The following is a 113,113-nucleotide window of genomic DNA, read 5'->3' on the forward strand; positions in this document are numbered from 1 at the left end:
GGGGTCGATCCCATCAGCGCCTCGCCCGACAGCTTGAGCAAAATGCGTTTCATGCCGGGCAAAGCCATGTCGGGGGGAACCTCTTGCAAACTCTACATACGCGAATGGCGCGCACCCTAGTGAAGGCGCGCGCCATTGCCAAGCGGACTGCCACGCCGAAGCGCAGCAATCCGGTTCTTCTTTTTAGACGCCGGCGACCGCCGCGACTTCCGCCGCGAAATCGCTTTCTTCCTTCTCGATGCCTTCACCGAGCTGGAAGCGGACGAAGCCCTTGAGCGTGATCGTCGCGCCGACATCCTTGCCGGCAGCGGCAACGACTTCGGCGACCGGGGTCTTGCCGTCCATCACGAACAGCTGCGACAGCAGCGCGTTTTCCTTGCGGAACTTCGCGATCGAGCCATCGACCATCTTGCTGACGATATCGGCGGGCTTGCCCGACTGGGCCGCCTTCTCCTCTGCGATCGCGCGTTCGCGGGCGACGAGGTCGGCGTCGAGATCATCGCCGTTCAGCGCCAGCGGGTTCGCGGCGGCGACATGCATCGCCAGCTGTTTGCCCAGCGGTTCGAGGACGTCGGCACCGGCGGTCGATTCGAGCGCGATCAACACGCCGATCTTGCCCATGCCCGGAGCGGCGGCGTTATGGACATAGCCCGTGACGACGCCCGAGTTCACCGAGACGATGACGCTGCGGCGCAGCGACTGGTTTTCACCGATCGTCGCGATGTTGCTGGTCAGCTTCTCGGCGACCGTACCACCGCCGGGATAGGCAGCGGCGGCGAGCGCTTCGATGTCCGAAAGATTGCCGGCGAGCGCGACCTGGGTCACCTCGCGGACGAATTCCTGGAACTGCTCATTCTTGCCGACGAAATCGGTTTCGCTGTTCACCTCGACGAGCGCGCCCTTGGTGCCATCGGTCGCAAAGCCGACGAGACCTTCGGCGGCGACGCGGCCGGCCTTCTTGGCGGCGGCGGCGAGACCCTTGGTACGCAGCCAGTCGATCGACGCTTCGATGTCACCGTTGTTTTCGGAGAGCGCCTTTTTGCAGTCCATCATGCCGGCGCCAGTGCGGTCGCGCAATTCCTTGACGAGAGCGGCCGTAATCTCAGCCATGGGATATTCCTTTCCAAAAGGGCGGGCCCGTTTCGGCCCGCGAGACGCCCGCGCGCATGGCGGGGCGATAAGTCAAAGGAATGACAGGGGACGGCGCCAGCGGATGCCGCGCCGTCCCGTCATTCACGGAGCGGATTAGGCGTCGCTCTGACGTTCGGTTTCAGCAGCGGCTTCGGCCGGAACCTGTTCGTCCTCGGTCACCGGCGCAGCAACCTCGGCAGCCGGAGCGGCTTCTTCGGTCAGCACGGCTTCGGCGGCGGGCTCGACAGCGGCGCCAAGATCCTCGCCACGGTTCGCGCGGGCCTGCTGGCCGCCACGGGTCGCCGCCTGGGCAACCGCATCGCAGTACAAACGGATCGCACGCGCCGCGTCATCGTTCGCCGGAACCGGGAAAGCGATGCCGTCGGGCGAGACGTTAGAATCGAGGATCGCAACGACGGGGATACCCAGAACGTTGGCTTCCTTGATCGCCAGCTCTTCCTTATTCGCGTCGATCACGAACATCACGTCGGGAATGCCGCCCATGTCGCGAATGCCGCCGAGCGACATTTCCAGCTTGTCACGTTCGCGGGTGCGGTTGAGGACTTCCTTCTTGGTGAGGCCCGAGGTGTCGCCCGAAAGCTGCTCTTCGAGCGTCTTGAGGCGCTTGATCGAGTTCGAGATCGTCTTCCAGTTGGTGAGCATGCCGCCCAGCCAGCGGTGGTTGACGAAGTGCTGACCCGAAGCACGGGCCGCATCGGCGATCGGGCTCTGCGCCTGACGCTTGGTGCCAACGAACAGCACCTTGCCGCCGGCGGCCGAGGTCGAGGCGATGAAGTCCAGCGCGCGCGCGAAGAGCGGCACGGTCTGCGACAGGTCGAGGATGTGGATGCCGTTGCGCGCGCCGAAGATATACGGCTTCATGCGCGGGTTCCAACGGTGGGTCTGGTGGCCGAAGTGGGCGCCAGCTTCGATAAGATTCTGCATCGTGACGACAGGTGCCGCCATAGTCTTTCTCCTTCCGGTTAGTCCTCTGAAAGGCAAGAACCGAGCTATCCGCTAGCGGAATATCCCGGCACCGGTATGTGCGCCTTCCATGTGGAATGGGCGGCCCGTTAGACCGCTCGCCCGCGAAACGCAAGGGCGAACAGCGATTCAGGCGCTTGTTGACCGCCACGCCGAAAACTCGGTCCGACGACAAAGCGACTCCGTTCGTCGCATTTTGCTTGAGAACAAACCGAGAACATGGAACCAAATGCTCAACGAAACCGTCGCTGGTTAACAAAAGGTTTCGCACACAGAAGCCGGAAGGACAAGATCATGGTTCAGGTCGCTGCCGCTCTCCTCTTTGCCGTCGCCGCAGGGCTCGGCCTTACCGTCATCCTCGCGATGTTGAAGAATAACGAGAATGCGATTCTTTCGGCCCTGCTAGGTGAAGGTGCCTTCCCGGCCGATGCCGCGCCGCAGCCCGGCCCCGCATCGCAGGTCATCACACTGCGCCGCTCACCCGCGCGCCGTGATGCGTCGCGCGCGGTTCGTTCGGATTACACCCGACCGCAGCTCAGCCGCGCCGCCTGACTTTCGTATAGCTTGCGATGCCAAAGGGCAGGAGCGCGACATAGAGCGCGCAAATCGCGAGCAACGTCAGCCAGGGCGCAGTGACGAGCGCAGCTCCGAGCAGACCAATCCCAGCAAGCGCGAAAAGCCGCCAGGATCTGCGGATGCGTATCGAAGACCAGCTATAGGTCGGGATCGCGGAAATCATCAGCATCGCAACGCCCAGTGCCCATGGCATAACGACATACCATTCTCGGAACAGATCGTTGCCAGTGGTCAGCCACAGATAGACGGGAACGAACGACAGCCCCGCCCCCGCTGGCGCAGGAATGCCGGTCATGAAGCCGGCGGCCTTGTGCGGCTGGATCTCGGCGTCGAGGCGCGAGTTGAAGCGCGCAAGCCGCAGCGCGCAGCAGACCGCGAGCGCCAACGCTGCGGTCCAACCGAACTTCGGCGCATTGTCGAGCGACCAGAGAAACAGGATCATCGCTGGCGCGACGCCGAAGGCGATCACGTCGGAAAGCGAATCGAGCTCGGCGCCGAATTTGCTCTGCGCACGCAGCAGGCGCGCGATCCGTCCGTCCATCCCGTCGAGCACGCCGGCAAAGATCACCGCCGCCAGCGCCTTTTCCCATTCCTCGCCGATCGCGAAACGGACGCCGGTCAGCCCGAAGCAGAGCGCGAGCGCCGTGATCGCATTAGGCGCGAACGCACGGAGCGGAATGCCGGCCAGCCGGCGCTGCTCGCGCCCTGCATCCCTCTGCGGCGCGTCCGCCATATTATTGACCGACGCCGTCGAGAATTTCGGACTTGCCGATGCGCGCAATCACCGTCTCGCCCGCCAGCGCGCGCTGGCCGAGCAGGATTTGCGGCGTGGTGCCACCAGGCAGATAGACGTCGACGCGGCTGCCGAAACGGATAAGCCCGACACGCTGGCCGGTGCCAAGCTCGGTCCCCATGCTGACGAAGGGCATGATGCGCCGTGCGACCAGCCCGGCAATCTGGGTGAAGCCGATCCGGACACCATCGGCGCGCTCGACGACGAAATGCTGGCGCTCATTCTCCTCGCTCGCCTTGTCGAGGTCGGCGTTCAGGAATTTCCCAGGAATATAGACGAGCTTGCGCAGCGTCCCCGCAACAGGGGTGCGATTGATGTGGACGTCGAAGACGCTCATGAAGATCGAGACGCGCAGCATTGTCGCATCGGATAGGCCGTCGGGGCCGGCGATCTCGGGCGGCGGTGCAACCTCCGCGATCTGGGTCACCAGCCCGTCGGCGGGGGCGACGATCACGTCGCTGCCGGTCGGCGTGACCCGTACCGGATCGCGGAAAAAGGCCGCGACCCAGACGGTGATACCTAGCATCAGCCAGCCCACTATCTCCCAGCCAAGGAGCCAGAAGCAGAGCGTGATGATTCCCGCAATGAGAAGGAATTTTCGGCCCTCGGGGTGCACCGATGGCCAGCGCCACTTGATGCCGCCGCCGGGACGGTTCGAAGAGATGGTTGTCGACATGGCCCATCTTCTAGGGGGGCGATTCCGCCGTGACAACGGAATAAGACACCGCGATCACGACCGGTCAGGGGTGCCACGGGGCAGTTGAACAATCGCGCGGCTTTGCTTAAGGCCCGCTGCAACTCCGACTCCCCAAGGAAAAAGGCTGAAACGCATGGGCAAGATCAAGGTAGCCAACCCGGTCGTCGAACTCGACGGCGACGAAATGACCCGGATCATCTGGCAATGGATCCGCGAGCGCCTGATTCTTCCCTATCTCGATGTCGATTTGCACTATTACGACCTCGGCATCGAGGAACGCGACCGCACCGACGACAAGATCACCGTCGAAGCCGCGAACGCGATCAAGAAATATGGCGTCGGCGTGAAGTGCGCCACGATCACTCCCGACGAAGCCCGTGTCGAAGAGTTCGGCCTCAAAAAGATGTGGAAGTCGCCCAACGGCACGATCCGCAACATCCTCGGCGGCGTCGTGTTCCGCGAACCGATCGTCATGAAAAACGTCCCGCGCCTCGTTCCCGGCTGGACCGACCCGATCGTCGTCGGCCGCCACGCATTCGGCGACCAGTATAAGGCGACCGACTTCCGCGTCCCCGGTCCCGGCAAGCTGCGCCTTGTGTTCGAGGGCGAAGACGGCACGCTGATCGACGAGGAAGTGTTCCAGTTCCCGTCGTCGGGCGTCGCGATGGGGATGTACAATCTCGACGATTCGATCCGCGACTTCGCGCGCGCCAGCCTGAACTACGGCCTCGCGCGCCAGTGGCCGGTGTATCTGTCGACCAAGAACACAATCCTCAAGGCCTATGACGGCCGCTTCAAGGACCTCTTCGAAGAAGTCTTCAACGCCGAGTTCAAGGCGAAGTTCGACGAAATCGGCATCGTGTACGAGCATCGCCTGATCGACGACATGGTCGCCTCGGCGCTCAAATGGAGCGGCAAGTTCGTCTGGGCCTGCAAGAATTACGACGGCGACGTCCAGTCGGACACCGTCGCGCAGGGCTTCGGCTCGCTCGGCCTGATGACCAGCGTGCTGATGACCCCCGACGGCCAGACCGTGGAATCGGAAGCCGCGCACGGCACCGTCACGCGTCACTATCGCATGCATCAGCAGGGTAAGGCGACGTCGACCAACCCGATCGCGTCGATCTTCGCCTGGACCGGGGGCCTCAAGCATCGCGGCAAGCTCGACGACAATGCTGCACTGATCAAGTTCGCCGACGACCTTGAAAAAGTCTGCGTCGCGACGGTCGAAAGCGGCAAGATGACCAAGGATCTCGCGCTGCTGATCGGCCCCGATCAGAACTGGCTGACGACCGAAGGTTTCTTCGAGGCGATCGTCGAAAATCTCGAAAAGAAAATGGGTGCCTGAAAAACAACTGAAAAGGTTGGGTTAGACGTCTAGCCAATCGGGGCCGGCCTGCATAAGGTCGGCCCTTATGGTATCGGAGACAGAAACCTCGCTTATCGGCGATGCGCTGGTGGTGCTGGGCGCCGCGGGCATCGTGATCCCGGCATTCGCCCGCTTCCGCCTGCCGCCCGTGATCGGCTTCATCCTCGTCGGACTGCTCGTCGGCCCCTCCGGGCTCGGGTCGCTGACCGGCGATTATCCCTGGCTCCGCCACGTTACGATCGGATCGGCGGAGGAGATCGCGCTCTTTGCCGAGCTTGGCATCGTCCTGCTGCTTTTCTCGATCGGGCTCGAACTGTCGTTCCGCCGCCTGTGGCAGCTCCGCAAGCTGGTGTTCGGGATCGGCGCCGCCGAACTGACGCTTTGCGGCCTGATCCTCGGCACCGCATTGTTGCTGCTCGGCGATCTGTCGACCCCCGCCGCCTATGGCCTCGGCATCGCCCTCGCCCTGTCCTCGACCGCGCTTGTGCTGCCGATCGCAGGCACCAAATCGGCTGTTGGCAAATCGGCCTTTTCGATGCTGTTGTTCGAGGATCTGGCCCTCGTCCCGATCATCTTCGTCCTCGCCGCGCTCTCGCCTGCCGCCTCAGGGGACAGCGCCGAACTGCTGCTGACGACATTGTGGCAGGGGGTGCTCGTCGTCGCCGCACTCGCGATCGGCGGCTGGTTCCTGCTGCCGAAGATTTTCGCGCAGGCCGCGCGCGCCAAGGATCCCGAACTGTTCCTAGCCGCCAGCCTGCTCGTCGTCATCGTGGCCGCGCTCGCAACCGCGGCGGTCGGCCTGTCGCCGATCGTCGGCGCGCTGCTCGCCGGCCTGATGATCGCCGAGACCGAATATCATGAAGAGGTCGAGGCGATCACGGCGCCGTTCAAGGGGCTCGCGCTCGGGGTGTTCCTGATCAGCGTCGGCATGGGGCTCAACCTCAAGAGCATCGCCGCATTGTGGCCGCAACTGATCGCGGCGGTGGTCGGCGTCGTGTTGGTCAAGGCGGTCGTCACCGCCGCGCTGCTCCGCTTTTCGGGGGTTGCCCGCCGCGGCACCGCCGCCGAGGTCGGTCTGCTGATGTCGAGCCCCTCAGAAACGACCCTGATCGTGCTCGCGACCGCCCTGCAGGCGCAACTCATCAGCCGCAGCACGGCCGAGTTCTGGCAACTGGTCACCGCGATCGGGCTGACGATCACCCCGCTGCTTGCCCGCGTCGGCCACGACATTGCGCGGCGGATCGAGATGCGTACCGGCGAAGCACAGCCAGAGGAAACACCCGAGGGGCGCACGGTTATCGTCGGCTTCGGCCGCGTCGGCCGCACGGTGGCCGAACTTCTGCGCGAACATGGCCGTCCCTATGTGGCGGTCGATGCCGACATCGACACCGTCGCAGCAGCCCGCCGCGACGGCTTTTCGGTACGCTTTGCCGACGTCGCGCGGCCCGGCAGCCTCGACAAGCTGGGGATCGAGAATGCCCAGGCCATCGTGCTGACGATGGACGACCCTGTCCAGCAGCTCCGCATGACGCGCCAGTTGAAACAGAAATATCCCGATCTGCCGATCATCAGCCGCGCCCGCGACGCCGATCACGCCGCCGCGCTCTATCGGGCGGGCGCGAACGATGCGGTGCCCGAAACACTCGAAAGCTCGCTCCAGCTTGCCGAAGCGGTGCTGATCGACCTGGGCGTCGCGATGGGGCCGGTGATCGCCTCGATCCATGATGTCCGCGCCAAGATGCGCCACGACATCATGACCAAGGGCGATCTCGAACACGAGCCGCGCATCCGCAAGCTCAGGACACCTGGTAGCTAGCGTCCGCCCGACGTCCCGCTCGCCACCTTGTCGAGCGCTGCGGCGTCGGCAAGCGTCATTCCCTTGGGCAGGATCGCCAGCGACCACTGGCGCGAAGGCAGCAGATAGGCCTTCGCCAGCCGCTGGATGTCCGCTGGGGTAACCGACGAAATATCCTGCTCGATCGAGAGCGCCGCCGCGGTCACGCGCGGATCGCGCGTCGCCCCCTCTAGCAGGAACATCCAGTAGACATTGCCGGTCGAGGCGCGCGCGACCTGCTCGCGGATCGGGCCCGCATTGCGCGCCAGTTCGTCGGCATCCACCGGCTTGGTCACCAGATCGGCGGCGATGTCCTTCGCAATACCATAGAAGCGATCGATATCCTTTGGCGCGAGCAGGCTGCCCACGAGCAGGTAACCGCCGCTGCCGTCGAAACCGGTCGGCCAGTGGCTGTCGACAACCGGCCCATAGCTCGCCCCCTGTTCGGCGCGAAGGCGATCGAACAGCCGGTCGTTGAAGATCGCGGCCAGGATCTCGAGCCCGCGCACATCGCGCGGATTGCCGAGCCCACCGCTCGTCGGCCAGGCGGTCATCGCCGCGGCCTGCCCCTTCTCGCCCGTGTGATAGGCGATCATCGGCGCGACATTATGCTTGGCAAAGGCGACCTTCTGCCCGGTCGGCGGCGCGATTTCCTTGCGCGGCGGCAAAGCGCCCAAGGTTTCGGCGAGGATCTTCTTGTAATCGACCGTCGACAGGTCGCCGAAGATCTGGACCTCTACCGGGCCGCTCGCAAGCCGCGGTTCCCAGAAGGCGCGGAACGCCGCCGGGGTCAGCGCCGAAATCTGCGCCTTTTCCGGTGCTGCCCAGCGCGCGTCGTCATTGCTCAGCCAACCGCGCAAATTGCGATCGAGCACGGCGTTGGGCGTTGCGTCGTTGAGGTCATAACCGGTCAGATAGCCGACGCGGAGCCGCTCGACCGGCGCCGGATCCCAGCGCGGATTGGAGAGCTTGGCCGCCATGAGCTTCATCTGGTCAGCAAGGTCGGCGGGCTTGCTCTCGGCCGAAAGCTCGAACGCGTCATCCTCGACCGAGAAGTTCATCTGGATCTGACGGCCGTTGGTGAGCTGGTCGAGCTCATTCTGCCCCCAAGGCCCGATCCCGCTCGCGATCAGGGCATAGTCACCCGTCCACAACAGATTCGGCGCGTCGGCGGCGACGCTGCGGTTGCCCGTACCGAAGCGTATGTTCACGCGCACCTTGCCGGGTTCGACCTGATTGTTCGAAACGAGCGCAGTGACACCGTTCGCGAACTCGATCCGTTCGGCGCGCAATCCCGCGAGCGGCGACGAAGACAGGATCGCCCCCGGCTTGCCGACTGCGGGCAGTTGCGTGAAATCGACGTTGCTGTCGGTCAGCCGGTCGTCGCGGATCTTGGCCGGCGCGGCCAGCGCGGCAAGCAGCGCGCCGTCGCCGCCGGCAATGGGGGCCGGGGCGGTCAGCACCACGCGCGTCACCGGCGCGCCGAAGATCGCCTTGCTGATATCCAGCATCACCTTCGGGGTCGCCGAGGCGCGGATCGACTTGAACATATCGACCTGCCCCTGCGGGCTGGTCACTGTCTCACCGATATCGACCGCGCGCACCATATCGTCGGCAAGTCGCGCGCCGGGTTCGTTGCGGGCGTTTTCCAGCTCCTTGAGCAGAAAGGCCTGAATCTCGTTCGCTTCGCGGTCGATGTCGGCCTGTGACGGCGGTGTCGTCACCGCATCGGCGATCACCCCGCGCACGTCGGCAAGCGCCGCCTTCCAGTCGCTCAGCGGCACGATCGACGCCATCGTCGCATCGACGCTGCGGCTGATATACTGCTGCTCGACCGTGGCGACGAGATAACTGCCGCCGGCGCGAGCGCGATTTTCCAACCGGCGATTGACGAGGGCCTGCGCGATGAATTCCAGATAGAGCCGGCGCGTATTTTCCACCGTATCGATCCGCTTCTGCCAAGGGCGGAGCATCGCAAGGGTCAGCGCGAGCGGCTGGTTCGCCTCGACAATGACCTTCGCCATCGGCGCCTTGGGATCGGGCTTGCCGAAATCAGGTTGCTTGGGCGCCGGGCCGTCGGCGCGCCAGTCGCCGTAATATTTTGCGATCAGCCGCGCAAATTCGGTGGGGTCGCCATCGCCCGAAATCACGATCACCGCGCGGTCGGGACGATACCAGTGATCGTGGAACTCCTGCACGGTGTCGGCGCGCGCGGCGCCGAGCGACTGGACTGTTCCGATCGGCGAGCGATCGCCGAGCAATTGCCCGGCAAAAAGATGCGACGTCGTCTGATCGGCGATGCGCTTTTGCGGGCCGTCGGATTCGCGCAGTTCGGACAGGACGACACCGCGCTCGGCGGTGACCGCAGCTTCCGAAATGCGGGGCTCGCGTACCATGCCGGCGAGCAGCTTCATGCTCTCGTCGAGATTGACCGGCGTGACGCTCGGCAGGTCGAGTTGATAGACGGTCTGCGTCGGCGTGGTCTGCGCGTTCGAATCGCTGCCGAAGGTCACACCGAAGCGTTGCCAGATGCGCTTGGTCTCGCCGTCGGGAATATGTTCGGACCCACGGAAGGTCAGATGCTCGAGCAGGTGGGCAAAGCCGCGTTCCTGCTCGGTCTCGAACATCGAGCCGACATCCATGCGAACGCGGATCGACACCTGTCCCGGCGGCACGCCGTTGTTGCGCACCGCATAGCGGACGCCATTGGGCAAAACTCCGAACTGCCACGCCGTGTCGCGCGGGATATCGCTGCCTTCATAAAGCCAGCTGTCATCCTTCGTCGTCGCTGCCGATGTCGCCGGAGCGGAGTTGCGCTGCGCGGCAGCGACGGGCGCCAGCAACAGCGCCGACGCGGCGGCTGCAGCGGGAAGGATTGATCGAAGGGCGGAAAGTCTTGTCGACGCGGGAGAATAGAGCATTGCCCCACCTTATCGCGATCAAAGCTTGCTGGCCACTGAACTTCGTGAATGCTTCGTTCGGGCCGCTTGTCCTCTGCGCGGCTTCGGCCTAGCCAAGGAGACGATGGACACCGCCCCCGCCCCGCTCGCCGCGCTCGTCCAGATGACGAGCGGTATCGATCCCGCCGTCAATCTGGCGACCGTCGACCGCGCACTCGCCGAGGCGGCCGATCGCGGCGCGACGATGGCGTTCCTGCCCGAAATGTCGCTGCTGCTCGACCGCGATCGCCAGCGGTCGGTCGCGCACATCGCGCGCGAGGTCGACAGCCCTTGGCCCGCCGCCTTGCAGGCGATGGCCGAACGCCACGGGCTATGGCTGCACAGCGGCTCGATGCCTCTGCTCACCGATGACGGCGAACGGCGCGTCAACCGCAGCCATGTGATCGCCGCCGACGGCAGCATCCGCGCGCGCTATGACAAGATCCACATGTTCGACGTCACTTTGCCGTCGGGCGAGAACTGGACCGAATCGGCCGCCTATGCAGGCGGCGCGGCAATCGAAGTGGTGGACACGCCGCTAGGCCGGCTCGGGCTCAGCATCTGCTATGATTTGCGATTTCCCGAACTCTATCGGGCGCTCGTCGATCACGGTGCGGAAGTCGTCGCAATTCCCGCGGCCTTCACCGTCTCGACCGGCGAGGCGCACTGGCACATCCTGCTTCGCGCCCGTGCCATCGAAACCGCCTGCCACATCCTTGCCGCCGCACAAGGCGGCACCCATGCCGACGGCCGCGCAACATTCGGCCACAGCCTTGCGATCGATCCGTGGGGTGCGATTCTGGCGGAGGCAGAGGCTGGCGGAACGGCGAGCGATCGCGACTATCGCCTGACGATCGCGCCGGTCGCGAAAGAAGCCAGCGCCCGCGCGCGGCAGGCGATCCCGCTCGGACGCTCGCGCGCCGTTCGCGCCGCCGACCTTTAAATCCGTCTGCCAGGTCCGCAGCCGGCACGGCACTGCCTGCTTGCGACATTGCCGCTGCGGGAACATTCAATTGCGGGCGCCAAAATGCACAAAGGGCCCCGGACAACGTCCGGAGCCCTTTGGTATAGCTATCGATCAGCCGATATTACGGGCTGGTCGGAGTGTCGTCGTTGTTGTCCGACGCCAGGATGATGCCGCCAATGATGGCAGCCAGGGCGATGAGGCCGATGATCCAGCCCGAACCGTTGAGTTCGCTTTCGCCGCCAAGCGCCGAGTTAGCGCGGGCCGAATCAAGCGAGGTGGCAGCCGAAGCAGCAACCGGAGCCGCGATCATCGACGTTGCCGCGAGGGAGATCGCAGCCTTCTTAAGCAGGTTCATCTTTTTCTCCGTCCACTGGAACATAGTCTTCTCGAATCACGCCCGAAACAAAATTCCCGACATGAATCTGCATCACCTGTGTAGGCACAGTCGCCGTCGATTGCAACGACGATTTGCTGTATCGCAGCATTTGTTATGAAATTGCTAAATCAGCGAAATTTGCACCAAATCGGAACTAATCAGCCCCGCCGCACGCGCTCGAAAGGCTCGCTCGTCACGGGGTAGCCAAGGTGCCCCGGGATGCACAGATGCGCCTCGCCTTCGCGCTCTTCCACCCACGGGGTGACAAGCTCTGACGGAAAACGGTCCGCATGGTTGGAAAAGGCAGAAAAGTCAGGATTCTGGGCGATCTTCTCAAGGTTCCGGCGGGTCGGAAAGATGATCGAAATCTCGCCGCGATCCGCCATCGCCAGCGTCTCGCCCGCGCTGGCCCAGAAGATGTGGCTATGCTCGGCCTCCTCGACGGTGAGTTCGTGACTGTGCGGCGGCGCCGCGACCGCATAGAAGCGCGTGTCGAAGGTCCGCGCTTCCTTGAAGTTCGGGCACCAGCGCGCGAACGGGACGAACGAGTCCAGTCCGATTCGCTCGCCGCGCGATTCCAATATGTCCGACAATAGCGTACCGCCAAGCAGCGCCTGACGAACCGCAGGGACCTCCGCCTCCTCCAGTCCGGGCCAGCCGACCGCAAGGCCGGTTTCCTCGAGCGTCTCGCGCAGCGCCGCGACGCGCGCCGCACCATCAGGGTCGCCCGCTGCAAAGCCGTGCCGCTCCGCCACCACATGATCGTCGGGATCGACGCGCCCACCGGGAAATACTACCGCACCGGCCGCAAAAGCCATCGTCGTCGCACGCTTTACCAGCAGGATTTCGTCGGGGGGGCCCGCGGCCGAGGGGCGCATGATTACCAGCGTGGCAGCGGGGATGGCGTTGTCCGGCAAGGCGGACGGCGGCACTTTTTGGGTCATGGCCCAGCGATAACCCCGCTCGGACGCCTTGTCATCCGGCTTGTCACCGGAGGCATTGCAGTGCGGGCGCCGGGCGTGCAAGATGCCGCCGTCCAGTGGGAGCAGGGCCATGGGGATATTGGAAATTCTAGGGCTGGCCGGCAGCCTCAGCCTTCTCGCGGGCTGGCGGCTCTACCTCACTATCCTCGCCACCGGCATCGCGATGCATTTCGGCTGGCTGCCACTGCCCGAACATCTGCAGTCGTTGCAGATATTGGCGAACCCGTGGGTCCTGGGTGTGGCGGCCGTCGGCACCCTCGCCGAGTTCCTCGCCGACAAGGTCGCATGGATCGATTCGATCTGGGACACGATCCACAGCCTCATCCGCCCGCTCGGCGGTGCCTTGCTCGCACTAGCACTCGTCGATAGCTCGGATCCCGCGTGGCAGGTCATCGCCTTCATTCTTGGCGGCGGTGGCGCGCTGCTCAGCCACGGCGCAAAGGCGACGACGCGCGCAGTCGTCAACGTCAGCCCCGAACCGTTCAGCAATGCTGCGGTCTCGACCGGAGAGGATGTCGCAACCACCGGACTGCTCGCGCTGGCGATCGCCTATCCGCCGCTCGCGATCGTCATCGCCATCCTGCTGCTGGTCGCAGCGGTCGTGGTGATCATCGCGCTCCGCCGCTTGCTTCGCAACATCAAGGCCACGCTGAAACGCACGCTAGGCGACGAACCCGCCGACCCTGCGCTGCCGTCGGGCTAGGAGGGCAGCAATTCCTTGAGCGGCTTGTCGGTATCGGCGAGCTGCTCGGGCGTTGCGCGCAGACCTGCGGTGACGATCATCCGGCCCTGGACATAATCCTTGGTCGCGTTGACGCAGTCGATCGCGATGACCTTCCCGGCCTTGAGGTAGACGATCGAGAAGCTGCGGTTTGCGGGGTCGCCGCGCAACACTGCCTGATCATGGCCGGTCGACAGGCCCGCGGTCTGGAGCTTCAGATCATATTGGTTCGACCAGAACCACGGAATCGCATGATAGGGCGCTTCGTCGCCGACGATGCCCTTGGCGACGACATTTGCCTGATCATTGGCGTTCTGCACCGATTCGAGGCGGATCGTCGCGCCTTCGGCGAACTCGTTCACATGCGCCGCGCAGTCGCCGATCGCATAAATGTCGGGCAGGCTCGTCTTGCAGAGGCGATCGACGAGCACGCCGTTGCCGCCCTCGGCGCCCGCCGCGATCAGCGGTTCGACCGCCGGGACGATGCCGATGCCGACGATCACCAGATCCGCCGGGATCACGTCGCCGTCGGCCAGCCGGACGCCGGTAACGTGCGTGTCGCCCTCGATCGCATCGACGCAGACGCCGAGGTGAAGCTCGACGCCATGATCGCGATGCTCCTGCTCATAGAAGCGCGACAGTTCGACCCCCGCGACACGCGCGAGCACGCGGTCGAGCGCTTCGAGCAGCACGACCTTCTTGCCCGCCTTGTTGAGCACGGCGGCCGCTTCCAGCCCGATATAGCCGCCGCCGATCACGACGATCTGCTCCGCGGTCTCCGACGCCGCCTTCATCGCATCGGCGTCGGCGCGGGTCCGCACGCCCTGCACGCCCGGCAAATCGCCGCCGGGGATCGGCAGCATGCGCGGGGCGCCGCCGGTCGCCCAGACGAGCTTGCCATAGCCGATCGTCTCGCCGCCGTCGGTGGTGACGGTGTGACCCGCCGGATCAACCGACACGACGCGCTTGCCGAGCAGCATGGTCACTTCGCGCTCGTCCCAATATTTGGCGGGGCGTAGCTGGATGCGTTCGAATTCCTTCTCGCCCGCAAAATATTCCTTCGACAGCGGCGGGCGTTCATAGGGAAGTTCGGGCTCGTCGCCGATGATCGCGATGCTGCCTTCGAACTTCTGCGTGCGCAGCATGATCGCAACCTGCGCCCCGCCATGCCCGGCACCCACGATCACCACGTCGAATTTCATATTCCCTCCGCTACGGAACGCTCGTTCTTAGCGCGGTCCCTGACATGGGCGGGTGTATCAGACAAGAAACATTGGCTATCCGGCCTGCACGACCAACTCGTCACGAAGCGCGACCAAAGCGGCGCCCAGCGCGCCGATTTCGGCCTCGCTACGCGATCCGGCGACGATCGAGGCCGACAGGCAATAGCCGGGCGCGATCCCGGCGATCCCGACCGCGACCGTCCAGACCCCGCGGTGCGTATAGCCCTGATCGACTGCGAACCCTCTTGCCGCTGCCTCATCGACCTGCCGCGCATAGGTTTCGAACGGCAGCCCGGCTTGCCACCGAACCGGGGCATAGCGGCGTGCGAGCTCGGAGGAACCGATCCCTTGCACCGCCGCGATCGCCCGGCCGGCCGCGCCGCTGCCGAGCGGCTGACGCTGATCATCGGCAAGGCTGAGGCGCATACCCGCGTCGCTCTCCGCCCGCACCGCAAGCTGCATACGGTCGCGCGACACAATCTTCCATAGACCCACCGCCGCCTCCGTCCGCTGCGCAAAGGCGGCCATTCGCGGCAACGCCCTGTCAACGAGCCGCGACCCCACGCTGTCGCGCAGCGCTTCAGTCGCCTGCCAGGGCGCGGTCAGGCGATAACGTTTGGTTCCGTCCTCGCGCTCGATCGCGCCTTCCGCGACAAGCGTTTTCAGCAGGTTGAGGCAACTCGACGGGCTGAGACCGACGCTTCGTCCGATATCCGACAAGGTCAACGCGCCCGCGTCGCCGAGCAGGCGGAGGATCGCAAAAGCTTGCGAAACAGAACGAACGGGGCCAGTCATCGCCTATCGGATATTTTCAATATGGTGAAAAATCAATTCTGAATGTTGAAATGATGCGGCGACAGGCATATCGCGCTACCAACACGAATCGAACGGGAGAACGGCCATGAGCGGATGCCTTGACGGAAAGGTTGTCGCGATCACCGGCGCGGGACGCGGGATCGGGCGCGAGCTGGCCCTCTATTGTGCGGCACAGGGCGCTGCGGTCATCGTCAACGATCCGGGCGTGGCGCAGGCGGGCGACGGCGGTGACGCCGCCCCGGCCGAAACCACCGCCAACGATATCGTCGCCGCTGGCGGCAAGGCCGCCGCCAACTTCGGCAATGTCGCCGATCCCAAGGAAGCCGCGGGCATCATCGAGGATGCGGTCGCGAAGTTCGGCCGCATCGACGCCGTCGTGAACAATGCCGGCATCCTCCGCGACACCATCTGGCACAAGATGAGCTATGAGGACTGGAAGAGCGTTATCGAGGTCAACCTGACCGGCGTCTTCAACGTCTCGAAGGCCGCGACGCCCTATTTCCGCGAGCAGCAATCGGGGAGCTTCATCCACTTCACCTCGACCAGCGGCCTGATCGGCAACATCGGTCAGGCCAATTACTCCGCGGCCAAGCTCGGCGTCGTCGCGCTGTCGCAGTCGATCGCGCTCGACATGGCGCGCGTCGGCGTGCGCTCGAACTGCATCGCGCCCTTTGCCTGGAGCCGCATGACCTCTTCGATCCCCGCGACGACCCCCGCCGAGCAGGAGCGCGTCAAACGCCTGCAGTCGATGTCGGCGGACAAGATCGCGCCGCTCGTCGCCTATCTCGCGTCCGACCTGTCGAAGGACGTGACGAACCAGATCTTCAGCGTCCGCAAGAACGAGATCCTTCTCTTTTCGAAACCGCGTCCGGTGCGCTCGATGGCCAAGCTTGAAGGCTGGAGCGCCGAGGCGATCGCCGACGAGCTGATTCCCGCCTTCCGCTCCGCCTTCGCGCGCGCCGACGAGGTGTCGGCGCATGTCTTCCCCTACGACCCGATTTGAGGAACAGCCCATGAGCAACCCCGGCATGGACGCCGATATCTTCGAACAGTTCATCGAACAGCTCGAACGTTATGTGCGCGATCGCCTTCTTCCCGCCGAGAAGGAGATTGTCGAAACCGACGCGATCCCCGACGAGATCCTGTCCGAGATGCGCGACATGGGCCTGTTCGGCCTGACGATCCCCGAGGAGCATGGCGGCGCGGGAATGAACGTCAGCCAGTATATCAAGACAATTCATACGCTGAGTTATGCGATGCCGGCGTTTCGCTCGATCATCTCGATCAACATCGGCATGTTCGCCTCGGCGCTCAAGAATGGTGGCACCGAGACCCAGAAGGCCGAATGGCTGCCGCGCGTCGCCGCGGGCGAAATCGCCGCCTTCGGCCTCACCGAACCCGGATCGGGATCGGACTCGGCGGGACTTCAGACCACCGCGACACAGACCGATAACGGCTGGGTGCTGAACGGCACCAAGCGCTACATCACCAACTCGCCCTTCGCGAAGGTCGGCCTGATCATGGCGCGGACGAGCAAGGAGAATCTGCCAAAGAACGCGCATGTCTCGGCCTTCATCGTGCCGCTCGACGCGCCGGGCGTGTCGATCGGCAAACCGGACAAGAAGATGGGCCAGTCGGGCAGCCATATCGCCGACATCGTGATGGACGACGTCCGCGTTGGCGGCGAGGCTTTGCTCGGCGGCGAACTCGGCAAGGGTTTCATGTTCGCGATGATGAGCCTCGACAACGGCCGCATGTCGGTCGGCGCTGCCGCGACCGCCTACGCCCGCCGCGCGCTCGACAGCGCGGTGCGTTACGCGACCGAACGCAAGGCGTTCGGCGAGCCGATCGCCAATTTCCAGCTCATCCAGCAGATGCTGGCGCAGAGCGAGATCGACATCTATGCCGCCGAATGCATGATGGAGGACGTCACGCGACGCGCCGATGCGGGCGAGAATGTCCTGCGCAAGGCTGCGGCGTTCAAGGTCTTTGCCAGCGAAATGTGCGGCCGCGTCGTCGACGCCTGCGTCCAGGTCTATGGCGGCGCCGGCTATCTCGCCGAATATGACGCTGAACGCTTCTTCCGCGATGCGCGCATCTATCGCATCTACGAAGGCACGACGCAGATCCTGCAGCTCCAGATCGCCAAGCATATGCTGCGCGAATTTGCGGCGGCGAACTGATGTATCCACTGCTGTCCGGCCTGTCGGTGATCGAGGCGTCGTCCTTCGTCGCCTCGCCCACGGCCGGGCTATACTGCGCACAGTTCGGCGCCGAGGTGATCCGCGTCGACCAGATCGGCGGCGGTCCCGATTTCCGGCGCTGGCCGGTGACGACCGAGAACAACTCACTCTATTGGGAAAATCTCAACCGCGCGAAAAAATCGGTCGCGCTGGACCTGTCCAGGCCCGAGGGACGCGAGCTACTGCAGGAGTTGGTCCGCGCAACCGGCCAGTTCATCACCAACTTCCCGGTCGACGGCTTCTTGTCACACGATAAGCTCGCCGAGAGCCGCGCCGACCTGATCACTGTGCGCGTCATGGGCTGGGCCGACGGCTCGCCCGCGCTCGATTACACCGTGAACAACAGCGTCGGTTATCCGATGCTCACCGGCGCGGGCCCCGAACCCGTCAACCACGTCCTGCCCGCTTGGGATCTGCTCACCGGCGCCTATGCCGCTTTCGCGCTGCTCGCCGCGATCCAACGGCGGAGCGTCAGCGGCGAAGGCAGCGAGGTTCGCATCCCCTTGTCGGATGTCGCGATCGGTACCGTCGCCAACCTCGGCGGGATCGCCGAAGTGCTCTATTCAGGCCAGAACCGCCCGCGCCTCGGCAACGCCGTCTATGGCCTGTTCGGTCGCGACTTCGTGACGCGCGACGGCGAACGGACGATGATCGTCGTCGTCACCCCGCGCCAGTGGGCGAACCTCGTCGCGGCGCTGAATCTCGGCGACGCCATCGCCGCGACCGAAAGCCAATGCGGCGTGTCCTTCGCCAAGGACGACGGCCTCCGCTTCGACCACCGCGACGCGCTCTACCCGCTGTTCGAAAAGGCCATCGCGAGCCGCGATCATGCCGACCTCGCCGCCGCCTTCGACGCCGGTGGCATCGTCCATTCGGCGTATCGCACCATGGCCGACGCGGTGCAGGATCCGGCGCTCGTCGCGAACAACCCGATCTTCGGGAGCGCCACGAACCCCAGCGGCTTCGCTTACCCCGCCGCCGGCGCCTTCTCGACCATCCCGCAGGCGGAGCGCGAACCGCCGCGGCCCGCGCCGCTCAACGGCCAGCATAGTGAAGAAGTGCTGTCCTCGCGCCTTTCGCTTTCCTCGGGCGAGATCGCCCGCCTGATCGATGCCGGCATTGTCGGCACACCCAAAACCGGAGACTGACCCATGACCCTTCGCCGCGCCGCCATCGTCGCCCCGATCCGTACCGCCGTCGGCAAGTTCGGCGGCTCGCTCTCGTCGATCACTGCGGGCGACCTCGGCGCGGTCATCCTGAAAGCGCTGGTCGAGCGCACGAAAATCGACCCCGCGCGCGTCGACGACGTCGTCTTCTCGCAGGGTTATGGCAACGCCGAGGCGCCGAGCATCGGCCACTGGTCGTGGCTCGCTGCGGGCCTGCCGCTGGAGGTTCCCGGCTACCAGCTCGACCGCCGCTGCGGGTCGGGGCTGCAGGCCGTCGTCAACGCCGCGATGATGGTCCAGACCGGCATGTCCGACGTCGTCGTCGCGGGCGGCGTTGAGTCGATGTCGAACGTCGAACATTATACGACCGATGTCCGCAAGGGCATCCGCGCGGGCAATCTGACGCTCCACGATCGCCTCACCCGCGGCCGCCTGATGTCGCAGCCGATCGAGCGTTTCGGCGTCATCACCGGCATGATCGAAACCGCCGAAAATCTGGCGAAGGATTATGACATCAGCCGCGAGGCCTGCGACGCCTATGCCGTCCGCAGCCACCAGCGCGCCGCTGCCGCCTGGGCGAACGGGCTGTTCGACGACGAGCTCGTCCCCGTATCGGTCGCCCAGAAGAAGGGCGATCCGGTCGTCTTCGCGCACGACGAGGGTTACCGCGCCGACGCGACGCTGGAATCGCTCGGCAAGCTCAAACCGCTCGAAGGCGGCGTGGTCACCGCGGGCAATGCGAGCCAGCAGAATGACGCCGCCGCCGCGTGTCTCGTCGTCGCCGAGGACAAGCTCGACGAACTCGGGCTCGAACCGATCGCCTGGTATCACAGCTCGGCCGCCGCCGGCTGCGACCCCAGCCGCATGGGCATCGGCCCCGTCCCCGCGGTCGAGCGCCTCTTCGCGCGCAACGGCCTTGGCTGGGGCGACATCGATCTCGTCGAGCTCAACGAAGCCTTCGCGCCGCAGGTGCTCGCGGTGCTCAAAGGCTGGGGCTGGAGCGACGACGACAGCCGGAACGAAATTCTCAACGTCAACGGCTCGGGCATCTCGCTCGGCCACCCGATCGGCGCGACCGGCGGGCGCATCCTCGCGAACCTGACGCGCGAACTTGTCCGCAGGGACGGCCGCTACGGGCTTGAAACCATGTGCATCGGCGGCGGTCAGGGCATCGCCGCGATCTTCGAGCGCGCCGCCTGAGCATGAGCGATCTGCGCCCGTTCCTTACGGCCGCGCAGGCTTATCGCGGTGCGGCGCAAGCCGCGCTCGCCGAACGGCTGGCGGCCAGCCCGATCGACAGCGAGCAGCGCGCGGAGCACGGCTTTGCGTGGGTCGCAACGACAGTTGCGGCGCTCGAAGCGACGCTCGACTGGCTCGATGCGGGCAAGGGCGCAAACCCGCTCGACGCGCAGATCGCTACGCTCGCCTTCGCCGAAAGCATCGGTCAGCTCACCGGCGGCCTGCCGATGGGGCAGAACGAGATTTTCCGCCCCGCCGATCTCGGCATCGGCGCGGCGGCGCGGACGCTTGCCGACGCCTGTGCCGGCCTGCTCGACGCCGATCATGCCGCAACCCGCGCCGCAGTCGCAGCCGCGCTCGCCGAAAATCACTGGCCCAGCGACACCCTCCACGACGCCGACCTCGACGCGATCCGCGAGCAGTATCGCCGCTTCACCGACGCGGCGATCATCCCCCACGCCCACGGCTGGCACCTCGCCAACGATCTGATCCCCGACGCGACGGTTCAGGCGATGGCTGAGCTCGGTACCTTTGGCGTCTGTATTCCCGAGGAATTTGGCGGCCTCGGTCTCGGCAAGCTGGTGATGTGCATCGTCACCGAAGAGCTGTCGCGCGGCTGGATCGGCACCGGCTCGCTCGGCACGCGATCCGAAATCGCGGGCGAGCTGATCGTCCTCGGCGGCACCGACGCGCAGAAGGCCCAATGGCTGCCGAAAATCGCCAGCGGCGAAATCCTGCCCACCGCGGTCTTCACCGAACCCGATGTCGGCTCCGACCTCGGCTCGCTGCAAACCAGGGCACGGCGCGAGGGCGATAGCTGGATCATCGACGGCGCCAAGAACTGGATCACCCACGCCGCGCGTTCGGACCTCATGACCCTGCTCACGCGCACCGTGCCCGACGCGAAGGGCTATGCCGGCCTGTCGATGCTGCTCGTTCCCAAGCCGCGCGGGACCGAGGGCGATCCCTTCCCGGCGGCGGGCATGACAGGCAGCGAGATCGAGGTGCTCGGCTATCGCGGCATGCGCGAATATGCGCTGCAGTTCGACGGCATGACGGCACCCGCCGATGCGCTGCTCGGCGGCGAGGAAGGCCAGGGCTTCAAGCAGCTGATGCGCACCTTCGAGGGCGCGCGTATCCAGACTGCCGCGCGTGCCGTGGGTGTTGCGCGCCGCGCGCTCGAACTCGGGCTCGACTACGCCCTCACCCGCAAGCAGTTCGGCAGGGCGATCATTGCCTTCCCGCGCGTGTCGGACAAGCTCGCGATGAGCCTCGTCGATTTCATCATGGCGCGCGAGCTGAGCTACGCCGCAGCGCGCGCCAAGGATTCGGGCAAGCGCTGCGATATCGAGGCGGGCATGGCGAAGCTGCTCGGCGCACGCGCGGCCTGGTCGAACGCCGATGCGGCGCTGCAGATCCACGGCGGCAACGGCTATGCGCTCGAATATGAAATCAGCCGCATCCTCTGCGACGCGCGCATCCTCAACATCTTCGAGGGCGCAGCGGAGATTCAGGCCCAAGTGATCGCGCGCGGGCTGACCGGAGGACGCAATTGATGAGCAACTGGGACGCCTGGATCGGCCGCGAACAAAAGCGTGAAGAACTGATCGTGGCAGCAACCGTCGCGCCTTGGCTCGCGACCTTCGATCGAGACGATCCCGACGACGGATCGACCCCGCAAGGCTTTCACTGGTGCGTCTGCTTGCCCGATGCGCCGACCGTATCGCTCGGAGTCGATGGTCATCCCGTGCGCGACGACCGCGTCTCCAGCTTCTTTCCGCCCATCCCTTTGCCGCGCCGGATGTGGGCTGCCAGCAAGATTGAGTTCGGATGGCCCCTCCTGCCGGGCGAGATCGTCACGCGCACGTCGCGTATCGCTTCGATCACCGAAAAGTCGGGCGGCACAGGCAAGCTCGTCTTTGTCGATGTCGTGCACGAAACCCGCTGCGCCGAGGTGATGAGCGTCCGCGAAATCCAGTCGATCGTGTTTCGCGAAGCGGCGCCCGCCGGCGCGCCGCCAGCCCCGCCGCCGCCCACCCACGACAGCTTCGATCCATCGGACTGGGACGCGCACCGGGCACTTGTGCCTTCGGAGGCGTTGCTGTTCCGCTACTCGGCGCTGACCTTCAACAGCCATCGTATCCATTACGACCTGCCCTATACGACGGAGGTCGAGGGCTATCGCGGCCTTGTCGTCCACGGCCCGCTCACCGCGACCCTGCTCCTCGATCTCGCGGCGCGGCATTTCGGCGACAACGCCCTCAAACGGTTCGATTTCCGCGGCACCTCGCCCGCAATCTGCGGCGAGGCCCTGCACCTCGCGCTGCGAGGGGCCGGCGACGCTGTCGAAATCGGCGCTTTTGCGAGCGACGGGCGACAGGTCATGGCGGCAACCGCCGCGGTCTGAGCCGCAACCTGCCAATCCGGCGCATTTACCACTTCCATAAGATTGTGATCCTACTAAGCGGACGTCATGCGTCTCGCGACGATCACCAACTGGGCCTATGGCGCGACGGTCGTGCTGACGATCGCTTCGTCGACGACGATGCTGCTCGCCTCGAACGCACAGCAGCGCGAACGCGAAGCCGTCGAACAACGCTATCGCCTCGATCAGGCGACAACGATGCTGGGCGACGACATCTTCGCGATGAGCGACCGGGCGCGCCAGTATCTGAACACCGGTGACGCGACCTATCTGGTCGGATATCGCGCCGAAGCAGCGGCGCTCAAGTCGGTCGAAGGGCGCATCGCGCATATCGGCGACGCGGGCGCGTCCGAAGGCGAACTTGCCGCGCTGGCCGAAGCCATCAAACTGGCCGACCTGCTCCACGACGAACAGCGCGCGGCGCTGACGGCCCACGAAAAGGGCGATGATGTTCGCGCACGCCAGCTGCTGTTCGGTCCCGAATATGAACGCCAGCTCGACCGCGCCGAAATGGACCTCAAGCGCTTTCGCGACCGGCTCGACACCCGCATCGAACGTCAGGTCGCAAACGCCGCCGACCTGTCGCAGCTATGGAAGCGCATTTCGGAAGTCGTGCTCGCGCTGACCGCGCTGCTCGTGCTCTGCGTCCTCTATTTTGTCTTCAAGCAGCGCGTACTGCATCCCGTCGTGAAGCTGAGCGACGTCGTCAACCGTCTCGCCAAGCAGGATTTCGACGCCGAGCCGCCCGAGATCGGCCAGATCGACGAGATCGGCGACATGGCGCAGGCCATCCGGATCTTTCGCGAGAACGGCCTCGAACGCCTGCGGCTGGAGGCCGAGCGCGATGCCGACCGGTCGATGCGCGACCTTCTGTCGCGGATGACGCAGCGGCTGCAGGGCTGCGATTCCATGGACGATCTGAAAGAGGTCGTCGGCCGCTTCATGCCAGAGATTGCGCCGGGGCTCGCCGGCCGCCTCTATCTGCTCGAGCGCCGCCGCAACATGGTGGTCGAGGCGTGCCACTGGCTGGAGCCGGTTCATTCGCGCCCCGAATTTTCGGCGCTGTCCTGCTGGGCACTGCGCCGCGGCGTCCCGCACCGGCCCGCCGGCGCCAGCATCGACGTCCCCTGCGATCATGTCGAACGCCCCGAAGGCGCGCCGCTCGACACCTTGTGCCTGCCGCTGATCGCGCAGCGCGAGACGCTGGGCCTGCTCTATCTGGAGCCGAAGGATGCACAGGGCGACAGCCTGACCGGTCCCGAAATCTACCTCGACATCCTGGCCGAGAATATCGGGCTGGCGGTCGCGAACCTGCAGCTCCGCGAAACGCTGCGCGAAATGGCGCTTGCCGATCCGCTCACCGGCCTGCCCAATCGCCGCCAGCTCGACCAGTTATTGGAAGTCCAGCTCGCGCAGGCCGAACGGCTTGGCCGCGACCTTGGCTGTCTGATGGTCGATGTCGATCATTTCAAGCGCTTCAACGACGTCCACGGCCATGATGCCGGCGACACGATCCTGCGCGAGGTCGGGCGCGTGCTGGCGACCTCGACGCGCGAGGCCGGGCTCGCCTTCCGCTATGGCGGAGAGGAATTCATGGTCCTGCTGCCGGGCTTCTCCGCCGATCAGGCAAGCGTCCGCGCCGAAGAGATCAGGCAGCGTATCGCCGACCTGCAACTCGGCAGCGAGGCGGGCAACCTTGGCCCCGTCACGGTTTCGATCGGGGTCGCGATCACGCCGCTCCACTGCCCGCCCGACCGGCTGGTGCGCACCGCCGATGCCGCGCTGCTCCGCGCGAAGGCGATGGGGCGCGACCGCGTCGAAATCGCGCAGCAGCGCGACTCCTTCGCGGCCGTCTGACGCTCAGGCGGGCTGCGCGGCCTTCTTGCGCCGTACGATCGTCTGGGCGTTGGTATATTCGAGCAGGCCGTCCAGCCCGCCTTCGACGCCGACGCCCGACTGCTTCATCCCGCCGAACGCCGCGGTCGGCGACAGATGCTGGGTTTCGTTGACCCAGACGGTGCCACTCGCGATGCGCTGCGCGATCTCGAACGCCTTGTCCTCGTCCTGACCCCAGACAGATCCGCCGAGGCCATAGTCGGTCGCATTGGCGCGCGCGACGACATCGTCGAGGTCGTCGAACTTGATCAGCGGCAGCACCGGGCCGAACTGCTCCTCCTGAACGATCCGGCTATCCTCGGGCGGATTGTCGAGGATGGTGACCGGGATGAAATAGCCCGGCACGTCGGCCGTCTCGCCGCCGACGAGGAAGTTATAGCCCTTGTCCTTGGCATCCTGGATCAGCTCGAGGACGCGGCGGTATTGCGCTTCATTGTTGATCGGGCCGATCTGCGTCCCCTGTTCGGACCCGTCGCCGACCTTCACCGTCTTTGCATAAGCGACAAGCGCGTCGCGCAGCGGCTCGTAGATGTCCTTGTGGACGTACATGCGCTTGGTCGCGATACAGATCTGGCCATTGTTGCGGAACGCCGCCCAGAACAGTTCCTCGGCGACCTTTTCGACGTCGACGTCGGGCATGACGATCGCGGCGTCATTGCCGCCGAGTTCCAGCGTCACGCGCTTCAGCGTCGGCGCCGCCGATTCCATGACGCGGCGGCCGGTCGCGGTCGATCCGGTGAAGCTGATCTTGTCGAACCCCGTGTGGCTCGTCATCCACGGCCCCAGCGCGTCGCCGCCGGTGACGATGTTGAGCACGCCCGGCGGCAGCAGATCCTTGACCAGCTCGCCGAATTTCAGCGTCGCGAGCGGGGTGAAGGGCGACGGCTTCAGCACCATCGTATTGCCCGCGAGCAGCGCCGGTCCGACCTTGAACATCGCGAGGATCATCGGGAAATTCCAAGGCGCGATCGCACCGACGACGCCGAGGGGAACATGGCGCGTCTCGCTATAGCGTTCGTCGCTGTCCTCGTTGACCGTGACCGGCAGATCGAGCGACGCCGCGCCCATCAGCCAGTAGCCGGCGCCCATGATCTCGCCCTCCGCCTCGCTGTGCGGCTTGCCCTGTTCGGCGGTCAGCAGGCGTTTGAACGCGTCGACATTGGCGAGCACCGCCTGCCCCATCGCGTTGAGCGCCGCCTTGCGCTCGGCGATCGGGGTCGCCGCCCAGCCGGGAAAGGCGGCGCGCGCCGCGTCGATTGCCCGGTCGAGGTCGGCCTGCGTCGCATCGGGCACGCTGCCGATGACCTGTTCGGTTGCGGGATTCTGCACGTCAAATCGGGCGCTACCGCCATCGAGCTTGCCGCCGATCAGCATCGCATAGTCACGGTCGAAATCCATCGTCTCTCTCCAGCCTTGTTCGTTTGTCAGGGTATCAGCACGACCTTGATACATTCACCCCGCGCTTGCGCGCCAAGCGCCTCGTTGATCTGGTCGAGCGGGAAGGTCTTGATGAGCCGGTCGAACGGAAAACGTCCGGCGGCATGATGCGCGATCAGTTCGGGGATGAAGCTCTGCGGGTCACTGTCGCCTTCGATGATCCCGATGATCCGGTGGCCGGGGGTCATCAGGGCTGCGATATTGACGTTGATCGACGCCTCTGCCTTCGACGGCACGCCGACGAGGCCGATCGCGCCATGGCTGCCGAGCGCGGCAAGCCCCGCCTCGATCACCGGGACGACGCCGCTGGTGTCGAATGCGAAGTCCAGCCCCGCGGGAACGATCGCGCGCAGCGCCTCGGTCAGCTCACCCGCCTCGGCGGGATCGATGACATGCGTCGCGCCAAGTTCGAGTCCGATCGCGCGCCGCGCGGCCACGGGCTCGACGAGGATGATCGTCGCACAGCCCTGGATCACCGCGCCCATCACCGCCGCCAGCCCGACCGGACCGCCGCCGAACACCGCGATGGATGATCCTGCGGGACAGGCGAGCGAGTTCATCACGCCGCCCGCACCGGTCTGAAACCCGCAGCCCAAGGGCCCGAGCAGTTCCAGCGCGACCTTCGACGTGTCGACCTTGACCACATTGCGCGCACGCGTGACGGTGAGCGCCGAAAAGGACGACTGACCGAAGAAATGCGAGGTCACGCGCTCGCCGTCGCTGGTATAAGCGGTCGACCCATCGTCAAGCCGCATTCCGGCATAGTTCAGCGGCACGAAATTCTGACAATAGCTCGGCAAATGCTCGTCACAGCGCGGGCAGGAGCCGCAGCTCGAAAAGCCGACAACGACCTCGTCACCGATAGCAAGGCCTTCGACGCCCTCGCCGATCGCCTCGATAACGCCGGCACCTTCATGACCCAGCACGCCAGGCAGCGCGAAAGGCGCGAACTGGTCGCGGAAGATCAGGTCGGTGTGGCAGAGGCCGACGCCGGCAATCCGCACGCGCACTTCGCCCGCGCGCGGCGCCTCGACTTCGATCGTCTCGACCGTAAAATCGCCGCCGGGCTGGCGCACCACGGCTGCCTGCGCCTGTGTCATATCCTTCTCCGTTCAATGAAGCCCGCGGCGTTCCTGCTGGCGGTAATCGCTCGGCGCCATGCCGAACCAGGCGCGAAAGGCGCGGCTGAAATGGCTCTGGCTGGTGAAACCTGTCGCCTCGGACAGGGCGGCAAGGCTGAGGTCGGTCTGCACGAGCATCTGCTGCGCGCGATCGAGCCGCGCCTTCATCACATATTGATGCGGCGAGATGCCCGTCGCCTTCTTGAACAGGCGGCAGAAATGCGACGGCGTGACCCCCGCGACCCCCGCCATCGCTTCCAGACTATGTTCCTGCTGCGGATTGGCGAGCACCGCATTCATGATCTTGTGGAGCCGGTAGGCCGAGAAATCGGACACCGGAATCTCGACCGGATTGCCATGCGCTGGCGGGCCCGAGAGGATATGCGCCTTCAGTGCATTGACCATAGCCGCCACATAGGCCGTGCGCTCTTCGGCCTGCGGCGCGTAGAGTTCGGCAAGGATCTGCCGCGTCAGCGCGACGCCGAGCGGATCGGCAAAGGCGAAGCGCAGCTTGTCGAACTGTTCGGCGTGCGGCTGACCCGCGAGCACGTCCGACGACATCGACAAGGTCACGACGTCGAGTTCGCCATCGACGAGCCAGCCGGTTGGCATTCCCGCGGGAACGATCGTCGCGCAGCCGGGAATCGAGCTGCTCTCGGTCCAGCCGTCCTTGTCCCAGGTCTTCACCTGCGGCTTGCCTGCAATATGGACGGTGAAGATCGGCTGCGGCAGCGCGGGCAGCGTGTAGCTGCCGACGAACTGGCGCCAGCGGCACAGCGACCAGCCGTCGCCGAACGACCCCATCTCGACATCCGGCGCACGGCCAAGGACGTCGCAAATGATCCGCTTATTGTCCCAGATGTCTTCGGTTTTCACGCAATCAGCCTGACATCGAGCCGCTTGAAGCCGTTGATGAAGTTCGACCGCACGCGGCTCGGCTCTCCCATGATTTCTATCCGCCGAACATGGCGCGCCATTTCGGTAAAGGCGAGTCGCAATTGCATCTCGGCAAGGCGCGAACCGACGCACACGTGCGTTCCTGCTCCGAAGGCGAGATGCTGGCGGATCGGGCGGGCGATATCGAAGGCATCGGGGTCGGTGAATATCGCGGGGTCGCGATTGCCCGCAGGATAGAAAACAACGACCTTGTCCCCCTTGCGGATAGCCTTCCCGCCCAGTTCGGTGTCCCGCGTCGCGGTGCGGCGCATGTGGATCACCGGGCTCGCGTAGCGCACCATTTCCTTGACCGCATTCGGCAGCAGTGCGGGATCGGCGCGGACCCTGTCCCACTGGTCGGGATTGTTCGCGAAGGCGATCAGGCTGTGGTTGATCGAATTGCGCGTCGTCTCATTGCCCCCGACAAGCGCGAGGATCAGGTTGCCGATGAAGTCGCCGAGCGCGACGGGCTTCCCCTGAATTTCGGTGTTGACGAGCAGGGAGGCGATGTCGGGGCCGGGGTTCGCGCGACGTTCGTCGAACAGCGCCGCCGAAAAGCCCATGAATTCGCCGAGCACTTCCTGCATGGCCTCGGGCGACTGACGGAAATCGGGATCATCCTCGCCGACGAAGGCGTCGGTCCAGCGGTGGAGATCGTGCCAGGTCTCGGCCGGCACGCCGAGCAGTTCGGCAAGCGTCAGCAACGGCAGCGGAACGGTGAGCAGCGGAAGGATATCGACCGTCTCGTTCAGCGGAACGTCCGCGAAGAGCCGCTCCACCCGTTCGGCGATGCGCGCCTCGATCCCCTCGAGCCGGCCCGGCGAAAGCGCGGGCATGATGAACTTGCGATATTGGGTGTGCGTCGGCGGATCATGCGAAATGAACGGGATGCCGATCGCCGATTCCCCTGCCCCGGTCAGCCCCACCTCATTCTCGTTAAAGATGCGGTGCCCGCCATTGGAATGGGCGGAGGAAAAAAGGTCGGCCTGGCGGGACACGTCGACGATCGCGTCGAAACCCGTCACCGCCCAGAAGCCCACGTCGTCCGCCTGTTCGTTCCACTGTACGGGCCCGGCGCTCCGCATCTGTTCGAACAGGGCATAGGGCGGACCGGCGTGATATTGGTCGGGATCGCTGAGGTCCGGAAAAGACTGTGCCATATAAGCGTTCCCTTGTTGTTCAGGCCGCGGTGTAGCCGCCGTCGGCGACGAATTCGGCGCCAGTGATGAAGCGCGCCGCGTCGCTTGCGAGGAAGGCGACCAGCGGCGCGATATCGCGCGGTTCGCCGAGCCGTCCCATCGGGATCAGGCTGGACCATGCGGCCAGCGCGGCTTCGGGTGGAATCGGATTGCCGTCGGCGTCGGTCGGGGCGTCCCAATCGGCGCCGAGGTTGGTGCCGACCGGCCCCGGCAGTACGGTGTTTACGCGAATGCCTTCCTTGGCGAGTTCGAACGCCACCGCGCGCGACAGTCCGCGCACCGCGCCCTTCGTCGCGCTATAGGCGGCGAACTGTGCGCCGCCGACCATGCCATAGACCGACGATATGTTGACGATCGACGCTGTCTCGCCGCCTGCCGCAACGGCAGCGCGCATCAGCGGCAGCGCGCCCTGCATGCCGAGATAGAGACTGTCGACATTGATCGCCTGCTGGCGGTGCAGGTTTGCGATCGGCGCCTCGCGGAACGGCTTCGACATCATCACGCCGGCATTGTTGACGAGAATGTCGAGCGCGCCGCCGGTCGCGTGATATACGCGCGCCCAGTCCTCGGCCTTCGACACATCATGCGCGTGCGCGCTCGCCGATCCGCCGATGGTCGCGGCGGTCTCCGCCGCCGTATCGGCATCGATGTCGGTAACGATCAATTCGGCACCGAGCTCGGCCATCTGCAGCGCTGTCGCACGGCCGATGCCCGACCCCGCCCCCGTCACCAGCGCGCGCTTTCCGGCGAGGCAAAAGGGGTTCGTCATCAATCGGCTCCTATATTGGTCGTCGCGAAACATTCGGTGCCCGGCAGGCGCGGGATCGCCGCCCAGGCGTCACGGCAATAGGCTTCCTGCGTCAGCTGGATGGAATCGGGTTCGTCGAGCGTCCCTGCCTTGACGATCGTCACGCCGGGCAACGCTTCGGCGATCGAGACGATCGGCGAGCCGCAGGTCGGGCAGAAATGACGGTGCACGGGCAGGCCGCTGTCGCCGCGATCGACAAAGATCCGCATCTCGCCGCTATGGTCGAAATTGTCGTCGGTGACCGCGCAGACGACCGAAAAGGCGCTGCCCCCCTGACGCTGGCAATGACGGCAGTGGCAGACCGCGCTGATCAGCGGCGCGCCGGTGACCCGGTAACGGATCGCCCCGCACAAGCACCCGCCGTGCCGGACTTGCTGCTCGTCGCTCATTCAATTGTCCAAAAAAGGACCCGCCCCGCGATCGATTGCGGGGCGGGCATCGTGGAGGATCAGAAATTCATGCGTGCCGAGATGCCATAGGTTCGCGGCGTTGCGGGCACGAGGAAGTTGTACGGGAAGCCCGCACCGCGCAGGTCGAGACCATAGCCATAGGTCTTCCGGTTGAAGAGATTGTCGGCAAAGGCGCGCAGCGTGAAGCGATCGTTCGACCAGCTGAGCGACATGTTCACCTTCGCATTGGCGCCCTGTTGCAGTTCCGCATTGTCCTGCGGTGTGCCGGCGGCGTTGAGGTCGTTGAACGGCGAGAAATATTGCTGGCTCGAATAGGCGACGTTCGGCGAGAAAGTCACCACGCCGTCGGCGACCGGAACGACATCCCACTGGAAGCCGAACTGCGCGGTCAGCTTCGGCGCGAACGGCAGGCGATTGCCCGACAGATCGGTGCCCTGCAGCGACAGCTCCTTATATTTGGAATGGAGCCAGCCGAGCGAGGCGTCGATGCGGAAGCCCTCTGCTGCACGCAGCGTCGTTTCCAGTTCGATCCCGTAGACCTCCGACGACGGCGCGTTGACGAGGAAGGAGACCGGGCCGGGGCGCGTATCCTGAAGCTGCTGGTTCGAATAATCGTAGTAAAAGCCAGAAAGCGCATAGGTCAGCCGGCGATCGAACGCCTTGCCCTTCATCCCGACTTCATAGGCGTTCACCCGCTCGGGCTCGATATAATAGATGCCGCTCGACGACGTGTAGCCGCCGCCGTTCACCGCCCCGGCGCGATAGCCGCGGTTGTAGCTGGCATAGAGCAAGGTGCCGCTGTCGAGCGTGTAGCTGAGCGCGACGCGGCCGGTCAGCGCATTGTTGGTGTCACGGATCGCAAAGCGCGCATTGGGGTCATAGGCGCAGGTGCCGGCGACGCCCGGACAGGGCACCGTCGTTGCGATCGGCGTCTGCGGCCCGCCCAGCGTACCGACGAACAGATAGGCGAACGCATCTTCGTAACGCGACTTGTCGTTGGTGTAGCGCGCGCCGAGGGTCAGGACGAGCTGATCGGTCAGGTCGATATCGGCCTGCGCGAACACCGCCTTCGAGCGTCGTTCCTGCCGGTAGTGCTGGAAGAAACCGCCGTCTGGCGGCAGCGGCAGGTTGAACGTGTTGTCGGTGACGTTGCTGTCATAGCCATAAAAGAGGCCGGCAACGAGGTTGAAGCCCTCCCCGTCGTAATTGCCCCGCAGTTCCTGGCTGAACTGGCGATAGCGCGAACGCCAGGTGATGTTCAGCACGTCGAGCGGCGAGCCGTCGGACGCCTGCTGCAGATGCTGACCGCCGCCGTCATAGGATGTGATCGAGGTCAGGCTGAGCTGGTCGCTGAGCTCGAGCCCGACATTGGCGGAGAAGCCCCACGCGTCGGTGCGATTCTCGCCGATGCTGTTCTCGTTGATCTCGAAGAATTTCAGGCCGGTGCGGAACGGCAGCAGCCCGTGCACCGCCGCCTGTGTGCCGCGATCGCGGCCGCCATAGGCGCGCAGCACGATGTCGAGCGTCTCGGTCGGCTTGAGGCGCAGCGAGGCGCGGCCCTGCAGCGTATCCACCGAATTGGCATCGCGGCCGCCGGGGAAGATGTTTTTGATCTTGCCGTCGCCATTCGCATAATTGCCGGCGATCCGCAGGCCCGCGACATCCTCGGCGAGCGTCACTTCGGCGGCGCCCTGCGCGGTGAAGGTATTATAATTGGCGTAGCCGACCTGCAAATAGCCGTCGCCGCCCGACAGGTCGGGCTTCTTGGTGATGAAGTTGATCGCGCCGCCGGTGGTGTTGCGCCCGAACAGCGTCCCTTGCGGGCCGCGCAGCACCTCGATCCGGTCGAGGTCGAACAGACCCATTCCATGGCTGGTACGCGGCGCCAGATAGACGTCGTCCAGATAGACGCCGACCGGCGAGGCTTGGTTGCTGTTATATTCGTTCGCGACCCCGATGCCGCGCAGCGAGAAGTTCGGCTGCGTATCGCCATAGGGGCTGTTGATCTGAAGATTGGGGACCGCTTCGCCGAGCTGTGCCGAATTGGTGATCCCGCGTTCGGCCAGCGCGTCGCCGCCAAGCGCGGTGACCGCGAGCGGCACGTCGAGCAGCGACTGTTCGCGACGTTGGGCGGTGACGACGATATCGCCGTCGCCGGCGCCTTCGTCGGCAGGCCGCGCGGTGGTTTCCTGCGCGAGGGCGGTGGTCGATGTCGTAATTGCGAGCGCGACCACAAGGGCGCGCGAGAAGGCCGTTCTTGCCATTTCATCTCTCCAGATCGAGGCTTCTGCGAACCTCATGCCGGGATTAACTAGGGCGGCCATGCCCTTTTGGCTTTAGCCTCGCTTGCAATCAGATTTGACATTTCTTGCGCGATCTTCGCGCCCCGCATCATGCGCCCGCCGGAGCGCTCGCTTTGGCCAGATCGCGGGCAAAGGCACGGAAACCCGAGGTCAGAATGATCGCCGCCAGCGGTAGCGCGATCCCGGTCACCAGCGCGATCGAGTAGCGCAGCGCGCCATCATAGCCAAAAAGATGGTCGGTCAGCAGCGCCATCAACATCGGCCCGAAGCCGAGTCCGGTCAGGTTGACGACGAAGAAATAGAGCGCGGTGACGCGGGCGCGATATTTGTTCGGGGTGATGAACTGCAGCGCCACGGTGCCGACCCCGTGCATCGTTAGCATCGGAAAGGCGAGCGCGAGCATCGTGAACGCCAGCGGCGCCCCCGGCATCAGCACGGCGGCAAGCAGCGGCGGGCCGCCGAGCAGGATCGAGAGGCGCATCACGCGCAGGTGCGCATCGGCCACCCCGCGGCCGAACCAGCGGTCGGCGAGCGTGCCGCCAAAGACAAGGCCGGCGGCGCCGCCGATCGCCATGATCAGCCCGAACCACAGCCCGGCCTGTGACACCTCCATTGCATAGGTACGCGCGAAGAAGGTGGGCACCCACGCGATGACGCCGTACATGACGAGGCCGATCAGCGACATGCCGCCGAACAGCGCGCCAAGCGACGCGCGCTGGCTTTTGAGATGCGCGAGGAAGCCGGGCGCCGCCGGCGCATCGGACGGCGCGACGGCCCGCCGGATGCCTTGCCGAACCGGTTCGCGGAGCGTCAGCAGCATCAGGCACACGAGGATGCCCGGCGCCGCGACCCACAGGAAGATCGTCCGCCACGCCTCGACCGGCCCGATCAGCGGCAGATCGACCATCGGCGCCGCAAGCACCGCCTGGACAACGAACGAGCCGAGGATCATTGCAACCCCCGACCCCAGCGGCACGCCGATCGAATAGACCGCCATCGCGCGCGCCAGCCGATTGCGCGGAAAGGTATCGCTGAGCATCGAGTAGGCGGCGGGCGACAGCGCCGCCTCGCCGACCCCTACCCCCATGCGCGCGAGGAACAAGGACGCATAGCTTCCGGCAAATCCGCAGCCTGCAGTCATGACGCTCCACAGCGCGACCCCGACAAGGATCAGATTCCGCCGGTTCCAGCGGTCGGCAATCCATGCGATCGGCAGGCCGAGCAGGGTATAGAAGAGCGCGAAGGCCAGCCCGATGAGCAGGCTGACCTGCGTATCCGAAATGTCGAGCGCGGCGCGGATCGGCGCGACGAGCAAGCTCAGGATCATCCGGTCGACGAACGACAGCGTATAGGCGAGCAGCAGGACGCCGACGGTGTACCAGCCATAGGCGGGGCGCGGAAAATCTGGCGTTTTGCCCGCACTTTGGGCTTGCTCTTCGCGCTCGCCCAGCATCGCGTTTCCGGTCGCCATCGCACCCATTCTCCCGAACGCCGCTCGCTCTTGCGTCACAAGTCGGCCTGATATATAGAAACAGTTACTTAGAAAACTAAGTAAATTTGTGACCGAGTCAAGCGTGATCGGGACGCAAAATAACAAACGGGCTGGGAGAGTTGAGATGGCGAAATTGGGAAGGAAGCAGTGTGCCCTGTTTTTGGCGGGCGTAACGGTCGTCGCTATGCCTGCGGCGGCGGCGGCACAGGATGATGCAGCAGGCGACAGCGGCGACATCATCGTCACCGCGCAGCGGCAGGAACAGCGGCTTCAGGACGTCCCCGTATCGGTCACTGCCTTCGGGGCACAGCAGCTTCGCGACAACAGCATCGAAACGGTGCAGGACATCGCGCTCCGCACCCCGGGCCTTGCTGTCAGCGCGGTCGACCCGGTCAACACCAACTTCGCGATGCGCGGCATCGGCAGCGCCCCCGGCATCAGCCAGAATGCCGGCGGCGACCCCTCGGTCGTCGTCTTCATCGACGGCGTCTACGCCGGCCGCGGCGGCACCCCCGACCTCGACGCACTCGACCTTGAGCGCGTCGAAGTGCTGCGCGGGCCGCAAGGCACATTGTTCGGGAAAAACGCCATCGGCGGCCTCGTCCAGTTCGTCAGCCGCAAGCCCACCGACGAGACGAGCTTCTTCTTCGAGGGCACTTACGGCAATTACGACCGCGTCGGCGTGATCGCGCGCGGCAATATGGCGCTGACCGACAAGGTCTATCTGTCGGCCGGCCTTTCGCACAAGCAACGCGACGGGTTCGAATATAACGAAACGACGGGTCATGACGTCAACGACCTCAACCTGACGACGGGCCGCGTCGCGCTGCGCTTCGTGCCCACCGATACGCTCGACATCATCCTCCGCGCCGACGTGTCGCATCAGGACCAGAAGGGCAATCCGCGCCACAATAATTGCGACACCAGCTTTCAGGGCGGCATCCACTGCGTCGGCATCAACCCCGACCCGCGCGTCGTGAACGCCTATATCGACGGCGAGGTAAAACGGACGATCCAGACCTATTCGGGCGAGGTCAATCTGGAGCTGCCGTTCGGGACGCTCACCTCGCTCACCGCGCTTCGCAAGGTGAAGTTCAATTTCGTCACGCCCTTCTTCAGCAACCCGATCAATCCGCCGAACCAGATCGAATCGACCAGCTTCGGCGAAGAAGACAACAGCCAGTTCAGCCAGGAGCTGCGGCTGAGCTTCGACGCGTTCGACGGCAAGCTGAAGGGCCAGACCGGAGTCTATTACCTCAAGGAGAACAACGACCGCGTCGAGGGGCAGATTCAGGATTTCCCGGCGCCGGCCGGATCGGGAACCGGCATCTATCCGCAGTCGGTCAACGCACGCAGCATCGCGGTCTTTGGCCAGCTCGATTATGAAATTCTGCCCTCGCTGATCGCTACGGCCGGCGCGCGCATGACATGGGAGCGCAAGAGTGGCCGCTTCGCCGGCTACAAGGCCGACGACGGTCCGGGCCTGCCGCCGCCGCTGGGCTCGCTTGCCGGCTATGACGTCACCGGCAAGAAAAGCTGGAAGGCCTTCACACCGCGCTTCGCGCTCAACTGGAAGGCGACCGACGATGTCCTGCTCTATAGCGCAGTGGCGCGCGGCTACAAGAGCGGCGGCTTCCAGGGGCTTTCGGGCACCGCGGCGGGCGCATCGACGCCTTATGATCCCGAATTTGCGTGGAGCTATGAGATCGGCGCGAAGACCGACTGGTTCGATCGCCGCTTGCGCCTGAACGTCGCAGCATTCCGCACCGACTATTCAGACCTCCAGATCTCGCAGCTCGTTCCGCTCTGCTGCGTCGTCGTCAGCAATGCGGCAAAGGCGCGGATCAAGGGGATCGAAGTCGAGACGGTCATCCGCCCGTTCGAGGGGTTCCAGCTCGACGGCAGCTACGCCTGGCTCGACGCGAAGTTCACCGAATATACGATCCCTGGACAGGCCTATACGGGCAACCAGCTACCGCGCTCGCCGAAGAACAAGTTCAACATCGGCGGTCAGTATGAAGCGCCGCTCGGAGATCTGTCGGCCAAGCTGCGCGTCGACTACAGCTGGGTCGACAATGCCTTTTTCGAGGCCTCGAACATCCCGCAGCAGCTTTGGCCGAGCCACGAGAATCTCGACGCGCGCCTGTCGCTCTCGGGCCCCGACGACCAGTGGGAAATCTCGCTGTGGGGCAAGAATCTGACCAACGAACTGACGCCGACCTATGTCACTTACTTCGGCGCCTTTCGTCAGATCCTGACCCCCTATGCCCCCCCGCGCACCTATGGCGTGACCGTCGCATTCAAGATTTAACCGGCAAGATTTGACCGGACACGCGGTGGCGCCCCCCCGTTCGCCGCCGCGTGCCCTTCCCCCGAGCCCCTCCTCTTGTGAAAGGATGATCGATGGACGAACCGCGTTTCCGCTATCTCTGCTCCTACCGGGCCAGCTTCACCGAACCGCAGCAACAGATCGGCAAGGCGCATTTCGGGCGCCGGATGATCGCAGCGCTGACCGGCGGCGAGGTCGAGGGTGAACGCCTGCGCGGCCGCGTGATGCCCAGCGGCGGCGACTGGGCGACGATAGACGACCGGGACACTTTGCGGCTCGACGCACGCATCACGATGGAAACGCACGACGGCGCGTTGATCTATGTCTCCTATCGCGGCGTGCTGCGCCCGCTGTCCGCGGCCCACAAGCACGCGCGCAAGGGAGGGCCGCAGACGCCGGAAGAAAAGGCCGAGGTCTATTTCCGCACCACGCCGATGTTCGAGACGGGCGACGAGCGCTATCTCTGGCTCAACGACATCGTCACAGTCGGCCTTGGCGCCAGCGTCGGCGGCGCGGTGCGCTACGACGTGTTCGAGCTGCTCTAGGAGCGGCTACCAACCCCGTCGCAAACAATGTGCGACGATGCTTGTCATCGCACGGCGGCGCTGCTAGTGGCGCCCCTCGTTGCCGCTTTAGCTCAGTTGGTAGAGCACATCATTCGTAATGATGGGGTCACAGGTTCGAGTCCTGTAAGCGGCACCATCCCTTCTACAAGGGAAGCCCGACACATCCGGCGGAAGCGCCTTTCAGCAGGGAACCGATTTGGGTCCAGCTTGGGGCACTTTGGGCAAGGAAATCGGCTCGACCCACGCTATACCTCATTAAGCCGGATACCCAACGCAGCGACAGACGGATTCCGCGTACCTCTTTCAAGGTCGCTGATATAGCTGCGTTCCATATCCGCCGCCGCCGCTAGCTGCTCCTGGGTAATGCCCTTCAGCTTGCGTTGGTGCCGGACATTGACGCCGAGCAGCCGAACTGTCCGTCGGCACCGCCCGGATACATGTGGCAGACGAGACCGACATCGGGCGTCGCTTTTTTAGCGACCGGCAGCTTGTAGCCGCCGATGCGGTCGAGTGCCATGTTACCGCCACTACAGGTGGCGAGAGCTAGCGAGGCAGCCCACCTAGATCGGCACCGCATGGGAAATCGAGAGCGGCAGATGGCCGGCAGCATAGTGTTTTCATTACGCTTCGCAGCAGCGGTGCACCGCGCAGCGAGCGGTCGCTAGTCGAGCGCCCCGAGGGCTTCGAAATCGGTCGCAGGCAAGCGCTGCCAACGCCTCGACACCTCGACGGTCTCCCAAAGTCCGGGTCCCACGAACAGAAGGGCGCTGCCCGCACTCAAGCAAAGGAACAGGATCGCCGAAAGGAGCAGCATCAGCGAAGTCGCATCACGCGCCGACGTACCGTGGGCGAGGTGGTGGAGCCTGACGGCGAGCAGCCAAGCGGCCACGAGAAGCGCGACGCCTCCGGCGCGCAGCCCCAGATTAGCAGCAAGGCCTTCATGCCATTTTCTCATCGGAACCTCCATCGGGAGGCCGTTCAATTACGCATAGCCGCGTAGGAATTCGAGATCGGGAACGCACGAGAAGCGTTGAGATTCCATATGATCGGCGGCATCGGCGCGGAAATCGACCAAAATCATATGCCGTTCCTATGCGAATGCCCCGTTTCCCATATGGAGTTAAAATGCCGCTCCATGGCATTGCTGCATGAAAGCAAAACAGGGGCGACGAATGACCGCAGACGCAAGACCAGATTCATCGAAGGGCGCGCATTCGTCCCGTCTATCGACGCTGGCGCTCGGTGCGCTCGGGGTCGTTTTCGGCGATATCGGAACCTCACCGCTCTACGCGCTCAAGGAGAGTTTTGTAGGCCATCACCCGCTGACGGTCGATTCCACTCACATCTTCGGGGTACTCTCACTGATCTTCTGGACGATGATGCTGATCGTCACGGCCAAATATGTTTTTATCGTCATGCGCGCCGACAATGACGGCGAGGGCGGGAGCATGGCGCTGCTCGCGCTCATCGCGCGAAGTCTGGGCGAATCGCGCTGGACGCCTGCGATCGCCATGCTCGGCGTGCTCGCGACCGCGCTCTTCTATGGCGACGCAATCATCACGCCGGCCATTTCGGTACTATCCGCGGTCGAAGGCCTGACGGTGGTGGAAGCGTCGCTCGGCCAATATGTCATGCCGATCGCCATCATCATCCTTGTCGGGCTGTTCCTGATCCAGCGTCACGGAACGCACAAGGTCGGCGCCCTCTTCGGCCCGGTGATGGCGATCTATTTCATCACTTTAGCCGTGCTCGGGATCGCCAATATCGTCCGCAATCCCGAGATCGTCGCGATCGTCAACCCGCTGTGGGCGGTGCGCTTCTTCGCGCTCGATCCCTGGCTCGCCTTTCTCGCACTCGGGTCGGTCGTGCTCGCGGTAACGGGGGCGGAAGCGCTCTATGCCGACATGGGCCATTTCGGGCGCAAGGCCATCAGCATCGCCTGGCTCTATGCCGCGCTCCCCTGCCTGATGCTCAACTATATGGGACAGGGCGCGTTGCTTCTCGACAGTCCGGCAGCGGCCTCCAATCCCTTCTTCCTGCTAGCGCCTGAATGGGCGCGCCTGCCGCTCGTGATCCTCGCGACGCTCGCGACCATCATCGCAAGCCAGGCGGTGATCTCGGGTGCCTTTTCGGTGACGCGGCAGGCCGTGCAGCTGGGCTTTCTTCCGCGATTGCGGATCCTGCATACCAGCGCGTCAGCCGTCGGTCAGGTCTATGTTCCTTTCGTCAACTGGACGCTGCTTGCCCTCGTGATCCTGCTTGTTCTCGGCTTTCGCAGTTCCAGCAATCTCGCCGCGGCCTATGGCATTGCGGTCACGGGCACGATGGTTCTGACCGCCTGCATGCTGGGTATCCTGACCTTCAAGGTCTGGCGCTGGCATCCACTGCTCGCGGGCGGGGTCACGGGCACCTTCCTCCTTATCGACGGAGCCTATTTCGCGTCCAATATCACCAAGATCCCTGATGGCGGCTGGTTCCCCCTCGTCGTTGCGGCGACGGCCTTCGTCCTGCTCACGACCTGGTCGACCGGGCGCAAGATCATGCGGCGCTATCTCCAGCTCGGAGCGATGGACATGGATCTGTTCGTCAAGTCGACGGCGCATTCGGTAAAGCGCGTACCGGGAACGGCGATCTTCCTCTCGTCGACGTCCGAAGGCGTGCCGCCTTCGCTCCTCCACAATGTAAAGCACAACAAGGTCCTGCACCAACGCGTCATCATCCTGACCGTTGTCACCGAAAGTGTCCCGCATCTCGATCCCGACAAACGGGTCGAGGTGACCGACTGCGGCGAAGGTTTCTATCGCGTCCGGCTCCGGCACGGCTTCATGGAGGAAGTCGATATTCCAGCGGCGATGAAGGGCGTCGATGGAGCGGGCGGGCCGGTGACGAGCCACGACACAAGCTATTTCCTCAGCCGGCAGACACTGATCGCCTCGAGTCGTCCGGGCATGGCGATCTGGCGCGAACATCTTTTCGCCTGGATGGTTCGCAATGCGGAGAGCCCGATGGAATTCTTCAAGCTGCCGAGCAACCGGGTCGTCGAGCTGGGTTCGCAGGTCGAAATCTGACCCCTATCCAGCCACGTCGGCGATATAGGCGACAAGCGCGACGATACCGCACATGTAGATAGTCAGGCTGAGCGCGCCCTGCGCGCCCAGCCAGTCCACGATGCGGTCATGTATCGGGCGCGACGCCTCGGAGGCCCGCTCGGGTTCTTTGGTGATCATCCGCCACCATTAGGGCAAGGCGGCATTTCAATTCGAGAGCGAGCGCTCCCGTTTCGCGTATGAATCGCATAGAATCGCAAGGAATATTGCACCTTCTGCACGGCGCAAAGGCGATTAACCGGGTTGGGTTGACGGCTCCGCCTGCGCATCGCCGCTCTGGCGCAGGCGATAGCCGATGCCGAGTTCGTTGCAGATGATCCGAGGCTGTTGCGGTTCGGTTTCGAGCTTCTGCCGCAAGGTGCGAACGAGCACCCGCAGATATTCGACATGATGCTCATGTTCGTGCGGCCAGACCTCGGCCATGATCTGGTTGTGCGTGATGACCCGCCCCGGGTGCCGCGCCAGCTGGGCAAGGACCGCATATTCCTTCGGCGTCAGATGCACATCCCTGCCCGCCTTGGTGACTGCGCGCGCCACGAGATCGATGGTCACATCGTCGACGGTCAGGGTGAGCGTGCCCCCGTCACGCGTGAGCCGATTGCGGAGCGCAACCCGCACCCGCGCCAGCAACTCGTCGGTGTCGAAGGGCTTGGTCAGATAATCGTCGGCGCCGAGATCGAGCGCCGCGACCTTCTGGTCGATCGCATCGCGCGCCGACACGACGATCAGGGTGGTGTCGGACTGCTGCTTGAACAGCGGCACCAGTTCGAGCCCGTCGCGGTCGGGAAGCCCGAGATCGAGCAAGACGATGTCGGGCCGCTCGGCGCGAAGCTGCTCCACCGCCTCGCGGGCATTCTCCGCCTCGACGATCGCATAGTCGTTCCGCACCAATGCAGCGTGGATAAGCCGCCGGATGTGGAGCTCGTCATCGACGATCAGGACCTTGTGACGCACTTTCATGGCTATTCCTTGTCGCCTGGATGCAGGATGATCAGCGGATCGGGGATACGGATGGTGAAGCGGGCGCCGTGCGGCTCCGCATTGTTGCCGGCCTCGACCGAAAGCCCCATCGCCTCGGCGAACCCCTTGACGATCGCGAGGCCAAGACCGGTGCCATGCTTGACGCGGTCGCTTCCCTCAAGCCGCGTGAAGGTGTCGAACACGCGTTTCTCGTTACCCGCAGCTATCCCCGGTCCCTGGTCGATGACCGACAATGTGATCGCATCGGCGGCGCGCTCGGCCCTGATTATGATCGGTGTATCGGGGTCGGCATAGCGTCCGGCATTGTCGAGAAGGTTGATCAGGCAATGGTGGAGGAGCACCGGATCGACACGGACGAGCGGAATGTTCGACGGGATCTCGACCTTGACCTCGTGCCCCGCAAGCGAGCCGCGCGTGTCGTGGGCGGCGCTCGCGGCGGCATCGAAGAGGTCGGTCGCCTCGACCTTCATCGGCAGCGCACCCGCCTCGACGCGCGCCATGTCGAGCAGATTGGAGACGAAGCGATTGAGCCGCTTCGCTTCGGCCTCGATCGTCTCGGCGAGTTCGGGCGAGGGATGACGTTGCAATTCCTGCGCGGCCGAGAGGATCGTCGTGAGCGGCGTGCGCAGGTCGTGACTGACCGACGACAGAAGCGCCGAACGCAACCGGTCGCGTTCGTCGATTTGCCGCGAGCGCAGCGCAGCTTCTTCAAGTTCCATCCGGTCGAGCGCGATCGACGCCTGATCGAGCAGACTCATCAAGAGCGGCACCTGGTCCGAGCGTACAGGCTCGCGCGCATCATCGCGCGTCAGTCCGAGGACAGCCAGCACGCCACGCGTCGTACGCAGCGGATGGAACAGCCAGTCGGAGGCGGTCAGCGTCGAGGATCCCCGCCCCGCGGGCTGGTCATTATCCATCGCCCATTGCGCAGCGGCTCGCTCGATCTGCTCGAGCCGGTCCTCGGGCGGCACGGCCGCACGTAGCATTGGACCGTCGGCGGACGGAAGCAGCAGTACCGTACGGACATCGAGCAGACGGCCAACCTCGGCGCAAATTGCCTGCATCAATGTGTCCTGATCGGGCGCGACGGTCAGTTGCCGCGAGAAGCTGGCGAGCGCGGCATTCTGACGCGCGCTCGATTGAGCCAGATCGGCTTGGGCGCGCACGCGCGCAGCGAACTGGCTGGTGACCACAGCGACGCCGAGCAACACGAGGATGCTGACGACATTTTCGGGATTGCTGACGGTCAGCGTTCCGGTCGGCGGCAGGAAGAAGAAGTTATAGGCGAGGCTTGATGCGAGCCCGGCAAACAGGCCGGCGCGCAAGCCGAAAGTCGCCGCAGCGAACATCACGGGGACGAGATAGAGCAGCGAAATATTGCCGAGGTCGATGACTTCGATCAGCAGGCGCCCGAGCGCGGTCATCAAGGCGACCATCGCGAGCGACCCGATATAGTGCGACGGCTTGCCCCAGCGCCCCGGCACCGCAAGCGCCGGTCGCGCGCCCGCCCTTCCTTGGGACTCGCCCGGCAGGACATGGACCGCAACATCGTCGATTGTCCGCACGAGCTGGTCGACGACCGAGCCGTGGCGCAGCTCGAACCACCAGGGACGCGCCGACTTGCCGATCACGATCTGCGTCGCGCGCGCGTCACGCGCAAAGCTGCACAGCCCCTCGACGACGCTCGCCGCAGGCACGGTCGCCGTCGATGCGCCAAGCCGCGAGGCGAGTGCGAGCGTGTCGGCGAGCTGGCGGCGGTCGTCGTCGGTCATCGCCCGGCTGCGCCGCGTTTCGATATAGACCGCGGTCCAAGGCGCCTTCAGCGCGTCGGCGAGCCGTTTGCCCGCACGGACAAGCTCGGCGGCAACCGGGAGCTCGCTCACCGCGACGACAATCCGTTCGCCCACCGCAAAGCTGCCCGCGAGGGCATGACTGCGCACATGTTCTAGCATCTGCGCATCGACCGCCTGCGCCGCGCGGCGCAGCGCCAGTTCGCGGAGTGCAGTGAGGTTCGATTTCGAGAAGAAGTGCGTCAGTGCCCGTGACGCTTCCTGCGGAATATAGACTTTCCCGTCGCGAAGCCGTTCGATCAGTTCGTCGGGTGGAATATCGACGACCTCGATCTCGGCATTTTCGAGGATTGAGTCGGGTACCGTCTCGCGCACGCGAACACGTGTGAAGGAAGCAACGACGTCGTTGAGGCTTTCGACATGCTGGATATTGATCGTCGAATAGACGTCGATCCCGGCATCGAGCAGTTCCTCGACGTCCTGATAGCGTTTGGGATGGCGGCTGCCCGGCGCATTGGTGTGCGCCAGTTCGTCGACGAGCACCAGCTGCGGCCGCCGTTCGAGGATCGCGTCGATGTCCATCTCGCCGAGGCTGTGGCCTTGATGCTCGACCTGACGCCGCGCGACGATCTCGTGCCCATGGACAAGCGCCTCGGTCTCGCGCCGGCCGTGCGTTTCGACCACGCCCACAACCACATCGACCCCGGCCTCACGCCGGTGGCGGCCGTCGGTCAGCATCTCCCATGTCTTGCCGACGCCGGGCGCCGCGCCGAGGAAGACTTTCAGACGGCCGCGGCCTTCCTGCGCCGCCTGACGCAGAAAGGCCTCGGGTGATGGTCGGTCGTTTCCTGTCACGCGGCGGGTTTAGCCCCAAAAGTATCGAGCCGTCGATTGAGCTTGAACACATTGACACGCGGCTCGCCAAGGAAGCCCAGAATCCGGCCTTCGACGCTCTGCTCGACGAGCCCGCGGACCGCAGCCGGATCAAGCCCGCGCGCCTTTGCGATCCGATCGACCTGATAAAAAGCCGCCTCGGGGCTGATATGGGGATCGAGCCCCGAGGCGGAGGTCGTCACCAGGTCAGGCGGGACGTTAGCCCCTGGCGCCGTTTCGGAAAACTTTGCGACGTCGCCCTTGACGCGGTCGGCGAGCGCCTGCGAGGTCGGCCCGAGATTCGAGCCCGACGAGGCGAGCCCGTCATAGCCCTTGCCCGCCGCCGACGGGCGCGTGTTGAAATAGCGATCCGACGTGAAGGCCTGGCCAACGACGGTCGAACCGATGACCTTGCCATTCTCTTCGACGAGGCTGCCGTTCGCCTGGCTTGGGAACAGCGCCTGCCCGATGCCGGTCAGCGCCAGCGGGTAAGCGAGCCCGAGGAGCAGTGCGAAGAGCAGCGTCATGACAAGCGCCGGACGCAGCGAGGTGATGAAATCCTTGTTCATTGTCATTTCCTCAGACGAGACCCAGGCCGCCGACGGCGAGGTCGATCAGCTTGATGCCGACAAAAGGTGCCACCAGACCGCCAAGGCCATAGACGGCAAGGTTGCGCGCGAGCAGCGGCCCCGCCCCCATCGGCTTGTACGTGACGCCCTTCAGGGCGAGCGGCACGAGCAGCGGGATGATCAGCGCGTTGAAGATGATCGCCGACAGGATCGCGCTCTCGGGGCTGGTCAGCCCCATGACATTGAGCACGCCGAGGCCGGGATACAGCACGATGAACATCGCGGGGATGATCGCGAAATATTTGGCGACATCGTTGGCGACCGAAAAGGTCGTCAGCGCCCCGCGCGTCATCAGGAGTTGCTTGCCGAGCCCAACGACCTCGATCAGCTTGGTCGGGTCGCTGTCGAGGTCCACCATATTGCCCGCCTCGCGCGCCGCCTGCGTGCCGGTGTTCATCGCAACCCCGACGTCGGCCTGCGCCAATGCAGGGGCGTCGTTGGTGCCGTCGCCGCACATCGCGACGAGGCGCCCGCCCTGCTGTTCCTTGCGGATCAGCTGGAGCTTGTCCTCGGGCGTCGCCTGCGCGAGGAAATCGTCGACCCCCGCCTCGGCGGCGATCGCGGCGGCGGTGAGCGGGTTGTCGCCGGTGATCATGACCGTGCGGATGCCCATCGCGCGCAGTTCGCCAAAGCGTTCCCGGATGCCCGCCTTGACGATATCCTTGAGGAAGATCGCGCCGAGAAGCTGGCCGTCCTTCGCCACGGCAAGCGGTGTTCCGCCTGCGCGCGCGATCTCGTCGGTGATGCGGCGGAGTTCGGTTGCGGCGGCGGTCGCGCCTGCGCCGGGATTGGCTTTCAGGACCGAATCCACGGCACCCTTCTGGATCACGCTACCCGCGATATTGACCCCTGAAATGCGCGTCTGCGCCGTGAAGGGGATGACTTCGGCACCTGCGGGGAGCGTCGCCGCCGTCTGGCCGAATTTCTCGCGCGCGAGCGCGACAATCGAGCGGCCCTCGGGGGTTTCGTCGGCGAGGCTGGCGAGCAGCGCTGCCTCCGAAAGCACGGACATCGACTGGCCGCCAACCGGGCGGAACTCGGTCGCCTGCCGGTCGCCGACGGTGATCGTGCCGGTCTTGTCGAGCAGCAGGACATCGATGTCGCCCGCCGCCTCGACCGCCCGGCCCGACTTGGCGAGCACATTGAAACGCACGAGGCGATCCATGCCGGCAATGCCGATCGCCGAAAGCAGCGCCGCGATCGTCGTTGGGATGAGCGTGATCAGCAGTGCCGCGAGGATCGCGACGGGGATGCTGCCACCCGCATAGGATGCGAAGCCCGGGATCGTGCCGACCGCGATCAGGAAGATGATTGTCAACCCGACGAGTAGCAGCGTCAGCGCAATCTCGTTCGGCGTCTTCTGCCGCTCGGCGCCCTCGACCAGCGCAATCATCCGGTCGAGGAAGCCCTGCCCCGGATTGACCGTCACCTGGACGCGGATCTCGTCGGAGATGACGCGCGTGCCCGCAGTCACGGCCGAACGGTCGCCGCCTGCCTCGCGGATCACCGGCGCACTTTCGCCGGTGATCGCCGCTTCATTGACCGACGCCACGCCCGCAACAACCTCGCCGTCCGACGGGATGAGATCGCCTGTCTCGACGAGAACAATATCGCCGACCCGCAGCGCGCTGGCGGGTACGCTTTCGACTGCCTTGCCGCCCGTCACGCGCTTCGCGATCAGGTCGGCCTTGGTCGCGCGCAGCGAGGCGGCCTGCGCCTTGCCGCGCCCTTCGGCGAGCGCCTCGGCGAAGGTGCCGAAGAGCACGGTGAGCCACAGCCAGATGACAAGCTGGAGCTTGAAGCCCGTCGCAAGGCCATCGTGCCCGACAACGAGCAGCACCGTCAGCAGCGCCGCAACCACAGCGGTTGTGAACATCACCGGATTGCGGATCAGTTCCTTCGGGTTGAGCTTGCGGAAGGCGTCACCAATCGCCGGAGCGATCAGGTCGGCCGTGAAGAGAGACTTGGTTTCGGACCGAGCCATTGTCGTAATTCCTTAGAAGAGCTGGCCGTTGATCATCGCGAGATGATCGGCGATCGGACCGAGCGCGAGGCTGGGCAGGAAGGTCAGGCCGCCGACGATCAGCACGATGCCGATCAGAAGGCCCGTCCACAGCAGCCCGGTGGTCGGGAAGCTGCCTGCGGTCGCCGGCGTATATTTCTTCGCTGCAAGCCCGCCCGCGATCGCCAGCATGGGCACGATGATGAAGAAGCGGCCGATCCACATCGCGACGCCCAGCAGCCCGTTATAGAAGGGCGTGTTGGCGGTGAGGCCCGCAAAGGCCGACCCGTTGTTCCCGACCGCGCTGGTAAAGGCGTAGAGGATCTCGGAGAAGCCGTGCGGTCCCTTGTTGAGCGGCCCCGCGAGCCCGGCTTGAGTCACCGAAGCGATGGCGGTCAGCCCGAGGATCATCAGCGGCAGCACCGCAATCGCCAGCACCGCAAGCTTGACCTCGCGCGCCTCGATCTTCTTGCCGACATATTCGGGCGTGCGTCCGACCATCAGCCCGGCGACGAACACCGCGAGGACGGCGAAGAGCAGGAAGCCGTATATGCCAGCGCCAACGCCGCCGACGACGACTTCGCCGAGCTGGATGTTGAGCAGCGGGATCATGCCGCCGAGCGCAGTGAAGCTGTCGTGCATCGCATTGACCGCGCCGCACGAGGCCGCCGTGGTGACGACCGAAAAAAGCGCCGAAGCGGGGATGCCGAAGCGGACTTCCTTGCCCTCCATATTGCCGCCCATGGCGCCAAGCTGGTGGAGGACCGGATTGCCCGCGGCTTCCTGCCAATAGGTGATCGTCACCCCGGCAAGGAAGATCGTCACCATCGCGGCGAGGATCGCCCAGCCCTGGCGCGTGTTGCCGACAGCCTTGCCGAAAGTCCAGGTCAGGCCGAAGCCGATGACGAAGATCGACAGCATCTGGACCAGGTTGGTCAGCGCGGTCGGATTCTCGAACGGATGCGCCGAGTTGGCGTTGAAGAAGCCGCCACCGTTGGTGCCGAGCATCTTGATCGCTTCCTGCGACGCGACCGGGCCGAGCGCGAGCGTCTGCTTGACGCCTTCGAGCGTCGTCACGTCGACCGAGCCGGCGAGCGTCTGCGGAACCCCGCTTGCGATCAGGAAAATCGCATAGCCGATGCAGACCGGCAGCAGCAGATAGAGGGTGACGCGCGTCATGTCGGCCCAGAAATTGCCGATCGTCTTCATCTCGCGCCGCGCGAAACCGCGGAACAGGGCAAAAGCGAGCGCGATGCCCGTCGCCGCCGAGAGGAAATTGTGGATCGTCAGGCCGAGCATCTGGCTGAGGTTCGACATCGTCGATTCGCCGCCATAGCTCTGCCAGTTGGTGTTGGTGGTGAAGCTGACTGCGGTATTGAACGCGAGATCGGCGCTGGTGCCGTCAAAGCCAAGCGGGTTGAGCGGCAGCACGCCCTGCAGGCGCAGCACGCCATAGGTGAAGAGCAGCAGCACAACGTTGAAAATGAGCATGTGGACCGCATAGCGGCGCCAACTCTGTTCTTCGCTCGGGTCGATGCCAGACAAACGATAGAAACCCGTCTCGACCGGGCCGAGGATGCGGTGCAGCGGCGTACGGCGGCCTTCATAGAGCGCGAACAGCCATTGCCCCACCGGCTTGGTCAGCACGAGCAGGATTGCGACGAACGCGATGATGAGTAACCATCCCTGAAAGGTCATGGCCGCCTCCCTTAGAAGCGCTCGGGCCGTGCAAGCACGGCGACGAGATAGACGAGAAGGCCGAGCGCGGTGGCGCCCGCAAGCCAAAGGTCGAGTGTCATGGTCGCTATCCCCTCACGCGTCGTCGCAAAGGCGCGCATAGCCAAGGCTTGCGGCCAGGAGGGCGAGGATGATGCCGATCCAGAGAAGATCCTGCATGGTTTTGCTCCGGCAAGGCGCCCGCCACAAAAGGTGGCATGAGTCGTCTGCGGACCATCAACTAGGACAGGCGCGCGTTTGAATTCGAGAGACGGAAATCTCCGCTCGCGTAGTATTTGCATATGATTTTGCGAAAATTCGCATTCCGGCGCGGCCCGGCGCCGGTTCGGCGCGCGCCGCAGCGGTGGCAGAATGCATTCGGAAATTTCTACGCGGCTCCGCCCGAACACCTCTGGAGAAAAATGCCGCGCTCGCGCGCATCAACGGGCGATCACATCCACGAAGGCAACGTCGCTCAAACGAATTCGCGGCACGCTGTCGCCCGACAGTTTCTGGGCCGCGGTCGGTGCGCTCCACCCCAAGAATGCGTGCCGAGAACATGCCGCTTGCCGCGATGGCGGCCTCGCAAATTGCTAACATACGTCAGCAGGCCAGTTCGAGCGCACTTTCTGATACCCGACAGACCATTGTCGGGTGACAGGAGGAATGAACGCAGGCCATTCCCGTTCTGGGCAGAGCCGCGAAGAATATGCCAGATTTCTGCCATTTTTTCACGACTCTCGGATGTCACGAGAGGAGTGAATGGTGCCCAGAAGAGGACTCGAACCTCCACGACCTTGCGATCGCCAGCACCTGAAGCTGGTGCGTCTACCAATTCCGCCATCTGGGCACGGGGTAGGAGCGGGCGCTTAGCGGCGCGGCGGTCGGCTTGTCAACTGCGCTGCCGCACGCGGCGCTATTTTATTACCCGGAGCGCGGTTTCGCGTCGATACGAACGCCCTCCCCCTTGCCCCGTGGAGCGCTTCGCGGCATGGGGAAGCCATATCGCGCCGCGGTGCGCGCCTCAGAGAATCGGATACAGGCGGACATCATGAAAAAGCTCGACGGACAATTGATTACCGTGCTGGGCGGCGGCGGCTTTCTGGGCCGCTATGTCGTGCAGCGCTTGCTCGCACTGGGCGCGCGTGTCCGCGTCGCCGAACGCGAACCGCGCAAGGCCGTGTTCCTGAAACCGCTCGGCGGCCTCGGCCAGACGCAGTTCGTCGCCGCCGACGTCCGCGACCCCGCGAGCGTGGCGCGCGCGGTCCAAGGCAGCGATGCGGTGATCAACCTTGTCGGCAGCTTCGACGATATGAAGGCGGTCCAGGCCGACGGAGCGGGCCATGTCGCGGCCGCAGCGAAAGCGGCGAGTGTTCGCGCGCTCGTCCATGTCTCGGCGATCGGCGCTGATACCGAAAGCCCGTCAACCTATGGCCGCAGCAAGGGTGCTGGCGAGGCCGCGGTACGCGCGACGTTTCCAGGCGCCACCATCCTTCGCCCGTCGATCATCTTCGGTCGCGAGGACAATTTCATCAACCGTTTCGCGGCGCTGATCCGCTTCGCGCCCGTCATTCCGATCATCGCACCCAAGGCAAAATTCCAGCCGGTCTATGTAGGCGATGTCGCCGATGCCGTCGTCGCGGCGCTCGGCGACGGCGCCGCGGGCAAGACGTTCGAGCTCGGCGGGCCCGAGGTCCTGACGATGGCCGAACTTCAGCAGGGAATTGCCGACGCCACCGGGCGGAAGCGCCTGTTCGTCGAAGTGCCCGACGTCGTGTCGGGCGCCCTCGCAACCGGTCTCGGCTGGGCCCCCGGCGCGCCGATCACGAAAGATCAGTGGCTGATGCTCCAGCGTGACAATGTCGTTGCCGATGGTGCCGCGGACCTCGGCCAGCTCGGCGTCGCCGCGACCTCGCTCGGCTCGGTCGCCGACGGCTGGCTGGTCCAGTATCGCCGCCACGGCCGCTTCGCCCAGACCGCCTGACACCGATCAAATCGCCGCTGGAAAAATCTGCCGGCGCTGCGTAGGTCTGATCAAGGACAGGGGCGTCCGGCACAGGTCGGGCGCCCTTTGGCTTAACCGCAACCTTGATACTGGAACCCCATGAGCATCTGGCTGACCGCGATCATCCTCGGCATCGTCGAGGGATTGACCGAATTTCTTCCCGTTTCTTCGACGGGCCACCTGATCCTCGCGACCGAATTGCTCGGCTATGATGCGTCGAAATGGGCGATCTTCAACATCGCGATCCAGCCCGGTGCCATCCTTGCGATTGTCGTGCTCTACCGGAAGCTGTTCTGGGACATGTTCACCGGCTTTTTCCAGCGCGACCCCGTCGCCATCGCGTTCGTGCGCAACCTGCTGCTTGCCTTCATCCCCGCGGTCGTGCTCGGCCTCGCTTTCGGCGACTATATCGAGGCATTGCTTGAAAATGCCGTCGTCGTTGCCTGGGCGCTGATCCTCGGCGGCATCGGCATCCTGCTGGTCGAACGCTTTGCCAAGCCAAAGGACAGCGGCGGCGTCGCGAATCTGTCGACCCGTCAGTCGATCATCGTCGGCCTTGTACAGTGCATCGCGATGATCCCTGGCGTCAGCCGCTCGGGCGCGACGATCATGGGCGCGATGTCGCTCGGCATCGATCGCAAGACCGCCGCCGAGTTCAGCTTCTTCCTCGCGCTGCCAACGCTGACCGGCGCGACGGTGCTGCAGCTCGCCAAGCATCGCGACGCGATCACCAGCAACGACCTCGGTCTGATCGCGATGGGCGCGCTCGTTTCGTTCGTCGTCGCCTGGGCCGTCATCAAGGCGTTCCTCGCCGTGGTGACACGATATGGCTTCGCGCCCTTTGCCTGGTACCGAATCATTGCGGGCGTGGCGGCACTGGCTTGGCTTGCCGCGAGATAGGACCGAATTGATACCAATTGCGAAAGATAGTTGCGCGCGTGACAATCTTTACCAAAATAGTCCAAAATTAGGGTCAGTATTGCTGCCATAAGTCAAGATTCCTTCGTGACAGGCCGTCTGGCGCCATGCCATTCGCCCCGCAACGAAGGGGATACTGCATGGCTTCCGATCGCATGCTCCAGTTTGTGGAGCGTGAACAATCCTATCCGGACAAGCGTTCGGCCGAGGAACGCGCGCGCGACTTTCACGAGATTGCCGAGCGCTATGCCGCGCCCGACGCCGACTCACAGGCGGCACGCTGTTCGCAGTGCGGCGTGCCCTATTGTTCGGTGCACTGCCCGCTGCACAATCATATCCCCGACTGGCTGCGTCTGACCGCCGAGGGGCGCCTGCGAGAGGCCTATGAGCTCAGCAACGCGACCTCGACCATGCCCGAGATCTGCGGCCGCATCTGCCCGCAGGACCGCCTGTGCGAAGGCAATTGCGTGATCGAATTTTCGGGCCACGGCGCGGTGACGATCGGCAGCGTCGAGAAATATATCACCGACACCGCCTGGGCCGAGGGCTGGGTCGAGCCGCTTCACGCCGGCAAGCCCACCGGCCAGTCGGTTGGCATCATCGGCGCTGGTCCCGCCGGCCTGACCGCCGCCGAATATCTGCGTGTGCTGGGGCATGAAGTGCATGTCTATGACCGGCACGATCGTGCGGGCGGCCTCCTCACCTATGGCATTCCGGGCTTCAAGCTCGAGAAGGACGTCGTGATGCGGCGCGTCGAGCGGCTCGAACAGGGCGGCATCCACTTCCACCTCGGCTTCGCGGTCGGCGAGGATGCAACGCTCGATCAGCTCCGCGCGAAACATGACGCGATCCTCGTTGCGACCGGCGTCTACAAGGCGCGCGAGATCAACGTGCCCGGCAACGACGCCGCCGGCGTGATCGCGGCGCTCGACTATCTGATCGCCTCGAACCGCAAGAGCTTTGGCGACACCGTCGCCGAATTCGAGGACGGCCGTCTCGATGCCAAGGATAAGCATGTCGTCGTGATCGGCGGCGGCGATACGGCGATGGACTGCGTCCGTACCGCGGTGCGTCAGGGCGCGAAGTCGGTGAAGTGTCTCTATCGCCGCGACCGCGAAAATATGCCGGGGTCGCAGCGCGAGGTCGCCAATGCTGAGGAAGAAGGTGTCGAGTTCGTCTGGCTGTCGGCGCCCGACAGCTTCACCGCCGACAAGCATGTGAAGCAGGTCGCGGTCGCGGGCATGCGCCTAGGCGCCCCCGACGCGAGCGGCCGCCGCAGCCCCGAGCCAGATCCGGGCCGCCAGTTCGACCTCCCCGCCGACATGGTTATCAAGGCGCTGGGCTTCGACCCCGAGGAACTGCCGCACCTGTTCGGATCGCCCGATCTGTCGGTCACGCGCTGGGGCACGCTCCGCGTCGATCACCAGACGATGATGACCAGCCTGCCCGGCGTTTTCGCCGCGGGCGACATCGTCCGCGGCGCCAGCCTGGTGGTCTGGGGCATCCGCGATGGCCGCGATGTCAGCGATCAGATGGCAAAGTGGTTGAAAGTGAAGGCGGAAAGCGAAAAGAAGGCCGCATGACCAACAGGGAAGGAAAATTGATCATGTCGACCTGGAAATCCGTACTGATCGCCGGTGCCATGGCCTTCGCGCCCGCCCACGCGCTCGCCGCGCCTGGCAAGGAAGCGCCGCTGGCCGAGGTCGTCGCACCGGCCGATGAGGAGAGCGATCAAAGCGAGGCCACGAGCAAGGCCGCGATGGCCGACGCCAAGGCCAAGATGCAGAAGGAAATCGACGAAGCCATCAAGATGATGGAAAGGATTTTCGGCGTCGACAAGCTGCCCGCCGTGCCGCCCGCGCAGCTGGCGCTGGCCCAGACGACGACGACCGCGCTTGTTCCGCCGGGCAGCCTCGCGAAGATGATCGACAATATGTACGGCAAGCTCTTCAAGGGCTTCATGGGCGAGTTCGGCGGCATGTCGGACCTGATGCTGTCGATCAAGACCGGGGTCGAAAGCGAGAAGATCGCGGCGCTGGACGAGAAGAGCAAGGTGGCGATCGCCGACCTGTTCGACCCGCATCGCAAGGAGCGCGAAGAGCAGATCACCAACGTCGTCAAGCCGCTGATCGAAGAAGTGCTAGGCGACCTGGAGGGTCCGATGCGCAACGGCATGGCCTATGCCTACGCCCGCAAGTTCAATGCCCAGCAGCTCGGCGACATGAACGCCTTTTTCGCGACCCCGTCGGGCAAGGCCTATACAAGCGAGTGGATGGCGCTGCAGGCCGATCCCGAAGTGATGCTGGCGATCGTCAAGGGCGTGCCGCCGCTGATCGAGAAGTTCATGGACCGCGGGCCGGAGATCGAGGGCAAGCTGAAAGACCTGCCGAAGGAGAGGCAGCTCGCCGACCTTTCCGACGCCGAACTCGCCAAGCTCGCGAAGCTGATGAAGGTCAGCGTCAAGGAGCTGAAAGAGCAGCGCGACCAGTGGAACTCGACCGATGATGCGACCGAAGCGGTCGATGCCGCCGGCGACGACTGGAGCGCCGACGCCGCCACCGATGCCGTGGCGGACGCAGCGGTCGCCGCCGAGGCCGCGATCGACGACCCCGCCTACGACCGCGACACCTGGTCGGATGCCGATCGCACCCGTGTCGAGCAGCTCGAGGAAGCGGCCAGCGCCGCCTCGGCTGCGGCCTACGACGCGCAGGAAGAGGTGGTCGCCAAGGTCCGCAAGAAGAAGACGTCAAAATAGAAGCGGCTGAGGCCGGCAGGAACATCGACATGACCCATTATCCTACCCCCGATCACGCGCGGCTCGAAGCCGAAGGCATGTATCGCCCCGACCTTGAATCCGATGCCTGCGGCGTCGGCATGGTCGCGGCGACCGACGGCAAGCCGTCGCGCCGTGTTGTCGAGGCGGCGATCGAGGCGCTTCGGGCCGTCTGGCACCGCGGCGCGGTCGACGCCGACGGCAAGACCGGGGACGGTGCCGGGATCCATGTCGACCTGCCGGTCCGCTTCTTCGACGACGCGATCGCCGCATCGGGCCACAAGGTGCGCCCGAACCGCCTCGCCGTCGGTATGGTCTTCCTGCCGCGCACCGATCTCGACGCGCAGGAGCACTGCCGCACGATCGTCGAGGCCGAGATCATCGACGCGGGCTTTACCATCTATGGCTGGCGCCAGGTGCCGGTCGATGTGTCGGTGATCGGCGACAAGGCGCAGCGGACGCGTCCCGAGATCGAGCAGATCATGATCGCAGGGCCCCTGCCCGACGAGCAATCGATCGCCGAGTTCGAAAAGCAGCTCTATCTCACCCGCCGCCGCATCGAGAAAAAGGTGATCGCGGCGCAGATTGCCGACTTCTATGTCTGCAGTCTGTCGGCGCGTTCGATCGTTTACAAGGGCCTGTTCCTCGCCGAGAGCCTCGCGGACTTCTTCCCCGACCTCACGAACAAGCTGTTCGAAAGCCGCGTCGCGATCTTCCATCAGCGCTATTCGACGAACACCTTCCCGCAATGGTGGCTCGCCCAGCCGTTCCGTACCCTCGCCCACAATGGCGAGATCAACACGATCCGCGGCAACAAGAACTGGATGAAGAGCCACGAGATCAAGATGGCGAGCCTCGCCTTCGGCGAGCATTCGGAAGACATAAAGCCGGTGATCCCGGCGGGCGCGTCGGACACCGCCGCTCTCGACGCGGTGTTCGAGACGCTCTGCCGCGCCGGCCGCGATGCGCCGACCGCAAAGCTGATTCTGGTCCCCGAGGCTTGGGCAACCGACGAAGACATGCCCGAGGCGCACAAGGCAATGTATAATTATCTCGCCAGTGTCATGGAGCCGTGGGACGGCCCCGCCGCACTCGCGATGACCGACGGCCGCTGGGCGGTCGCGGGCATGGACCGCAACGCGCTCCGCCCGCTGCGCTATACGCTCACTGCCGACAACCTGCTCGTCGTCGGCTCCGAAAGCGGCATGGTGCTGTTGCCGGAAGCAAGCATCCGCAAGAAGGGCCGCCTTGGCCCCGGCCAGATGATCGCGGTCGATCTCGACGACGGCACGCTCTACGAAGACCGCGCGATCAAGGACAAGATCGCCGACGCGCACGACTATGGGGCGCGCGTGAAGGGCTTCCGCACGATGGCCGACCTGCCCAAGGGCGGAAAGGCGACGTTGCCGCAATGGGACCGCACCGAATTGCTCCGCCGTCAGGTCGCCGCGGGTCTGACGATGGAAGACATGGAGCTGATCCTCAGCCCGATGGTCGAGGATGCGAAGGAAGCGATCGGATCGATGGGCGACGACACGCCCCTCGCGGTCATTTCCGACAAGCCGCGCCATGTCGCGCAATTCTTCCGCCAGAATTTCAGCCAGGTCACCAACCCGCCGATCGACAGCCTGCGCGAACGGCATGTGATGAGCCTGAAGACGCGCTTCTCGAACCTCGCGAACATCCTCGACGAAAAGGGCCAGAGTGCCCACGTCCTCGTGATCGACTCCCCGGTGCTCGTTGGCGACGACTGGGATCGGCTGCGCGCCTATTTCGGCGATGCCGTCGCCGACATCGATTGCACCTTCGCCGCGGGGGGCAACGCTGCGACGCTGCGCGAGGCAATCGCGCGCATCCGCCGCGAGGCCGAGGAAGCTGTGCGGGCCGGGCGCAGCGAGCTGTTCCTGTCCGACCAGAATATCGGTGAAGGCCGCGTCGGAGTGGCGATGGTTCTCGCTGCCGCCGCAGTTCACACACATCTCGTGCGCAAGGGGCTGCGCAGCTACGCCTCGATCAACGTCCGCTCGGCCGAGGTGCTCGACACCCATGCTTTCGCTGTGCTGGTCGGCGTCGGCGCGACGACCGTCCACGCCTATCTCGCAGAAGCTGCGATCGCAGATCGCTGGACGCGCGGCCTGTTCGGCGGCGAACTGGCGCTCGCCGATTGCCACAAGCGCTTCCGCAAGGCGATCGACGACGGGCTGCTAAAGATCATGGCGAAGATGGGGATCGCGGTGATCTCCTCCTATCGCGGCGGCTATAATTTCGAGGCTGTCGGCCTGAGCCGCGCGCTCGTCAACGACCTGTTCCCTGGCATGCCCGCGAAAATCTCGGGCGAGGGCTATCAATCGCTCTTCATCAACGCGACCGAGAAACATGAAGCAGCGTTCGATCAGCGCGTGACGACGCTCCCCATCGGCGGCTTCTATCGCCACCGCGCGGGCGGCGAGGCGCACGCCTATTCGGCGCAGCTGATGCACCTGCTGCAAACGTCGGTCGCCACCGACAGCTATTCGACCTACCTCCAGTTCGCGCGCGGCGTCGCCGACCTGCCGCCCGTCTATCTGCGCGACCTGATGGAGTTCAACTTTCCGGCGCAGGGCGTCGCGCTCGACAGCGTCGAGGCGATCACCGAGATCCGCAAGCGCTTCGTCACCCCCGGCATGTCGCTCGGTGCGCTGTCGCCCGAAGCGCATGAAACGCTCGCGATCGCGATGAACCGCATCGGCGCCAAGGCGGTGTCGGGCGAAGGCGGCGAAGCCAGCGAACGCTACCAGCCCTATGCCAATGGCGACAACGCCAACAGCAATATCAAGCAGGTCGCGTCGGGCCGCTTCGGCGTCACCGCCGAATATCTCGGCGCGTGCGACGAGATCGAGATCAAGGTCGCGCAGGGCGCCAAGCCCGGCGAGGGCGGTCAGCTTCCGGGCTTCAAGGTCACCGAGTTCATCGCGCGGCTGCGGCACTCGACGCCGGGCGTGATGCTCATCTCGCCCCCGCCGCATCACGACATCTATTCGATCGAGGATCTGGCACAGCTCATCTACGACTTGAAGCAGATCAATCCGAAGGCGCGCGTCTGTGTGAAGCTCGTCAGCTCGGCGGGCATCGGCACCGTCGCGGCGGGCGTCGCAAAAGCCCATGCGGACGTCATCCTCGTCTCGGGCAACACCGGCGGCACCGGTGCAAGCCCGCAAACCAGCATCAAATATGCCGGCACGCCGTGGGAAATGGGCCTGTCCGAAGTCAATCAGGTGCTGACCCTCAACGGGCTTCGCCACCGCATCCGCCTGCGCACCGACGGCGGGCTCAAGACCGGGCGCGATATCGTGATCGCCGCTATTCTCGGGGCCGAGGAATATGGCATCGGGACGCTCAGCCTCGTCGCCATGGGCTGCATCATGGTGCGCCAGTGCCACAGCAACACCTGCCCCGTCGGCGTCTGCACGCAGGATGAAAAGCTGCGTCAGAAATTCACCGGCAGCCCGGAGAAGGTCATCAATCTGATGACCTTCATCGCCGAGGAAGTGCGTGAAATTCTGGCGAAGCTCGGCTGCCGCAGCCTCGACGAAGTCATCGGCCGCACCGAACTGCTCCGTCAGGTCAGCCGCGGCGCCGAACATCTCGACGACCTCGATCTGAACCCGATCCTCGCCAAGGTCGACGCGCCCGACGATCAGCGCCGATCGCAGGGGCCAAGCTTCCGAAATCCGGTGCCCGACAGCCTCGACGCGCAGATCCTGAACGATGCGAAGCCGCTGTTCGAGCGCGGCGAGCGGATGCAGCTGACCTATAATGTCCGCAACACGCACCGCGCCGTCGGCACCCGCCTGTCGGCCGAGGTCACCGCGCGCTTCGGCATGAAGGGCCTCGCCGACGACCATGTGCAGGTACGTCTGCGCGGGACCGCCGGCCAGTCGCTCGGTGCCTTCCTGTGCAGCGGCATCACGCTCGAAGTGTTCGGCGACGCGAACGACTATGTCGGCAAGGGCCTGTCGGGCGGCCGCATCATCGTGCGGCCCACCGTGTCGAGCCCGCTGGTCAGCCAGCATAACAGCATCGTCGGCAACACCGTCCTCTATGGCGCGACATCGGGCACCCTGCTCGCCGCCGGTCAGGCGGGCGAGCGCTTCGCGGTCCGCAACTCGGGCGCCAAGGTCGTCGTCGAAGGCTGCGGGGCCAACGGCCTCGAATATATGACTGGCGGCACTGCGGTTATCTTGGGTCCGGTCGGGTCGAACTTCGGCGCGGGGATGACGGGTGGCATGGCGTTCGTGCTCGACACCGACGACAGCTTCGAACGCCGCGCGAACGATGAATCGATCGTCTGGCAGCGCATCGCGAGCAGCCATTGGGAAGGCGTACTGCGCGATCTGGTCGCCGAACATGCGGCGGCAACCGGCAGCAAATGGTCGGCCGAAATCCTTGCCGACTGGGATCGCTGGCAGGGTCGTTTCTGGCAGATTTGCCCGAAAGAAATGCTGAGCCGCCTGACGCATTCCCTGAACGAGGAAGAGGTCGAGGTCGTCGCGGCGGAGTAGCTTGTCGCACGGATGGTGCGCTCTGTCGCGCCCTCCGGTGATGTTCAGCGCAGCGAAAGCGTCGTCCGGCTATATGCGCGGTTTGAATTTTCGCATCCCGGAAGGATGAAGCCATGCGCTTGACGCCGAAACTGACTGTAGCGGCTCTCCCGCTGCTCGCGCTCGCCGCACCGATGCCGGCCTTGGCCGCCGATCCTAGCCGCGCTGTCGCGACGCTCAACGACCCGGCAGCGCAGGAACGGATGGCCGACACCGTCACCGCGCTCGTCGGCGCGCTGATGCAGATGCAGGTCGGTCCGCTCGCCAAGGCCGTGGCACAGGTCGATCCCGAATCGGACGCCGCCTATATCCCGCAAGACGCGACGGTCGGCGACATCGCGGGTCGCGATCCCGCCTATGCCGAGCGTATGGGCGACGACGTCCGCGCCGGAACGCGCATGGCGGGTCAGGCCGCTTCGGCACTTCAGGCTTATGCCCCCGTGCTCAAGGACATGGCGCGCGATCTCGCCGCGCAGTGGGAACGCGAACGCGCCGCTGCGCGCCGCTAGACCATTCATCCACAGCGGCGCAGCCATAGGCGTTGCGCGCAGCGCCCGGCTACCGCTATGCGGGAAGCATGTGGCAGCTCTACCAATTTCCGCTTTGTCCCTTTTCGCGCAAAATCCGGCTTTTGCTGGGTGAGAAGGGCGTCGGCTATGAATTGGTGCGCGAATCGCCGTGGGAACGCCGCGACGAATTCGTCGATCTGAACCCCGCCGGGCGCACGCCGGTGATGGTCGACCAAAGCCGCGGCCAGGTGCTGATCGACAGCAATGCGATCGCCGAATATTTCGAGGAAACGGTCGAGGGCAAGGCCATGATCAACGGCACGGCGGCGAACCGTGCCGAAATCCGCCGTCTTGTCGCCTGGTTCGATCAGGATTTCTATTTCGAGGTCACCGGGCCCTTGCTGTTCGAACGGATGCAAAAGCGCATCGTGCATCGCCAGCCGCCCGACGGCGGCGCGCTGCGCGAGGCGATGAAGGCCGCGAACCAGCATCTCGACTATATCGACTATCTGATCGATCACCGCACCTGGCTCGCCGGCGCGACGATGAGCCTCGCCGATCTGGCAGCGGCGGCGCATATCTCGGTCGCCGACTATCTTGGCGGCATCGACTGGACCGGGCACGAGCAGACCAAGGGCTGGTATTCGGGCCTGAAGTCCCGACCCTCCTTTCGCCCCCTTTTGGCCGAACGGATGGAAATCGTGACCCCGCCGAAATATTATGAGGATGTCGACTTCTGACGCTGCGCCGTCAGCAGCTCTTGTACTTCCAGTTGCGGTCCTTGCCCTCGGCGACCTGCGCGACGATCGTTTCGATCCGCTTCGCCCGCGTCTCCTCGCGCTTCGCCTCGATCACCCACTCGATATAATCGCGGCGCTTGCCGGGCGAGAAGGCATCCCAATGCCCCTGCGCCGCCGCATCGGCCTTGAGCGCCGCGCCGAGGTCCCCGGGAAGGTCGAGCGCCGCTTTCGGCGCCGCCTTTTCCCGTTTCGGTTTGCCCGCCGCGCAGAGCGCCGCCGCCTTTTCGATCCACGCCGCCATCTGCTTGTCCGACGGCAGGTCCGAGCGCGACGCCAGCCGTCCCATGCTCCCCATTGCGCCGGTGTCGCGCGGCGAGCCCGTCACCTCCTCGTCGCGCCAGAAGCCGAAAGTCGCATGCTCCTTGAACGCGGCCATGCCGGCGAGATTCTGCCCGTTCAGCACGAAATGCGGCACGCCCCATTTGAGCGTCTCTTCGGCGCCCGGCGCATGGCTGTGCACCAGGTCGCGGAGGTGGTTCAGGATCGGCTGCGCGAACGGCTGCCGCGCGGCGATATAGGCATCGACGCGCGGGTCGCGGCTCATCCCGCGTGCCGGGCGGTCATGAGATAGTTGAGCGCCTCGCTGCCGCCGAGCTTGAAACCCTTTGCCGCCGATGGCGCCAGGCCGGTGCGGTCGGTGACCTGCAACCCTGCGTCTTCGAGCAATCCGGTCAGTTCGCCGGGCTTCAGAAACTGGTCCCAGTCGTGCGTCCCGCGCGGCACCGCGCCGATCCGCTCGGCCGCCTCGACGAGCAGCAGCTTCGACAGCGCGGTCCGGTTCGGAGTCGACAGGATCATCAGCCCGCCGGGCGCCAGCCTGCCCGCGAGTTCAGCGATGAAGGCCGCAGGATCGGTTACATGCTCGACCACCTCCATCGAAGTGACGAGATCGAAGGTCGCGGGCGGCAGCGCCGCGAGCTCACCGGCGTGGTAATGGATCGCCAGCCCCTGCCCCGCCGCATGATCGCGTGCCGCACCGACATTCTCGGGCGCCGCATCGACGCCGGTCACTCTGGCGCCCATTCGTGCCAGCGGCTCGGCAAGCAGCCCAGCGCCGCAGCCGACGTCGATCGCGCTGTGCCCGGCAAGCGGATGGCGTTCGCGCGCGTCGACGTGCCAGTGCATGTCGATCTGCTCGCGGATATAGGCGAGGCGCACGGGGTTCAGCCGGTGCAGCATCGCCGAAGATCCGTGCGGATCCCACCAGTCGGCGGCCAGCGCCCCGAAATGGGCGGCTTCATTCGGATTGATCGTCGCAGCGCTCATGCCGCTCGATGTGGCACCGCGCCTTCATCGGCGCAAGAAATTCTATCCGGCGCATACGAAGCCGGTCTTGCCATCGCCCTCCCCCTTCCGTAACGAGCGGGCGCCGCAGAAATCCAAGGGAAAGCTGCGGTCGAAACTTGATCAGGAAGGCGAAGCGGCATGGCGCGGATCGTGATGAAATTCGGGGGCACGTCGATGGCGGGCACCGAGCGGATTCGCACCGTCGCGAAACTCGTCGCACGCGAGGTTGCGAACGGCAACGAGGTCGCGGTCGTCGTCTCGGCGATGGCCGGCGAAACCGACCGGCTCGTCAATTTCTGCCGCGAGGCGAACCCGCGCTACGACCCCGCCGAATATGACGTCGTCGTCGCGGCGGGTGAACAGATTACCTCGGGCCTGCTCGCGCTGACGCTTCAGGCGATGGGAACGCCCGCGCGTAGCTGGCTCGGCTGGCAGCTCCCGATCCGCACCGAGGAAGCGCACGCCCGCGCGCGCATCATCGACATCGACACCGGCGCGCTGACCGCCGCGATGGCCAAGGGCGAGGTCGCGGTGATCCCCGGTTTCCAAGGCATGATGGACGACGGTCGCGTCTCGACGCTCGGCCGCGGCGGGTCGGACACCAGCGCGGTCGCGGTCGCGGCGGCGGTGAAGGCCGATCGCTGCGACATCTACACCGATGTCGATGGCGTCTACACCACCGACCCCCGCATCGTCGCGCGCGCGCGCAAGCTCGACTATGTCACCTATGAGGAAATGCTGGAGCTTGCGAGCGTCGGCGCCAAGGTTCTGCAGACCCGTTCGGTCGGCCTGGCGATGAAGATGGGCGTGCGCGTGCAGGTGCTGTCCAGCTTTGTCGAGGGCGACGAGGCTCCGAAAAAAGGCACGATGATCGTCAGCGACGAGGAAATAGAGGAACATCAGATGGAACGGCAGCTGATCACCGGCATCGCCCACGACAAGAATGAAGCGAAGATCATCGTCACGCGCGTTCCCGACAAGCCGGGCGCAGTCGCGAACATCTTCGGCCCGCTCGCTGCGGCCGGGATCAACGTCGACATGATCATCCAGAACGTCGGCCGCGAAAAGGGCGAGACCGACGTGACCTTCACCGTTCCCGCGACCGACCTGCTTCGTTCGATCGACCTGCTCGAGGGCGCGAAGGACAAGATCGGTTTCAACCGCATCATCAGCGACGACAAGGTCGCGAAGGTCAGCGTCGTCGGCGTCGGTATGAAGAGCCATGCGGGTGTCGCAAGCACGATGTTCCGCGCCCTCGCCGATCGCGGCATCAATATTCAGGCGATCTCGACCAGCGAGATCAAGGTCAGCGTGCTGATCGACGAGGACGAAACCGAGCTCGCGGTGCGCGTTCTGCACACCGCTTACGGGCTCGACGCCGAGTAATTAGCGCAGCCGCACCTTCGCCGTGACGGACAGGCCGGGGCGGAGCTGCGCCAGCGCCGCCTGTCCGGGATCTAGCCGGATCCGCACCCCGACGCGCTGTACGATCTTGGTGAAATTGCCCGATCCGGGTTCGAACGGCAGCAAGGTGAACTCGCTGCCCGATCCCGGCGCGAGGCTTTCGACCGTCCCGGTCAGCGTCTGCCCCAGCGCATCGACATAGACCTCAGCCTTCTGTCCCGGCCGCATCTCGCGCGTCTGCGTCTCCTTGAAATTCGCGGTGACATAGATCGACTTCAACGGCACGACGGTCAGCAGGCGCGATCCCGGCTGGACATAATCGCCAACCTGGATGCGGCGATTACCCACCACTCCGTCGATCGGCGCGACGACCAGCGTATGACCGCGATCGAGCTTCGCGAGCGCCAGTGCGGCGCGGGCTTTCGCCGCCGCGGCTTCCGCCGCCTGCACCTGTGCGGCAAGGATCGGCCCGCGCGCGCGCGTGACCGCCGCTTCTTCGACACTGGCGCCAAGGTCGGCGCGCGAGCGCTGCGCCGCCGACGCCGCGCTCACCGCGTTGGCCGACACCTGTTCGGCATCGCGCTTCGGAACGAAACCATCGACAAGCAGCGCGTCATATCGCTTCCGGTCGGCGGCGGCGCGCGCATATTCGGCGTCGGCCGCGGCGATCTGGGTCGTCATCGAACGGATGTGCGCGGTCGCCAGCCTTTGCTCGGCACCGAGCGAGGCGAGTGTCGCCCTCGCCGTTGCGACCTGCGCATCGGCGTCGGCAACCGCCGCCTCCGCCGCCATCACCCGCGATTCATAATCGCGCACATCGATCCGGACGAGCGGATCGCCTGCGCGAACGACCTGATTGTCCTTCACCAGCACGGCGGTGACCAACCCGCCGACACGCGGCGCGACTTCGCTCGAATCAGCCTGCAGATAGGCGTTGTCGGTCGATTCCGCGCTCTTGGAAGCCGTCAGCCACCAGATGCCGAGCACCGCGACGGCCAGCGCGATCGCCCCGATCTGCCACGCTTTTTTCGGCAGGGCCAGACGGCGGCGCGCAGGGGCCTCAGCCGGTGCATCGGTGGCAATGGCGGTCTGCACGTTCATTGCTGGATCACCAGCAGCGTCGACGTCGCAGTGGCATATAGTCGCCCCGCTTCGTCGGTCAGCTTCGCCTCGACATAGGCGACGCGTCGGCCGATCGAGATGACCCGCCCCTCGGCGCGGACCGTGCCCGTCTTTTCGGTCATGGCCTTGAGGTAGGAGGTTTTGAGCTCGAGCGTCGTCATCGCCTGATCGTCGGCAAGCTTGGTGACGACCGAAATGCCGCACGCGGAATCGAGCAACGTCGCGGCATAGCCGCCGTGCACGATCCCCATCGGATTATAATGTTCGGGGCCGGGTACGCCCTCGAACGCCGCCCAGCCATCGCCGGCATCGACGAGCTGGAACCCCAGCGTATGCCCGATCGGCGGCTTGCCGCCCGAAGCGATCAGCCCCTGCACCTTCGCAAGCGTCATTGCGCGGTCTCCAGTCCATAGCGGCGGGTGATGCTGGCGTGAGTGTCGGCCAGCAAGGCATCGGAAAGCGCCGCGTCGCCGACCGCGCGCGCCAACGCGACGCCGCCCACAAGCTGCGCGAGCAGCGCATGAGCCTCGCCATCGGCATCGGCGTAACCCAGCGCGGCGAGCGGCGCCGCAAGGCGGCTCGCGATCCCGGCAACCCCGGCGCCGAAGCGCTCGCGCGTCTCGGGCTTCGATCGGGCGAAATCCCCCGACAGCGTCGGCAAAGGGCAGCCCCGATCGCGCCGGTCGCGGTGGGCAGGCGACAAATAGAAATCAATATAAGCGCGCAGCACGCCGCGCGGATCGCCCGTCGCATCGATCGCCGCCGTGCGGGCGCGGGCATCGGCGAACATCGTGCCGATCGCCTCCTTCACCAGCGCGTCTTTCGAGGGGAAATGGGCATAGAAGCCGCCATGCGTCAGCCCGGCGCGCGCCATGATCCCCGACACCGCGACATTGTCCGGTCCCTTGGCGCGAATCTCCTTCGCCGCCTCTTTCAGAACCCGCTCGCGGGTCTCGGCCTTGTGACCACTTGCATAGCGCACTTGCGTCTCCTTTTATATGACGCATATAATATAAAGACGACAGGACACAAGACCCATGGCCTCCATTCCGCTTTCCCCAAGCCACGCCCCAGCCCGCGACGACGCGCCGTTCGACCCGGCGGCGATGCCCAACTCGCGGAAATATCTGATCTTTGCGGTGATGGCGTTCGGCCAGTTCATGGCGCTGATCGACATCCAGATCGTCGCCGCATCGCTCAACGAGGTGCAGGCGGGACTCAGCGCCGGACCCGACGAGATCAGCTGGGTGCAGACCGCCTATCTGATGGCCGAACTGGTGATGATCCCCTTCTCGGCCTTTCTAGCGCAGGCGCTATCGACGCGCTGGCTGTTCGCGGCTTCGGCGGCGCTCTTCACCATTGCGAGCGTCCTGTGCGGGCTCGCGTGGAGCATCGAATCGATGATCCTGTTCCGCGCCGTGCAGGGCTTCGTCGGCGGCGCGATGATCCCGACGGTCTTCGCCACGGGCTATATGCTCTTTCAGGGCAAGCAGCGCGCGATGATCCCCGCGATTCTGGGCATGGTATCCGTCCTCGCTCCAACGCTCGGCCCGACCGTCGGCGGCTGGATCACCGACGCGCTCGGCTGGCGCTGGGTCTTTTTCATCAACGTGCTGCCGGGCGCCGTGGTGACGCTGATGATCCTGGCGCTCGTCCGCGTCGACAAGCCGAACCTGCCAATGCTCCGCAAGATCGACTGGGTCCATCTCGCCTCGATGGCGGTGTTTCTTGCGGGTCTGGAATTCGTGCTGGAAGAAGGGCCAAAGCACGACTGGTTCAGCGAGCCCGAGATCGCGATCGGGGCCTGGCTGTCATTCGTTGCCTTCGGCCTCTTCCTCGAACGCTCGTTCCGGTCCGACGGGCCGATCGTCAAATTGTCGCCCTTCCGCAAACCGACCTTCGTCTTCGCCTGCGTCTTCAACCTCGTCATCGGCTTCGGCCTCTATGCCAGCACCTATCTGATCCCCATCTATCTCGGCCGTGTGCAGGGTTATAATGCGTCGGAAATCGGAACGACGGTCTTCGTCGCCGGGCTCGCACAACTGCTGGGTGTGCCGATCGCTGCGGCGCTCTCGCAGAAAGTCGACCAGCGGATCGTCATCACCTTCGGCCTCACGCTTTTCGCGGTCGGCCTGTGGATGTTCAGCTTCATGACCCCCGAGTGGGGCTTTGCCGCGCTCTTCTGGCCGCAGGTCGTCCGCAGCTTCGCGATCATGCTCTGCATCGTGCCCTCGGTCGGGCTGGCGCTCGGCAATTTCGAAGGGGCGGAACTGCGCTATGCTTCGGGCCTGTTCAACCTGATGCGCAACCTTGGAGGCGCAATCGGCATCGCGCTCGTCAACACCTGGCTCGGCGACAATATGCGGCTGCATGTCCTGCGTCTGTCCGAAGCCCTTGGCCGCGGCGGTGATGTCGCACGCGAAGCCGCGGCGGGCCTGACCCAGGGGATCGGCCAATATGTCTCTGACCCCGTGCTCGCCGCAGAGATGGCGAACGGCGTGCTCGGCCGCATCGTGGGGCGCGAGGCGCTGACGCTCGCTTTCGACGATGTGTTCCGCCTGATGTCCTATATCTTCCTTACGGCGCTGATCATGGTGCCGTTCTGCAAGCCGCCGCCGATCGGCGGCCCGGCGCCGACCGACGCACACTAAGCCGACCGGTCGAAATATAGACTAAATTTCAATATCTTGAAAAAATCTTGCAACCCCTGCGTTCACCCCGCGTTAAGGCTCGGAGTCAACTTTTGGAGAGAACTCGACATGCGTAAGATGATTATCGCCCTTGCCGCCGCATCGACCCTCGCGCTCGGCGCCTGCCAGAGCAAACCAGCCGATCAGGTCGAGGACCAGGCCGAAGCCAAGGCCGACGCCATCGATGCCCAGGCCGACGCCATGCCCGAAGGCCCGGCGAAGGAAGCGACCGAGGCCAAGGCCGATGCAGTCGAGGATGCCGGCGAAGCCAAGGCCGACGCGATCGACAATGGTACGACGCCGCCGCCCGCCGGAACGGTCGCCCCCACCGCTCCCGAGGCGCAGAAGAAATAAGCTCGCCCCGACAGCTGACGAAGGGCGCCGGAGTATCTTCGGCGCCCTTTTTCGTGCGCGGCATAAAAGTTTCGCACCGTGTGACGCACGTCACGCTGACGTCATGCCGCCACCGCTAGAAGGGTCGCGAGGGAAGGAACGGCCAAGCGCCGCCACGGCCTTCACCCTCCCGCCGCGAGCTGCGACCCCTCGCGGCGGGAGGGACTAGCTCATAATCCGGTCAGCGCGTGGAACACATCCTCGACCCCGGGCGCATCGGGGTCGGCACGCAGCGAAGCCACTCCGGCGGCCACGTCGAGGCGATAGTCGGCAACGCCGGCGCTTTCGCCTGTCCACGTCGCGCCCAGCGATTTGACCAACCGGCGCGCTGCGTCATTTTCCGACAACATATGAACGTCGAGCGTCAGCATATCCTCGGCAAGGCACTGGATCAGCAGCGCCGCGGTCATCATCCGCGCAAGCCCCTTGCCCTGAAACTGGTCGAGTACCGCGATCGAATATTCGCCTACCGCACCGCCGTCGGCATAGCGCACCGCATGCACGGCACCAATCGCCGGCCAGTCGTCACAATCGGTGCAGATCGCGCCCCAGCCGATGTGGTCGTGACCGTCGACATCGACCAACCGCTGCACCACTGCGTCGGGCAACGTCGGCGCGGGCGAGAAGAAACGCAGGTAACGCGATTCGGCCGACAGCTTGGCGATGCCCGCACGCAGCCGCTCCTCGTCAGCGGGCGTGATGCAACGCAGCGACACCCGGGTGCCATCGTTCAGCCTGCTCTCGACGACGATACCGCCGATCGGGCGCGATGCCGTTTCGATCATCGCCATCGTTTCCTCCGGTGCCGATCCAGACGCAAAGGCTAACCCGCGACCCGCCGCATGGCAATCAAGACCCGGCAAACACAACCGGGAAAAGTTGAAAGGCGCTTGGAACTTAAGCTGTTACCCTGTGTTGGCTGAAAAGGTTAAGCGGAGTTAAGGGTCGTGCGCAATTTCTCTCTCTCATCGTCGACGCCGGGCGCGGTGCCGCTCGGCGCGCTTTTGAATCATCCACCCGGCGATGACGCCGAAAGCGTCGGCCAGCGCATCGCGCGGCTGCGCAAGGCGCGGCAGTGGACACAGGCGGACCTTGCCCGCCGGCTGGACGTGACCGAAACGTCGGTATGCTATTGGGAGCAGGACCGGTCGCGGCCGCGGTCGGCCCGCCTGCAGGCGCTCGCCGCCCTGCTCGACACGCCGGTCTCGACGCTGATCGGTGTGCAATCGCAGGCTGCAAATCTCGGGGACATGGTTGCCCGCATGCGTGCCGAAATTGCTCATGCCGCAGGCACCATTCCGGCAAAGGTCAAGATCGTCATCGAGATTTGACGCCGCAGCGGTAGCTTGGGCGGCGTCGCCGGCTCAGGCGGCCATCAGGATATTCTGATAGGCCCGGTCGTCGAAAGTCAGTCCCGCACCCATCGCGACGCAAATCAGCGCGTCGTCGGCGACCCGCACCGACAGCCCGGTCGCCTTCGCGATCGCCTGATCCATCCCGCGCAGCAACGCGCCGCCGCCGGTCAGTGTGATCCCTTCGTCGATCATGTCCGCCGACAGCTCGGGCGGCGTTTCTTCCAGCGCGGCCTTCACCGCGCTGACGATCTGCCCCACCGGCTCGGCAAGCGCCTCGGCCATTTCGACCTCCGACACGCTGATCTCCGACGGGCGTCCGCTCACCAGATCGCGGCCCTTCACCGCCATCGCCATGCCCTCGCCTTGTGGCCGCACCGCAGCGCCGATCGTCAGTTTCACGCGCTCGGCTGTCATCTCGCCGATCATCATATTATGTTTGCGGCGGATGTAGGACGCGATCATGTCATCCATCTTGTCGCCGCCGACGCGCACCGAATTGCTGTGGGCGACGCCGCCGAGCGACAGTATCGCGACTTCGGTCGTGCCACCGCCGATATCGACCACCATCGTCCCGCGCGGCTCGGCAACGGGCAGCCCGGCACCGATCGCGGCGGCCAGCGGTTCCTCGATCAGCCGTACGCTGATCGCCCCGGCATTGGTCGCCGCGTCCCGGATCGCACGGCGTTCGACATGCGTCGAACAGGACGGCACGCAGACGACGACATTGCTCCGCCGCCGCAGCCGGCTCGGCCCGCCGAGCGCCTTGTCGATGAAATGCTTGATCATCTGCTCGGCGACGTCGATGTCGGCGATCACCCCGTCCCGCAACGGGCGCAACGCCTCGATATTCGCGGGCGTCTTGCCCATCATCAGCTTGGCGTCGTTGCCGACGACCTTGACGTGGCGGATGCCGTTCCGCGTCTCGAGCGCGATCACCGACGGTTCGTTGAGCACGATGCCTTGCCCGCGGACATAGATGACGGTGTTCACCGTGCCGAGGTCGATGGCGATGTCATGCCCCTGCGGGGCCAGACGTTGAAAAATGTTCATGAGTGGGGGCGCAACCTCGTTTCAAAACCCGAAACAGACGCCCGCCCCCCGGCTTCGCCCGCTCAAAGCAACTCCATCCGCGATGCGGAAGAGCCACGCGGAGGTCAATTGTTGCAATTTCGCGCAAGAGCCGGACCGTGGGTTTCTCGCGGCTGACCGATGCGGAGGGCGCGCTACCGTCCCTTCCGTTGGCCCCGCGCAATTTCCAGTGCCTTTCGCGCCTCGCCGGACGACTCGCTCTTGGCGTCGAGCAACAGACTGCGCTCGAGCAGTTCGATCGCGCGATCCTTGTCGAGCGGAACACCCTTGCCGAGTTGATAGGCGCGGCCGAGCGTGAAGCAGCTCTCGGCCTCGCCGAGCGTGCAAGCCTTGTCGAACAATTCCAGAGCGCGGGCGCGATTGCGGCGCGTACCGCGGCCATCGTCGGTCATGAAGGCAAGGTTGCCGCAGGCTTCCTTGTGATCCGCATCGCACGCGCGCCCGAACAGCCCGACCGCGCGCTTCGGGTCGCGGCTCACACCCTTCGCGTCGCGATACATCACCCCCAGATTGTAACAGCCGTGCAGATCGCCCGCGTCGCATGCCAGCTTGAACGCATGGACGGCGCGGCGCTGGTTGCGCGCGGCTCCCTTGCCCAGCGAATAGGACGCGCCAAGGTTCGCGCACCCCTCTGTAGCCGTACCATCGCACGCCTTTTCGAACAGCGCGATCGCGCGATCGGGATCGGCAGGCACGCCATCGCCGTTGATATATGACAGGCCAAGGTTGTTGCAGCCCATCGGCTCGCCCTGATCGCAGGCCCGGGTGTAATAAGCGGCGGCGCGCTCGTGCGATTGCGCGGCGCCCTTCCCTTCGCCGAACAGATAGCCCGCCATCGTGCAGCCTGACGCCTGGCCAAGATCGCAAGCGCGAACGAAGAGCGTTACAGCGCGGGCGTCATCGCGTTCGACGCCATCGCCTTCATGATAGATATAGGCGAGCCGGCGGCACGCGTCGGCATCCTCGTCGCCGCAATCGCGATCAAGCTGCCGAACCTCGCTGATCGGCGCGTCGGATGGCGGTTCGTCCGCCGCCGTACCGGCGTTGTCGCGGACGCCGGGCGACGGGAGTATCACCACCGCAGCCGCGTCGTCGGGGGTTCGGGTTTCAGCCTGCGCCCATGCCGATGACGCGCCCAGCCCCGTCAGCAGCAGCGCGAGCGGGCCACGCAGCAGCAGAGCGGCGCCGCGCGTCACGATCAGGCATCATCCCCCATGCGAAGCGCGGCGATAAACGCTTCCTGCGGGATGTTGACGTTGCCATATTCACGCATCCGCTTTTTGCCCTCTTTCTGCTTTTCGAGGAGCTTCTTCTTGCGGGTGGCGTCGCCGCCGTAGCATTTCGCGGTCACGTCCTTGCGGAGCGCAGCGATGGTTTCGCGGGCGATCACCTTCCCGCCAATGGCTGCCTGGATCGGGATCTTGAACATGTGGCGCGGGATCAGGTCCTTCAGCCGCTCGCACATGCCGCGGCCGCGGCTTTCGGCGCTGCCGCGGTGGACGATCATGCTCAGTGCATCGACTGGCTCATTGTTGACGAGGATGCTCATCTTGACGAGGTCGCCGGCACGGTGGCCGATCTGGTGATAGTCGAAGGACGCATAGCCGCGGCTGATGCTCTTCAACCGGTCATAGAAATCGAACACCACTTCGTTGAGCGGCAGTTCATAGGTGATCTGTGCGCGGCCGCCCACGTAGGTGAGGTTCTTCTGAACGCCGCGGCGGTCCTGACACAGTTTCAGGATCGGGCCCAGATAATCGTCGGGCACGTAAATCACCGCCTCGATCCACGGTTCCTCGATCTCGTCGATGCGGTTCGGGTCGGGCATGTCGGCCGGGTTGTGGAGCTCGATCTCCTTCGCCGCCTCATTCTTGGTGTGGCCAAGCTTCAGCTTGTAGACCACCGACGGCGCGGTCGTGATCAGGTCGAGGTCATATTCGCGGGTCAGTCGCTCCTGAATGATCTCGAGGTGCAGCAGGCCCAGGAAACCGCAGCGGAAGCCGAAGCCGAGCGCGGCCGAGCTTTCCATCTCGAAGCTGAAGCTCGCATCGTTGAGGCGGAGCTTCTGGATGCTTTCGCGCAGCTTCTCGAAATCGTTCGCGTCCGTCGGGAACAGGCCGCAGAAAACGACCGGCTGGACCTCCTTGAACCCGGGCAGCGGGTTCGCCGCGGGCTTTTTCGCGTCGGTCACCGTGTCGCCGACGCGCGCCTGCGCGACGTCCTTGATCTGCGCGGTGATGAAGCCGATCTCGCCGGCGCCGATCTCGTTCAACTCCTCGCGCTTCGGCGTGAAGCAGCCGACGCGGTCGATCAGGTGGGTGGTGCCCGCCTGCATGAACTTGATCTGCTGGCCCTTTTTCAGCACGCCATCGACGACGCGGACGAGGATGACGACGCCGAGGTACGGATCGTACCAGCTGTCGACCAGCATCGCGAGCAGCGGTGCCGCGGCGTCACCCTTCGGCGGCGGAATCCTGGTGACGATCGCCTCGAGGCATTCCTCGATGCCGATGCCCGACTTTGCCGACGCGAGCACCGCTTCGTCGGCGGGAAGGCCGATGATATCCTCGATCTCGGCCTTCACCTTGTCGACATCGGCTGCGGGCAGATCGATCTTGTTGATGACCGGCACGATCTCATGGTCGTGTTCGATCGACTGATAGACGTTCGCGAGCGTCTGAGCTTCGACCCCCTGCGCCGCGTCGACGACGAGCAAAGCGCCCTCGCACGCCGCGAGCGAGCGCGACACTTCATAGGCGAAGTCGACGTGGCCGGGCGTGTCCATGAGGTTCAGCTCATAGGTTTCGCCGTCCTTTGCGGTATATTTCAGGCGCACCGTCTGCGCCTTGATCGTGATCCCGCGCTCCTTCTCAATGTCCATATTATCAAGGACTTGCGCCGACATTTCGCGCGCGGTCAGGCCGCCGGTGAACTGGATCAGCCGGTCGGCCAGCGTCGACTTGCCATGGTCGATATGCGCGATGATCGAGAAATTACGAATATGCGAGAGAGGAGTTGTCATGGCGGCCCGTTAGCAGCCGAAAGCCGCGCTGTCAGCAGGCTTAGCTATGCGCAAGCCATCGGGCGCAATCGTCACGGACGCGTGCGTCGGTATCCGCGAGCCCGCGCTCCAGTAAGGCAGCCTTTTCCTCTCCGCGCACCAAGGCCGCCAGCGCCGCGATAGCGTTCGCACGCACTCTTGGCACCGGGTGCGCCTTCGCGAACTGTTCGGCGATGTCCTTGCCGTTGTCGGTCAGGTGGACGGCGCAGCGGAGGAGTATTTCTCCGGGGGTCAGCGTCGGGCGTCGGGCGATCGTGCCGTGCTCGAGGTCGACGATATACTGGTCGCGCCAGGGGACGTGCTCGCCCTCGTCCATGATGTTGAGGCTGATCGACAGGCGCTCGGGCGGGAGCTGGCTGTGAATGTCGCGGTGAGCGCGGTAGAGCATCATCTTGCCTTCGGCGAGGCTGCTGCGCTCGACGAAGTGCAGGTTCAACGACTCCTCGACGCGGCCGTCGACGGCTTCGGCGTCATAGTCATAATAGTCGCTGACGTAACCGGGGCCGGAGTAGCCGGTGGTGAGGAAGTGGAAATTATGGTCGTGCGGCAGGCCGTAGGCGAAGGCGAGGGGGCCGCTGGCGGTGTAGGCGGCGTCGGTCGCGGCGGGCCATAGGTTGGCGCGGAGGAAGAAGCCGCGCGGGCTGCGGTGGAGCAAGAAGACCTGCGCCGAATAGCGGTTGGTGGCGAGCTGGTCGGCGTAACTCGCCTTGAGCTCGGCGATCACGCGGTCGGCGAGAAACGAGCGGTTGCGCTGGAGGCCGGCGAGCAGGTCGGCGCAGCGCGCGATGCTGGCCTCGTCGGCAAGATCGACGCCATGTTCGTCGAGGCGCGCGACGATCTCTTCGAGGTCGCGCTCGGGACCAGCGGGCGGATCGATCAGGCGGGGCATGGATCGGCTTCCTTCGGCGCATAGAGCGCCAGCGTTGCTGTGGCGGCGCGGCGGATCTCGGGATGCGGGTCGGACGCCGCCATCGCCTCCACCCTCGCCCGTGCGGCGGCGGGGTCGAGCGCGACCAATTCGCGCAGCGCCGACCAGCGCGTGGCGAAATCGGCGTCGTGCGTCGCCTCGACGAACAGCGGTGCCGCGTCGGTGCGGCCGAAGCTGCGGAGCAGCGTGAGCGCCATCTGGCGAAAGCTGCTGTCGCGGCGCGACGCCGACACATGGGCGAGCCGGCCGCTCGCGATATCGTAGCTACGGATCGGCAGGGACGACGGCGGCTGCACGGCCAGTTCGAGCAACACGACGTCGCCCTTGGCATCCGTCAGCGAAAAGGCTTCGCGCGCGGTGTCGAGCTGCAAGATTTCGTCTTGGGCGAGCGGCCGCGGCGGAGCATTGTGACAGAGTGCGGCGGACGCAGCCGAAAAGAGCCCCGTCGCCTCCGCTTCCGACAGCGCGACATGGTGGCGATGCAGCATCGCACCGCCGCTCGCGAGGACACGGATCACGGCGGCACCGGGCGTAAAGACTGCGGCCGTGGACGCCGCCCCGCCTTGCTCGACGCGGTGGAGCTGCAGCGACAGCCGTACCGGCCCGCATTCAGCGAGGATCAAGCCAGCGATTCGCTCCCCGCCGCCGATCGGACGCAGCGGCGGTCGCGCAAAAATGTCGGCCTCAACCAGCGCAAGCGCGCGCTCCAGCCGGGCCCGCAGCCAGCTGATGTCTCGAAGCCAGGGAAGGAGGCGATCCATCGCCACCGCGGGCGGCGCATCGCGCAGCGCATCGATCGCAGCGACCAGCCCCTGCGGCGATACGTCCGCCGCCCGCCACCCGGTTTCGAGCGCGTCGGCGGCGGCCCGGGTACGGAAACACCGTTCGCGATCATGGCGAGGAAAATGGTCGTGGCGCGATGGCATGAAACCGCCCTTTTGTGGGCCGCGGACGGAATCGCCGCCCGCAGCCAAAGCCTTTGTTAGTCGTAGATGATCAGCATCACCGAGATCGCGACGTCGAACACCGGGGTGCTCGCAGTGGCGCCGGCTCCCGCGAGCGAACCGAACAGGCCGACCGCGGTGTCGAGCAAAGGCACGGCGTCGATATCGATAACGGGCAGTGTCATAGACCCCCTCCTGCAGAAAGGCGGCCAGACTGCCGCCGCTACCTCGCTATGGGCGGCCGCCGGTATGTCCCAGTTAACTTATCGTAATCGGCCCGGACGACCGTTCGTCAATCGGCGTGGACGACCCACAGAGAAAGGCCGGGCGGCAAGGATTCCGGCGCAGCATCGGCAACATGGCGCACCGCGTCGGCGCGCGCACGGTTCAGGATTTGATCGGGAATATCGGCCGCGTGGAAGATATGATCCGCCTCGCCCAGAAGGCGCGCGGCGCGCAGCGTGAGGTCGTCGGGGTCGGCGCTGGTCAGCCGGATCGTCTCGAGGCGCGACGGCTGCGCGGCGACGTCGCTCGTCAGCCAGTGGCCCAGCCTGTCGACTGCCCCGTCGTCGAGCGGATCGAGCGCGCCACCGCTCGCCAACGCGGCATCGATGGCACGGCGGCGATCGGCGGCGGCAGGCCAGCGTGTTTTCATCGCATCGCGCGCAGTGTGAAGCGCGGCGGCGAGCGCGCCAAGCCGCGACGGTAGCAAGGCCTCGATCCGCTGACGCACCGCCTTGGCGAGGCCCGCCGATGCCCCGCCGGTGCCGATCGCAATCGTTACCGGCGCACGGTCGACGATGGCAGGCGTGGTAAAGTCGCAAAGGTCGGGCCGGTCGACGACGTTGACAAGCAGACCTCGCGCGCGAAGGCTAGCGGCTACCGCTTCGGCACCCTCGGCGAGCGCGACGAAGGCGATCGTCGCGCCCTCCTCCCACGCCGGGACGATCCGCCCCCCGGCGCGCGTGATGAGCCGCGCCTTGGCGTCAGCGGCTTCCCCCTCCCCGACCAGCACGACCGTGCGGCCGCGCAGGTTCAGGAAGACGGGAAGCTGCTCCATATCAGTCGATCCAGTCGGGGACGCGTTCGGCGGCCATGATCGTGCCCGCCGCGATGCGATCGGCAACGACGACATAGCGGTCGCCATCGACGAGCACCTCGGGAACGAGGCTGCGGCTATTGTAGGTCGATGCCATCGTCGCCCCGTAAGCGCCCGCGGTGCGAAACACGCCGAGGTCACCCGCCTCGACGGTGTCGATCACCCGGTCGCGCGCGAAGGTGTCGCCGGTCTCGCACACGGGGCCGACGATCGATGCGGCCATCGTCTCGCCGGTCGGCTTGACCGCGACGAAATCGTGCCAGGCGTCGTAGAGCGCCGGACGCGCGAGGTCGTTCATCGCGGCGTCGACGATCACGAAAGGGTTGGTCGCACCGGGCTTGACCCACAGCACTTCGGTCAGCAGCACGCCGGTGTTGCCCGCGATCACGCGGCCGGGTTCGAACATCAAAGTGACGTCCCAATCCTTCGTCACCCGCGCAACCATCGCGCCATATTCGGCGGGGCTCGGCGGATTGTCGTCGGGCTTGTAGGGCACGCCCAGACCGCCGCCGAGATCGACGTGGGTGATGCTGTGCCCGGCAGCGCGCAGGTCGGCGACGAGGCGACCGACGCGCTCGAACGCGGCCTCGAGCGGCGCGAGGCTCGTGAGCTGGCTGCCGATATGCAACGCGATGCCGCGCATCTGGAGGCCCGGCAACGCCGCGAGCCGGCCGAAGATTTCGGGCGCGACGTCGATGCCGACGCCGAACTTGTTCTCGGCCTTGCCGGTCGAGATCTTCGCATGCGTACCCGCATCGACGTCGGGATTGACGCGCAGCACCGCCGGCGCGGTCATTTCCTTCGCCAGTGCGATAGCGGCGAGCGCGACGCCTTCGGGCTCATGCTCGATATTGAACTGGCCGATGCCGCGATCGAGGCCCTGCGCCAGCTCGGCGCGCGTCTTGCCGACACCCGAAAAGACGATGTCCTGCGGCGCCATGCCCGACGCGAGCGCGCGTTCCAGCTCGCCGCCCGACACGACGTCGGCGCCATAGCCCTGCCGCGCGAGAACGCGCAGCACGCCAAGGTTGGGGTTGCACTTGATCGCAAACGCGATGTGCTTTTTCGGAATGTCCTTCAGCGCATCGGCGAACACCTGAGCATGGCGTTCGAGCGTGGCGCGCGAATAGACATAAACGGGGGTGCCGATTTCCTCGGCAATGCGTGACAGCGAAATATCTTCGGCGTGGAGAACGCCGTCGCGGTATTCAAAATGGTCCATCGAAGGAAGTCCTGTGGCTCAGCCCGGAGGCGGCAAATCGAAATCGTCGGGTTCGCGTTTTTCGGACCGTTTGAGAAGTTCGTCGCTGCGCGCCGGCATAGCCTGCGCGTCAGGCGTCGTAAGCTCCTCCGTTGTCGGGGCACTGGTGGCGCCGACGGGTATCACCGCGGCGGGCTGGTTTGCCGCGGGCTTCAGATCTTCCTTGGCTCCGCACGCGCCAAGCAGCGCGGCAGCAGCAAATGTCGTAACGAGGATGCGGCGCTTCGCCATCAATCCGTTCCTTCCAGCGCGCCGCGCGCAGCGGCAATCGCTTCCCTTACCCGTTCGGGCGCCGTCCCGCCATAGCTGCGGCGGCTGGCGACCGAAGCCTCGACCGTCAGCGCGGCAAGCGCCTCGGGCGTGACGGCGACGTGGATCGCCGCCGCGTCCGCCGCGGGCAGCGCCGACAGTTCAACGCCGAGTTCCTCGGATCGTTTCACGCAGGCGCCGACGATATGATGCGCCTCGCGGAACGGCACGCCCGCTTCGCGGACCAGCCAGTCGGCCAGATCGGTCGCGGTAGAATAGCCCGACGCGGCAAGCGCGCGCATACGGTCGGTGCGGAAGGTCAGCGTCTCGACCATGCCCGTCATCGCGGCAAGCGACAGCGCGAGCGCGTCGAAGGCGCCGAACACCGTTTCCTTGTCGTCCTGCAAATCCTTCGAATAGGTGAGCGGCAGGCCTTTGACGATCACGCTGAGGCGCTGGAAGGCGCCCAGCAACAGACCGGCGCGGCCGCGGACGAGTTCGGCGGCATCGGGATTGCGCTTTTGCGGCATGATCGAGCTGCCGGTCGACCAGGCGTCGGGCAGGCTGACGAAGCCGAAGGGCTGGCTCGCCCAGATCACCACTTCCTCGGCAAGCCGCGACAGGTGGATCGCGGCGATCGAGGCGGCGGCGCAGAATTCGAGCGCGAAGTCGCGGTCCGACACCGCATCGATGCTGTTCGCCATCGGGCGGTCGAAACCCAGCGCGGTGGCAGTCGCGTGGCGATCGACCGGAAAGCCCGTCCCTGCGAGCGCGGCGGCACCGAGCGGCGATTCGTTGAGGCGGCGGCGCGCATCGGCAAAGCGCGACCGGTCGCGAGCGAACATCTCGACATAGGCGAGGAGATGATGGCCGAGTGTCACCGGCTGCGCGACCTGCAAGTGGGTGAAGCCGGGCATGATGCTGCCCGCATGTTCCTCGGCGCGCGCGAGCAGCGCGGTCTGGATCGCCTGCAGTCCGGTGTCGATCCGCGTGGTCGCAGTGCGGACCCACAGCCGGAAGTCGGTTGCGACCTGATCGTTGCGCGAGCGTGCGGTATGCAGCCGCCCGGCCGCTTCGCCGACGATCTCCTTCAGCCGCGATTCGACGGTCATGTGGATATCTTCGAGCGCCAGATCGACCGGCACGCCATTCGCGGCGAACTCGTCGGCGATCTGCGCAAGGCCGCGATCGATCTGGACCGCATCGTCGGCGCCGATGATTCCGGTGGCGCCCAGCATCGCGGCGTGGGCGCGGCTGGCGGCGATATCTTCTTCCCAAAGGCGCTTGTCGACCGGGATCGAGGCGTTAATTTCTTGCATGATCGCCGCGGGTCCGCCACCGAAGCGCCCGCCCCACATGCTGTTGCTGTTCGGAGTATCCGCCATTCGCCGCGTTCCAAGCCCGTATCTAGCGATCCTTGCCCTCTTTCTGGCCGGATCGGTCGCGGGCTGCGATAGGGAAAAGGCCGCGCAGGGGCAAGCGGCAGGGAGCGAAGCAAATATTTCGGTCGGTGAAGCGAAGGATGCACGCAGCATCGGCGCCTTTGCGCATAAGGTCGACCGGAGCCAGGCGGGCAAGGCGGCACCCACGGTCGGCTTCCTCGGCCCCGACGATGCGCCGGTTACGCTCGCCGCGTTTCACGGCAAGCCCCTGCTCGTCAATCTGTGGGCGACCTGGTGCGCGCCGTGCGTGGCCGAAATGCCGACACTCGATGCGCTCGCGGCGAAGCAGGGCCCGGCGATGAACGTCATTGCGGTCGCCGAAGATCTTCAGGGGGCGGCCATCGTCGATCCCTGGTTCCAGAAGGCGGGCCTGAAAGCGCTGCAGCCCTATCTCGATCCCGAAAATCATCTGCTCGACGCCGCCGGCGACGCGCTGCCGACGAGCATTTTCTATGACGCCGAGGGGAAGGAATTGTGGCGCGTCGTCGGCGCGATCGACTGGCAGGGCGCCGAGGCAAAGGCGCTGCTCGCCGAAGGCGGCATCAAATAAGAATACGCCGGCACGATGGCCGGCGTATTCCCCCTTCGGGATTTGGTATCGTCAATCGTTGCGGGCGTTGACGCGTTCGGCGCGCTCGCCCTTCTGGGCCGCCTGCGGCGCGGGCTCGGCTGCCGGCTGGCTTCCGGCGTCTTCCTGCTGCTCGGCCGTTTTCTTGAGCTGACCCTTGGTCATCCCGGTGACGAGGACGTCGCCCGACCCGGCAAAGCTGGCGGCGGGAAGCGTCGCGAGGCGATCGCCGACCTCGACCGTCACCGCCTGCACGACGCCGCGACCGGTCTGACTTATGGTCTGGACATGACCGATCACCTTTCCGCGCGCATCGGTCACCGCCATCCCGGGTTCGACCGCGAACATGCCGGTGCCCGAGGCCGCGCCACTGCCCGAAGCGGCAAGCTGGCCAAGGCTGCCCTGGAAGCTGCCTGCCGCCGCGCCCGCGCCGCCCGCAGTGCCCGAAAGACCCGACGCCGTGCTGCCGGCCTGATCGCGGACATTGCCGACCGCGCCGCGCGCCGTGCCGGTGACGGTCGAGGCGGTGCCCTGCGCCGTGCCGACGGCGCCGCGTGCGGTCTGACCGACGAAATCGGTTCCGACGGCCTGCGCGTCGAGGCTGCCGCTACCCGAAGCGCTGCCCGAACCGGCGGCGTTTCCGCCGATAGGGTTCCCGAGCAGATTGGCGTTACCGTTCGCCGAACCCTTGCCGTTCGCATCGGCATTGCCCTTGCCCTGCACGCGGCCCGAGCGGCGATCGATATTCGCCTCGTCGCGCCCCGTTCCGGTCAGCTCGCCCGCGCTGCCGAGCGTGCCGCCGATGCGATCGGTCGGGTTGCCGAGCGTACCGCCCAGCGACCCACCGAGGCCGCCGGTCAGTCCGCCGCCGCCACCAAGCAGCTGCGCCGAGGCCGGGGCCGAAAATGCCATGGCCGACGCGGCGAGCGCGATGGCCGAAATGAAAATGCGATGTGCCATTTGTCCTACTCCTGAATGTGCGACCCGAGGGGGTGGGTCTGTGGAGAGAACGATGGCGCGTTCGACTTTCTTCCGAAAATATCGAAAAAGAGTCAGCGGCCGCCGCAGGTGCCGCAGATCAGGCCGTGGCCATAGATTTTGTCGCGCCCTGTCTTGCCCAGATCGCGCGCTTCCATCACCAGTCCGGCGACGGCCGGACCGATGCGGTCGATCGACGGCGCCGGATAGCGAAGCGCAAGCCGCCCCGCGACGAGCGGCGCGGCGAATGAGGTGCCGCGCAGCCGGCCGGTGCTGGCCGCCCCCGTTGCCGCCAGCACCGCGTCGCCCGGCGCCGCGAAATCGACGTGCAGCGCGCGGCCGGCCTCGGGCAGCACACGCCCCTTCGCGTCGACCCCGGTCGCCGCGAAAACGCCGCGATACGAGGCCGGATAGGCCGGCGGCGCAGCGGGCCCGTCGTTGCCGACCGCCGCGACGATCAGCATTCCGCGCTGCTGCGCGCGCAGCACCGCCGCCGACAGCAGCTTGTTGTCGGGACCGACGAGGCTGATCGTCGTCACCGCGACGCCGCTTTGCGCAAGCCATCCGAGCGCGCGGGCGATGGCGCTGGCGTTTCCGCCCGCCGGATCAGTGCCATAGACATCGGCGGCAAGCAGGCGCTGCCCGGGTGCCGCCCCCTCTATCGCGCCGCTGCCGACGAGCAGCGAGGCGACGGCCGTGCCATGGCGGCCTGCCGACGGAGCGCCTTTCGCAAAGCCGCGCTGCTCGACGCGCCCCGCCAGCGAAGGATGCGCCGCGACCCCGCCGTCGATCAGTCCGAGGCTGGCCTTGCCGCCGCCCGCTGCTGTCGCGAGCGCCGCTGCGGGCAGTGCGCCGCCCGAACCGCCAGCGAAATAGGGTCCGCTCGCGAAATAGAGATTGTCGGCATCGACCGCGGCATCAGGCAGCAGCTTGGCGAGTTGCCTCCGCGCGCGGGCCAGACTGCGCCCCTCGGGCACACGAAAGCGGGCGACGTCCAGATCGAGCCCCTCAATGCGTTCGCGGTCGATCAGCGCGAAGCCCTTACCCGCCGCGCGCGCGATCATCGCCTCGTCGACGCCGCTGGCGATCAGGACACCGCGCACCGCAGGCTCGCCGCGATCGTCGAGTTCGATACTATCGCGGTTGTCGCGCACCAGCGCGGTGATGCGGTCGAGCCGGATCTGCGTCAGCCGTTCGGTGGTCGCGGCCAGCGGATCGAGGACGCCGACGTCGGGCAGCGTCGACAGGACACGCCCTGTATCCGGCAATTGCGCCGATGGCAGCGAGACCTGCGCCTGTGCTCGCAGACCTGCGCCACCGATCGCGAGACAGATTGCTGCCACCAATATCGTCCAAATTCGCATCATCACTCTCGCCAAGGCCGCCCTGCCGGAAAAATTTAGCAGGATGCGGAAGAAACGATAGAAGGGCGTCGTTTCTTCCTCGAACAATCGAAAAGGCGACAATGCGCTTCGAAGAGGAACTGGTCGAACTGCTACCACGCCTGCGCCGCTTTGCGCGCGGGCTGACACAGAGCGCCGGCGATGCCGACGATCTGTGTCAGACGGCGATCGAGCGCGCCTTGAAATCGCGTGAACAATGGCAACAAGGAACGAGACTGGACAGCTGGATGTACCGGATCACCCGCAACCTCTGGATCGACGACCGCCGCGCCGCGGGCCGGCGCGGCGTCCACGCCCCGATCGACGACGCGGTCACGCAGATCGCCGGCGACGGCATCGCCGAGGTCGAGGCGGGCACGCTGCGCGGCGATGTCGACGGCGCGATGGCGCGGCTGCCCGACGAGCAGCGCGAGGTCGTGATGCTCGTGCTGGTCGAGGGCTACGCCTATCGCGAGGCCGCCGAGATACTGGAGGTACCGATCGGCACCGTGACATCGCGGCTCGCGCGCGGGCGCGAGACGCTGATGCATCTTTTGGGGGAGGCGGCATGAGTTTCGACCCCGCAGCCGTCGCCGCCTATGTCGACGGCGAACTCGACGATCTGGCCGCGCGCCGGATCGAACGCGAAGCCGAAAACAACGCCATGCTCGCTGCAGAGATCGCGCGCCACCGCGCGCTGAGAGCACAGCTCTCGGCGCATTTCGCGCCCGTCGCCGACGAGCCGGTGCCCGATCGCCTGCGCGCGCTGCTGGTCGGCGACGGCGTCGACACCAGCCTGGCCGGACGCCGCGAGGCGAAGCGCGCGCAGTTCGCACCCGCCCATTGGGGCGCGATCGCGGCATCCCTGGTACTGGGATTGACACTCGGCCTCCGGCCTTGGGCGCCCGCGCCGGACGTGACAGGCGCGAACGGCGCGCTGATCGCGTCGGGAGCGCTGGCCGATGCGCTCGACACGCAGCTCGCATCGAACCAACCGGCCGACGCCGATATCCGCATCGCCCTCAGCTTTCGCGACAAGCGGGGCCGGACCTGCCGCAGCTTCGAGGGCCGCGATCTGTCGGGTATCGGCTGCCGCGAGGGCGGCCGCTGGGCACTCGAACGCACGGCGGCCGGGCAGAATACCGGCGCATACCGGCAGGCGTCGTCGGGCGACCTTGCGGCGGCTGCGGCGGCGATGATGGCGGGCGATGCCTTTGATGCCGACGCCGAACGCACTGCGCGCGACAAGGACTGGAAATAAGCGAAGGGGGCGGATGCCACACGCATCCGCCCCCTTCTACCCGGGCAAGGGCCGGGTTATCAGCCGCCGACCGTCACGCGGCCAGTGCGATAGCCTTTCTTGCGCATTTCCTTGGCATAATCCTTGTCGGCGTCGGTAACCTCGGTGGTCCATTCGTCCCACGCGTCCCAGCGATCCTCGCGGTCGGTGGCATGACGCAGATCGCTGACCAGTTCCTTCTCGGCCTCGAGGATGTCGCTTTTGTAGTTATACCAATATTGGTTGTAGACGCCCGCAATCGGAACCATGCGGATTTCGGGGCGGTCGAAGCCGGTCGGCATCGACCCATAGGGGACCGCCGCCATGGCTGCGCTGGCGGGGAGCGCCATAAGTACCGCCAAAGTCGTCCATTTTTTCATCGTTCGTCTCCTTGGTGGACCCTGCTGGTCAGGAGAAACAACGAAGGAGCGGCGGCTTTTCTTCACGGCCCGGCGGCGATTCCGCACGGCCCGTGGTGAATCGGCTCAGCCGGGGTGCGCTTCGTCGCCGACGCTCGACCGGAGCAGCCCGCGAAACACCTCCTGCGCGTCGCGTTTGCCTTGCGTCACGTCGAACACATCGCTGGCAATCGGCATCGCAATGCCGTGCGTTTCGGCGAGCGCCATCACCGTCGGGGCGCTCTTCACGCCTTCGGCGACCATGTTCATGCCCGCGATGATCTCGTCGATATGGCGCCCCTTGCCGAGTTCGACCCCGACATGGCGATTGCGGCTGAGGGGGCTGGTGCAGGTCGCGATCAGGTCACCCATGCCGGTGAGGCCCGAGAAGGTTTCGGGCCGGCCGCCCATCGCGACGCCGAGGCGCGTAATCTCGGCCAGCCCGCGCGTCATCAGACCCGCGCGCGTGTTGTCGCCGGCGCCGAGCCCGTCGCCCATGCCGACCGCGATCGCGATGATATTCTTGAGCACCCCGCCAAGCTCGCAGCCGAGCAGGTCGGTGTTGGTGTACACACGGAAAAGTCCCGAGTGGAAGACGGGCTGAAGCGCGCGGACGACGATCTCGTCCTCCATCGAAAGCACGCTCGCCGCCGCCTGTCCTGTCATGATCTCGCGCGCCAGATTCGGCCCGGTGAGCACGCCGACCGGGTGGCCGGGCAGCACTTCCTCGATCAGCTCGGTCATCCGTTTGCCGGACGCGAGTTCAAGGCCTTTGGTAAGGCTGATGACCGGCACCCAGGGACGAAGATGCTGCCTCGCCTCTTCCAGCACGCCGCGAAAGCTGTGCGAAGGGACACCCATGACGAGCACGTCGGCGCCCGCGACGACCTCGGCCATGTCGTTCGTGGCGCTCAGCGCAGCAGGCAATTTGATGCCTGGCAGATATTTGCGGTTCTCGTGCGCCGCGTTGATGCCATCGACCGTCTCGGCATCGCGGGCCCAGAGTTTGATCGGCGCGTTGCGCGACACGAGCGACGCAACCGTCGTTCCCCAACTGCCGCCGCCGAGCAGCCCCACCTTCAACCGCATGCCTCTCTCCCTGTTATGACGGGAGACTGGCGCTGAAATCAGTGCTTGGCAAGAAACTCGCGCTGAACCTCGGCGGTCGCCTTCGGGTCTTCGATCATCGGGACGTGCGCGATATCCTCGAAGATGTGCGCGGTGCTTCCCGCGATGCCCTTTTCGAGCACCGCGACGCAGCTGACGTCGATCAGCTTGTCGTGGCGGCCCCAGATGATCAGCGTCGGCGCGGTGACCTTGCCGAGTTCGTTGTTGAGCGGCTTTTGCTCCATCTCGTCGGCGATCGTCCAGAAAATCTGGTCGAGCAGGTCGCGGTGCTTCAGTGCGTCGGCATAGATGACGGGCTTCAACCGCGCGGGGACGAAGGTCGGCTTGCGAACAACAAAGGCAATCAGGCGGTCGGCATCCTCCAGATTGGCGATGACGAGCGGATTATAGTCGCGGTTCGACGCGAGCTTTTGCAGCTCGCTTTCGTCGGCGCCGAGGATGCCGGCGTTGTTCATCAACGTCAGCGTGCGGAGGCGATCGGGATAATCGATCGCAAAGCGCAGCGCGATCCAGCCGCCCATGCTGTTGCCGCCGAGATGCGGCCGTTCGATCCCGAGCGCGTCGAGGAAATCCTTGAGCCGCCGCGCCTGGCTCGCGACGTCGAACGGCAGTTCGCGGTTGCGGTCATTTTCGCCGAAGCCGGGCAGGTCGGGCGCGATCAGATGATAGTCGCGCGTCATCCACGGCGCGTAGAAGGTCCAGTGATCCTTGTCGGCGCCGAAGCCGTGGACCATCACCAGCGTCGGCTTCGACGGATCGCCGCCCTCCAGATAGGGCCAGACGCGGCCGTCGACGGTCACCGTCTTGCGCTCGACCCGCGCGCGCTTGCGCATCAGCCAGCGCATCAGCGCGACGATCTGTTCGGGGAAGAACAGATAGAGCAGCGTCAGGAAGACGATCGCCGAGATAATGACGAGGATGAAGAAATTCATGGCTCAGTTTCCGCCCGGGATATGTGCGTCGAACCAGCCGATCAGATCGTCCAGCACCGCGTCGCGTTCGGGTTCGTTATAGATTTCGTGGAACAGGCCGGGATAGATTTCGAGCCTCTTGTCCTTCGACCCGACATGGTCGAACAGATAGCGCGATCCCGCCGGCGCGGTCAGCCGGTCGGCCTCGCCGTGCTGGATCAGGATCGGCAGCGTGATCCGGCACGCATCGGCCTGCGCCACCGCCATCGCGTCCATAAACTCCTTGCCAAGCCGCGCACCGATCTTGCCGCCATAGACGAGCGGATCGGCCTGATAGGCCGCGACGACTGCCGGATCGCGGCTGACCCCATTGGCGTCGAGCGACAGCACGCCGAGGCGCGGGAAAAAGCGCGACAGGAAGCGGCTGATCCATACGGTAAAGCGCGACGGCGGTTCGGCGGGAAGGATCGCGGGGCCCGAGAGCGCCGCCGCGACGAACGCCCGCTGATTGCCGATCAGGAACAGCGTCGCGATGAGGCCGCCCATGCTGTGACCGAGCAGCAGACGCGGCGTGTCGCCATGGTTGACCTCGACCAGCGTGAGCAATTCGCTCATCCCGTCGAGAAAGGCCGAGAAGCGCGGGACATAGCCGCCCTCGCCGTCCGAAGCGCCATGCCCCCAATGATCGACGGCATAGATCGCGTAGCCAGCGTCGGTCAGCCGCTTCGCGACATGCTGATAGCGTCCAGCATGTTCGGCATAACCGTGCGCGAGGAGGATGACTGCTTTCGGCCGCCCCTCGGGAAGCCAGTGCGTCACGTGCAGCTTTGCCCCGGCGCCCGCCGAACCCGGGGGCAGGATCACGGCATTGGCGGTCAACGGACCGCTTTCTTGAGCGCCGAGCTGCGATGGCCAGGACCGTCGTCGCCCGCCTTGTCGATCTTTGCGAGGATCGCGTCGAGCGCGCGGCTGATCGCCGTCTGGGTGCGAACCATCTCGACCTTCGGCCAGGCGGTGCGCTGACCGGTGTCGATCAGTTCGTCGATGTCATCCTGCGCGAGATCCGACAGGATTTTCGTGGGCGACCAGAATTTGGGCGGGCGGATGATGTTGATGTCGCCGGTATATTCCTGATTGATCACCGAACGCGCCATGTTGGCGAGGCTGTTGAGCGGCGGCACCAGTTCGAGCGGCTTCTGGAAGATCACCATGTTCGCGTTGAGCCATGCCTTGAAGGTCGCCATCGACGCGTGCTGAATGGCCTCGATCGGCGCCATCTGCTTGCGCGTATCGGTCGCGAAGGGCAGCGCCAGCGGGTTCGCCTGGCTGACGATATGATGGTTGACGCCATAGAGGCGCTCGAGCCGCTTGGTCGGAATGTCGTGCGTCACCGACCCGTCGACCCAGCGCCGGTCGGGCTGATAGGGAACGCGATTGCCGTCCTCGTCGCGCGCCATCAGCATCACGGGCGGGAAGACCCCCGGAACCGCGCACGAGGCCAGCACGGCCTCGCGGATCAGGACGTTCGGCGCGGTGATCGCGTTGAGCAGGCGGCCGTTCTGATATTTTTCGGCGGGCGCGACCGAAACATTGAGGTGGCGGCCGCTGATCTCATAGGCCTCCTGAAACGTCAGGTCGGGGATCAGCTCGGCCAGCCGGGCGCGCACCGCGTCGGGCGCGAGGCGCTTCATCTCGGGATCGCGGGCGGGATTGGCCAGCCGGCTGCTGTCGAGGAAGGGGCCGACGTCGGCATCCTTGCGCGTGCAGACGATCGCCGCGACGATCGATCCACCGCTCGACCCCGCGAGGATATTCGGCAGCACGCCCGCGTCCCACAGCGCCTTCACGACACCAACGTGAAAGAAGAGGAAGCTGCCCGAGCCCGAAAGCAGGAGGGCCGAGCGGCCGTAGCAATGCTGCGCACGGCGGAAAAAGTCGCGCTTTTCCTCTTTGCCGATGCTCCGCGACGCGGCGATCTTGTCGAGCGCCGCGACAACCTCGGCGACATAGGCCTCGATCAGCGTCTTCGTGCCGAAGCGCGCTTTCGAATAGAGGCGCTCGTGCCCCATGCCGTCGATATTGCCGTGGATGCCCTCGTTCAGGACGAAGAGCAGGCCCTTGACGTCGCCGGCGGCCGACAGCTTGCGCAGCTTTTCCAGCCGCGCGCGGATCGCCTTGAAATCGAAGTGCCGGCTTTCGTCGCTGTCGCGCCACGCCTGCATGCCCGATTTCGCATCGTGCGCCTGCGCGGCCTTCGACCAGGCGGCATAGTCGGGCGCTTTCGCAAGCTCGGCATCGGCGCTGAGCGTCGGGGCAAAAATCATTCGGTCGTCCTGCGTTATTTCTGTTTCTTCGGATTCTTGCCGGTTGCGTTGCCTTTGGCAACCGGTTTCGCCCTGACTTTGGTGGCAGGTTTCGGGGCAGGTTTCGCTTTTGCCGCGGGTTTGGCGGCCGGTTTTGCCGCCGCTTTCGGCTTTGCCGTAGCGGCTTCGGGTTTGGCCGGCGCCTTCGCGGGCTTGGGCGTCGCAGCCATCAGGTCGGCGAAACTTTCGTCGATACATTCACGGAAAAACGCAATGTCGGGCATGATCGCGCGTTCGCAGATGATCGAGAAGGCGATGCGCCCGTTATAGCTGGGGGTCGCGATGAACAGGCCCATATTGTTCGCGAGCGGTGCCATGCCGTGCTGCTGCACCAGCTGCGCTCCCGCAAGATAGAGCGGCACCTGCGCGCCCGGCACGTTCGAGATGAAGAGGTTCGTCCCGCGCACCGCGAAACGTTCGCTGGTCAGGATGCGCGCGACCGCGGCCATCGTTGCGCCGGGGATATGCTGCGACAGATCGGTCATGATCCGAGCGCTGACCCCGGCTTTCGCTTCCTTCGCCTCGACCGTATAGTCGCGCACGGCGGCCAGCCGTTCGAGCGGATCGGCGATATCGGTGCGGATCGGCACGCTCATCGCCGATACTTGGTTGCCGGGGGTCGAGGCCTTGCCGCCCCCTTTCCCGTCTTTGCCGCGAAGGTTGATCGGCGCGACCGCGACGACGCTCTCCTTCGGCAGCTCCTTGTGCTTCGCGAGATATTTGCGCAGCGCGCCGCCGACCGTGGTGAGAACCACGTCGTTCACCGTCGCGCCCGGCACCTTCCTGCGGATCTCGGCAACGTCGGACAGCGCGACGGTGGTGGCATCGAACATCTTGTGCGGCCCGACCGGCACATTGAAGCGCGTTTCGGGAACACCCGCGGTCATTCCGCCATCGGCCATCGACTTGCGCGCCGAGGCGACGATCGCCGGCGACACCTTGAGCAGCGCGTTCATGAACTTGACCGGCGACTGCATCGACGCCGACCATGCGCGCGTTACCGTCTCGGCGCTCGACGGCGCACGGCCCAGATCCTCGACCGGCGGCGGCTCGGGAATCGCCGGCGTGCCCTTGGCGTCGATGTCGCTCATCGCGATGAAGGCATGCGCGCCCGATGCGCCATCAACTGCGGCGTGGTGGACGCGGTGAAGCATCGCGAAGCTGCCTTTCGGGATGCCCGGAATGCGGTCGAGCCCCTCGATGATGTAGATGTCCCAGAGCGGCCGGTTCATATCCATAGGCTTCGAGAACCAGCGCGCGACGGCGATGCAGAACTGCCGCCAGTCGCCGGGTTCGGGCAGCCGCGCATGGCTCATATGCGCCTCGATATCGAAATGCTCGTCCTCGACCCAATAGGGATGGTCGAGATCGAAGGGCAGCCGGTGCAACCGGCGCTTGAACAGCGGCGAGGTATGCACGCGGCTTTCGACGTGGCGGATGATATCCTTGAAGCGTACGAAGCCACCCGGCGCGGTCGAGGGGTCGTAGATATAGACCCCCATGATGTGCGTCAGATTGTTCGCGGTCTGGGTGTAGAGGAACTGGGCGTCCTGTGCACTGAGCTGCTTAAGCATCCGATCCTCCCGGCATTTTGTCCGCCAGCGCCGTCGTCGACAGGCGCATCGATTCCATCACGTTGGCGAGCCCGCGAAGTTCCGCCAGCAACGCGCGCCGTGCGGCGAGGCTGTCGGGGGTCGCGGTCTCGGCCAGACCCATATGCCGCATCAAGGACAGGCCGTTTTCGAACAGAAGCTTGCCGATCGCGGCTTCGCTGCTGATCCGGCGGAGCAGGTACGCCTGCCGCCCTTCGACCAGCGCAGCATCGAGCAGCGCCTTCTGGTCCACCTCGTCGCCGGGCTTCGCGCGCGTCAGCAGTTCGGCGACGACCGAATAGGCCTCCGCGAAAGGCAGCAGGATCGCGTGGCCGACGACCGGCTGGCAGCGGCGGAGCAATTGCGCCACGCCGCGATCGCCGCTCGCGAAACGGCGGTCCCAGACGGGATCGATGCGCGCGAGCTCGGCCTCGATCGCGGCACGATGTTCGTCGCGCGGCGGATAGAAAAATTCGAATTTGAACAGATCGCGCAGGCGATCGATCTTCGCCCAGAAGGCAGCGGTGACGTCGGCGCTGTCGGCGTCGCGCAGATCAAACAGCACCAGCTCGATCATCGCGCGATCGAGGAAGTGATGCGCGATGATGTTGCGATAATAGCTCGCCATCGGATGCTTGGCGGGGTCGATCGAATAGACATTCTCGCTACCCGCCTCATAGCGGGTGAGCAGCCCGCTCGCGACCAGCGTGTCGACGGTAACCGAGAGCGCTGCGTCGTCGCCGCTTTCGAGTTCCTTGCTGAGACGAATGCCACGCTCGCGCGCCCAGCCGCTCACCGCGCCGATCGCCGCGAGCAGCTCGGCCGACGTTGCGCCGCGCGGCGCGAGGCCGAGCAGGATCAGGCACATCACCGAGGTGACGGTAAGCGGGGTCACCCGGTTGGCCTCGACCGCGACCGCGAAGGCGATCTTTTCCAGCGCGCGCTTGTCGTCGGGACCGGGCGCCTGTTCGATCACCACGGGATCGCCGATGTCGAGCCGGATGCGCCCCGACGGCTCCCTGAGGCTCTTCATATAACCGATGAACCACGACAGGCTTTCGGGCTTCTTGTTCCGCCCCGTCTGCTCGGCGGCATATTCCTCGACATCGCGGATCAGGTCGAAGCTGGTGACGAAGGGCACGAAATGCACGTCGCGCGTGCCCGTCGCATGCGCGGCGTCGAGGACATATTTCATCAGGCCATATTTGGGCGGCATCAGCTTGCCGAGGCGCGAGCGCGTTCCCTCGAATGCCCAGCTCAGCGGAAAGCGCTTCGCGAACAGCCAGGCGATATAGTGGCGCAGCACCAGCTTGTAGACCGGCTGGTCCTGAAAGCTGCGCCGGACGAAGATCATCCCCGAGCGGCGGAAGAATTCGCCCATGACCGCGAAGTCGAGGTTCGCGCCGCCGAAAAGGTGGAGCATCGGCATGTCATTGTCATAGGCAAGGCGACTGGGCGTCGCGCCGTCGATATAGGTCTTGTGCGTGAACAGGATCGCGGTCGGATGATCGCGCAATATGCCGCGCAGCTTCGCCACTTCAACCGCATCGACTTCCATCTCGGGCGCGTATCCGCCGAACATCATCCGGTCGAGGCGGGCGCGAAGGTCGAGGAACAGCGCCGATGGCCGCGCGATGACCTCCTTCATCAGCGGCCGCGCCTCACGGAAGAGATCGCCGACCGGTCGGCCCGTCTTCTCGGCGAGATCGGCAAGCGCCGCTCTGAATTTGGGGCTGGTGCGCAGGCCGTCGGCGACGAAGCGCGGCACCTTGTAGCGCGTCCCGCGCACGCCGCGCTCGGCAACGTCGAGCGCGAGCGCCGCCTGCCGGGCGACGAAACCCGCGAATTCGGGGCTGTCGGCCCCTTCGCCATCGCCGCCGCCGGTTTGCGCGCAAAAACGGTCGCGCAGCGCGTCGAGCGTCGCGGCCTCTCCGACAAGGATTTGCGCACGGCGCCGGTCGCGCAGCAGGATCAGGCGCGCACGGAGCGACCCCGGATGGCGCGGATCGCCGAAGATCAGGTGCCGGAATTTGAGCGCGCGGTCGCGGTCGAAACCGGGGATGCGCCACGCGACGCGCAGCGGCACCACTTCGCGCGACGGTGCTCCACCGAGCCGCGCCTGCAACACATCGACCGGCAGCGCATGATCGCCGTCCTCGATATCGAGACTGGCCCACTGCGGCTCTTCGTCTCCCGACGTCGAATGGATCCAGTCGAGCAGGATACGCCGTTCGACCCGATGCCGCGCGTCGATGATATAGAGCCGGTCGGCCGCCTGCTCCGCCAAAATAGGGGTGCGGGGCGTTCCGTCGGCCACCGCTTAGCCGGTCTTTCCCTTGCGGGGTGCCGGCTTCTTCGCCGCCGCTTTTTTCTTGGGCGCGGCCTTCTTTTCCGCTGCTTTCTTCGGCTTCGCCTTTTCGGCCCTGGCCGGCGGCGCATCGGTCGCAACCGATTCCGCAGCGCTTTCCTCGGTCTGCCCCAGCGTGCGCAGGAACATGTTCCGCACGTCGCGGACGTGGGTATTCAGCGTCCTGACGTTCCATTTCGACGTATCGACGGGCGGCAGCACAGTGACGCGCACCGTCGCAGGACGCATCACGAATTCGTTCTTCGGCGCCACGTCGGTGGCGTTATGGATCACGATCGGGACGATCGGCACGCCTGCCTGCATCGCGAGGTGGAAGGCGCCCTTCTTGAACGGTTCGAGCTTGGGCGTCAGGCTGCGCGTCCCTTCGGGAGCGATGCAGATCGACTTGCCTTCCTTTTGAATGGCATCGACCAGCGGTTCCATCGCCTTGATCGCGCTTTTGCCGTCGGCGCGGTCGACGAAGACGGTGCCGCCCCATTCCATCAGCTTGCCGAGGATGGGGATGTCCTTGATCTCCTTCTTGCCTACCCCGCCCATGTCGCGGCGGATGAGCTTGGCGAGGATCATGACGTCCGCCTTGCTCTGATGGTTGAAGATGAAGACGCAGGGGCGCGACGACCAGAGATGGCGCTCGTCCTCGACCTCCAGCTCGACGCCGGTGATCGCGGTCGCGAAGTCGCCGAACAGGCCCATCGAGAAATTGACCGCCTCGCGCTGCGAGCGGGTGAGCGCCCAGATCGGCAGGCCTGCGGCGAACGCCCCGACCAGCGAGCCCGTGGCATAGATGGTGCGCGTATAATCGATCCATGACGGGGTGCCGCGGCTCGCGAAACGTTGCACCGGCCAGTTACGCTCGTCGGCGATACCCTTCAGCTTCATGTTCGGGTTGAGCGGGCGCGGCTTGCCGACGCGCTCGAGCAATTCGATATCGTCGTCGCTGTCCGAATAGAAAAAGCTCTGATCCAAATCGAGGCCATATTCGGCGGCGAGTTCCTCGGCAGCGAGCACCTTGCCCTCGCCGAAGCAGAGCGGCCGGATGATCTCGCCCGTGAAGACGCCATCCTCGATCTCATAGGACGAGCATTTGATGTCGCTGATGCCGAGATCGCGCGCGGTCGGTTCGATCTGGTAGATCGTCGCCGACGAGATGATCGCGACGCGGTGGCCCTTCGCCTGATGCGCCTCGATGATCGCGCGCGTTTCGGGATAGATTTTCCGCGCGATATGTTTCTTGTAGAGCTGCTCGCCGAACTCGACGAAGCTTTCCTCGTCGACGCCCTTCATGAATTTGGCGGCGGCGGTCATCAGCCCCGAGAAACCGATTTGGCCAAGGCTGTGCTGCGCGACGACCTGTGCGGTCTCGGCGATCTCCTCGACCGACATTTCGCGGCGCTGGAATTTCTCGCGCAGCATCGCGGTCGCGGAATAGCCCGATATGATCGTTCCATCGAAATCGAAGAGCGCGGCAATATGCGGTCCGGGTTCGGACGCGAGTACTTCTTCCAAATGTGGCTGCGGCCTCGGCACGCGCATCTCCCCACCAGCGACTATGTTGCCGCTTTCGCATGCACGATGGCAGTAAAGATGGCGTTTATCAATGGCGCGAAAGCGCGGCGGCTTCGCGTGCGAGTGTCTCGATTTGCGCCGGGTCAAGCGGCCCCGACGGAACCACCCAGCTACCGCCGACGCAGAGCACGGCGTCGAGCGCCAGCCATTCGGGCGCGGTTGCAAGGCTGATCCCGCCGGTGGGGCAGAAGCGCGCCTGTCCGAAGGGGCCCGCGAGCGCTTTGAGCGCCGGGATGCCGCCGCTGGTCGCCGCGGGGAAGAATTTGAAGCGCGAGAGGCCGAGGTCCATGCCGCGCATGATGTCGCCGGCGTTCGCGGTGCCGGGCAGGAAGGGAATGCCGCAGGCGACCGCCGCCTTGCCGAGATTGTCGGTCAGACCCGGCGAGACGATGAACTCGGCGCCGGCGTGGATCGCGGCGTTCAGCATCGCGGGGTCGAGCACGGTGCCCGCGCCGACGACCGCGCCCTTGACCGCCTTCATCGCCGTGAGCGCATCGAGCGCGGCGGGAGTACGCAACGTGACCTCGAGCACCGGCAGGCCGCCCGCGACGAGCGCTTGGGCCATCGGCACGGCATCCTCAACGCGGTCGATGACGATCACCGGGATGACGGGCGCGAGGCGCATGATCTGGTCGATGGACTGGGTCAAAGGATGGTCTCCATGGCGGCAAGGATCGCCGACCCGCCCTTTTCGGCTTCGTCGGCGTGGATGCGGAACAGCGCGAACAGCTCGCGGCCGACGCCGAGCGCGGGCGGCGGCGCGGCGGCGGGCTTGCGCGCGGCCCATATGGCTTCGTCGACGAGCGCCAAGACTTCGCCGTTGCGGGCACAGACCCGAACGACGTCTCCGTCTTTCAGATAGGCGAGCGGGCCACTCACGCCGTCGGTGCCGGGTAAGGCTTCGGGCGACAGGTGGATGACCGCGGGCACTTTGCCGCTCGCACCCGACATGCGGCCGTCGGTGAGCAGCGCGACGCGAAAGCCCTTGTCCTGCAGCACGCCTAGCGCCGGGGTCAGTTTGTGCAGTTCGGGCATGCCGTTCGCGCGGGGCCCCTGAAAGCGGACGACGACGATGACGTCACGGTCGAGTTCGCCCGCCTTGAACGCAGTGAGCACCTGATTCTGGTCGTCGAAGATCCGGCACGGCGCCTCGATCGTCCAGCGATCTTCGGCGACCGCGCTGGTCTTGATGATCGCACGGCCAAGGTTACCCGCGAGCAGGCGCATCCCGCCGTCGGGCGAGAAAGGCGCGGAAACGGGGCGCAGCATCGTATCGTCGCGACTCTCGGCCGGTGCCGCCTGCCAGTGGAGTTCGTCATTCACGAGCACGGGCTCGGCAGCATAATCGGCCATCGTTCCGCCAACAGTCAGCACATCGCCGTGCAACAGTCCGGCGCTGAGCAGTTCCTTGACGACATAGCCGATACCGCCGGCGGCGTGGAAATTGTTCACGTCGCCCGCGCCATTGGGATAAACGCGCGCGAGCAAGGGCACGACATGGCTGAGCTCGTCGAAATCCTGCCAGTCGATGACAATCCCCGCCGCGCGCGCGATGGCTGGCAGATGGATTGCATGGTTGGTCGAGCCGCCCGTCGCGAGCAGGCCGATGGCGGCGTTAACGATCGCCTTTTCATCGATACAGCGCGACAGCGGGCGATAATCGTCGCCGTCCCAGCCGATCTCCGAAATCCGGTGGGTGGCGGCACGCGTCAGCTCCTGCCGCAGCTTGGTGCCGGGGTTGGTGAAGGCGCTGCCGGGGATGTGCAGCCCCATCAGCTCCATCATCATCTGGTTGCTGTTCGCGGTACCATAGAAGGTGCAGGTGCCCGCGCCATGATAGCTCGCGGCTTCGGCTTCGAGCAGCTCGTCGCGGCTCGCCTTGCCCTCGGCATAAAGCTGGCGGACGCGCTGCTTTTCCTTGTTCGCGAGCCCCGACGGCATCGGGCCTGCGGGGATCAGGATCTGCGGCAGATGGCCGAAGCGCAGCGCGCCGATCAACAGCCCGGGGACGATCTTGTCGCAGATGCCGAGCAGCAGCGCGCCCTCGAACATCGCATGACTCAATGCAATCACCGTACCCTGCGCGATATTGTCGCGGCTGAACAGCGACAGGTCCATGCCGGCCTGCCCCTGCGTCACGCCGTCGCACATCGCGGGCACGCCGCCCGCGACCTGCGCGGTGACCCCGACTTCGCGCGCGAATACTTTGATTTGCTCGGGGTAACGGCCATAGGGCTGATGCGCCGAGAGCATGTCGTTGTAGCTTGTGACGATGCCGATGTTCATCTCGGCGCCGGACCGGATCGCGGGCTTGTCCTCGCCCGAGGCAGCAAAGCCGTGCGCCAGATTGCCGCACGACAGATTGCCGCGATTTGTCCCCGCCTCGCGCTGACGCTCTATCAGATCGAGATAGGCGGCGCGGCGCGGCGCGCTGCGCGCGATGATGCGGTCGGTAACCTTGGCGATGGTTGGGTGGAGAGTTGTCATGACAGTTCCAGAACCCTCTCCCCTTGGGGGAGAGGGGTGCGCAGACTTGCGAGCTTGCTCGCTAGTCGAAGCTGGGTGAGGGTATGAACGGCAGCGACGAAAGGAACGGCAGAGACCCTCGTCCAACTGCGCCTAGTCGCGATGCGACAAGGCTTCATATCCTTCTCCCCCAAGGGGAGAAGGTTTGGGATTTGCTCAATCATGCCAGCTCGCTCCGTCGCGCTCGATCAGCGCGATTGCACTCGACGGACCCCAGCTTCCCGCCGTGTAATTCTGCGGCGCCATATCGACCTCTGCCCAGGCACCGAGAATCGAGTCGATCCATTGCCACTGCGCCTCGACTTCATCGCGGCGCACGAACAGGGTCTGCTCGCCCTCGATAAAGTCGAGCAGCAGGCGTTCGTAAGCGATGCGCCGCCGCTCGCCCTCGAAGCTGTGCGAGAGCGAGACGTCCATCGTCACTTCTTTCAGCTTCACGCCGTCGCGGTCGAGCCCGGGCTGCTTTGCCATCACCTTGACCCGGATATTCTCCTCGGGCTGCAGGTTGATGATCATGCTGTTCGCGTCGAGCTTGCCCGCGCCGACACGCGCGAAGATATTGTGCGGTACCGGCTTGAACTGGATCAGCACTTCGGATTTGCGCTCGGGCATCCGCTTGCCGGTGCGCAGATAAAAGGGCACGCCCTTCCAGCGCCAGTTATCGATATAGGCCTTGAGCGCCACAAAGGTTTCGGTGTTCGACGGGTGCCCGAGTTCGTCGGCATAACCCGCGACCGCAGCGCCGCTTACCGCGCCGCTCGTGTACTGCCCCTTGACGCTGTGCGCCTTCACATCGGCGGCGCTCATCTTGCGCAGGCTCCGGAGCAGTTTGACCTTCTCGTCCCGCACCGCGGTTGCTGAAACACTCGCGGGCGGCTCCATCGCAATGATCGCGAGCAACTGGAGCATATGGTTCTGCACCATGTCCTTCAGCGCACCGACGCCGTCATAATAGGAAACGCGGCCTTCGAGACCGACCGTCTCGGCAACGGTGATCTGGACATGGTCGATCGCCTGCGCATTCCACAGCGGCTCGAACAGCATGTTCGCAAAGCGCAACGCGAGGAGGTTCTGGACCGTTTCCTTGCCCAGATAATGGTCGATACGGAAAATATGCTCTTCGGCGAACGCATCACCGACCTGGGCATTCACCTCGCGCGACGAGGCGAGGTCGTGGCCGATCGGCTTTTCCATCGCGATGCGGCATTCGGCGCAGGCGATCCCCGCCGCTTTCAGCCCCTGCGCAATCGGCCCGAACATCGACGGAGGGGTCGAAAGATAGGCGCCGATCGGGCGACCGATCCGGTCGCCGAGCATTGCCGCGAGATCGTCGTAGCCGGTACCCGCGCCGGCATCGACCGGACAATAGTCGATGCGTTCGAGGAAGGCGTCGATCTGCGCATCGTCGAGACGGTCGGTCGAAAGATGATCGTTCAGGGCTTCGCGCACCAGCGCATGGCTTGCCGAGCGATCCATCTTCGAGCGGCCCGACGCTATGATCGTCAGCTCGTTTGCGAGCAATCCGTCGACATGAAGATTATAGAGCGAGGGAAACAGCATACGCTGCGCAAGGTCGCCCGTTGCGCCGAACAGGATCAGGGTTTCGACTTTGACGCTCACTACAGTCCCCTTGGTACAGTTTCGACGAATTGGAGAATGTGCCCGGTGAATGCAACGCGCATACGTAGGCCGCATACGATGTCGGCTCTTGGCAAATCCGACACCGCTGCCATAGGGATTCGTCATGCCCGACAGCGCAACTCCTTATGATGTCATCGTCGTCGGCGGCGGTGTCAATGGCGCCGGCGTCGCGCGCGACGCCGCGGGACGCGGTGCGCGGGTGCTGCTCCTCGAAGCGAACGACCTGGCGGAAGGCACCTCTTCGAAATCGACGAAGCTCATCCATGGCGGGCTGCGCTATCTCGAACATTATGAATTCGGTCTGGTGCGCGAAGCCCTGAAGGAACGCGAAGTCCTGTGGGGCATTGCGCCGCACATCATCTGGCCGCTGCGCTTCGTCCTCCCCTATCGCACCGGACTTCGCCCACGCTGGCTGCTCCGCCTCGGCCTGTTCCTCTACGACCATATCGGCGGCCGCAAGAAGCTGCCCGCGACGCGCTCGATCGACCTCAAGCGCCACGAAGCGGGCGGACCGCTGCAGTCGCAATATATCAAAGCCTTCGAATATTCGGACGGCTGGGTCGACGACGCGCGGCTCGTGTTGCTCAACGCGCGCGATGCCGCCGACAAGGGCGCGCGGATCAGGACGCACACCCGCGCCGAGAGCATGCGCGTCGAGGACGGGCTATGGGTGGTCGAGGGCAGCGACGACCGCGGGCATAATTATCGCTTCACCGGCAAGAGCCTGGTCAACGCGGCGGGCCCCGCGGTACTCGACCTGCTCAAGCGCGCGTCGGCACCGCCCGACTACAAGATGCGGCTGGTGCGCGGGTCGCATATCGTCGTGCGCAGGAAGTTCGAGCACGACTACGCCTATTTCTTCCAGCTTCCCGACGGGCGTATCTTCTTCGCCATTCCCTATGAGCGCGACTTTACGCTGATCGGAACGACCGATCAGGATCATGAGGGGCCACTCGATGGCGTTCATGCGAGCGCCGGAGAGATCGACTATCTCTGCGAAGGCGCCAGCCTCTATTTCCGGGAGCCGGTGACGCCGGCCGATGTCGTGTGGACCTATTCGGGCGTACGGCCGCTGATCGAGGACGGGTCGGGCCGACCCGAGTCCGCAACGCGCGGGTACCGCATCGATGTCGATCTGGAGGAAGGCGCGCCCCTGCTCACCATCTATGGCGGCAAGATCACCAGCTATCGCCACGTCGCCGAACATGCGGTCGACGAGCTCTCCGACCATCTCGAAGCTGTGTCGGTCAAGCGCTGGACCGCGACGGCGCCGCTGCCCGGAGGAGATTTCCCGACCGATGGTGCCGCGGCGCTCAAGGCCGATTACAAGCTCGCCTACCCCTTCCTGACCGCGGCAACGGTCGACCGCATCGTCAAGGCCTATGGCACCGATGCGCGCCAGTGGCTCGGCAAGGCCGGGGACTGGGATGCGCTCGGCGGCGAAATCGCGCACGGGCTTTCGGTGGCCGAAGTCGACTGGATGATGACGCGCGAATGGGCGCGCGACGTCGAGGATATTCTCTGGCGGCGCAGCAAGCTGGGCCTGCTGTTCGGCGAGGAGGATGTCGCGAAGCTGGCTGCATTGCTGGAATCGAAGCGGCCGCAACCTGCCTGACTCTATTCGTCATCCCCGCGAAGGCGGGGATGACGACAGGATAAAATCCTTATTTGGGCTTAGGCACCGGCCTCTTAACCCTGCGCGCGTCCTCTTCGCGCAGCCGGTTCTCGCGTTCGGCCAGTTCCTCGAAACGGCAGAGCGGGATCGGGGCGGGCGAGTTCTTCTTTTCGGTCATCTCTACCTTCGTCACCCCGGACCTGATCAGGGGCCTGCCTGATCCTGAAGACAAGGCGGATCCAAGGTCAAGCCCGGGATGACGAGCCGGAAAACTCCTCCCTGTGCCGCAGGCATGGGGAGGATTTTTCAAGCCGCCTTGGCTTCCACATCCACCGGCAGGCGGATCATATAGTCGAACGCCGACAGCGCGGCCTTCGAGCCTTCGCCCATTGCAATGACGATCTGCTTGTACGGCACGGTGGTGCAGTCGCCGGCCGCGAAGATGCCGGGCTGGCTCGTCTCGCCGCGATGATCGACCTCGATCTCGCCGTGGCGCGACAGGGTGACGCTGTCCTTCAGCCATTCGGTGTTCGGAACGAGGCCGATCTGGACGAAGATGCCTTCGAGTTCGATCTGGTGCAGATCGTCCTTGTTGCGATCCTTGTAGCTGAGCCCTGTCACCTTCTCGCCGTCGCCGAGCACTTCGGTGGTCAGCGCCGATGTAATGATTTTGACGTTCGGAAGGCTCGCGAGCTTGCGCTGGAGCACCGCATCGGCGCGCAGTTCGCTGTCGTACTCGATCAGCGTAACATGCGCGACGAGTCCGGCAAGGTCGATCGCCGCCTCGACACCGCTGTTGCCGCCGCCGATCACCGCGACGCGCTTGCCCTTGTAGAGCGGACCGTCGCAGTGCGGACAATAGGCGACGCCCTTGTTGCGATACTGGTCCTCGCCCGGCACGCCGAGCTGGCGCCAGCGCGCGCCGGTCGAGAGGATCACGGTGCGCGCCTTGAGCGTCGCGCCGCTCGCGAGCTTCACCTCGTGGAGGCCCCCTTCGACCGTCGCCGGGATCAGCTTCTCGGCGCGCTGCAGGTTCATGATGTCGACGTCATAATCTTTTACATGTTGCTCGAGCTGCGCGACGAGCTTCGGCCCTTCGGTGTGCTGGACCGAAATGAAATTCTCGATCGCCATCGTGTCGAGCACCTGTCCGCCAAAGCGTTCGGCAGCGATGCCGGTGCGGATGCCCTTGCGTGCAGCGTAAATCGCCGCCGCGGCGCCGGCGGGACCACCGCCGACGACGAGTATATCGAACGCGTCCTTGGCGGCGATCTTTTCGGCGGCCTTGCCTTCGGCGCCGCTGTCGAGCTTGGCGAGGATCTGTTCGAGTTCCATGCGGCCTTGGCCAAAATTCTCGCCATTCAGGAAGATCGTCGGCACCGCCATGATCTTGCGATCCTCGACCTCCGCCTGGAACAGCCCGCCGTCGATCGCGGTGTGGGTGATGCGCGGATTGACGACCGACATCAGGTTGAGCGCTTGCACGATGTCGGGGCAATTCTGGCACGACAGCGAGAAATAGGTTTCGAAGTGGAAGTCGCCTTCGAGCGCCGCCACTTGCTCCAGCACGTCGGGCGCGACCTTCGGGGGATGCCCGCCGACCTGCAGCAGCGCGAGGACGAGCGAGGTGAATTCATGCCCCATCGGGATGCCGGCGAAGCGGACCGCGACGTTGGCGTCGCTGGCGCGGCGGATCAGGAAGCTGGGGCGGCGCGCATCATCGTCGGCGCGGGTCGCGCTTACCTTGTCCGAGAGCGCGGCGATATCGTCGAGCAGGGTCGCCAGCTCGGCCGACTTGGCATCGTCGCCGAGCGACGAAATCAGTTCGATCGGTTCACGAAGATTCGTGAGGAGGCCTTGAAGCTGCTGCTTCAGATTGGCGTCGAGCATGGGAAGAATTCCTGCGAGAGGGGGAGTGAAACCGTGGGGCGGCAGTCATGCCGCCGCCCCTCCGGCCTTATGCGGTCAGCTTAGATCTTGCCGACGAGGTCGAGCGAGGGAGCCAGCGTTTCGGCGCCTTCTTCCCACTTCGCGGGGCAGACTTCGCCCGGGTGGCTGACCCAATACTGCAGCGCCTTGATCTTGCGGAGCAGTTCGGCGGCGTTGCGGCCCACACCCTCGGGGGTGATTTCGAGCAGCTGGATTTCGCCATTGGGGTCGAGCACGAAGGTGCCGCGGTCGGCGAGGCCGACGCCTTCACGCAGGACTTCGAAATTCTTCGACAGATTGTGGTTCTGGTCGCCGACCATGTAGTAATTGATCTTGCCGATCGCCGGCGAGGTGTCGTGCCAAGCCTTGTGGCTGAAGTGCGTGTCGGTCGACACGGCATAGACCTCGACGTCCATCTTTTGCAGCGTCGGATAGATGTCGGCGAGGTCTTCGAGTTCGGTCGGGCAGACGAAGGTGAAGTCGGCCGGATAGAAGAAGAAGACCGCCCACTTGCCCTTCACGCTCTCGTCGCTGACGTCGACGAACTTGCCGTCCTTGTAGGCGGTGGCGTTGAAAGGCTTCAGGGTCGTGTTCAGAACGGACATGCGGGAGAGCTCCTTTGTTGTTGGAGGCTCCCCCTAGCCACATATGCTGCAGTGCGAAAAGTGAAAATATCGCAAGTTTTGATCGAAAATTTCGATCAAGGGGCGTTAACGACGATCTGCCCCGATTCGGGAAAAATCGCCGGAAAAGCGTTAGTCCCTTTGTGACAGCATCGTGATACCTGTCCCCGAATGGACCAGATTCGCGATTCTATCTATTATGAACAGCTGGCGCGCGTGGCGCGGCTGAAGGCGAATGCGTCCGAAGATCCGTTCCTTTCGCGGCGCCTTCGCGAGGCGGCGGTCCGCCACGAACAGAAAGCGCGGAAGCTGAAGCGCGCCGAACAGGAACCGGGCTGAGGCTCTGATCTGCACTCGAAAATGGTGCGCCGCGATCGGTGAAGATGAGAACTACCGTTTCGCTATTGCACTATAAGGTGCCAAGCGGGGCTTGACGAATCCCGCGTCAGGGGATCGCTCGCCGTCGATCAGATAGGTAAGCTTCACTGGACCCGGATTGAGGGTTAAGTAGGCGTATGATCGATCAACGACTCGTCGCGTACGCCCTCGAAGCCGTGGACACCTCAAACTTCGAGAAATTTGCCCAAACTTTTTACGGAGCGATGCAGGACCGTGAGTTCGTGCCGCTTGGAGGACTGCACGACGGCGGCGCCGAAGGGTATGATGCGTTCGGCCCGGAAATCGCTGCCGACGAGGAAGCCTCCAGCTTTATACAGGTGTCTAAGCAGGTCGCGACAAACCAAAAAATTAGACAGACCGTGCATCGGCTACGTGAATATGGGAGAACTCCAAAAGTTCTTACCTATATTACGTCACAAACCGTAAAAGACATTGATAAAATTGAGAAAAAGCTTGGAGATGATCTTGGTTGTAGGATTGCGATACGAGACGCACGCTATATTGAAATCAACATCAACACCAACTCCGCCACTCAAGGCGCCTTTTATAGTTACCTGCAACCGGCCATCGCTGAAGCCTATTCGCCGGGCAACTCGGAAGTGGCCCAAGAAATCGATAGATACGCTGATCGCACATTAGCTGTCTTTCTACGACAAGAAGTCGATAGCAGGGCTTCGCGCTCAAGTTTGCTTGAATCTGTGTCGGATAGTCTGATCATTTGGGCGCTGAGAGACACCGATCCCGACAAGTCGATTTTATTGACGCGTGACGAGGTTCTGTCGACGATCGAGCAGGCACTCCCGACCGCAAAGTCCTTTATCCGAAACAGCATCGATCGAAGGCTTCTGGTTCTGTCCGCTAAGGACGCTCCCGGCGGTAGGCAGCTTCGAAAATACGCAAAAACTGACCAATATTGCCTCCCGTTTGAGACGCGGACGATTGTAGCGGTTGAGAATGCGGAGGATGACTTAATAAAGCTTAAGGTATCGTGTGTCTTCGAAGATCGATTAACGGCTTTATCTGGCGATGAAGTGGACCAATGGAGACAAATCATCGTCGCGTCATGCCATTCGGCTCTTGAGCAAGTTTTTGAGAGGCAGGGGCTAAAAGTTGCTCAATTCGCCGTGAATGCAGATGTGGATGATGAGACATTCACCGATGTGTCGTCGATTGCTACAAAAATTGTTGACGATCTGAATGTGGATTCCGAATCAAAATCCATAATACGTCGGCACGTATTGATGGTTCTAAGGGGAACATTTTACGCTTCCGACGAAACAGAGCGCCTCTATCTAGGGAAGTTGAGTCGAACGTATGTCCTGATGATGCTCCTCAAGAATGAACCTAAAATCGTGGAATACTTTTCTTCCATGGCAGGAAGTTTCAACATCTACGTTGGGTCTGACATTCTTATAAGAGCGCTTTCTGAGATTTACCTTTCCCCGGAAAGCCAATCAACTGGGAACCTCCTTGAGATTCTCAAGAAATGCGGGTCTGATCTAATCCTCACTGAGACGACAGTGGAAGAAGTAGCAACGCACATCAGGCGACAAATATTTGAGTTTGAAAATGTATACGCGATGGCGGAGCATCACGTGCGCTTGGATGCCGTGGAGTATATAGATCGCCTCCTCATTCGATCATATTTCTATGCCAGGTTATCCCCAGTGTCGGGCGTGGCAGCTCCGAAGAACTGGCTGTCTTACATCAATAGGTTCGGGAGCTACAAAGACCTACGCGCCAACCGCGGCGATAATGAGTTGGCCGCATTTCTTATGCGGCGATTCGGTCTCACTTATGAGTCCACCGCTCAATCGCAAGTCGGGGTAGATAAAGATGAACTGCAAGCTCTGAAAACCTCAATTCTGGAAGCGAAGGCTCACCCCAGCCGCGATTCTGAGACAGATGAAATTCTCGCTTACAACGATGCCCTTCAAATACTTAGGGTATATGAGAGACGTCGGATTTCTAAGGAGTCTAGCCCCGGCAACCCATTCGGCTTTAAGACTTGGTGGCTGACGCAAGACGGCAAAGTCCGACGTGCCGCCGCAGCCACCCGTGTAAAGCACGCGGGTAACGGATTCATGATGCGACCGGAGCTTTTGATGGCTTATGTTGGAAGCTTGCCTTCGCTTGCCGAGGTTCGCGCCAGCTACAGGACGATATTTCCTTCGGTGCTAGGCGTTCGCCTAGCCTCGGGAATTCGTGATTCTGATTTCAAAAAGGTGATGAGAGACGCCGCAGAGATCGTTGACGTTGATGATGCGCGCGCGGGCGCAATGGTAAGTGCGATGGTGAAACGCCTCCAAAACGACACCGCCAAGGATTTTGGGACAAACTGGCAAGGCCCACTCGGCAGATAGCTGCCCTATTATGCACCGAGGATTTGCCAACAATCGAGCCACATGACGGCGTTGACGCTGAGATTAAATCTTACACCTCATCAGCAGAGTCTTCCACTTGGGCGGCAGTTCTTCCTCTCGATCGGCGATGCCCTTCGGAAGTTTCTTAAGGTTAGATTCGCCCGATTCCCGAGACGTATTCGAACTCAGGATTAAGAAACCTCAGCGGCTACGGAGAGCGTCGTCATAGGCCTTCAATCCGGCATAAAGCGATGTAAATCTTCCGGTCGTGGTTGAAGGTGCGTCGATCATCGGAACATGTTTTGCGTAGGTGTGGGCAAGGCCGTCACGCAAGCTCTTCAAGTTACCCAACTCCGCGATAAACCGCGTCTGGACTGGCACGCTAATGTTCCGCTCGATTTTCTCAAATGCAATCACTCCGACAAGGCGGATGAGCATCGACTTAAAATGCCGCTCGTAGTCAAAGCCATAGGTTCGATCCACGATCTGCCTCTGAACATAGTCCCGATATTTTTGTTCTCTGACATTCCGTCGGCAATGGCACATCACGATGTCATCCATCGACATCTCGATCCATCCGCAAAGTTCCAAAATGGCCAGCTTTGAAAAATAGAAGGCGTGCTTCTGATGAGTAGATTGGCTATACGCCGCATCAAGGCGCCTCAGGTTCGCAAGAATATAGGTCTTGCTAATCACGGCCGCGAAAAAATGTCCTTAGCGGCCCCCAGTCGTGCCTCTACGCGATCAGGCTTCGAAAGCCCCTCTGCGAGGAATTCCGCCGACAGGCTTTCATGCGCGCGAAGTTCCGCGAAACGATTGCGCAATTCCTCGTCAGAAAGTTGAGCTACGCGAACTCTCCCGAATGCGATTCCGATCATCGCTGCCTCGATGACAGTGGCAGGAAAGCGAGGTGCCGGATTTGCGTTAAAGACCCTTCCCGACAGGGTGTCCGCCGCAAAAGAAAACAAGTCAGCTTTGTTCTCAGCTTCCTCATTCGGAATCAGCCGGTTTTCGAACATGTAGTCGTTAAGGAATTTAGATATTGAACCCTTATATTTGTCGAGCTGTTCGCTGAAAGCAAAAAAGCGCAAAATTGCCTCTTGTTTCGTAAAGCGGTAATTTAGATTGGGCGCCATGTGGTTGATCCGACGCCAGCTTGCGCGGCTATCCAACGCACGAAGCAGCTCATTGAGAGGTCCTGAAAATATACAGTTCCGAATTTCCTGATTATTCAGTTTAATTCCGCCGGAGTTTAGACGATGGAATATAGTGAATATGTATTCGTTGTGACTTCTCTTCGTGAGGTCGCATCGGATTATATTCACCGGTAAAGTTTGGTTTTGAACTCGACTGAAAATTACCTTCAGCTCTCCATCTTTGGCATTTTTGAGCGTAGCGGCATTTTTCCCGCGCAGGCGCGGGTCTATGTCGGTCAGGGCAGCAAGCTTCCAATCTTCGCCGGCAAGAAATCGAGTGATCGTCGAAATGCGTTGCAGACCGTCAATCACGATCCATTTGTTTTGCCGATGATCGAGCGCAAAACACATGCTTGGAACTGGCAACTGCTTCACGAGTGAGTCAATGAAGCGCGTCTGATCGGTGCCCTTCCAAATGAAATCACGTTGGAATTCGGGTTGGATGATTAGGTTGCCCTCGTCCGCCATGCGGAAAAGGTCCGCGCATGAACGGAGCTCATTGTACGCCACGATATCTGAGGGCGGCGTCTCGTTGACGCCTTCATCCTCTGCCGCCTCTTGAAGCTCTAGCTCCTCAATATGTTCGATCTGCTCTGCGGCCTGATCGTGAGGTTGCGTCGCCATATAAATCTCCATGTGGCCAACGCACCGAGCTAACTTCGATGGTCAATTGGCCGTTCTAGAAACTCTTTCAATCGAGTTTCAAGCTCGTGCAAGTCTTTCGTCTCGCATTCCCAAATGATGAGCACGCTCCACCCCAAATTTTCGAGCTTGCGAATTGCTTCTTGATCTCTCTCTCTTGATTGCGGGCGAGTTTAGGTTGCCAGTACTCCAATCGCGTGCGCGGCATTCGACCATCAAGACAACGATCGTCGGGATGCTGGTGCCAGAAGCAACCATGGACGAAAATCGCTTTCCTTCGCGCCACGAAAACCATGTCTGGCTTGCCGGGCAAATCCTTGCGATGAAGTCTGAACCGGTACCCTAGACTGTGCGCCAACCGTCGTACGATAATTTCCGGCTTGGTATCACGCGATTTGATCGCACGCATGTTTGCAGCGCGCGCCTCGCGAGATATTTTATCCATCAGGTCGCAAGATCTAACGGCAAATCTGCAATGTCGCGAAGCCGCCGACCTTCAATCATCATGTTGAGGAGTTCAGCTGAGTCAGTGTACTTTGTAGCAGCAACGGCCTCGCGAAGTTCATTCAACGCGATGTGGTAAACACAATCGATGTCCCCGGTCCCCAGCGCGAGAGAGGCTAAGCGGCCCGGAGTGGGTTCGCCAGTCACCACAACGATATGAGGCAACCTACCTTTCCGGTTCCGCACTAAGTTCAGAGCCTCGGACCTAGCATTCTGAGCCCGATCCGACCGCATGGTCCATTTGCATGACACGCTGGCGTGTAACAATGGCAAGGAGCTATTTACTGACCTAATACCGGCCAGAGATGCATGCTGATCGTCCACCACCAATTCTGATGAATTGATGATCTCGTCTGGCTCGGGGTGGCGCAATACCATCACATCGGGCTTGATAAGGTAATCCATCCCGATCGCGACCGCTAAATCAGCGTTCGTCGAAACCGCTTCTGCAAGGGACGAGAGATGGAAATACTGCTCGCACGCTGCAATGGCGAGACGCGTTCCTCCTTTAGCGACCTGAAACTTGCCAGGTCGAATGTGCTTCAGCTTCGGTAGAGTTTCTTCCAGATACTCGCCAACGACGATCTCAAATTTATTGCCGGCCATCTGCCCAGCCAAACGAGCACCGACAGCCTCCTTAGCTACTTGTTCCATGATGCCAGACGCAAAGGCGACGCTGCTGGCTGAGCTACCGTCAGCGATCGAGGGAACGCCCGTGTCACTAGTCGCTAGTGCTCCGTTAGCGATAAGCGCGGCGTGAAAGCTCCTGCGAGCCTCGGTTATGAAGGCTGTGCCCGACTGGACTTCACTCATTTTCCGGCGCGAACCGGAAAGATAGAACGAACGCTCATCGCCTCTTTTAGCCGCTGCGCGACGGCACGGGCTACGGGTGGAGGAAACGCATTGCCTACCTGTCGGTAGGCGGCAGTCTTTCTTCCGCTGAACGACCAATCGTCGCCAAAGCCCTGAATGCGAGCAGTCATCCTCACGGTAAGCCGAGGCATTCCCACGAAGTCGCGATCTGGCGCTTCGTCAGCTAGTGAAACGCCATTGACCCCTAACGACGCCCAAGCGCGCTTCGCGCGCGTCGGTCCAAGGTCCGGGCCACCATGTTTTTTGGAGCCGCCTACCAAGGTCGGAGCGATCTCCGACGCTCCTTCCGCCCAGCGCTTAGCGCCCCGCCAACCGCGCTCGGCCATAAGATCGACCAAAGTTTCCCCAACAGTTGGAGCATCGTCGGGATTGGGCATGGGCCAAGAAAAATGATCCTTGATGTCATGCCTAAGTGCGACAATCACGACACGTGGCCTCAACTGGGGCACGCCAAAATCTGAGGCGTTCAACAATCTCCAATGCGTCTCATATCCGAGAGAATCGAGTTGGGCTTTCAGGTGCGTGCGATAATCCTCGAAAACTGCATCAAGGAAACCACGTACATTCTCGATCATGATTGCCTTTGGGCGGGTCTCGTCGATCAACCGCAGCGCCGCCGGAAAAAGATTTCGCTCATCGTCAGGCCCAAGCTGTTTGCCCGCAACGGAGAACGGCGGGCAAGGCAGGCCGCCCGCAAAGAGGTCGATGCCCTTGTAAGCGCGACCATCGAAAATATTCAGATCGTCCTCATGCACGGTCCAACCCGGCCGGTTCAATCGTAAGGTTTTGCAGCAGTCGCTATCGATCTCGACGACGCCCGCGTGATCAAAGCCAGCAAGCTCAAGTCCGCGAGCCTGTCCGCCAGCTCCGGCACATACTTCTAGCGAACTGAGCACGACTGCATTCCCCTTATGTTCCGCCGCCCCTGATTAGCGACCCGGCCGATAAAGGCAAGGGCAACAGGACACCTTTACCATCGGCCCGGCTAGCCGCGAAAATCGCGCTAGTCGCCCCGATCGGCCTGCCTGCCATACCGTAAGAAATTCAGATCGAAGAAAAAAATAGGAGCGCGGCTGGCACCGGGGAGCAGGTGCCGTACGCATATCTTATTGAAAACCAGCCACAATTGGCCGTGGAGCTGGCAGGCCTTTTATCTCGCCCTCCCAAAACTCGCTCTCCTCACCCCTTCCCGGCTGCTGAAAGGACATCTGAGCTGCGGGCAAAACAATCGCGTTCGAAGGCCGTCATCGTCAGCGTGCCACACGATAAGGCATTGCAACAAATGAGAAAAATGCGAAGTGGCTGGCATCGCGACGAGGTGCCATACGCATATCTGATTGAAAACCGACCACAAACTGCCGCGAAGCTGGCAGGCCTTTTATCTTGCCCTTCCCCCCGCATTTCCGTCACCGAGAGTCCTAAATTGGGCATGAGAGGAACCGATCTGTTGCGGAAGACCGACGCCTTCGTCATGATGAGAGCATGAGAATGTTTTGCTCCGTTTCGTTGCTCTTAGCTCTCTCGGCCTGTTCGCCGCAGGGGAAAGCTGACGAGCCTACGCGGTGCCTCGATCTCACGGCGCCGGGCGCGGAAACGGCAATCTCTGGGCTGCTCACGATCCAACTTTTTGCGGGGCCTCCAAACTACGAGAGCATTGCTGACGGGGATGCCGAGGAGCGAACATTCATTTTGGAACTACCCAAGCGCATATGCGCGAGCGATGGCGAATTTATCGAAAATTCAACGCTATTCGACCGTGTGCAAGTAAACGCATCCGATCCCGCGCTTGCTAGAGTTTTGAATGCGGGCGTGGGTCAACAGGTTACCATACACGGAGAGGCGTTTGGCTCGCACACGGGCCACCATCACGCCCCGCTTGTGATACTCGCAAGCAAAGTCACTGTAAGGTAAGCCGTCCAGGGCCGCCAAGCTGTCGGGCCGCGATGCTTCGCATCGGACCCACAATTTATAGTCACACACCTTACGCACGGGTGCACAGCGCATTTCCGCCACTTTTTGAGAGTGCGATCCGACAGCGCGCGATGTCCTGAATGTTGAAAACGACGCTTTTGTAGGACGTTTTGAGGGTGCGCATCGCACCCTCCCCATCGTTTCTGAGGTGGCTACTTTAGCAACCCCATCTCGCGCTGTTTCTTTTCGAGCCGCTCAACCTCTCGCTCGACGACCTCGCGGATGAATGCGGCGCGGCGCTGCTTACCAACGAGATTATCGATCCGCTCGCCCATCCCTTCCGGGAGTCGGACGACGGTGGTTTTCACCTTTAGTGGAGGCCTTCCCATGGGATCGACCTAACCCGACCAACCAGCCGCGCAATCACAACCCTAATAACCGATATCGGTTATTGTCCTATGCGGTCCGGTGCGCTATATCCGATATCGGTTATGAAGATATTGCGAGACGTCCAATGGTCACCAAAACCCGAGCCGAGCTAACCGCCATCCTCTCCCGGCGAGAGGCGCTCGCAGCTACCTCTCTTCTTTCTGGCCCGATCTCAAGCTTGGTATTGTCGCCGCCGGATAGGCTCATGCGGGACGTTTCCCGAACGCGAGAAGGCCGACTTCTTAGCCGGTGCCGCTATCGCAACGCGGAGAGCTTCTTTCTGGCGATTGAGGAACGACTGTTCTCCGACACAAGCGATCTTCTCTATCAAACCGGGATCGTGGCGCAGTTGGCGCTGACATCGCATCTGCTGGATGTCGGCTTTGACGACAGATGGTGCGCCCGACATATCGGCCTGCATATCGCCAAGGCACTGGCCTACGCCAATGCGACCGGCCTCAACTGTCGCTCCCCCGCGCTCGAACGGCTGGCCGCTGTGCTGTCGCCCTACAGCGTGTGGCGCAATCCTGACCTCGAAGGTTCGCGCCCGCCGGTTCCAGCTTCGCTACCGGACATTGCGCCCTTGTTACGAGATTTGCTCGATCATGTTCGGGGGGTGACGGGACATGCTCGCCCCCGGCGGGGGAAGGCGCATGGCTGACGACAACCTCGCCGTCCGCTTCGCGCGCACAATTCGGAACCTGCTCATCCCGCCGCCTTTCGTCCCTGATTTCGACGAACATCCTGATCCGCTGATTGCGCGACTGGAGTGGGCCATTGCCTGTCTGCCAGAGCAGACCCGCGATGTCTTCCTCATGCACCGTTTCGACGATCTGCCCTACGACCGCATCGCGCATCGCCTCGGCATAAGTGAAAAGGCGGTCGAGCAGGAAATCGCTCGGACTTTGCGCGCTATCCGCAAAGCAAGGGACGATTATGAGCGAGAGCAAGGCGAGTAGTCGTCGGTCATCCGTGGGAGGCATTTCGATTCGCTTCGCGGGGCGAAACCGGCGTGCGAAAAACAAGGCGCCGACAACGCTACTCCGCAAAAGTCAGTATTTCTTCGCTAGAGCCCTACCCTCGGCCTCGCAGGGCCGATTTATGTTCCGTTGGGCAGTGAACCGCGCAACGGTAGCAGGATGGCCCGCCCCTCCCCCGAGCGAGCGCCCAGCGCATCGGAGCAGCTTGAAGCCCTGCTCGGCAAGCCATGGCCCTTTCCCGGTCGGCCTCCGAAGCACGACCTCGCGACATGGCGCGTCACCGATGACTGGCCCGATCCCGTTCCGGTCACGTTGGCGGAAGTCGAAGTGGTCGAACGCTGGTTCGGCGACTTGTTCGACGAATTGTTTTCCTCGCCCCTCTAAGCCGACCTTACGGAGACTGCCATGACTGCGCCGCAAACCATCACGGGGGCGCGCGCGGCCCTCTACCTTCGTGTCTCGACCGCGAGGCAGGCGGAACATGACGTGTCGATCCCGGACCAGCGGCGGCAGGGCGAGGGCTGGTGTGCAGCGCGCGGGTTCAAGGTCGTTGATACCTATGTCGAGTCCGGCGCCTCCGCGACGAATGACCGCCGCCCTGAGTTCCAAAGGCTGATCGAGGCCGGGACATCGAAACCGGCGCCATTCGACCTTGTGGTCGTCCACAGCTTCTCGCGCTTTTTCCGCGATCACTTCGAACTAGAATTCTACATCCGCAAGCTCGCCAAGAACGGCGTAAAGCTGGTCTCCATCACGCAGGAAATGGGCGACGATCCCATGCACGTCATGATGCGCCAGATTATGGCGTTGTTTGACGAGTATCAGTCCAAAGAGACCGCTAAGCATGTTCTGCGCGCGATGCGCGAGAATGCTCGGCAAGGCTTCTGGAACGGATCGCTGCCGCCTATCGGCTACCGCGTGGTTGCAGCCGAGCAGCGCGGCGCGAAGGTCAAGAAGCGGTTGGAGATAGACCCCTTCCATGCCGAGACCGTGCGAACCATTTTCCGGCTCGCCCTAGAGGGCGATGGCGTATCAGGCTCAATGGGGGTCAAGGCTATCGCGGCTTGGCTCAACGAAAGGTCCATTCGCACCCGCGACGGCGGGCGCTGGGGGTTAGGTGCGGTACACCAGATTCTGACCCGCTCGACCTACACCGGACGCCACGAGTTCAATCGACGAGGCAAGGACAGGAAACTCAAGCCGAAGTCCGAGGCGGTCGTGGTCGAAGTGCCGCCGATCATCGATCAGGAGACCTATGACGCGGCGCAGGCGCATTTGCAGGCTCGCAACCCAAAGAAGGTGCCGCCCCGCGTCGTAAGCGGCCCTACGCTGCTTACAGGGCTAATCCATTGTGCAAATTGCGGCGGCGCCATGACCATCCGCACGGGCAAGGGTGGGCAGTATCGCTATTATGCCTGCTCGACCAAGGCACGGCAGGGGCCAACCGCCTGCGCGGGGATGAGCGTTCCAATGGAGAAGCTGGACGATCTGGTCGCGAAGCATCTGGAGGAACGGCTTCTCCAGCCCGACCGGCTGGAAGCCATTCTCTCTACCGTGCTGGATCGGCGGCAGGAACAGGCGAACCGCAAGCGTGCCCATGTGGCTGACCTCAACAAGCGAGCCACTGAGACCGACCTGCGACTAAAGCGGCTCTTTGACGCAATCGAGAACGGCATTGCCGACGTGGGCGACCCGGACCTCAAGGAGCGTATCGCGACGCTCAAGGCGACACGCGATCAGGCGAAGGCCGATGCGGAGCGCGTTGCCGCCTCGCTCGGTGCTGCGGGCCGAAAGGCGGTCGCACCCGACATGCTGTCGAAGTTCGCCGACACCGCGCGTCAGAGGATGCGAATCGAGGGCGGCGGCTATCGTCGCGAACACGTCCGCGCGCTGGCGCAAAGGGTCGAGGTCGATGTCGGAGAGGTGCGGATTCTCGGCTCGAAAACCAATCTGCTGCAAGCGCTGATCGCAGGGGCCGCCGAAACAAAGCCGGGCGCCGTGCCCAGCTTTGTTCCGAAGTGGTGCGCCCGGCAGGATTCGAACCTGCGACCACCCGCTTAGAAGGCGGGTGCTCTATCCAGCTGAGCTACGGGCGCGTGCACCAAGGCTGTGGACCGCGCGAATAGCGTGGTTTGCGTGGGCTGCAAAGCGCGTTAAGCAGCACGGCGATGACCGACTCTTCCCCGCCCGGCACGGCCGCTTCGTCCGAACCCACACAGGTCAATGCGGGAAGCGTCCGCTATTTCCGTTACTATGATCTGATCATGGCGGCTTTCGTCGCCATCCTGATCCTCAGCAACATCATCGGCGCCTCGAAACGATCAGTCGTCGACCTGCCCTTCATCGGCGAATGGCCCTTTGGCGCCGGGGTGATGTTCTTTCCCTTGAGCTATGTCATCGGTGACATGCTGACCGAGGTCTATGGCTACGCCCGCGCGCGGCGCGTCATCTGGACAGGCTTTGCGGCGCTCGCCTTCCTCGCGTTCATGGCGTGGGTCGTCGTCTCGCTGCCCCCCGCCCCGGGCTGGCCGCATCAGGCCGCCTATGAAGCGGTGTTCGCGAACAGCTGGCGCATCGTCATCGCATCGATGGTCGCCTTTTGGGCCGGCGAATTCGCGAACAGCTTCGTCGTGGCCAAAATGAAGGTCGCCGATAACGGGCGCCGCATGGGGCTGCGCTTTGTTGCCAGCACCTTCGTCGGTCAGGGGCTCGACAGCCTGATCTTTTATCCGATCGCTTTTTACGGGCTCGAAGGCTGGCCGACGGGTGAACTGATGAAGACCGTGCTGTCGCAATGGGCGATCAAGACGGGGTGGGAGATCATCCTGCTGCCGATCACCGTCGCGACCGTCGTCTGGCTCAAGCGGCGCGAGGGGGTCGACGTGTTCGACGAGGGCACCGATTTCAATCCGTTCGGCGCCAAGGTCTGATCGCGCGTGACCCTGATCGAACTTGCCTCGCTG

General features: G+C 64.2%; 105 protein-coding genes, 3 tRNA genes and 1 pseudogene (2 of these 109 cut by a window edge). 40 read left to right on the forward strand and 69 right to left on the reverse strand.

Annotated features, from left to right (window positions below):
* The 3 genes from pyrH to rpsB form a co-directional block, all read right to left on the reverse strand.
* Positions 1–68, reverse strand: the 5' end (the start) of a protein-coding gene (gene pyrH, locus ACQY80_RS02945) for a UMP kinase (RefSeq protein WP_428683487.1). Its footprint begins 655 nt before the window's first position; the window shows 68 of its 723 coding nt (coding positions 1–68); its start codon is at positions 66–68; its stop codon lies off the left edge, out of view.
* 115 nt (positions 69–183) lie between these two features.
* Complete coding sequence (gene tsf / locus ACQY80_RS02950) at positions 184–1,110, reverse strand: translation elongation factor Ts (RefSeq protein ID WP_428683489.1); 927 nt, start codon at positions 1,108–1,110, stop codon at positions 184–186.
* Positions 1,111–1,245: 135 nt separating this feature from the next.
* The gene (rpsB, locus tag ACQY80_RS02955) at positions 1,246–2,097 is read right to left on the reverse strand and encodes a 30S ribosomal protein S2 (RefSeq protein WP_428683491.1); all 852 of its coding nucleotides are present in this window, start codon (positions 2,095–2,097) and stop codon (positions 1,246–1,248) included.
* A gap of 312 nt (positions 2,098–2,409) precedes the next feature.
* Between rpsB and ACQY80_RS02960 the strand changes: the two genes are divergently transcribed.
* Positions 2,410–2,667, forward strand: a complete 258-nt coding sequence (locus tag ACQY80_RS02960) for a hypothetical protein (RefSeq protein ID WP_428683493.1) — start codon at positions 2,410–2,412, stop codon at positions 2,665–2,667.
* Here the strand turns inward: ACQY80_RS02960 and ACQY80_RS02965 are convergent.
* Both ACQY80_RS02965 and ACQY80_RS02970 read right to left on the reverse strand, forming a co-directional pair.
* On the reverse strand, positions 2,651–3,424 hold the full coding sequence (locus ACQY80_RS02965) for a CDP-alcohol phosphatidyltransferase family protein (protein ID WP_428683495.1): 774 nt from the start codon (positions 3,422–3,424) through the stop codon (positions 2,651–2,653). The two genes, ACQY80_RS02960 and ACQY80_RS02965, sit on opposite strands and share 17 nt — an antisense overlap.
* A gap of 1 nt (position 3,425) precedes the next feature.
* Positions 3,426–4,160, reverse strand: a complete 735-nt coding sequence (locus tag ACQY80_RS02970) for a phosphatidylserine decarboxylase (RefSeq protein ID WP_428683497.1) — start codon at positions 4,158–4,160, stop codon at positions 3,426–3,428.
* A gap of 154 nt (positions 4,161–4,314) precedes the next feature.
* On the opposite strand from ACQY80_RS02970, the gene ACQY80_RS02975 reads away from it, so the two are divergent.
* Together ACQY80_RS02975 and ACQY80_RS02980 are read left to right on the forward strand one after the other, a co-directional pair.
* Complete coding sequence (locus ACQY80_RS02975; RefSeq protein ID WP_428683499.1) at positions 4,315–5,529, forward strand: NADP-dependent isocitrate dehydrogenase; 1,215 nt, start codon at positions 4,315–4,317, stop codon at positions 5,527–5,529.
* 67 nt (positions 5,530–5,596) lie between these two features.
* Positions 5,597–7,366 carry a cation:proton antiporter gene (locus ACQY80_RS02980; RefSeq protein ID WP_428683501.1) on the forward strand — a complete coding sequence of 590 codons (1,770 nt, stop codon included), beginning with the start codon at positions 5,597–5,599 and terminating at the stop codon, positions 7,364–7,366.
* Here ACQY80_RS02980 and ACQY80_RS02985 read toward each other — a convergent pair.
* Positions 7,363–10,305 (reverse strand): M16 family metallopeptidase, encoded by a 2,943-nt coding sequence (locus ACQY80_RS02985; protein ID WP_428683503.1) that lies wholly within the window; start codon positions 10,303–10,305, stop codon positions 7,363–7,365. The genes ACQY80_RS02980 and ACQY80_RS02985 overlap by 4 nt on opposite strands.
* 103 nt (positions 10,306–10,408) lie before the next feature.
* Between ACQY80_RS02985 and ACQY80_RS02990 the strand changes: the two genes are divergently transcribed.
* Positions 10,409–11,266: a carbon-nitrogen hydrolase family protein gene (locus tag ACQY80_RS02990; protein WP_428683505.1), complete on the forward strand. Its 858-nt coding sequence runs from the start codon at positions 10,409–10,411 to the stop codon at positions 11,264–11,266.
* 145 nt (positions 11,267–11,411) lie between these two features.
* Here ACQY80_RS02990 and ACQY80_RS02995 read toward each other — a convergent pair whose 3' ends face one another.
* On the reverse strand, positions 11,412–11,645 hold the full coding sequence (locus ACQY80_RS02995) for a hypothetical protein (RefSeq protein ID WP_428683507.1): 234 nt from the start codon (positions 11,643–11,645) through the stop codon (positions 11,412–11,414).
* 179 nt (positions 11,646–11,824) lie between these two features.
* Positions 11,825–12,610: an NUDIX hydrolase gene (locus ACQY80_RS03000; RefSeq protein ID WP_428683509.1), complete on the reverse strand. Its 786-nt coding sequence runs from the start codon at positions 12,608–12,610 to the stop codon at positions 11,825–11,827.
* A 109-nt stretch (positions 12,611–12,719) separates the two neighbouring features.
* On the opposite strand from ACQY80_RS03000, the gene ACQY80_RS03005 reads away from it, so the two are divergent.
* Positions 12,720–13,352, forward strand: coding sequence for a DUF4126 domain-containing protein (locus tag ACQY80_RS03005; protein WP_428683511.1), 633 nt, complete (start codon positions 12,720–12,722; stop codon positions 13,350–13,352).
* Here ACQY80_RS03005 and ACQY80_RS03010 read toward each other — a convergent pair.
* The gene (locus tag ACQY80_RS03010) at positions 13,349–14,572 is read right to left on the reverse strand and encodes an NAD(P)/FAD-dependent oxidoreductase (protein WP_428683513.1); all 1,224 of its coding nucleotides are present in this window, start codon (positions 14,570–14,572) and stop codon (positions 13,349–13,351) included. The genes ACQY80_RS03005 and ACQY80_RS03010 overlap by 4 nt on opposite strands.
* Before the next feature lie 75 nt (positions 14,573–14,647).
* Positions 14,648–15,388, reverse strand: coding sequence for an IclR family transcriptional regulator (locus ACQY80_RS03015; RefSeq protein ID WP_428683515.1), 741 nt, complete (start codon positions 15,386–15,388; stop codon positions 14,648–14,650).
* 106 nt (positions 15,389–15,494) lie between these two features.
* On the opposite strand from ACQY80_RS03015, the gene ACQY80_RS03020 reads away from it, so the two are divergent.
* The 7 genes from ACQY80_RS03020 (at position 15,495) to ACQY80_RS03050 (ending at position 24,339) form a co-directional block, all read left to right on the forward strand.
* The gene (locus ACQY80_RS03020; RefSeq protein WP_428683517.1) at positions 15,495–16,412 is read left to right on the forward strand and encodes an SDR family NAD(P)-dependent oxidoreductase; all 918 of its coding nucleotides are present in this window, start codon (positions 15,495–15,497) and stop codon (positions 16,410–16,412) included.
* Positions 16,413–16,422: 10 nt separating this feature from the next.
* Positions 16,423–17,592 (forward strand): acyl-CoA dehydrogenase family protein, encoded by a 1,170-nt coding sequence (locus tag ACQY80_RS03025; protein WP_428683519.1) that lies wholly within the window; start codon positions 16,423–16,425, stop codon positions 17,590–17,592.
* A complete protein-coding gene (locus tag ACQY80_RS03030; RefSeq protein WP_428683521.1) occupies positions 17,592–18,800 on the forward strand; it encodes a CoA transferase in 1,209 nt (402 codons plus the stop codon). Before ACQY80_RS03025 ends, ACQY80_RS03030 begins: the two co-directional genes overlap by 1 nt.
* 3 nt (positions 18,801–18,803) lie before the next feature.
* Positions 18,804–20,018, forward strand: a complete 1,215-nt coding sequence (locus ACQY80_RS03035) for an acetyl-CoA C-acetyltransferase (protein ID WP_428683523.1) — start codon at positions 18,804–18,806, stop codon at positions 20,016–20,018.
* A 2-nt stretch (positions 20,019–20,020) separates the two neighbouring features.
* Positions 20,021–21,613 (forward strand): acyl-CoA dehydrogenase family protein, encoded by a 1,593-nt coding sequence (locus tag ACQY80_RS03040; protein ID WP_428683525.1) that lies wholly within the window; start codon positions 20,021–20,023, stop codon positions 21,611–21,613.
* The gene (locus tag ACQY80_RS03045) at positions 21,613–22,464 is read left to right on the forward strand and encodes an FAS1-like dehydratase domain-containing protein (RefSeq protein ID WP_428683527.1); all 852 of its coding nucleotides are present in this window, start codon (positions 21,613–21,615) and stop codon (positions 22,462–22,464) included. The genes ACQY80_RS03040 and ACQY80_RS03045 overlap by 1 nt, the downstream gene beginning before the upstream one ends.
* 66 nt (positions 22,465–22,530) lie before the next feature.
* A complete protein-coding gene (locus ACQY80_RS03050; protein ID WP_428683529.1) occupies positions 22,531–24,339 on the forward strand; it encodes a diguanylate cyclase in 1,809 nt (602 codons plus the stop codon).
* A 3-nt stretch (positions 24,340–24,342) separates the two neighbouring features.
* Here ACQY80_RS03050 and ACQY80_RS03055 read toward each other — a convergent pair whose 3' ends face one another.
* From ACQY80_RS03055 to ACQY80_RS03090, 8 genes are all read right to left on the reverse strand, one after another.
* On the reverse strand, positions 24,343–25,776 hold the full coding sequence (locus ACQY80_RS03055) for an aldehyde dehydrogenase family protein (RefSeq protein WP_428683531.1): 1,434 nt from the start codon (positions 25,774–25,776) through the stop codon (positions 24,343–24,345).
* A gap of 26 nt (positions 25,777–25,802) precedes the next feature.
* Positions 25,803–26,915, reverse strand: coding sequence for an NAD(P)-dependent alcohol dehydrogenase (locus ACQY80_RS03060; protein ID WP_428683533.1), 1,113 nt, complete (start codon positions 26,913–26,915; stop codon positions 25,803–25,805).
* Between the two features lie 12 nt (positions 26,916–26,927).
* Positions 26,928–27,812 carry a helix-turn-helix domain-containing protein gene (locus tag ACQY80_RS03065; RefSeq protein ID WP_428683535.1) on the reverse strand — a complete coding sequence of 295 codons (885 nt, stop codon included), beginning with the start codon at positions 27,810–27,812 and terminating at the stop codon, positions 26,928–26,930.
* Positions 27,809–29,032, reverse strand: a complete 1,224-nt coding sequence (locus ACQY80_RS03070) for a cytochrome P450 (RefSeq protein WP_428683537.1) — start codon at positions 29,030–29,032, stop codon at positions 27,809–27,811. Before ACQY80_RS03070 ends, ACQY80_RS03065 begins: the two co-directional genes overlap by 4 nt.
* A gap of 19 nt (positions 29,033–29,051) precedes the next feature.
* Complete coding sequence (locus ACQY80_RS03075; RefSeq protein WP_428683539.1) at positions 29,052–29,840, reverse strand: SDR family NAD(P)-dependent oxidoreductase; 789 nt, start codon at positions 29,838–29,840, stop codon at positions 29,052–29,054.
* Complete coding sequence (locus tag ACQY80_RS03080) at positions 29,840–30,268, reverse strand: GFA family protein (protein WP_428683541.1); 429 nt, start codon at positions 30,266–30,268, stop codon at positions 29,840–29,842. The genes ACQY80_RS03075 and ACQY80_RS03080 overlap by 1 nt, the downstream gene beginning before the upstream one ends.
* Before the next feature lie 59 nt (positions 30,269–30,327).
* The gene (locus tag ACQY80_RS03085) at positions 30,328–32,553 is read right to left on the reverse strand and encodes a TonB-dependent receptor (RefSeq protein ID WP_428683543.1); all 2,226 of its coding nucleotides are present in this window, start codon (positions 32,551–32,553) and stop codon (positions 30,328–30,330) included.
* 127 nt (positions 32,554–32,680) lie between these two features.
* Positions 32,681–34,063 (reverse strand): spinster family MFS transporter, encoded by a 1,383-nt coding sequence (locus ACQY80_RS03090; RefSeq protein WP_428683545.1) that lies wholly within the window; start codon positions 34,061–34,063, stop codon positions 32,681–32,683.
* Positions 34,064–34,208: 145 nt separating this feature from the next.
* Between ACQY80_RS03090 and ACQY80_RS03095 the strand changes: the two genes are divergently transcribed.
* The 3 genes from ACQY80_RS03095 (at position 34,209) to ACQY80_RS03105 (ending at position 37,115) form a co-directional block, all read left to right on the forward strand.
* Complete coding sequence (locus ACQY80_RS03095) at positions 34,209–36,395, forward strand: TonB-dependent receptor (RefSeq protein WP_428683547.1); 2,187 nt, start codon at positions 34,209–34,211, stop codon at positions 36,393–36,395.
* Positions 36,396–36,487: 92 nt separating this feature from the next.
* Positions 36,488–36,958: a DUF3237 domain-containing protein gene (locus tag ACQY80_RS03100; protein ID WP_428683549.1), complete on the forward strand. Its 471-nt coding sequence runs from the start codon at positions 36,488–36,490 to the stop codon at positions 36,956–36,958.
* Between the two features lie 81 nt (positions 36,959–37,039).
* Positions 37,040–37,115, forward strand: a tRNA-Thr gene (locus tag ACQY80_RS03105).
* A 109-nt stretch (positions 37,116–37,224) separates the two neighbouring features.
* On the opposite strand, the gene ACQY80_RS03110 is transcribed toward ACQY80_RS03105, so the two are convergent.
* The 3 genes from ACQY80_RS03110 to ACQY80_RS03120 all read right to left on the reverse strand — a co-directional run bounded on the left by ACQY80_RS03110 (position 37,225) and on the right by ACQY80_RS03120 (position 37,934).
* Positions 37,225–37,386, reverse strand: a complete 162-nt coding sequence (locus ACQY80_RS03110) for a helix-turn-helix domain-containing protein (protein ID WP_428685726.1) — start codon at positions 37,384–37,386, stop codon at positions 37,225–37,227.
* Positions 37,350–37,496 (reverse strand): hypothetical protein, encoded by a 147-nt coding sequence (locus ACQY80_RS03115; RefSeq protein ID WP_428683551.1) that lies wholly within the window; start codon positions 37,494–37,496, stop codon positions 37,350–37,352. Before ACQY80_RS03115 ends, ACQY80_RS03110 begins: the two co-directional genes overlap by 37 nt.
* A gap of 144 nt (positions 37,497–37,640) precedes the next feature.
* Complete coding sequence (locus ACQY80_RS03120; protein ID WP_428683553.1) at positions 37,641–37,934, reverse strand: hypothetical protein; 294 nt, start codon at positions 37,932–37,934, stop codon at positions 37,641–37,643.
* A 217-nt stretch (positions 37,935–38,151) separates the two neighbouring features.
* Here ACQY80_RS03120 and ACQY80_RS03125 point away from each other — a divergent pair, with 217 nt between their 5' ends.
* The gene (locus ACQY80_RS03125) at positions 38,152–40,047 is read left to right on the forward strand and encodes a potassium transporter Kup (RefSeq protein WP_428683555.1); all 1,896 of its coding nucleotides are present in this window, start codon (positions 38,152–38,154) and stop codon (positions 40,045–40,047) included.
* A 3-nt stretch (positions 40,048–40,050) separates the two neighbouring features.
* On the opposite strand, the gene ACQY80_RS03130 is transcribed toward ACQY80_RS03125, so the two are convergent.
* The 8 genes from ACQY80_RS03130 to ACQY80_RS03165 form a co-directional block, all read right to left on the reverse strand.
* Positions 40,051–40,206 (reverse strand): hypothetical protein, encoded by a 156-nt coding sequence (locus ACQY80_RS03130; protein ID WP_428683557.1) that lies wholly within the window; start codon positions 40,204–40,206, stop codon positions 40,051–40,053.
* 114 nt (positions 40,207–40,320) lie between these two features.
* The gene (locus ACQY80_RS03135; protein ID WP_428683559.1) at positions 40,321–41,046 is read right to left on the reverse strand and encodes a response regulator; all 726 of its coding nucleotides are present in this window, start codon (positions 41,044–41,046) and stop codon (positions 40,321–40,323) included.
* 2 nt (positions 41,047–41,048) lie between these two features.
* Positions 41,049–43,712, reverse strand: coding sequence for a DUF4118 domain-containing protein (locus tag ACQY80_RS03140; protein ID WP_428683561.1), 2,664 nt, complete (start codon positions 43,710–43,712; stop codon positions 41,049–41,051).
* Entirely contained in the window at positions 43,709–44,299 is a 591-nt protein-coding gene (kdpC, locus tag ACQY80_RS03145; protein WP_428683563.1) for a potassium-transporting ATPase subunit KdpC, read from the reverse strand. The genes ACQY80_RS03140 and kdpC overlap by 4 nt, the downstream gene beginning before the upstream one ends.
* Positions 44,300–44,309: 10 nt before the next feature.
* On the reverse strand, positions 44,310–46,343 hold the full coding sequence (gene kdpB, locus ACQY80_RS03150; RefSeq protein WP_428683565.1) for a potassium-transporting ATPase subunit KdpB: 2,034 nt from the start codon (positions 46,341–46,343) through the stop codon (positions 44,310–44,312).
* 12 nt (positions 46,344–46,355) lie between these two features.
* The gene (gene kdpA / locus ACQY80_RS03155; RefSeq protein ID WP_428683567.1) at positions 46,356–48,059 is read right to left on the reverse strand and encodes a potassium-transporting ATPase subunit KdpA; all 1,704 of its coding nucleotides are present in this window, start codon (positions 48,057–48,059) and stop codon (positions 46,356–46,358) included.
* Positions 48,060–48,070: 11 nt separating this feature from the next.
* Entirely contained in the window at positions 48,071–48,160 is a 90-nt protein-coding gene (kdpF, locus tag ACQY80_RS03160) for a K(+)-transporting ATPase subunit F (protein ID WP_325028485.1), read from the reverse strand.
* 680 nt (positions 48,161–48,840) lie between these two features.
* Positions 48,841–48,927 (reverse strand) — tRNA-Leu (locus ACQY80_RS03165).
* Positions 48,928–49,128: 201 nt separating this feature from the next.
* Between ACQY80_RS03165 and ACQY80_RS03170 the strand changes: the two genes are divergently transcribed.
* From ACQY80_RS03170 to ACQY80_RS03200, 7 genes are all read left to right on the forward strand, one after another.
* On the forward strand, positions 49,129–50,061 hold the full coding sequence (locus ACQY80_RS03170; protein ID WP_428683570.1) for a complex I NDUFA9 subunit family protein: 933 nt from the start codon (positions 49,129–49,131) through the stop codon (positions 50,059–50,061).
* A gap of 120 nt (positions 50,062–50,181) precedes the next feature.
* Positions 50,182–50,982 carry an undecaprenyl-diphosphate phosphatase gene (locus tag ACQY80_RS03175; protein ID WP_428683572.1) on the forward strand — a complete coding sequence of 267 codons (801 nt, stop codon included), beginning with the start codon at positions 50,182–50,184 and terminating at the stop codon, positions 50,980–50,982.
* Between the two features lie 158 nt (positions 50,983–51,140).
* Complete coding sequence (locus ACQY80_RS03180; protein WP_428683574.1) at positions 51,141–52,583, forward strand: NAD(P)-dependent oxidoreductase; 1,443 nt, start codon at positions 51,141–51,143, stop codon at positions 52,581–52,583.
* Positions 52,580–53,755 carry a DUF2059 domain-containing protein gene (locus ACQY80_RS03185; RefSeq protein ID WP_428683576.1) on the forward strand — a complete coding sequence of 392 codons (1,176 nt, stop codon included), beginning with the start codon at positions 52,580–52,582 and terminating at the stop codon, positions 53,753–53,755. Before ACQY80_RS03180 ends, ACQY80_RS03185 begins: the two co-directional genes overlap by 4 nt.
* Before the next feature lie 29 nt (positions 53,756–53,784).
* Complete coding sequence (gltB, locus tag ACQY80_RS03190; RefSeq protein ID WP_428683578.1) at positions 53,785–58,314, forward strand: glutamate synthase large subunit; 4,530 nt, start codon at positions 53,785–53,787, stop codon at positions 58,312–58,314.
* Between the two features lie 113 nt (positions 58,315–58,427).
* Positions 58,428–58,862 carry a hypothetical protein gene (locus ACQY80_RS03195; protein WP_428683580.1) on the forward strand — a complete coding sequence of 145 codons (435 nt, stop codon included), beginning with the start codon at positions 58,428–58,430 and terminating at the stop codon, positions 58,860–58,862.
* Between the two features lie 68 nt (positions 58,863–58,930).
* Complete coding sequence (locus ACQY80_RS03200) at positions 58,931–59,602, forward strand: glutathione S-transferase family protein (protein ID WP_428683582.1); 672 nt, start codon at positions 58,931–58,933, stop codon at positions 59,600–59,602.
* 10 nt (positions 59,603–59,612) lie between these two features.
* On the opposite strand, the gene ACQY80_RS03205 is transcribed toward ACQY80_RS03200, so the two are convergent.
* Together ACQY80_RS03205 and ubiG are read right to left on the reverse strand one after the other, a co-directional pair.
* Positions 59,613–60,206: a YdeI/OmpD-associated family protein gene (locus ACQY80_RS03205; protein ID WP_428683584.1), complete on the reverse strand. Its 594-nt coding sequence runs from the start codon at positions 60,204–60,206 to the stop codon at positions 59,613–59,615.
* Positions 60,203–60,928 (reverse strand): bifunctional 2-polyprenyl-6-hydroxyphenol methylase/3-demethylubiquinol 3-O-methyltransferase UbiG, encoded by a 726-nt coding sequence (ubiG, locus tag ACQY80_RS03210; RefSeq protein ID WP_428683586.1) that lies wholly within the window; start codon positions 60,926–60,928, stop codon positions 60,203–60,205. The genes ACQY80_RS03205 and ubiG overlap by 4 nt, the downstream gene beginning before the upstream one ends.
* A gap of 159 nt (positions 60,929–61,087) precedes the next feature.
* Here ubiG and ACQY80_RS03215 point away from each other — a divergent pair, with 159 nt between their 5' ends.
* A complete protein-coding gene (locus ACQY80_RS03215) occupies positions 61,088–62,335 on the forward strand; it encodes an aspartate kinase (RefSeq protein WP_428683588.1) in 1,248 nt (415 codons plus the stop codon).
* Here ACQY80_RS03215 and ACQY80_RS03220 read toward each other — a convergent pair whose 3' ends face one another.
* The 3 genes from ACQY80_RS03220 to ACQY80_RS03230 are packed head-to-tail and all read right to left on the reverse strand — an operon-like array spanning position 62,336 to position 64,457.
* Positions 62,336–63,454, reverse strand: a complete 1,119-nt coding sequence (locus tag ACQY80_RS03220) for an HlyD family secretion protein (RefSeq protein ID WP_428683590.1) — start codon at positions 63,452–63,454, stop codon at positions 62,336–62,338.
* Positions 63,451–63,867 carry a PaaI family thioesterase gene (locus tag ACQY80_RS03225; protein WP_428683591.1) on the reverse strand — a complete coding sequence of 139 codons (417 nt, stop codon included), beginning with the start codon at positions 63,865–63,867 and terminating at the stop codon, positions 63,451–63,453. Before ACQY80_RS03225 ends, ACQY80_RS03220 begins: the two co-directional genes overlap by 4 nt.
* Positions 63,864–64,457 carry a TetR/AcrR family transcriptional regulator gene (locus ACQY80_RS03230; protein ID WP_428683593.1) on the reverse strand — a complete coding sequence of 198 codons (594 nt, stop codon included), beginning with the start codon at positions 64,455–64,457 and terminating at the stop codon, positions 63,864–63,866. Before ACQY80_RS03230 ends, ACQY80_RS03225 begins: the two co-directional genes overlap by 4 nt.
* 55 nt (positions 64,458–64,512) lie before the next feature.
* On the opposite strand from ACQY80_RS03230, the gene ACQY80_RS03235 reads away from it, so the two are divergent.
* Positions 64,513–66,126 (forward strand): DHA2 family efflux MFS transporter permease subunit, encoded by a 1,614-nt coding sequence (locus tag ACQY80_RS03235; protein WP_428683595.1) that lies wholly within the window; start codon positions 64,513–64,515, stop codon positions 66,124–66,126.
* A gap of 108 nt (positions 66,127–66,234) precedes the next feature.
* Complete coding sequence (locus tag ACQY80_RS03240; protein ID WP_428683596.1) at positions 66,235–66,519, forward strand: hypothetical protein; 285 nt, start codon at positions 66,235–66,237, stop codon at positions 66,517–66,519.
* A gap of 209 nt (positions 66,520–66,728) precedes the next feature.
* On the opposite strand, the gene ACQY80_RS03245 is transcribed toward ACQY80_RS03240, so the two are convergent.
* Positions 66,729–67,349 carry an N-acetyltransferase family protein gene (locus tag ACQY80_RS03245; RefSeq protein WP_428683597.1) on the reverse strand — a complete coding sequence of 207 codons (621 nt, stop codon included), beginning with the start codon at positions 67,347–67,349 and terminating at the stop codon, positions 66,729–66,731.
* Positions 67,350–67,505: 156 nt separating this feature from the next.
* Here ACQY80_RS03245 and ACQY80_RS03250 point away from each other — a divergent pair, with 156 nt between their 5' ends.
* Complete coding sequence (locus ACQY80_RS03250; protein ID WP_428683599.1) at positions 67,506–67,889, forward strand: helix-turn-helix domain-containing protein; 384 nt, start codon at positions 67,506–67,508, stop codon at positions 67,887–67,889.
* 33 nt (positions 67,890–67,922) lie between these two features.
* On the opposite strand, the gene ACQY80_RS03255 is transcribed toward ACQY80_RS03250, so the two are convergent.
* The 10 genes from ACQY80_RS03255 to argH form a co-directional block, all read right to left on the reverse strand.
* On the reverse strand, positions 67,923–68,963 hold the full coding sequence (locus ACQY80_RS03255; RefSeq protein ID WP_428683601.1) for a rod shape-determining protein: 1,041 nt from the start codon (positions 68,961–68,963) through the stop codon (positions 67,923–67,925).
* Positions 68,964–69,136: 173 nt separating this feature from the next.
* Complete coding sequence (locus ACQY80_RS03260) at positions 69,137–70,198, reverse strand: tetratricopeptide repeat protein (RefSeq protein ID WP_428683602.1); 1,062 nt, start codon at positions 70,196–70,198, stop codon at positions 69,137–69,139.
* Positions 70,199–70,200: 2 nt separating this feature from the next.
* Positions 70,201–72,024, reverse strand: a complete 1,824-nt coding sequence (gene lepA / locus ACQY80_RS03265) for a translation elongation factor 4 (protein WP_428683603.1) — start codon at positions 72,022–72,024, stop codon at positions 70,201–70,203.
* A gap of 40 nt (positions 72,025–72,064) precedes the next feature.
* Positions 72,065–72,952 carry a transposase gene (locus ACQY80_RS03270; protein ID WP_428683605.1) on the reverse strand — a complete coding sequence of 296 codons (888 nt, stop codon included), beginning with the start codon at positions 72,950–72,952 and terminating at the stop codon, positions 72,065–72,067.
* Complete coding sequence (locus ACQY80_RS03275; RefSeq protein ID WP_428683606.1) at positions 72,940–73,917, reverse strand: HEAT repeat domain-containing protein; 978 nt, start codon at positions 73,915–73,917, stop codon at positions 72,940–72,942. The genes ACQY80_RS03270 and ACQY80_RS03275 overlap by 13 nt, the downstream gene beginning before the upstream one ends.
* A 56-nt stretch (positions 73,918–73,973) precedes the next feature.
* Entirely contained in the window at positions 73,974–74,120 is a 147-nt protein-coding gene (locus ACQY80_RS03280) for a hypothetical protein (RefSeq protein WP_428683607.1), read from the reverse strand.
* Positions 74,121–74,227: 107 nt separating this feature from the next.
* Positions 74,228–74,995: an NAD(P)-dependent oxidoreductase gene (locus ACQY80_RS03285; protein WP_428683609.1), complete on the reverse strand. Its 768-nt coding sequence runs from the start codon at positions 74,993–74,995 to the stop codon at positions 74,228–74,230.
* Position 74,996: 1 nt separating this feature from the next.
* Positions 74,997–76,256 carry a diaminopimelate decarboxylase gene (gene lysA, locus ACQY80_RS03290; RefSeq protein ID WP_428683611.1) on the reverse strand — a complete coding sequence of 420 codons (1,260 nt, stop codon included), beginning with the start codon at positions 76,254–76,256 and terminating at the stop codon, positions 74,997–74,999.
* An 18-nt stretch (positions 76,257–76,274) separates the two neighbouring features.
* Positions 76,275–76,526 (reverse strand): hypothetical protein, encoded by a 252-nt coding sequence (locus ACQY80_RS03295; RefSeq protein ID WP_428683613.1) that lies wholly within the window; start codon positions 76,524–76,526, stop codon positions 76,275–76,277.
* Positions 76,526–77,902: an argininosuccinate lyase gene (argH, locus tag ACQY80_RS03300; RefSeq protein ID WP_428685728.1), complete on the reverse strand. Its 1,377-nt coding sequence runs from the start codon at positions 77,900–77,902 to the stop codon at positions 76,526–76,528. The genes ACQY80_RS03295 and argH overlap by 1 nt, the downstream gene beginning before the upstream one ends.
* On the opposite strand from argH, the gene ACQY80_RS03305 reads away from it, so the two are divergent.
* Positions 77,901–78,536, forward strand: a complete 636-nt coding sequence (locus ACQY80_RS03305) for a TlpA family protein disulfide reductase (protein ID WP_428683615.1) — start codon at positions 77,901–77,903, stop codon at positions 78,534–78,536. The genes argH and ACQY80_RS03305 overlap by 2 nt on opposite strands.
* A 51-nt stretch (positions 78,537–78,587) precedes the next feature.
* Here the strand turns inward: ACQY80_RS03305 and ACQY80_RS03310 are convergent, their stop codons facing one another.
* Both ACQY80_RS03310 and ACQY80_RS03315 read right to left on the reverse strand, forming a co-directional pair.
* Positions 78,588–79,514: a hypothetical protein gene (locus ACQY80_RS03310; RefSeq protein WP_428683616.1), complete on the reverse strand. Its 927-nt coding sequence runs from the start codon at positions 79,512–79,514 to the stop codon at positions 78,588–78,590.
* Positions 79,515–79,606: 92 nt separating this feature from the next.
* The gene (locus ACQY80_RS03315) at positions 79,607–80,899 is read right to left on the reverse strand and encodes a S8 family serine peptidase (RefSeq protein ID WP_428683618.1); all 1,293 of its coding nucleotides are present in this window, start codon (positions 80,897–80,899) and stop codon (positions 79,607–79,609) included.
* 98 nt (positions 80,900–80,997) lie between these two features.
* Between ACQY80_RS03315 and ACQY80_RS03320 the strand changes: the two genes are divergently transcribed.
* Both ACQY80_RS03320 and ACQY80_RS03325 read left to right on the forward strand, forming a co-directional pair.
* Complete coding sequence (locus ACQY80_RS03320; RefSeq protein WP_428683620.1) at positions 80,998–81,486, forward strand: RNA polymerase sigma factor; 489 nt, start codon at positions 80,998–81,000, stop codon at positions 81,484–81,486.
* On the forward strand, positions 81,483–82,175 hold the full coding sequence (locus ACQY80_RS03325; RefSeq protein WP_428683622.1) for an anti-sigma factor family protein: 693 nt from the start codon (positions 81,483–81,485) through the stop codon (positions 82,173–82,175). Before ACQY80_RS03320 ends, ACQY80_RS03325 begins: the two co-directional genes overlap by 4 nt.
* 59 nt (positions 82,176–82,234) lie before the next feature.
* Here the strand turns inward: ACQY80_RS03325 and ACQY80_RS03330 are convergent, their stop codons facing one another.
* The 11 genes from ACQY80_RS03330 to zwf all read right to left on the reverse strand — a co-directional run bounded on the left by ACQY80_RS03330 (position 82,235) and on the right by zwf (position 96,605).
* Positions 82,235–82,573: a hypothetical protein gene (locus ACQY80_RS03330; RefSeq protein WP_428683624.1), complete on the reverse strand. Its 339-nt coding sequence runs from the start codon at positions 82,571–82,573 to the stop codon at positions 82,235–82,237.
* 105 nt (positions 82,574–82,678) lie between these two features.
* Complete coding sequence (locus ACQY80_RS03335; protein WP_428683626.1) at positions 82,679–83,680, reverse strand: NAD(P)H-dependent glycerol-3-phosphate dehydrogenase; 1,002 nt, start codon at positions 83,678–83,680, stop codon at positions 82,679–82,681.
* A 38-nt stretch (positions 83,681–83,718) separates the two neighbouring features.
* Positions 83,719–84,651 (reverse strand): alpha/beta fold hydrolase, encoded by a 933-nt coding sequence (locus ACQY80_RS03340; RefSeq protein ID WP_428683627.1) that lies wholly within the window; start codon positions 84,649–84,651, stop codon positions 83,719–83,721.
* A 3-nt stretch (positions 84,652–84,654) separates the two neighbouring features.
* Complete coding sequence (locus ACQY80_RS03345) at positions 84,655–85,509, reverse strand: alpha/beta hydrolase (RefSeq protein ID WP_428683629.1); 855 nt, start codon at positions 85,507–85,509, stop codon at positions 84,655–84,657.
* A complete protein-coding gene (locus ACQY80_RS03350; protein WP_428683631.1) occupies positions 85,506–86,954 on the reverse strand; it encodes a DUF3336 domain-containing protein in 1,449 nt (482 codons plus the stop codon). The genes ACQY80_RS03345 and ACQY80_RS03350 overlap by 4 nt, the downstream gene beginning before the upstream one ends.
* A gap of 14 nt (positions 86,955–86,968) precedes the next feature.
* Complete coding sequence (locus ACQY80_RS03355; protein ID WP_428683633.1) at positions 86,969–88,567, reverse strand: wax ester/triacylglycerol synthase family O-acyltransferase; 1,599 nt, start codon at positions 88,565–88,567, stop codon at positions 86,969–86,971.
* Entirely contained in the window at positions 88,560–90,902 is a 2,343-nt protein-coding gene (locus tag ACQY80_RS03360; RefSeq protein ID WP_428683635.1) for a glycerol-3-phosphate 1-O-acyltransferase, read from the reverse strand. The genes ACQY80_RS03355 and ACQY80_RS03360 overlap by 8 nt, the downstream gene beginning before the upstream one ends.
* A gap of 3 nt (positions 90,903–90,905) precedes the next feature.
* Positions 90,906–92,459: an HAD-IB family hydrolase gene (locus ACQY80_RS03365; RefSeq protein ID WP_428683637.1), complete on the reverse strand. Its 1,554-nt coding sequence runs from the start codon at positions 92,457–92,459 to the stop codon at positions 90,906–90,908.
* Between the two features lie 88 nt (positions 92,460–92,547).
* Positions 92,548–93,144 (reverse strand): bifunctional 4-hydroxy-2-oxoglutarate aldolase/2-dehydro-3-deoxy-phosphogluconate aldolase, encoded by a 597-nt coding sequence (gene eda / locus ACQY80_RS03370; RefSeq protein ID WP_428685730.1) that lies wholly within the window; start codon positions 93,142–93,144, stop codon positions 92,548–92,550.
* Positions 93,145–93,164: 20 nt separating this feature from the next.
* The gene (gene edd / locus ACQY80_RS03375) at positions 93,165–95,006 is read right to left on the reverse strand and encodes a phosphogluconate dehydratase (RefSeq protein ID WP_428683639.1); all 1,842 of its coding nucleotides are present in this window, start codon (positions 95,004–95,006) and stop codon (positions 93,165–93,167) included.
* 195 nt (positions 95,007–95,201) lie between these two features.
* A complete protein-coding gene (zwf, locus tag ACQY80_RS03380) occupies positions 95,202–96,605 on the reverse strand; it encodes a glucose-6-phosphate dehydrogenase (RefSeq protein ID WP_428685732.1) in 1,404 nt (467 codons plus the stop codon).
* Positions 96,606–96,789: 184 nt separating this feature from the next.
* On the opposite strand from zwf, the gene glpD reads away from it, so the two are divergent.
* Positions 96,790–98,301 (forward strand): glycerol-3-phosphate dehydrogenase, encoded by a 1,512-nt coding sequence (glpD, locus tag ACQY80_RS03385; RefSeq protein ID WP_428683641.1) that lies wholly within the window; start codon positions 96,790–96,792, stop codon positions 98,299–98,301.
* Positions 98,302–98,350: 49 nt separating this feature from the next.
* Here glpD and ACQY80_RS03390 read toward each other — a convergent pair whose 3' ends face one another.
* The 3 genes from ACQY80_RS03390 to ahpC all read right to left on the reverse strand — a co-directional run bounded on the left by ACQY80_RS03390 (position 98,351) and on the right by ahpC (position 100,835).
* Entirely contained in the window at positions 98,351–98,479 is a 129-nt protein-coding gene (locus tag ACQY80_RS03390; protein WP_428683643.1) for a hypothetical protein, read from the reverse strand.
* Between the two features lie 128 nt (positions 98,480–98,607).
* Positions 98,608–100,191 (reverse strand): alkyl hydroperoxide reductase subunit F, encoded by a 1,584-nt coding sequence (ahpF, locus tag ACQY80_RS03395; RefSeq protein ID WP_428683645.1) that lies wholly within the window; start codon positions 100,189–100,191, stop codon positions 98,608–98,610.
* 80 nt (positions 100,192–100,271) lie between these two features.
* Positions 100,272–100,835, reverse strand: a complete 564-nt coding sequence (gene ahpC, locus ACQY80_RS03400; protein WP_428683647.1) for an alkyl hydroperoxide reductase subunit C — start codon at positions 100,833–100,835, stop codon at positions 100,272–100,274.
* Between the two features lie 189 nt (positions 100,836–101,024).
* Between ahpC and ACQY80_RS03405 the strand changes: the two genes are divergently transcribed.
* On the forward strand, positions 101,025–101,192 hold the full coding sequence (locus ACQY80_RS03405; protein ID WP_428683649.1) for a hypothetical protein: 168 nt from the start codon (positions 101,025–101,027) through the stop codon (positions 101,190–101,192).
* Between the two features lie 176 nt (positions 101,193–101,368).
* A complete protein-coding gene (locus ACQY80_RS03410; RefSeq protein ID WP_428683651.1) occupies positions 101,369–103,615 on the forward strand; it encodes a hypothetical protein in 2,247 nt (748 codons plus the stop codon).
* A 201-nt stretch (positions 103,616–103,816) separates the two neighbouring features.
* Here the strand turns inward: ACQY80_RS03410 and ACQY80_RS03415 are convergent, their stop codons facing one another.
* The 5 genes from ACQY80_RS03415 to ACQY80_RS03435 form a co-directional block, all read right to left on the reverse strand.
* Complete coding sequence (locus ACQY80_RS03415; RefSeq protein WP_428683653.1) at positions 103,817–104,311, reverse strand: hypothetical protein; 495 nt, start codon at positions 104,309–104,311, stop codon at positions 103,817–103,819.
* On the reverse strand, positions 104,308–105,435 hold the full coding sequence (locus ACQY80_RS03420; RefSeq protein WP_428683655.1) for a DUF262 domain-containing protein: 1,128 nt from the start codon (positions 105,433–105,435) through the stop codon (positions 104,308–104,310). The genes ACQY80_RS03415 and ACQY80_RS03420 overlap by 4 nt, the downstream gene beginning before the upstream one ends.
* 67 nt (positions 105,436–105,502) lie before the next feature.
* Positions 105,503–105,898, reverse strand: coding sequence for a very short patch repair endonuclease (locus tag ACQY80_RS03425; RefSeq protein ID WP_428683657.1), 396 nt, complete (start codon positions 105,896–105,898; stop codon positions 105,503–105,505).
* Positions 105,898–106,770, reverse strand: coding sequence for an NgoMIV family type II restriction endonuclease (locus ACQY80_RS03430; protein ID WP_428683658.1), 873 nt, complete (start codon positions 106,768–106,770; stop codon positions 105,898–105,900). The genes ACQY80_RS03425 and ACQY80_RS03430 overlap by 1 nt, the downstream gene beginning before the upstream one ends.
* Positions 106,767–107,726, reverse strand: a complete 960-nt coding sequence (locus ACQY80_RS03435; RefSeq protein WP_428683660.1) for a DNA cytosine methyltransferase — start codon at positions 107,724–107,726, stop codon at positions 106,767–106,769. The genes ACQY80_RS03430 and ACQY80_RS03435 overlap by 4 nt, the downstream gene beginning before the upstream one ends.
* Positions 107,727–108,318: 592 nt before the next feature.
* Here ACQY80_RS03435 and ACQY80_RS03440 point away from each other — a divergent pair.
* Positions 108,319–108,741, forward strand: coding sequence for a DUF4431 domain-containing protein (locus tag ACQY80_RS03440; RefSeq protein ID WP_428685734.1), 423 nt, complete (start codon positions 108,319–108,321; stop codon positions 108,739–108,741).
* 212 nt (positions 108,742–108,953) lie between these two features.
* On the opposite strand, the gene ACQY80_RS03445 is transcribed toward ACQY80_RS03440, so the two are convergent.
* Positions 108,954–109,109: a hypothetical protein gene (locus ACQY80_RS03445; RefSeq protein WP_428683662.1), complete on the reverse strand. Its 156-nt coding sequence runs from the start codon at positions 109,107–109,109 to the stop codon at positions 108,954–108,956.
* Positions 109,110–109,255: 146 nt separating this feature from the next.
* On the opposite strand from ACQY80_RS03445, the gene ACQY80_RS03450 reads away from it, so the two are divergent.
* The 4 genes and pseudogenes from ACQY80_RS03450 to ACQY80_RS03465 all read left to right on the forward strand — a co-directional run.
* A complete protein-coding gene (locus ACQY80_RS03450; protein ID WP_428683664.1) occupies positions 109,256–109,831 on the forward strand; it encodes a hypothetical protein in 576 nt (191 codons plus the stop codon).
* On the forward strand, positions 109,824–110,129 hold the full coding sequence (locus tag ACQY80_RS03455; protein ID WP_428683666.1) for a sigma-70 family RNA polymerase sigma factor: 306 nt from the start codon (positions 109,824–109,826) through the stop codon (positions 110,127–110,129). The genes ACQY80_RS03450 and ACQY80_RS03455 overlap by 8 nt, the downstream gene beginning before the upstream one ends.
* A gap of 180 nt (positions 110,130–110,309) precedes the next feature.
* On the forward strand, positions 110,310–110,534 hold the full coding sequence (locus ACQY80_RS03460; RefSeq protein WP_428683668.1) for a hypothetical protein: 225 nt from the start codon (positions 110,310–110,312) through the stop codon (positions 110,532–110,534).
* Between the two features lie 21 nt (positions 110,535–110,555).
* Positions 110,556–111,596, forward strand: a pseudogene (locus ACQY80_RS03465) (recombinase family protein); the annotation flags it as partial.
* 195 nt (positions 111,597–111,791) lie between these two features.
* Here ACQY80_RS03465 and ACQY80_RS03470 read toward each other — a convergent pair.
* Together ACQY80_RS03470 and ACQY80_RS03475 are read right to left on the reverse strand one after the other, a co-directional pair.
* Positions 111,792–112,109, reverse strand: coding sequence for a hypothetical protein (locus ACQY80_RS03470; protein WP_428683670.1), 318 nt, complete (start codon positions 112,107–112,109; stop codon positions 111,792–111,794).
* 60 nt (positions 112,110–112,169) lie between these two features.
* Positions 112,170–112,246 (reverse strand) — tRNA-Arg (locus ACQY80_RS03475).
* A gap of 72 nt (positions 112,247–112,318) precedes the next feature.
* Between ACQY80_RS03475 and ACQY80_RS03480 the strand changes: the two genes are divergently transcribed.
* Together ACQY80_RS03480 and ACQY80_RS03485 are read left to right on the forward strand one after the other, a co-directional pair.
* The gene (locus ACQY80_RS03480; RefSeq protein WP_428683672.1) at positions 112,319–113,080 is read left to right on the forward strand and encodes a queuosine precursor transporter; all 762 of its coding nucleotides are present in this window, start codon (positions 112,319–112,321) and stop codon (positions 113,078–113,080) included.
* A 6-nt stretch (positions 113,081–113,086) separates the two neighbouring features.
* Positions 113,087–113,113, forward strand: the beginning of a protein-coding gene (locus ACQY80_RS03485) for a hypothetical protein (RefSeq protein ID WP_428683674.1). It continues 357 nt past the right edge of the window; only the first 27 of its 384 coding nucleotides appear in the window; it begins with the start codon at positions 113,087–113,089; its stop codon lies off the right edge, out of view.

The sequence above is a fragment of the Sphingopyxis sp. genome (assembly GCF_965279755.1).
Taxonomy (GTDB): domain Bacteria; phylum Pseudomonadota; class Alphaproteobacteria; order Sphingomonadales; family Sphingomonadaceae; genus Sphingopyxis.

Excerpts from the sequence above, each read along its gene's own strand:
- ACQY80_RS03455 (WP_428683666.1), top strand. The coding sequence starts at position 109,824 with ATGGCTGACGACAACCTCGCCGTCCGCTTCGCGCGCACAATTCGGAAC.
- ACQY80_RS03450 (WP_428683664.1), top strand. The coding sequence starts at position 109,256 with ATGGTCACCAAAACCCGAGCCGAGCTAACCGCCATCCTCTCCCGGCGA.
- ACQY80_RS03270 (WP_428683605.1), bottom strand. The coding sequence starts at position 72,952 with ATGCCCCGCCTGATCGATCCGCCCGCTGGTCCCGAGCGCGACCTCGAA.
- ACQY80_RS03060 (WP_428683533.1), bottom strand. The coding sequence starts at position 26,915 with ATGACACAGGCGCAGGCAGCCGTGGTGCGCCAGCCCGGCGGCGATTTT.
- ACQY80_RS03020 (WP_428683517.1), top strand. The coding sequence starts at position 15,495 with ATGAGCGGATGCCTTGACGGAAAGGTTGTCGCGATCACCGGCGCGGGA.
- ACQY80_RS02990 (WP_428683505.1), top strand. The coding sequence starts at position 10,409 with ATGGACACCGCCCCCGCCCCGCTCGCCGCGCTCGTCCAGATGACGAGC.
- ACQY80_RS03255 (WP_428683601.1), bottom strand. The coding sequence starts at position 68,963 with ATGAACATTTTTCAACGTCTGGCCCCGCAGGGGCATGACATCGCCATC.
- ACQY80_RS02975 (WP_428683499.1), top strand. The coding sequence starts at position 4,315 with ATGGGCAAGATCAAGGTAGCCAACCCGGTCGTCGAACTCGACGGCGAC.
- ACQY80_RS03305 (WP_428683615.1), top strand. The coding sequence starts at position 77,901 with ATGCTGTTGCTGTTCGGAGTATCCGCCATTCGCCGCGTTCCAAGCCCG.
- ACQY80_RS03025 (WP_428683519.1), top strand. The coding sequence starts at position 16,423 with ATGAGCAACCCCGGCATGGACGCCGATATCTTCGAACAGTTCATCGAA.
- ACQY80_RS03320 (WP_428683620.1), top strand. The coding sequence starts at position 80,998 with ATGCGCTTCGAAGAGGAACTGGTCGAACTGCTACCACGCCTGCGCCGC.
- ACQY80_RS03295 (WP_428683613.1), bottom strand. The coding sequence starts at position 76,526 with ATGGCGAAGCGCCGCATCCTCGTTACGACATTTGCTGCTGCCGCGCTG.
- ACQY80_RS03340 (WP_428683627.1), bottom strand. The coding sequence starts at position 84,651 with ATGAATTTCTTCATCCTCGTCATTATCTCGGCGATCGTCTTCCTGACG.
- kdpC (WP_428683563.1), bottom strand. The coding sequence starts at position 44,299 with ATGAACAAGGATTTCATCACCTCGCTGCGTCCGGCGCTTGTCATGACG.
- ACQY80_RS03205 (WP_428683584.1), bottom strand. The coding sequence starts at position 60,206 with ATGAGCCGCGACCCGCGCGTCGATGCCTATATCGCCGCGCGGCAGCCG.
- ACQY80_RS03335 (WP_428683626.1), bottom strand. The coding sequence starts at position 83,680 with ATGCGGTTGAAGGTGGGGCTGCTCGGCGGCGGCAGTTGGGGAACGACG.
- gltB (WP_428683578.1), top strand. The coding sequence starts at position 53,785 with ATGACCCATTATCCTACCCCCGATCACGCGCGGCTCGAAGCCGAAGGC.
- ACQY80_RS03240 (WP_428683596.1), top strand. The coding sequence starts at position 66,235 with ATGCGTAAGATGATTATCGCCCTTGCCGCCGCATCGACCCTCGCGCTC.
- ACQY80_RS03120 (WP_428683553.1), bottom strand. The coding sequence starts at position 37,934 with ATGAGAAAATGGCATGAAGGCCTTGCTGCTAATCTGGGGCTGCGCGCC.
- ACQY80_RS03075 (WP_428683539.1), bottom strand. The coding sequence starts at position 29,840 with ATGACGAACCCCTTTTGCCTCGCCGGAAAGCGCGCGCTGGTGACGGGG.
- ACQY80_RS03235 (WP_428683595.1), top strand. The coding sequence starts at position 64,513 with ATGGCCTCCATTCCGCTTTCCCCAAGCCACGCCCCAGCCCGCGACGAC.
- ACQY80_RS03215 (WP_428683588.1), top strand. The coding sequence starts at position 61,088 with ATGGCGCGGATCGTGATGAAATTCGGGGGCACGTCGATGGCGGGCACC.
- rpsB (WP_428683491.1), bottom strand. The coding sequence starts at position 2,097 with ATGGCGGCACCTGTCGTCACGATGCAGAATCTTATCGAAGCTGGCGCC.
- ACQY80_RS03310 (WP_428683616.1), bottom strand. The coding sequence starts at position 79,514 with ATGGCACATCGCATTTTCATTTCGGCCATCGCGCTCGCCGCGTCGGCC.
- kdpB (WP_428683565.1), bottom strand. The coding sequence starts at position 46,343 with ATGGCTCGGTCCGAAACCAAGTCTCTCTTCACGGCCGACCTGATCGCT.
- ACQY80_RS03225 (WP_428683591.1), bottom strand. The coding sequence starts at position 63,867 with ATGACGCTTGCGAAGGTGCAGGGGCTGATCGCTTCGGGCGGCAAGCCG.
- ACQY80_RS03220 (WP_428683590.1), bottom strand. The coding sequence starts at position 63,454 with ATGAACGTGCAGACCGCCATTGCCACCGATGCACCGGCTGAGGCCCCT.
- lysA (WP_428683611.1), bottom strand. The coding sequence starts at position 76,256 with ATGGACCATTTTGAATACCGCGACGGCGTTCTCCACGCCGAAGATATT.
- ACQY80_RS03285 (WP_428683609.1), bottom strand. The coding sequence starts at position 74,995 with ATGGAGCAGCTTCCCGTCTTCCTGAACCTGCGCGGCCGCACGGTCGTG.
- ACQY80_RS03325 (WP_428683622.1), top strand. The coding sequence starts at position 81,483 with ATGAGTTTCGACCCCGCAGCCGTCGCCGCCTATGTCGACGGCGAACTC.
- ACQY80_RS03195 (WP_428683580.1), top strand. The coding sequence starts at position 58,428 with ATGCGCTTGACGCCGAAACTGACTGTAGCGGCTCTCCCGCTGCTCGCG.
- ACQY80_RS02980 (WP_428683501.1), top strand. The coding sequence starts at position 5,597 with ATGGTATCGGAGACAGAAACCTCGCTTATCGGCGATGCGCTGGTGGTG.
- ACQY80_RS03125 (WP_428683555.1), top strand. The coding sequence starts at position 38,152 with ATGACCGCAGACGCAAGACCAGATTCATCGAAGGGCGCGCATTCGTCC.
- ACQY80_RS03185 (WP_428683576.1), top strand. The coding sequence starts at position 52,580 with ATGACCAACAGGGAAGGAAAATTGATCATGTCGACCTGGAAATCCGTA.
- ACQY80_RS03430 (WP_428683658.1), bottom strand. The coding sequence starts at position 106,770 with ATGAGTGAAGTCCAGTCGGGCACAGCCTTCATAACCGAGGCTCGCAGG.
- ubiG (WP_428683586.1), bottom strand. The coding sequence starts at position 60,928 with ATGAGCGCTGCGACGATCAATCCGAATGAAGCCGCCCATTTCGGGGCG.
- ACQY80_RS03055 (WP_428683531.1), bottom strand. The coding sequence starts at position 25,776 with ATGGATTTCGACCGTGACTATGCGATGCTGATCGGCGGCAAGCTCGAT.
- ACQY80_RS03015 (WP_428683515.1), bottom strand. The coding sequence starts at position 15,388 with ATGACTGGCCCCGTTCGTTCTGTTTCGCAAGCTTTTGCGATCCTCCGC.
- ACQY80_RS03405 (WP_428683649.1), top strand. The coding sequence starts at position 101,025 with ATGGACCAGATTCGCGATTCTATCTATTATGAACAGCTGGCGCGCGTG.
- ACQY80_RS02970 (WP_428683497.1), bottom strand. The coding sequence starts at position 4,160 with ATGTCGACAACCATCTCTTCGAACCGTCCCGGCGGCGGCATCAAGTGG.
- eda (WP_428685730.1), bottom strand. The coding sequence starts at position 93,144 with ATGCGCCTCGCGCCCGTCATCCCGGTGATCGTCATCGACCGCGTTGAG.
- kdpF (WP_325028485.1), bottom strand. The coding sequence starts at position 48,160 with ATGACACTCGACCTTTGGCTTGCGGGCGCCACCGCGCTCGGCCTTCTC.
- ACQY80_RS03420 (WP_428683655.1), bottom strand. The coding sequence starts at position 105,435 with ATGGCGACGCAACCTCACGATCAGGCCGCAGAGCAGATCGAACATATT.
- ACQY80_RS03280 (WP_428683607.1), bottom strand. The coding sequence starts at position 74,120 with ATGACACTGCCCGTTATCGATATCGACGCCGTGCCTTTGCTCGACACC.
- ACQY80_RS03080 (WP_428683541.1), bottom strand. The coding sequence starts at position 30,268 with ATGAGCGACGAGCAGCAAGTCCGGCACGGCGGGTGCTTGTGCGGGGCG.
- ACQY80_RS03425 (WP_428683657.1), bottom strand. The coding sequence starts at position 105,898 with ATGGATAAAATATCTCGCGAGGCGCGCGCTGCAAACATGCGTGCGATC.
- ACQY80_RS03045 (WP_428683527.1), top strand. The coding sequence starts at position 21,613 with ATGAGCAACTGGGACGCCTGGATCGGCCGCGAACAAAAGCGTGAAGAA.
- ACQY80_RS03175 (WP_428683572.1), top strand. The coding sequence starts at position 50,182 with ATGAGCATCTGGCTGACCGCGATCATCCTCGGCATCGTCGAGGGATTG.
- ACQY80_RS03170 (WP_428683570.1), top strand. The coding sequence starts at position 49,129 with ATGAAAAAGCTCGACGGACAATTGATTACCGTGCTGGGCGGCGGCGGC.
- ACQY80_RS03090 (WP_428683545.1), bottom strand. The coding sequence starts at position 34,063 with ATGGCGACCGGAAACGCGATGCTGGGCGAGCGCGAAGAGCAAGCCCAA.
- ahpC (WP_428683647.1), bottom strand. The coding sequence starts at position 100,835 with ATGTCCGTTCTGAACACGACCCTGAAGCCTTTCAACGCCACCGCCTAC.
- ahpF (WP_428683645.1), bottom strand. The coding sequence starts at position 100,191 with ATGCTCGACGCCAATCTGAAGCAGCAGCTTCAAGGCCTCCTCACGAAT.
- lepA (WP_428683603.1), bottom strand. The coding sequence starts at position 72,024 with ATGACAACTCCTCTCTCGCATATTCGTAATTTCTCGATCATCGCGCAT.
- ACQY80_RS03480 (WP_428683672.1), top strand. The coding sequence starts at position 112,319 with ATGACCGACTCTTCCCCGCCCGGCACGGCCGCTTCGTCCGAACCCACA.
- ACQY80_RS03035 (WP_428683523.1), top strand. The coding sequence starts at position 18,804 with ATGACCCTTCGCCGCGCCGCCATCGTCGCCCCGATCCGTACCGCCGTC.
- ACQY80_RS03085 (WP_428683543.1), bottom strand. The coding sequence starts at position 32,553 with ATGGCAAGAACGGCCTTCTCGCGCGCCCTTGTGGTCGCGCTCGCAATT.
- ACQY80_RS03095 (WP_428683547.1), top strand. The coding sequence starts at position 34,209 with ATGGCGAAATTGGGAAGGAAGCAGTGTGCCCTGTTTTTGGCGGGCGTA.
- ACQY80_RS03135 (WP_428683559.1), bottom strand. The coding sequence starts at position 41,046 with ATGAAAGTGCGTCACAAGGTCCTGATCGTCGATGACGAGCTCCACATC.
- glpD (WP_428683641.1), top strand. The coding sequence starts at position 96,790 with ATGCCCGACAGCGCAACTCCTTATGATGTCATCGTCGTCGGCGGCGGT.
- ACQY80_RS02995 (WP_428683507.1), bottom strand. The coding sequence starts at position 11,645 with ATGAACCTGCTTAAGAAGGCTGCGATCTCCCTCGCGGCAACGTCGATG.
- ACQY80_RS03005 (WP_428683511.1), top strand. The coding sequence starts at position 12,720 with ATGGGGATATTGGAAATTCTAGGGCTGGCCGGCAGCCTCAGCCTTCTC.
- ACQY80_RS03410 (WP_428683651.1), top strand. The coding sequence starts at position 101,369 with ATGATCGATCAACGACTCGTCGCGTACGCCCTCGAAGCCGTGGACACC.
- ACQY80_RS03050 (WP_428683529.1), top strand. The coding sequence starts at position 22,531 with ATGCGTCTCGCGACGATCACCAACTGGGCCTATGGCGCGACGGTCGTG.
- tsf (WP_428683489.1), bottom strand. The coding sequence starts at position 1,110 with ATGGCTGAGATTACGGCCGCTCTCGTCAAGGAATTGCGCGACCGCACT.
- ACQY80_RS03100 (WP_428683549.1), top strand. The coding sequence starts at position 36,488 with ATGGACGAACCGCGTTTCCGCTATCTCTGCTCCTACCGGGCCAGCTTC.
- ACQY80_RS02985 (WP_428683503.1), bottom strand. The coding sequence starts at position 10,305 with ATGCTCTATTCTCCCGCGTCGACAAGACTTTCCGCCCTTCGATCAATC.
- argH (WP_428685728.1), bottom strand. The coding sequence starts at position 77,902 with ATGTGGGGCGGGCGCTTCGGTGGCGGACCCGCGGCGATCATGCAAGAA.
- ACQY80_RS03130 (WP_428683557.1), bottom strand. The coding sequence starts at position 40,206 with ATGATCACCAAAGAACCCGAGCGGGCCTCCGAGGCGTCGCGCCCGATA.
- ACQY80_RS03115 (WP_428683551.1), bottom strand. The coding sequence starts at position 37,496 with ATGGCACTCGACCGCATCGGCGGCTACAAGCTGCCGGTCGCTAAAAAA.
- ACQY80_RS03350 (WP_428683631.1), bottom strand. The coding sequence starts at position 86,954 with ATGATTTTTGCCCCGACGCTCAGCGCCGATGCCGAGCTTGCGAAAGCG.
- edd (WP_428683639.1), bottom strand. The coding sequence starts at position 95,006 with ATGACAACTCTCCACCCAACCATCGCCAAGGTTACCGACCGCATCATC.
- ACQY80_RS03040 (WP_428683525.1), top strand. The coding sequence starts at position 20,021 with ATGAGCGATCTGCGCCCGTTCCTTACGGCCGCGCAGGCTTATCGCGGT.
- ACQY80_RS03180 (WP_428683574.1), top strand. The coding sequence starts at position 51,141 with ATGGCTTCCGATCGCATGCTCCAGTTTGTGGAGCGTGAACAATCCTAT.
- ACQY80_RS03355 (WP_428683633.1), bottom strand. The coding sequence starts at position 88,567 with ATGCTTAAGCAGCTCAGTGCACAGGACGCCCAGTTCCTCTACACCCAG.
- ACQY80_RS03070 (WP_428683537.1), bottom strand. The coding sequence starts at position 29,032 with ATGGCACAGTCTTTTCCGGACCTCAGCGATCCCGACCAATATCACGCC.
- kdpA (WP_428683567.1), bottom strand. The coding sequence starts at position 48,059 with ATGACCTTTCAGGGATGGTTACTCATCATCGCGTTCGTCGCAATCCTG.
- ACQY80_RS03000 (WP_428683509.1), bottom strand. The coding sequence starts at position 12,610 with ATGACCCAAAAAGTGCCGCCGTCCGCCTTGCCGGACAACGCCATCCCC.
- ACQY80_RS03245 (WP_428683597.1), bottom strand. The coding sequence starts at position 67,349 with ATGGCGATGATCGAAACGGCATCGCGCCCGATCGGCGGTATCGTCGTC.
- ACQY80_RS03390 (WP_428683643.1), bottom strand. The coding sequence starts at position 98,479 with ATGACCGAAAAGAAGAACTCGCCCGCCCCGATCCCGCTCTGCCGTTTC.
- ACQY80_RS02965 (WP_428683495.1), bottom strand. The coding sequence starts at position 3,424 with ATGGCGGACGCGCCGCAGAGGGATGCAGGGCGCGAGCAGCGCCGGCTG.
- ACQY80_RS03275 (WP_428683606.1), bottom strand. The coding sequence starts at position 73,917 with ATGCCATCGCGCCACGACCATTTTCCTCGCCATGATCGCGAACGGTGT.
- ACQY80_RS03315 (WP_428683618.1), bottom strand. The coding sequence starts at position 80,899 with ATGATGCGAATTTGGACGATATTGGTGGCAGCAATCTGTCTCGCGATC.
- ACQY80_RS03010 (WP_428683513.1), bottom strand. The coding sequence starts at position 14,572 with ATGAAATTCGACGTGGTGATCGTGGGTGCCGGGCATGGCGGGGCGCAG.
- ACQY80_RS03460 (WP_428683668.1), top strand. The coding sequence starts at position 110,310 with ATGGCCCGCCCCTCCCCCGAGCGAGCGCCCAGCGCATCGGAGCAGCTT.
- ACQY80_RS03330 (WP_428683624.1), bottom strand. The coding sequence starts at position 82,573 with ATGAAAAAATGGACGACTTTGGCGGTACTTATGGCGCTCCCCGCCAGC.
- zwf (WP_428685732.1), bottom strand. The coding sequence starts at position 96,605 with ATGCTGTTTCCCTCGCTCTATAATCTTCATGTCGACGGATTGCTCGCA.
- ACQY80_RS03030 (WP_428683521.1), top strand. The coding sequence starts at position 17,592 with ATGTATCCACTGCTGTCCGGCCTGTCGGTGATCGAGGCGTCGTCCTTC.
- ACQY80_RS03200 (WP_428683582.1), top strand. The coding sequence starts at position 58,931 with ATGTGGCAGCTCTACCAATTTCCGCTTTGTCCCTTTTCGCGCAAAATC.
- ACQY80_RS02960 (WP_428683493.1), top strand. The coding sequence starts at position 2,410 with ATGGTTCAGGTCGCTGCCGCTCTCCTCTTTGCCGTCGCCGCAGGGCTC.
- ACQY80_RS03440 (WP_428685734.1), top strand. The coding sequence starts at position 108,319 with ATGTTTTGCTCCGTTTCGTTGCTCTTAGCTCTCTCGGCCTGTTCGCCG.